General features: G+C 67.3%; 102 protein-coding genes, 1 tRNA gene, 6 pseudogenes and 2 riboswitches (2 of these 111 running past the window's edge). Of the genes and pseudogenes, 36 read left to right on the forward strand and 73 right to left on the reverse strand.

What is annotated here, in order from left to right; all coding sequences use genetic code 11:
* From bfr (ACAD63_RS20565) to ACAD63_RS20610, 10 genes are all read right to left on the reverse strand, one after another.
* Positions 1 to 348, reverse strand: partial view of a bacterioferritin gene (gene bfr / locus ACAD63_RS20565; protein WP_133093592.1) — the 5' portion only. Its footprint begins 132 nt before the window's first position; 348 of the gene's 480 nt are visible here — the first part of the coding sequence; its start codon is at positions 346 to 348; its stop codon lies off the left edge, out of view.
* A gap of 127 nt (positions 349 to 475) precedes the next feature.
* A complete protein-coding gene (locus ACAD63_RS20570) occupies positions 476 to 781 on the reverse strand; it encodes a (2Fe-2S)-binding protein (protein WP_165971445.1) in 306 nt (101 codons plus the stop codon).
* A 225-nt stretch (positions 782 to 1,006) separates the two neighbouring features.
* Positions 1,007 to 2,797 carry a phosphoenolpyruvate--protein phosphotransferase gene (ptsP, locus tag ACAD63_RS20575; RefSeq protein ID WP_434033212.1) on the reverse strand — a complete coding sequence of 597 codons (1,791 nt, stop codon included), beginning with the start codon at positions 2,795 to 2,797 and terminating at the stop codon, positions 1,007 to 1,009.
* A gap of 58 nt (positions 2,798 to 2,855) precedes the next feature.
* On the reverse strand, positions 2,856 to 3,125 hold the full coding sequence (locus ACAD63_RS20580) for an HPr family phosphocarrier protein (RefSeq protein ID WP_029046719.1): 270 nt from the start codon (positions 3,123 to 3,125) through the stop codon (positions 2,856 to 2,858).
* Positions 3,094 to 3,549, reverse strand: coding sequence for a PTS sugar transporter subunit IIA (locus ACAD63_RS20585; RefSeq protein WP_133093589.1), 456 nt, complete (start codon positions 3,547 to 3,549; stop codon positions 3,094 to 3,096). The genes ACAD63_RS20580 and ACAD63_RS20585 overlap by 32 nt, the downstream gene beginning before the upstream one ends.
* Before the next feature lie 77 nt (positions 3,550 to 3,626).
* On the reverse strand, positions 3,627 to 4,580 hold the full coding sequence (gshB, locus tag ACAD63_RS20590; protein ID WP_133093588.1) for a glutathione synthase: 954 nt from the start codon (positions 4,578 to 4,580) through the stop codon (positions 3,627 to 3,629).
* A 23-nt stretch (positions 4,581 to 4,603) separates the two neighbouring features.
* On the reverse strand, positions 4,604 to 5,899 hold the full coding sequence (gshA, locus tag ACAD63_RS20595; protein WP_133093587.1) for a glutamate--cysteine ligase: 1,296 nt from the start codon (positions 5,897 to 5,899) through the stop codon (positions 4,604 to 4,606).
* Positions 5,900 to 6,428: 529 nt separating this feature from the next.
* Positions 6,429 to 7,985, reverse strand: coding sequence for an ammonium transporter (locus ACAD63_RS20600; RefSeq protein ID WP_135704321.1), 1,557 nt, complete (start codon positions 7,983 to 7,985; stop codon positions 6,429 to 6,431).
* A 32-nt stretch (positions 7,986 to 8,017) separates the two neighbouring features.
* Positions 8,018 to 8,356: a P-II family nitrogen regulator gene (locus tag ACAD63_RS20605; protein WP_010814843.1), complete on the reverse strand. Its 339-nt coding sequence runs from the start codon at positions 8,354 to 8,356 to the stop codon at positions 8,018 to 8,020.
* Positions 8,357 to 8,409: 53 nt separating this feature from the next.
* Complete coding sequence (locus ACAD63_RS20610) at positions 8,410 to 9,207, reverse strand: TorF family putative porin (protein ID WP_135704320.1); 798 nt, start codon at positions 9,205 to 9,207, stop codon at positions 8,410 to 8,412.
* A 41-nt stretch (positions 9,208 to 9,248) separates the two neighbouring features.
* On the opposite strand from ACAD63_RS20610, the gene ACAD63_RS20615 reads away from it, so the two are divergent.
* The 3 genes from ACAD63_RS20615 (at position 9,249) to ACAD63_RS20625 (ending at position 11,503) form a co-directional block, all read left to right on the forward strand.
* On the forward strand, positions 9,249 to 9,392 hold the full coding sequence (locus ACAD63_RS20615; protein WP_434033213.1) for a hypothetical protein: 144 nt from the start codon (positions 9,249 to 9,251) through the stop codon (positions 9,390 to 9,392).
* A gap of 195 nt (positions 9,393 to 9,587) precedes the next feature.
* Positions 9,588 to 9,866, forward strand: a complete 279-nt coding sequence (locus ACAD63_RS20620; RefSeq protein WP_133093584.1) for an accessory factor UbiK family protein — start codon at positions 9,588 to 9,590, stop codon at positions 9,864 to 9,866.
* Between the two features lie 95 nt (positions 9,867 to 9,961).
* Positions 9,962 to 11,503, forward strand: coding sequence for a YifB family Mg chelatase-like AAA ATPase (locus tag ACAD63_RS20625; RefSeq protein WP_135704318.1), 1,542 nt, complete (start codon positions 9,962 to 9,964; stop codon positions 11,501 to 11,503).
* Between the two features lie 82 nt (positions 11,504 to 11,585).
* Here ACAD63_RS20625 and zwf read toward each other — a convergent pair whose 3' ends face one another.
* The 4 genes from zwf to ACAD63_RS20645 form a co-directional block, all read right to left on the reverse strand.
* The gene (gene zwf, locus ACAD63_RS20630; RefSeq protein WP_133093582.1) at positions 11,586 to 13,082 is read right to left on the reverse strand and encodes a glucose-6-phosphate dehydrogenase; all 1,497 of its coding nucleotides are present in this window, start codon (positions 13,080 to 13,082) and stop codon (positions 11,586 to 11,588) included.
* A 279-nt stretch (positions 13,083 to 13,361) separates the two neighbouring features.
* Positions 13,362 to 13,541 carry a hypothetical protein gene (locus ACAD63_RS20635; RefSeq protein ID WP_133093581.1) on the reverse strand — a complete coding sequence of 60 codons (180 nt, stop codon included), beginning with the start codon at positions 13,539 to 13,541 and terminating at the stop codon, positions 13,362 to 13,364.
* Between the two features lie 71 nt (positions 13,542 to 13,612).
* Positions 13,613 to 14,254, reverse strand: coding sequence for a LysE family transporter (locus tag ACAD63_RS20640; RefSeq protein WP_063236625.1), 642 nt, complete (start codon positions 14,252 to 14,254; stop codon positions 13,613 to 13,615).
* 96 nt (positions 14,255 to 14,350) lie between these two features.
* Positions 14,351 to 14,962: a hypothetical protein gene (locus ACAD63_RS20645; protein WP_135704314.1), complete on the reverse strand. Its 612-nt coding sequence runs from the start codon at positions 14,960 to 14,962 to the stop codon at positions 14,351 to 14,353.
* A 139-nt stretch (positions 14,963 to 15,101) separates the two neighbouring features.
* Between ACAD63_RS20645 and ACAD63_RS20650 the strand changes: the two genes are divergently transcribed.
* From ACAD63_RS20650 to ACAD63_RS20660, 3 genes are all read left to right on the forward strand, one after another.
* Positions 15,102 to 15,629 carry a SoxW family protein gene (locus ACAD63_RS20650; RefSeq protein WP_255519879.1) on the forward strand — a complete coding sequence of 176 codons (528 nt, stop codon included), beginning with the start codon at positions 15,102 to 15,104 and terminating at the stop codon, positions 15,627 to 15,629.
* Between the two features lie 120 nt (positions 15,630 to 15,749).
* Positions 15,750 to 16,283, forward strand: coding sequence for a TlpA disulfide reductase family protein (locus ACAD63_RS20655; RefSeq protein ID WP_133093579.1), 534 nt, complete (start codon positions 15,750 to 15,752; stop codon positions 16,281 to 16,283).
* Positions 16,284 to 16,448: 165 nt separating this feature from the next.
* Positions 16,449 to 18,560, forward strand: a complete 2,112-nt coding sequence (locus ACAD63_RS20660) for an ATP-dependent helicase (RefSeq protein WP_195430448.1) — start codon at positions 16,449 to 16,451, stop codon at positions 18,558 to 18,560.
* A gap of 94 nt (positions 18,561 to 18,654) precedes the next feature.
* Here ACAD63_RS20660 and ACAD63_RS20665 read toward each other — a convergent pair whose 3' ends face one another.
* From ACAD63_RS20665 to ACAD63_RS20685, 5 genes are all read right to left on the reverse strand, one after another.
* Positions 18,655 to 19,851, reverse strand: a complete 1,197-nt coding sequence (locus tag ACAD63_RS20665) for a class I SAM-dependent rRNA methyltransferase (protein WP_135704310.1) — start codon at positions 19,849 to 19,851, stop codon at positions 18,655 to 18,657.
* 211 nt (positions 19,852 to 20,062) lie between these two features.
* The gene (locus ACAD63_RS20670) at positions 20,063 to 20,371 is read right to left on the reverse strand and encodes an HP0495 family protein (RefSeq protein WP_133093576.1); all 309 of its coding nucleotides are present in this window, start codon (positions 20,369 to 20,371) and stop codon (positions 20,063 to 20,065) included.
* A gap of 49 nt (positions 20,372 to 20,420) precedes the next feature.
* On the reverse strand, positions 20,421 to 21,629 hold the full coding sequence (locus tag ACAD63_RS20675; RefSeq protein ID WP_133093575.1) for a D-alanyl-D-alanine carboxypeptidase family protein: 1,209 nt from the start codon (positions 21,627 to 21,629) through the stop codon (positions 20,421 to 20,423).
* Positions 21,630 to 21,695: 66 nt separating this feature from the next.
* Positions 21,696 to 22,337 carry an alpha/beta hydrolase gene (locus ACAD63_RS20680; RefSeq protein ID WP_133093574.1) on the reverse strand — a complete coding sequence of 214 codons (642 nt, stop codon included), beginning with the start codon at positions 22,335 to 22,337 and terminating at the stop codon, positions 21,696 to 21,698.
* A 184-nt stretch (positions 22,338 to 22,521) separates the two neighbouring features.
* A complete protein-coding gene (locus ACAD63_RS20685; RefSeq protein WP_133093573.1) occupies positions 22,522 to 22,842 on the reverse strand; it encodes a (2Fe-2S) ferredoxin domain-containing protein in 321 nt (106 codons plus the stop codon).
* A gap of 396 nt (positions 22,843 to 23,238) precedes the next feature.
* Here ACAD63_RS20685 and ACAD63_RS20690 point away from each other — a divergent pair, with 396 nt between their 5' ends.
* The 8 genes from ACAD63_RS20690 to ACAD63_RS20725 all read left to right on the forward strand — a co-directional run bounded on the left by ACAD63_RS20690 (position 23,239) and on the right by ACAD63_RS20725 (position 33,917).
* Positions 23,239 to 24,534 (forward strand): dicarboxylate/amino acid:cation symporter, encoded by a 1,296-nt coding sequence (locus ACAD63_RS20690; RefSeq protein ID WP_133094194.1) that lies wholly within the window; start codon positions 23,239 to 23,241, stop codon positions 24,532 to 24,534.
* A gap of 88 nt (positions 24,535 to 24,622) precedes the next feature.
* A complete protein-coding gene (locus ACAD63_RS20695; protein ID WP_434033214.1) occupies positions 24,623 to 26,653 on the forward strand; it encodes a sensor histidine kinase in 2,031 nt (676 codons plus the stop codon).
* A gap of 8 nt (positions 26,654 to 26,661) precedes the next feature.
* Positions 26,662 to 27,987: a sigma-54-dependent transcriptional regulator gene (locus ACAD63_RS20700; RefSeq protein ID WP_133093571.1), complete on the forward strand. Its 1,326-nt coding sequence runs from the start codon at positions 26,662 to 26,664 to the stop codon at positions 27,985 to 27,987.
* Positions 27,988 to 29,040: 1,053 nt separating this feature from the next.
* Positions 29,041 to 30,168 (forward strand): NAD(P)/FAD-dependent oxidoreductase, encoded by a 1,128-nt coding sequence (locus tag ACAD63_RS20705; protein ID WP_434033215.1) that lies wholly within the window; start codon positions 29,041 to 29,043, stop codon positions 30,166 to 30,168.
* Positions 30,169 to 30,179: 11 nt separating this feature from the next.
* Positions 30,180 to 30,884 (forward strand): two-component system response regulator CreB, encoded by a 705-nt coding sequence (gene creB / locus ACAD63_RS20710; protein ID WP_276609602.1) that lies wholly within the window; start codon positions 30,180 to 30,182, stop codon positions 30,882 to 30,884.
* 6 nt (positions 30,885 to 30,890) lie between these two features.
* Complete coding sequence (gene creC, locus ACAD63_RS20715; protein ID WP_135704302.1) at positions 30,891 to 32,321, forward strand: two-component system sensor histidine kinase CreC; 1,431 nt, start codon at positions 30,891 to 30,893, stop codon at positions 32,319 to 32,321.
* A gap of 131 nt (positions 32,322 to 32,452) precedes the next feature.
* Entirely contained in the window at positions 32,453 to 33,430 is a 978-nt protein-coding gene (locus tag ACAD63_RS20720; RefSeq protein ID WP_434033216.1) for an NAD(P)H-dependent flavin oxidoreductase, read from the forward strand.
* Between the two features lie 85 nt (positions 33,431 to 33,515).
* On the forward strand, positions 33,516 to 33,917 hold the full coding sequence (locus ACAD63_RS20725) for a YbaN family protein (RefSeq protein WP_368671181.1): 402 nt from the start codon (positions 33,516 to 33,518) through the stop codon (positions 33,915 to 33,917).
* Positions 33,918 to 34,001: 84 nt separating this feature from the next.
* Here the strand turns inward: ACAD63_RS20725 and ACAD63_RS20730 are convergent, their stop codons facing one another.
* From ACAD63_RS20730 to ACAD63_RS20760, 7 genes are all read right to left on the reverse strand, one after another.
* Entirely contained in the window at positions 34,002 to 35,252 is a 1,251-nt protein-coding gene (locus ACAD63_RS20730; protein WP_135704298.1) for a phenylacetate--CoA ligase family protein, read from the reverse strand.
* A 94-nt stretch (positions 35,253 to 35,346) separates the two neighbouring features.
* Complete coding sequence (locus ACAD63_RS20735) at positions 35,347 to 36,162, reverse strand: ABC transporter ATP-binding protein (RefSeq protein WP_029046690.1); 816 nt, start codon at positions 36,160 to 36,162, stop codon at positions 35,347 to 35,349.
* Positions 36,163 to 36,269: 107 nt separating this feature from the next.
* Positions 36,270 to 37,607: an ABC transporter substrate-binding protein gene (locus tag ACAD63_RS20740; RefSeq protein WP_133093563.1), complete on the reverse strand. Its 1,338-nt coding sequence runs from the start codon at positions 37,605 to 37,607 to the stop codon at positions 36,270 to 36,272.
* Between the two features lie 94 nt (positions 37,608 to 37,701).
* The gene (locus ACAD63_RS20745; protein WP_133093562.1) at positions 37,702 to 38,778 is read right to left on the reverse strand and encodes a branched-chain amino acid ABC transporter permease; all 1,077 of its coding nucleotides are present in this window, start codon (positions 38,776 to 38,778) and stop codon (positions 37,702 to 37,704) included.
* A gap of 24 nt (positions 38,779 to 38,802) precedes the next feature.
* Entirely contained in the window at positions 38,803 to 39,717 is a 915-nt protein-coding gene (locus ACAD63_RS20750) for a branched-chain amino acid ABC transporter permease (protein WP_133093561.1), read from the reverse strand.
* A gap of 13 nt (positions 39,718 to 39,730) precedes the next feature.
* Positions 39,731 to 40,693, reverse strand: a complete 963-nt coding sequence (locus tag ACAD63_RS20755; RefSeq protein ID WP_133093560.1) for an ABC transporter ATP-binding protein — start codon at positions 40,691 to 40,693, stop codon at positions 39,731 to 39,733.
* A 23-nt stretch (positions 40,694 to 40,716) separates the two neighbouring features.
* A complete protein-coding gene (locus ACAD63_RS20760) occupies positions 40,717 to 42,675 on the reverse strand; it encodes an AMP-dependent synthetase/ligase (protein ID WP_135704296.1) in 1,959 nt (652 codons plus the stop codon).
* 279 nt (positions 42,676 to 42,954) lie between these two features.
* Here ACAD63_RS20760 and ACAD63_RS20765 point away from each other — a divergent pair, with 279 nt between their 5' ends.
* Together ACAD63_RS20765 and ACAD63_RS20770 are read left to right on the forward strand one after the other, a co-directional pair.
* A complete protein-coding gene (locus ACAD63_RS20765) occupies positions 42,955 to 43,623 on the forward strand; it encodes a Crp/Fnr family transcriptional regulator (RefSeq protein ID WP_133093558.1) in 669 nt (222 codons plus the stop codon).
* 2 nt (positions 43,624 to 43,625) lie between these two features.
* Complete coding sequence (locus ACAD63_RS20770) at positions 43,626 to 44,048, forward strand: DUF3293 domain-containing protein (RefSeq protein ID WP_135704294.1); 423 nt, start codon at positions 43,626 to 43,628, stop codon at positions 44,046 to 44,048.
* 27 nt (positions 44,049 to 44,075) lie between these two features.
* Here the strand turns inward: ACAD63_RS20770 and ACAD63_RS20775 are convergent, their stop codons facing one another.
* From ACAD63_RS20775 to ACAD63_RS20795, 5 genes are all read right to left on the reverse strand, one after another.
* Positions 44,076 to 44,405 carry a hypothetical protein gene (locus ACAD63_RS20775; protein WP_434033217.1) on the reverse strand — a complete coding sequence of 110 codons (330 nt, stop codon included), beginning with the start codon at positions 44,403 to 44,405 and terminating at the stop codon, positions 44,076 to 44,078.
* A 219-nt stretch (positions 44,406 to 44,624) separates the two neighbouring features.
* On the reverse strand, positions 44,625 to 45,524 hold the full coding sequence (locus tag ACAD63_RS20780; RefSeq protein ID WP_434034030.1) for a 3-hydroxybutyryl-CoA dehydrogenase: 900 nt from the start codon (positions 45,522 to 45,524) through the stop codon (positions 44,625 to 44,627).
* Positions 45,521 to 45,958 (reverse strand): HIT family protein, encoded by a 438-nt coding sequence (locus ACAD63_RS20785; protein WP_434034031.1) that lies wholly within the window; start codon positions 45,956 to 45,958, stop codon positions 45,521 to 45,523. The genes ACAD63_RS20780 and ACAD63_RS20785 overlap by 4 nt, the downstream gene beginning before the upstream one ends.
* Positions 45,959 to 46,112: 154 nt before the next feature.
* Positions 46,113 to 49,403 carry a fused isobutyryl-CoA mutase/GTPase IcmF gene (gene icmF / locus ACAD63_RS20790; protein ID WP_434033218.1) on the reverse strand — a complete coding sequence of 1,097 codons (3,291 nt, stop codon included), beginning with the start codon at positions 49,401 to 49,403 and terminating at the stop codon, positions 46,113 to 46,115.
* Between the two features lie 267 nt (positions 49,404 to 49,670).
* Entirely contained in the window at positions 49,671 to 50,018 is a 348-nt protein-coding gene (locus ACAD63_RS20795; RefSeq protein WP_133093552.1) for a DUF2917 domain-containing protein, read from the reverse strand.
* 174 nt (positions 50,019 to 50,192) lie between these two features.
* Here ACAD63_RS20795 and ACAD63_RS20800 point away from each other — a divergent pair, with 174 nt between their 5' ends.
* A complete protein-coding gene (locus tag ACAD63_RS20800; protein WP_135704285.1) occupies positions 50,193 to 51,602 on the forward strand; it encodes a PLP-dependent aminotransferase family protein in 1,410 nt (469 codons plus the stop codon).
* Between the two features lie 3 nt (positions 51,603 to 51,605).
* On the opposite strand, the gene ACAD63_RS20805 is transcribed toward ACAD63_RS20800, so the two are convergent.
* From ACAD63_RS20805 to ACAD63_RS20815, 3 genes are all read right to left on the reverse strand, one after another.
* Positions 51,606 to 53,003 carry an amino acid permease gene (locus ACAD63_RS20805; protein WP_135704283.1) on the reverse strand — a complete coding sequence of 466 codons (1,398 nt, stop codon included), beginning with the start codon at positions 53,001 to 53,003 and terminating at the stop codon, positions 51,606 to 51,608.
* A gap of 203 nt (positions 53,004 to 53,206) precedes the next feature.
* On the reverse strand, positions 53,207 to 53,407 hold the full coding sequence (locus ACAD63_RS20810; protein ID WP_133093549.1) for a hypothetical protein: 201 nt from the start codon (positions 53,405 to 53,407) through the stop codon (positions 53,207 to 53,209).
* A gap of 9 nt (positions 53,408 to 53,416) precedes the next feature.
* Entirely contained in the window at positions 53,417 to 54,652 is a 1,236-nt protein-coding gene (locus ACAD63_RS20815) for an MFS transporter (RefSeq protein ID WP_434033219.1), read from the reverse strand.
* A gap of 165 nt (positions 54,653 to 54,817) precedes the next feature.
* Between ACAD63_RS20815 and ACAD63_RS20820 the strand changes: the two genes are divergently transcribed.
* A complete protein-coding gene (locus ACAD63_RS20820) occupies positions 54,818 to 55,792 on the forward strand; it encodes a GlxA family transcriptional regulator (RefSeq protein WP_434033220.1) in 975 nt (324 codons plus the stop codon).
* A gap of 83 nt (positions 55,793 to 55,875) precedes the next feature.
* Here ACAD63_RS20820 and ACAD63_RS20825 read toward each other — a convergent pair.
* From ACAD63_RS20825 to ACAD63_RS20845, 5 genes and pseudogenes are all read right to left on the reverse strand, one after another.
* A pseudogene (locus tag ACAD63_RS20825) lies at positions 55,876 to 56,481 on the reverse strand (aldehyde dehydrogenase family protein); the annotation flags it as partial.
* A pseudogene (locus ACAD63_RS20830) lies at positions 56,481 to 56,600 on the reverse strand (acetyl-CoA C-acyltransferase); the annotation flags it as partial. The pseudogenes ACAD63_RS20825 and ACAD63_RS20830, both read right to left, overlap by 1 nt.
* Positions 56,601 to 56,635: 35 nt before the next feature.
* Positions 56,636 to 56,791: pseudogene (locus ACAD63_RS20835) on the reverse strand (3-hydroxyacyl-CoA dehydrogenase family protein); the annotation flags it as partial.
* Positions 56,791 to 57,857, reverse strand: a pseudogene (locus tag ACAD63_RS20840) (aldehyde dehydrogenase family protein); the annotation flags it as partial. The pseudogenes ACAD63_RS20840 and ACAD63_RS20835, both read right to left, overlap by 1 nt.
* A 108-nt stretch (positions 57,858 to 57,965) precedes the next feature.
* Positions 57,966 to 59,297 (reverse strand): aspartate aminotransferase family protein, encoded by a 1,332-nt coding sequence (locus ACAD63_RS20845; protein WP_133098197.1) that lies wholly within the window; start codon positions 59,295 to 59,297, stop codon positions 57,966 to 57,968.
* A gap of 376 nt (positions 59,298 to 59,673) precedes the next feature.
* Between ACAD63_RS20845 and ACAD63_RS20850 the strand changes: the two genes are divergently transcribed.
* Positions 59,674 to 61,140, forward strand: coding sequence for a PLP-dependent aminotransferase family protein (locus ACAD63_RS20850; RefSeq protein WP_135704277.1), 1,467 nt, complete (start codon positions 59,674 to 59,676; stop codon positions 61,138 to 61,140).
* A gap of 82 nt (positions 61,141 to 61,222) precedes the next feature.
* On the opposite strand, the gene ACAD63_RS20855 is transcribed toward ACAD63_RS20850, so the two are convergent.
* Complete coding sequence (locus ACAD63_RS20855) at positions 61,223 to 61,444, reverse strand: hypothetical protein (protein WP_135704276.1); 222 nt, start codon at positions 61,442 to 61,444, stop codon at positions 61,223 to 61,225.
* A gap of 78 nt (positions 61,445 to 61,522) precedes the next feature.
* Entirely contained in the window at positions 61,523 to 62,401 is an 879-nt protein-coding gene (locus ACAD63_RS20860; protein WP_434033221.1) for an alpha/beta fold hydrolase, read from the reverse strand.
* Between the two features lie 229 nt (positions 62,402 to 62,630).
* Between ACAD63_RS20860 and dmeF the strand changes: the two genes are divergently transcribed.
* Complete coding sequence (gene dmeF / locus ACAD63_RS20865) at positions 62,631 to 63,632, forward strand: CDF family Co(II)/Ni(II) efflux transporter DmeF (protein ID WP_195431847.1); 1,002 nt, start codon at positions 62,631 to 62,633, stop codon at positions 63,630 to 63,632.
* A gap of 71 nt (positions 63,633 to 63,703) precedes the next feature.
* On the opposite strand, the gene ACAD63_RS20870 is transcribed toward dmeF, so the two are convergent.
* From ACAD63_RS20870 to ACAD63_RS20885, 4 genes are all read right to left on the reverse strand, one after another.
* Positions 63,704 to 64,147: a GNAT family N-acetyltransferase gene (locus tag ACAD63_RS20870; RefSeq protein WP_133098192.1), complete on the reverse strand. Its 444-nt coding sequence runs from the start codon at positions 64,145 to 64,147 to the stop codon at positions 63,704 to 63,706.
* Positions 64,148 to 64,441: 294 nt separating this feature from the next.
* A tRNA-Cys gene (locus ACAD63_RS20875) sits at positions 64,442 to 64,516 on the reverse strand.
* A 107-nt stretch (positions 64,517 to 64,623) separates the two neighbouring features.
* Positions 64,624 to 65,103 (reverse strand): bacterioferritin, encoded by a 480-nt coding sequence (gene bfr, locus ACAD63_RS20880; RefSeq protein WP_133098191.1) that lies wholly within the window; start codon positions 65,101 to 65,103, stop codon positions 64,624 to 64,626.
* A 328-nt stretch (positions 65,104 to 65,431) separates the two neighbouring features.
* A complete protein-coding gene (locus ACAD63_RS20885) occupies positions 65,432 to 66,412 on the reverse strand; it encodes a Bug family tripartite tricarboxylate transporter substrate binding protein (protein ID WP_135704268.1) in 981 nt (326 codons plus the stop codon).
* A 107-nt stretch (positions 66,413 to 66,519) separates the two neighbouring features.
* Here ACAD63_RS20885 and ACAD63_RS20890 point away from each other — a divergent pair, with 107 nt between their 5' ends.
* Positions 66,520 to 67,470, forward strand: a complete 951-nt coding sequence (locus ACAD63_RS20890; RefSeq protein WP_135704266.1) for a LysR family transcriptional regulator — start codon at positions 66,520 to 66,522, stop codon at positions 67,468 to 67,470.
* A 107-nt stretch (positions 67,471 to 67,577) separates the two neighbouring features.
* The gene (locus ACAD63_RS20895; protein WP_135704265.1) at positions 67,578 to 68,546 is read left to right on the forward strand and encodes a SphA family protein; all 969 of its coding nucleotides are present in this window, start codon (positions 67,578 to 67,580) and stop codon (positions 68,544 to 68,546) included.
* Positions 68,547 to 68,612: 66 nt separating this feature from the next.
* On the opposite strand, the gene glmS is transcribed toward ACAD63_RS20895, so the two are convergent.
* Together glmS and glmU are read right to left on the reverse strand one after the other, a co-directional pair.
* A complete protein-coding gene (gene glmS / locus ACAD63_RS20900) occupies positions 68,613 to 70,451 on the reverse strand; it encodes a glutamine--fructose-6-phosphate transaminase (isomerizing) (RefSeq protein WP_135704263.1) in 1,839 nt (612 codons plus the stop codon).
* 105 nt (positions 70,452 to 70,556) lie between these two features.
* Entirely contained in the window at positions 70,557 to 71,921 is a 1,365-nt protein-coding gene (glmU, locus tag ACAD63_RS20905; RefSeq protein WP_135704262.1) for a bifunctional UDP-N-acetylglucosamine diphosphorylase/glucosamine-1-phosphate N-acetyltransferase GlmU, read from the reverse strand.
* Between the two features lie 290 nt (positions 71,922 to 72,211).
* Between glmU and ACAD63_RS20910 the strand changes: the two genes are divergently transcribed.
* A complete protein-coding gene (locus ACAD63_RS20910) occupies positions 72,212 to 73,039 on the forward strand; it encodes a DUF6279 family lipoprotein (protein WP_135704260.1) in 828 nt (275 codons plus the stop codon).
* An 83-nt stretch (positions 73,040 to 73,122) separates the two neighbouring features.
* On the opposite strand, the gene ttcA is transcribed toward ACAD63_RS20910, so the two are convergent.
* The 3 genes from ttcA to ACAD63_RS20925 form a co-directional block, all read right to left on the reverse strand.
* The gene (gene ttcA, locus ACAD63_RS20915) at positions 73,123 to 74,064 is read right to left on the reverse strand and encodes a tRNA 2-thiocytidine(32) synthetase TtcA (protein ID WP_133098184.1); all 942 of its coding nucleotides are present in this window, start codon (positions 74,062 to 74,064) and stop codon (positions 73,123 to 73,125) included.
* 124 nt (positions 74,065 to 74,188) lie between these two features.
* On the reverse strand, positions 74,189 to 74,593 hold the full coding sequence (locus ACAD63_RS20920) for a dihydroneopterin aldolase (RefSeq protein WP_133098183.1): 405 nt from the start codon (positions 74,591 to 74,593) through the stop codon (positions 74,189 to 74,191).
* A 95-nt stretch (positions 74,594 to 74,688) separates the two neighbouring features.
* Positions 74,689 to 75,546: an SDR family oxidoreductase gene (locus tag ACAD63_RS20925; RefSeq protein ID WP_133098182.1), complete on the reverse strand. Its 858-nt coding sequence runs from the start codon at positions 75,544 to 75,546 to the stop codon at positions 74,689 to 74,691.
* A 15-nt stretch (positions 75,547 to 75,561) separates the two neighbouring features.
* On the opposite strand from ACAD63_RS20925, the gene ACAD63_RS20930 reads away from it, so the two are divergent.
* Positions 75,562 to 76,779 (forward strand): class I SAM-dependent methyltransferase, encoded by a 1,218-nt coding sequence (locus ACAD63_RS20930; RefSeq protein WP_434033222.1) that lies wholly within the window; start codon positions 75,562 to 75,564, stop codon positions 76,777 to 76,779.
* Positions 76,780 to 76,794: 15 nt separating this feature from the next.
* Complete coding sequence (locus ACAD63_RS20935) at positions 76,795 to 76,989, forward strand: DUF2905 domain-containing protein (RefSeq protein WP_133098180.1); 195 nt, start codon at positions 76,795 to 76,797, stop codon at positions 76,987 to 76,989.
* Positions 76,990 to 77,008: 19 nt separating this feature from the next.
* Here the strand turns inward: ACAD63_RS20935 and ACAD63_RS20940 are convergent, their stop codons facing one another.
* The gene (locus ACAD63_RS20940; protein WP_240745972.1) at positions 77,009 to 77,266 is read right to left on the reverse strand and encodes an ABC transporter permease subunit; all 258 of its coding nucleotides are present in this window, start codon (positions 77,264 to 77,266) and stop codon (positions 77,009 to 77,011) included.
* Here ACAD63_RS20940 and ACAD63_RS20945 point away from each other — a divergent pair.
* Positions 77,207 to 77,423, forward strand: a pseudogene (locus ACAD63_RS20945) (universal stress protein); the annotation flags it as partial. The gene ACAD63_RS20940 and the pseudogene ACAD63_RS20945 sit on opposite strands and share 60 nt — an antisense overlap.
* Positions 77,424 to 77,436: 13 nt before the next feature.
* Here ACAD63_RS20945 and ACAD63_RS20950 read toward each other — a convergent pair.
* From ACAD63_RS20950 to ACAD63_RS20965, 4 genes are all read right to left on the reverse strand, one after another.
* A complete protein-coding gene (locus ACAD63_RS20950; protein WP_135704254.1) occupies positions 77,437 to 78,672 on the reverse strand; it encodes a multifunctional CCA addition/repair protein in 1,236 nt (411 codons plus the stop codon).
* Between the two features lie 55 nt (positions 78,673 to 78,727).
* Complete coding sequence (locus ACAD63_RS20955) at positions 78,728 to 79,417, reverse strand: glutathione S-transferase family protein (protein WP_133098178.1); 690 nt, start codon at positions 79,415 to 79,417, stop codon at positions 78,728 to 78,730.
* 153 nt (positions 79,418 to 79,570) lie between these two features.
* Positions 79,571 to 80,593, reverse strand: a complete 1,023-nt coding sequence (locus ACAD63_RS20960) for a complex I NDUFA9 subunit family protein (protein ID WP_133098177.1) — start codon at positions 80,591 to 80,593, stop codon at positions 79,571 to 79,573.
* Between the two features lie 106 nt (positions 80,594 to 80,699).
* Complete coding sequence (locus ACAD63_RS20965) at positions 80,700 to 82,655, reverse strand: lytic transglycosylase domain-containing protein (RefSeq protein WP_135704251.1); 1,956 nt, start codon at positions 82,653 to 82,655, stop codon at positions 80,700 to 80,702.
* A 108-nt stretch (positions 82,656 to 82,763) separates the two neighbouring features.
* Between ACAD63_RS20965 and ACAD63_RS20970 the strand changes: the two genes are divergently transcribed.
* On the forward strand, positions 82,764 to 83,369 hold the full coding sequence (locus ACAD63_RS20970) for a 5-formyltetrahydrofolate cyclo-ligase (RefSeq protein ID WP_434033223.1): 606 nt from the start codon (positions 82,764 to 82,766) through the stop codon (positions 83,367 to 83,369).
* 39 nt (positions 83,370 to 83,408) lie between these two features.
* Here the strand turns inward: ACAD63_RS20970 and ACAD63_RS20975 are convergent, their stop codons facing one another.
* The 4 genes from ACAD63_RS20975 to ahcY form a co-directional block, all read right to left on the reverse strand.
* Positions 83,409 to 84,152 (reverse strand): Mut7-C RNAse domain-containing protein, encoded by a 744-nt coding sequence (locus ACAD63_RS20975; protein WP_135704247.1) that lies wholly within the window; start codon positions 84,150 to 84,152, stop codon positions 83,409 to 83,411.
* A gap of 162 nt (positions 84,153 to 84,314) precedes the next feature.
* Entirely contained in the window at positions 84,315 to 85,145 is an 831-nt protein-coding gene (gene metF / locus ACAD63_RS20980) for a methylenetetrahydrofolate reductase [NAD(P)H] (RefSeq protein ID WP_133098173.1), read from the reverse strand.
* Positions 85,146 to 85,185: 40 nt separating this feature from the next.
* Positions 85,186 to 85,536: a phage holin family protein gene (locus ACAD63_RS20985; RefSeq protein ID WP_434033224.1), complete on the reverse strand. Its 351-nt coding sequence runs from the start codon at positions 85,534 to 85,536 to the stop codon at positions 85,186 to 85,188.
* An 82-nt stretch (positions 85,537 to 85,618) separates the two neighbouring features.
* Entirely contained in the window at positions 85,619 to 87,037 is a 1,419-nt protein-coding gene (ahcY, locus tag ACAD63_RS20990) for an adenosylhomocysteinase (protein WP_135704245.1), read from the reverse strand.
* A gap of 118 nt (positions 87,038 to 87,155) precedes the next feature.
* A riboswitch (S-adenosyl-L-homocysteine riboswitch) is annotated at positions 87,156 to 87,248 on the reverse strand.
* Between the two features lie 58 nt (positions 87,249 to 87,306).
* On the opposite strand from ahcY, the gene thiD reads away from it, so the two are divergent.
* Positions 87,307 to 88,143 (forward strand): bifunctional hydroxymethylpyrimidine kinase/phosphomethylpyrimidine kinase, encoded by an 837-nt coding sequence (thiD, locus tag ACAD63_RS20995; protein WP_167884580.1) that lies wholly within the window; start codon positions 87,307 to 87,309, stop codon positions 88,141 to 88,143.
* Between the two features lie 7 nt (positions 88,144 to 88,150).
* Entirely contained in the window at positions 88,151 to 88,585 is a 435-nt protein-coding gene (locus ACAD63_RS21000; protein ID WP_133098169.1) for a PGDYG domain-containing protein, read from the forward strand.
* A 34-nt stretch (positions 88,586 to 88,619) separates the two neighbouring features.
* On the opposite strand, the gene ACAD63_RS21005 is transcribed toward ACAD63_RS21000, so the two are convergent.
* The 6 genes from ACAD63_RS21005 to thiC all read right to left on the reverse strand — a co-directional run bounded on the left by ACAD63_RS21005 (position 88,620) and on the right by thiC (position 94,663).
* Positions 88,620 to 89,069 (reverse strand): PaaI family thioesterase, encoded by a 450-nt coding sequence (locus ACAD63_RS21005; RefSeq protein WP_063241153.1) that lies wholly within the window; start codon positions 89,067 to 89,069, stop codon positions 88,620 to 88,622.
* A gap of 193 nt (positions 89,070 to 89,262) precedes the next feature.
* Positions 89,263 to 90,396 carry a thiamine phosphate synthase gene (locus tag ACAD63_RS21010; protein WP_133098168.1) on the reverse strand — a complete coding sequence of 378 codons (1,134 nt, stop codon included), beginning with the start codon at positions 90,394 to 90,396 and terminating at the stop codon, positions 89,263 to 89,265.
* A complete protein-coding gene (locus ACAD63_RS21015) occupies positions 90,393 to 91,235 on the reverse strand; it encodes a thiazole synthase (protein WP_133098167.1) in 843 nt (280 codons plus the stop codon). The genes ACAD63_RS21010 and ACAD63_RS21015 overlap by 4 nt, the downstream gene beginning before the upstream one ends.
* 4 nt (positions 91,236 to 91,239) lie before the next feature.
* The gene (thiS, locus tag ACAD63_RS21020) at positions 91,240 to 91,437 is read right to left on the reverse strand and encodes a sulfur carrier protein ThiS (RefSeq protein WP_029047356.1); all 198 of its coding nucleotides are present in this window, start codon (positions 91,435 to 91,437) and stop codon (positions 91,240 to 91,242) included.
* 12 nt (positions 91,438 to 91,449) lie between these two features.
* Positions 91,450 to 92,640 carry an FAD-dependent oxidoreductase gene (locus tag ACAD63_RS21025; RefSeq protein ID WP_133098166.1) on the reverse strand — a complete coding sequence of 397 codons (1,191 nt, stop codon included), beginning with the start codon at positions 92,638 to 92,640 and terminating at the stop codon, positions 91,450 to 91,452.
* A 142-nt stretch (positions 92,641 to 92,782) separates the two neighbouring features.
* Positions 92,783 to 94,663, reverse strand: a complete 1,881-nt coding sequence (thiC, locus tag ACAD63_RS21030) for a phosphomethylpyrimidine synthase ThiC (protein ID WP_133098165.1) — start codon at positions 94,661 to 94,663, stop codon at positions 92,783 to 92,785.
* A 101-nt stretch (positions 94,664 to 94,764) separates the two neighbouring features.
* Positions 94,765 to 94,866: riboswitch (TPP riboswitch) on the reverse strand.
* Positions 94,867 to 95,078: 212 nt separating this feature from the next.
* Between thiC and ACAD63_RS21035 the strand changes: the two genes are divergently transcribed.
* Positions 95,079 to 96,749, forward strand: coding sequence for an acyl-CoA dehydrogenase family protein (locus tag ACAD63_RS21035; RefSeq protein ID WP_434033225.1), 1,671 nt, complete (start codon positions 95,079 to 95,081; stop codon positions 96,747 to 96,749).
* Positions 96,750 to 96,771: 22 nt separating this feature from the next.
* On the opposite strand, the gene ACAD63_RS21040 is transcribed toward ACAD63_RS21035, so the two are convergent.
* From ACAD63_RS21040 to metK, 3 genes are all read right to left on the reverse strand, one after another.
* Positions 96,772 to 98,451 carry a GMC family oxidoreductase gene (locus tag ACAD63_RS21040; protein ID WP_135704239.1) on the reverse strand — a complete coding sequence of 560 codons (1,680 nt, stop codon included), beginning with the start codon at positions 98,449 to 98,451 and terminating at the stop codon, positions 96,772 to 96,774.
* A gap of 261 nt (positions 98,452 to 98,712) precedes the next feature.
* Positions 98,713 to 99,657 carry a Kdo hydroxylase family protein gene (locus tag ACAD63_RS21045; RefSeq protein WP_135704237.1) on the reverse strand — a complete coding sequence of 315 codons (945 nt, stop codon included), beginning with the start codon at positions 99,655 to 99,657 and terminating at the stop codon, positions 98,713 to 98,715.
* A 619-nt stretch (positions 99,658 to 100,276) separates the two neighbouring features.
* Entirely contained in the window at positions 100,277 to 101,440 is a 1,164-nt protein-coding gene (gene metK / locus ACAD63_RS21050; RefSeq protein WP_133098160.1) for a methionine adenosyltransferase, read from the reverse strand.
* 311 nt (positions 101,441 to 101,751) lie between these two features.
* Between metK and ACAD63_RS21055 the strand changes: the two genes are divergently transcribed.
* From ACAD63_RS21055 to ACAD63_RS21070, 4 genes are all read left to right on the forward strand, one after another.
* Positions 101,752 to 102,633, forward strand: coding sequence for a lysophospholipid acyltransferase family protein (locus ACAD63_RS21055; protein ID WP_133098159.1), 882 nt, complete (start codon positions 101,752 to 101,754; stop codon positions 102,631 to 102,633).
* Positions 102,630 to 103,523 carry a lipid A biosynthesis lauroyl acyltransferase gene (locus tag ACAD63_RS21060; RefSeq protein ID WP_195428598.1) on the forward strand — a complete coding sequence of 298 codons (894 nt, stop codon included), beginning with the start codon at positions 102,630 to 102,632 and terminating at the stop codon, positions 103,521 to 103,523. The genes ACAD63_RS21055 and ACAD63_RS21060 overlap by 4 nt, the downstream gene beginning before the upstream one ends.
* Before the next feature lie 53 nt (positions 103,524 to 103,576).
* The gene (gene dapF / locus ACAD63_RS21065) at positions 103,577 to 104,443 is read left to right on the forward strand and encodes a diaminopimelate epimerase (protein WP_135704231.1); all 867 of its coding nucleotides are present in this window, start codon (positions 103,577 to 103,579) and stop codon (positions 104,441 to 104,443) included.
* 98 nt (positions 104,444 to 104,541) lie between these two features.
* The gene (locus ACAD63_RS21070) at positions 104,542 to 105,351 is read left to right on the forward strand and encodes a polyphosphate kinase 2 family protein (RefSeq protein ID WP_133098156.1); all 810 of its coding nucleotides are present in this window, start codon (positions 104,542 to 104,544) and stop codon (positions 105,349 to 105,351) included.
* A gap of 48 nt (positions 105,352 to 105,399) precedes the next feature.
* On the opposite strand, the gene ACAD63_RS21075 is transcribed toward ACAD63_RS21070, so the two are convergent.
* Positions 105,400 to 106,725, reverse strand: coding sequence for a patatin-like phospholipase family protein (locus ACAD63_RS21075; protein WP_135704230.1), 1,326 nt, complete (start codon positions 106,723 to 106,725; stop codon positions 105,400 to 105,402).
* A gap of 81 nt (positions 106,726 to 106,806) precedes the next feature.
* On the reverse strand, positions 106,807 to 107,511 hold the full coding sequence (pyrE, locus tag ACAD63_RS21080; protein WP_431189917.1) for an orotate phosphoribosyltransferase: 705 nt from the start codon (positions 107,509 to 107,511) through the stop codon (positions 106,807 to 106,809).
* A gap of 30 nt (positions 107,512 to 107,541) precedes the next feature.
* On the opposite strand from pyrE, the gene ACAD63_RS21085 reads away from it, so the two are divergent.
* Complete coding sequence (locus ACAD63_RS21085) at positions 107,542 to 108,318, forward strand: exodeoxyribonuclease III (protein WP_135704226.1); 777 nt, start codon at positions 107,542 to 107,544, stop codon at positions 108,316 to 108,318.
* Positions 108,319 to 108,327: 9 nt separating this feature from the next.
* Here ACAD63_RS21085 and ACAD63_RS21090 read toward each other — a convergent pair.
* Positions 108,328 to 108,429, reverse strand: a pseudogene (locus ACAD63_RS21090) (type II toxin-antitoxin system MqsA family antitoxin); the annotation flags it as partial.
* Positions 108,430 to 108,596: 167 nt separating this feature from the next.
* Here ACAD63_RS21090 and argC point away from each other — a divergent pair.
* Complete coding sequence (gene argC, locus ACAD63_RS21095; protein WP_135704224.1) at positions 108,597 to 109,544, forward strand: N-acetyl-gamma-glutamyl-phosphate reductase; 948 nt, start codon at positions 108,597 to 108,599, stop codon at positions 109,542 to 109,544.
* Positions 109,545 to 109,617: 73 nt separating this feature from the next.
* On the opposite strand, the gene ACAD63_RS21100 is transcribed toward argC, so the two are convergent.
* Positions 109,618 to 111,666, reverse strand: a complete 2,049-nt coding sequence (locus ACAD63_RS21100) for a S8 family peptidase (protein ID WP_434033226.1) — start codon at positions 111,664 to 111,666, stop codon at positions 109,618 to 109,620.
* Between the two features lie 81 nt (positions 111,667 to 111,747).
* Positions 111,748 to 112,002: the final stretch of a M48 family metallopeptidase gene (locus ACAD63_RS21105; RefSeq protein WP_133098148.1), read on the reverse strand. The gene runs 705 nt beyond the window's last position; 255 of the gene's 960 nt are visible here — the last part of the coding sequence; the start codon falls outside the window, past its right edge — the gene reads right to left on this strand; the stop codon is at positions 111,748 to 111,750.

Consider the following 112,002-nt stretch of genomic DNA (forward strand, 5'->3'; position numbering starts at 1 on the left):
GCTGACGTAGTCGCCGACCGATTCGCAGTAGGCGATGCCTTCCTTGACGGTCTGGTGCGCGGTATGCTCCAGCTTCAGGTCGCACTTGAGCATTTCGGGCGTGTCTTCGCCCAGCAGCAGCTTGTGCAGGTCCTGCAGGTTGGGCAGGCCGTCCAGCATCAGGATGCGTTCGATCAGGCGGTCGGCATGCTTCATTTCGCCGATCGACTCCTTGTACTCGACGTCACCGAGCTTTTTCAGGCCCCAGTGGCGATACATGCGAGCGTGGAGGAAATACTGGTTGATCGCGGTCAGCTCGTTCTTGAGCTGGGCGTTCAGATGCTGGATGACCTTCTTGTCACCTTTCATTGGCGGCTCCTGTTGCATCGGGCCCGCGCAAAAACACGAAGCGGCGCCATTGGCGCCGCGTGCAGTCGGTGAGAATAGAAATGCGCAAAACGCGCCGTGAACTGACTTTCAGTTCACATGGGCGCGTTCAGGCAACCAGCGCCTTGCGCCGGTCGTTCGCGACTGCCGGGTCCCGAGTGTCCATTATGGTACATGGGCCCGACACGGAACAGGAAGAAATCTCCACAACCTGGATGCTGGCGAGAGAGGCCTTGGTGACGTTGCGCACTGCTGCAACGCCTTCCTGCAACACTTGCTGCGCGCAGTCGCGGCAGCGTCCGCAGCACGTGCCGACGCCAAGCGTCTCGGCCAGTTCGTCGAGGGTCTCGACGCCCAGGTGAGCGGCACCGTGGATCTCACGATCGGTGATCTGGTTGCAGATGCAGACGTACACAAGTCCCTCCGTTGGGGCGCGTGGCACCGGCATGCCACTGCGAATGAACGTCAGAATATCAGAGATCGAAAATGATAACAATTCCCATTAGCGACGTGGGAACGTCTCTTCACATCGGGTGGTAAAACTGCCTAAGGCGCGATAAGAAGGCGGCGAAAGCGGCACTCATTAACAGGCTCAAGTGTCTTTCCTGCCGCCTCGGAGGCTCGAAAAACCCTGACGTTGTCAGGGTCTGGCGATCTGGCTCAGCGCGGCCGCGAGGTCCTCGGGGTCATAGGCATTGAGCACCTGGTCGACCAGCGGCTCCAGGTGCTCGCAATTGGCGTGCAGGATCTCCTGCTTGACCCGCAGCAGCTGCGCCGGGTGCATCGAGAACTCGCGCAGGCCCATGCCCAGCAGCAGCCGCGTCATGGAAGGATCGCCCGCCATTTCGCCGCACACTGCCACCGGCACGCCGGCGCGGTTGGCCTCGCGGATGGTGCGCGCCACCAGCTGCAGCACGGCCGGGTGCAGCGGATCGAACAGGTGCGCCACGGCATTGTCGGCGCGGTCGATCGCCAGCGTGTACTGGATCAGGTCGTTGGTGCCGATGGACAGGAAATCCATCTTGCGCAGGAACAGTGGCAGCAGCAGCACCGCCGCCGGGATCTCGATCATGGCGCCGACCTTCATGCCGGGGTCGTACGGCTCGCCGCGCTCGTCCAGCTGACGCTTGGCCTTGGCGATCAGCGCCAGGGTCTGGTCGATCTCGCTGGCGTGCGCCAGCATCGGCACCAGCAGCCGCACCGGACCGAAGGCCGAAGCGCGCAGCAGCGCCCGTAGCTGGGTCAGGAACATGGTCGGCTCCGACAACGACCAGCGGATCGCGCGCAGCCCCAGCGCCGGGTTCAGCGCCGTCTCGAAGTCATCGCCGCGCCCGTCGCCGCGGCCATCGCGTCCGTCGCGGCCGTCTAGCGGCTTGTCCGCGCCGATATCGATGGTGCGGATGGTCACCGGCAGCCCGTGCATGGCATCCACCGCGGCGCGGTAGGCCTGGAACTGCTCGTCCTCGTCCGGCAGATCGCCACGCCGGTTCATGAACAGGAACTCGGACCGGAACAGGCCGACGCCCACCGCACCCGCAGACAGCGCCGCGCCGGCGTCCTCGGCCATCTCGATATTGGCCAGCAGCTCGATCTCGAGCCCGTCCAGCGTCACCGCCGGGGTATGGCGCAGCCGCTGCAGGCGCTTCTTCTCCAGCGCGCGCTCGCTCTGCCGGTGGCGGTATTCCTCCAGGATGATGGCGGTCGGGTCGACGATCACCAGCCCGGCATCGCCATCGATGATGATCCAGTCGTCCTGCCGGATCAGCTCGCTCGCGCACTGCACCCCAACCGCGGCCGGGATATCCAGGCTGCGCGCGACGATGGCGGTGTGCGAGGTGCGCCCGCCCAGGTCGGTGACAAAGCCGTGGAACACGGTGTGGCGGAACTGCAGCATGTCGGCCGGGGCGATGTCATGGGCCACCACGATCACGCCCGGCGCCGGCTCGCCGTCCGCCGCCAGCGCCGGCACCGGCGCGGGCACCAGCACGGGGGCGCCGGCCAGCGCCTTCAGGATGCGCTCGACCACCTGCTGGATATCGGCCTTGCGCTCGCGCAGGTATTCGTCTTCGATCTCGTCGAACTGGCGCATCAGTTCTTCGAGCCGCGTGGTGAGTGCCCACTCGGCGTTGTAGCGGCGGCCCCGGATCAGCGCCTCGGGCTCGCGCGCCAGCGCCTCGTCGTCGAGGATCATCGCGTGCACGTCGAGGAAGGCGCCCATCTCCTCGGGCGCGTCGCGCGGCAGGTCGCGCTTGAGCGCCGCCAGTTCCGCGCGCACCGCCGCGCGCGCGGCGCGCAGCCGTTCGACTTCGGCATCGAGCTGGTCTTCATCGACCAGGTAGTGCGACACGTCCAGCGCCGCGGGCGCGAGCAGGTGCGCGCGCCCGATGGCGACGCCGCGCGAGACCGGGATGCCGTGCAGGGCGAAAGGCATGTACCGCTCCGTCAGGAACGTTTAAGAATTCGAAGTTGCGGGACCGGGGCCGCCGGCCTCACTCTCCCTCACCAAACCGGTTGGCGATCAGCGCCAGCAACGCATCCATCGCTTCCTGCTCGTCGGGTCCGTCGGTCTCGAGGGTCACGGTGGAGCCGATGCCGGCCGCCAGCATCATCACGCCCATGATGCTCTTGGCATCGACCTGGCGCCCGTTGCGGGACATCTTGACCTGGCTGACGAAGCTGCCTGCGAGCTGGGTCAGCTTGGCGGACGCGCGTGCATGCAGTCCGAGCTTATTGATGATGGTGGTGTCCCTCTGCAGCATATTTGTCGGGATGGTTGGCGGTTTGGTTCTGTACGGTGGTGGTGCCGACCTGCAGCACGCCCTGCGAGCCGCCCGCCAGCGCCTTGTTGGCAAGCTGGTCGAGCTTTTCGTTGCGGTAGCAGATGGCGCGCACGAGCATGGGCAGGTTGACGCCGGCCAGCACGCGCACGCGGCCCTGCTCGGCCAGGCGCGCGGCGATATTGGCCGGGGTCGCGCCGAAGATATCGGTCAGGACCAGGGCGCCGTTGTCTTCGCAGACGGCGGCCAGGCGGCGCCTGGCCTCGGCCAGCACCGCGGCGGGGTCCGCGTCGGGAAGGACGTCGATGGCTTCCAGCCCTTGCGGCTGGCCGCAGTAGACGTGGGCGGCGCAATCGCGCAGGGCCGAAGCCAGCGGGGTGTGCGCGATGATCAGGATGCCTGCCATGATGGTGAATCCGTTGGATTGCCCAGATTGTAGCAGGCGGCCCCCCGCGCTCCCGCTGCCAGCCGGGATGGTTCCGGTCAGCTGCCGGCGGCGCCCACGGCGTGTTCCAGCGCGTCGATGAACATCGCCGCGACGTGGAACCCGGTCTGCTGGGTGATTTCCTGGAAGCAGGTCGGACTCGTCACATTGACTTCCGTCAGGTAGTCGCCGATCACGTCCAGGCCCACCAGCAGCAGGCCCTGCTCCCACAGCCCCGGCGCCAGCGACTCGGCGATCTCGCGGTCGCGCTGGCTCAGTTCCTGGGCGCGGCCGCTGCCGCCGGCGGCCAGGTTGCCGCGCACTTCGCCGGCCATCGGCACGCGCGCCAGCGAATACGGCACCGGCACGCCGCCGATCAGCAGGATGCGCTTGTCGCCGTCCTTGATCGCCGGGATATAGCGCTGCACCATCAGGGTGCGGGCGCCGTCCTGGCCCAGCGTCTCGACGATGGCGGCCAGGTTCATGCCGTCAGAGCCCACCCGGAACACGCCCATGCCGCCCATGCCGTCGAGCGGCTTGACGATGATGTCGCGGTGCTCGGCATGGAAGTCGCGGATGCGCGCCAGGTCGCGCGTGACCAGCGTCGGCGTGATGAATTCCGGATGCTGGGCGATCGCCAGCTTCTCGGAATGGTCGCGGATCGCACGCGGCTTGTTGAACACGCGCGCGCCCTGCTGCTCGGCCAGCTCCAGCAGCCAGGTGCTGGTGACGTATTCCATGTCGAACGGCGGATCCTTGCGCATCAGCACCGCGTCGAAGGCCGACAGCGGTTCCAGCGCGCTGTTGCCTTTGCGGTACCAGGCCTTGTCGTCATCCGTCAGGTGCAGGCGCGTCGCCAGCGTCTCGACGGTGCTGCCAGACAGGCACAGCTGCGGCTGCAGGCACCAGTACAGCTCGTGGCCGCGCGCGGCGGCCTCGGTCATCATGGCGTAGGTGGAGTCCTTGTAGGTCTTGAAGGTCTCCAGCGGATCGGTGATGAAGAGGATGCGCATCAGTCAGGACTCGTCAGGGCTCGTCACAGGATCGGGTTCGGGTCAGTCTTTTCGAGTTCGATCGACGCCGCCAGCAGCGCCAGCCGCGCCACCACGCCGTACATATAGAAGCGGTTCGGCACCGCAGCGCCCGGCTTGGCATGGCTGTCGGGGATGCCGTTGGGGGCAAACGCCAGCGGCACGAAATGCATGCCCGGGGCGTTCAGGTTTTCATCGTTGCCGCGGCCCGTGTGCACGCGGTAGAAGCCGCCGACCACGTAGCGGTCGATCATGTAGACCACCGGTTCGGCCACCGCCTCGTTGACCTTCTCGAAGGTGTGCACGCCTTCCTGGATGATGACGTCGCTGACCTCGAGGCCTTCCTTGACGACGCTCATCTTGTTGCGCTCTTTCCGGTTCAGGCCCTTGACCTCGGACGGGTCGCGCACGGTCATGATGCCCATGCCGTAGGTGCCGGCATCGGCCTTGACCACCACGTACGGCGTTTCCTTGATGCCGTACTCTCGGTACTTCTTGGCGACCTTCTTCAGCACACCCTCGACCGCGTCGGCCAGCTCTTCCTCGCCCACGCGCTCGTGGAAATTCACCCCGGTGCAGCGGGCAAAATACGGGTTGACCATCCACTGGTCGATGTCGATCAGCTTCGCGAATTTCTTGGCCACCTCGTCATAGGCGGCAAAGTGGCTGGTCTTGCGGCGGGTCGACCAGCCGGCATGCAGCGGCGGCAGCAGGTACTGCTCGTTGATGTTTTCCAGGATCGGCGGGATCCCGGCCGACAGGTCATTGTTCAGCAGGATCGAACACGGATCGAAGTCCTTCAGCCCCAGCCGGCGGCCCTTGGTGCCCAGGCGCGCCAGCGGCTCGACCACCAGGGTCTGGCCGTCGGGCAGCTCGATCGGGGTCGGCTCGGTGATTTCCTCGGACAGCGAGCCCAGGCGCACATTCAGCCCCGCCTGGCGCATGATCAGCGACAGCCGCGCCACGTTCTGCAGGTAGAACATGTTGCGCGTGTGACGTTCCGGAATCAGCAGCAGGTTCTTGGCATCGGGGCAGATCTTCTCGATCGCCGCCATCGCCGCCTGCACGGCCAGCGGCAGCATTTCCGGGGCCAGGTTGTTGAAGCCGCCCGGAAACAGGTTGGTGTCGACCGGCGCGAGCTTGAAGCCGGCGTTGCGCAGGTCCACCGAACAATAGAACGGAGGCGTATGTTCCTGCCATTCCAGCCTGAACCAGCGCTCGATCGACGGGGTGGCGTCCAGGATCTTCTTCTCGAGTTCGAGCAGAGGACCGTTCAGCGCGGTGATGAGATGCGGGACCATATCCATCCTATAGATCGTCTTTATCGTTCGCCCCGATTGTAGAGGAACGGCCAAACAGGCGCTGGCACACTCCTGATAAGGATATGCAGGCCATGGCATGAGGGATAACGATATGGGGATGCCGCGCGGGATATAAAGGGCGCTGGCGCAGCGGACAAAAAAAAGCGCGGCATCGCCGCGCCTTTAAATGGCCTGACAGATACGGGGAGCGTTCTGCAGGTGGAGGAAACTGCCTCACTGGCAATGTATGTGCCCCGCACATTAAAGACAATTGAAGCTTTTTAAGATCGGATTTAAGCACTTTGCGAAAAGCCCACGGGCGTGCCGGGGAGATCGGCCGCCAGCCCGCATCAGCATTGGACTGGCGGCTTTTGCGAGTTTTCTCCGGCCAGCCGCCCAGCGAGCCGGTGTGGCGTTGTGTGCGGTGCTAATGCCTGCTTGATAAGACAAGAAAAAAGCCCGGCACGCGGCCGGGCAAAGCTCCTGAGAGACGATTCCCAATCAGCTCTCCAGCACAACACCTTGGCGATCAGCCTTCATACGCGGTCTCGCCGTGCGAGGTGATATCCAGGCCCTCGCGCTCTTCATCTTCCGGCACCCGCAGGCCGATCAGCATGTCCACCAGCTTGTAGGCCACGAAGGAAACGATGCCCGACCACACCACCGTGGTCAGCACGCCCTCGAACTGGACCCACAGCTGGCCGGCGATCGAATAGTCTTCCGCCACCTTGTTGGCCACGTAGTCGTAGATGCCGGTGCCGCCCAGGCTAGGCGCGGCGAACACGCCGGTCAGCAGCGCGCCCACGATGCCGCCCACGCCGTGCACGCCGAACACGTCCAGCGAGTCATCCATGCCCAGCATGCGCTTCAGGCCGGTCACGCCCCACAGGCACAGCAGGCCAGCCACCAGGCCCATTACGATCGAGCCCATCGGGCCGACGAAGCCGGCTGCCGGGGTGATCGCCACCAGGCCGGCCACCGCGCCCGAGGCACCGCCCAGCATCGACGGCTTGCCCTTGCCGATCCACTCGCCGAAGGTCCACGCCAGCACCGCGGCGCAGGTCGCCAGCAGCGTGTTGACGAAAGCCAGCGCGGCACCGGCGCTCGCTTCCAGGCCCGAGCCGGCGTTGAAGCCGAACCAGCCGAACCACAGCAGCGAGGCACCGACCATGGTGAAGGTCAGGCTGTGCGGACGGATCGCCTCGCGGCCGAAGCCGATGCGCTTGCCGAACAGGTACGCGCCCACCAGGCCCGCCACGGCGGCGTTGATGTGCACCACGGTGCCGCCCGCGTAGTCGAGCGCGCCCTTCTGGAACAGCCAGCCCGACTTGGCGGTCGCGGCAGCGCCGGCGGCAGCGTCGGTGTAGGCGTCAGGACCCGGCCAGAACCAGACCATGTGCGCCATCGGGATGTAGGAGAAGGTGAACCACAGCACCACGAACACCAGCACGGCCGAGAACTTGGCGCGCTCGGCGAAGGCGCCGATGATCAGGCCGCAGGTGATGCAGGCGAAGGCGCACTGGAAGGCGAAGAAGCCCAGCTCCGGGATCACCACGCCCTTGCTGAAGGTGGCCGCCATGGCTTCCACCGTGAGGCCCTTCATGAAGAGCCGGTCGGTGCCGCCGAAGAAGGCGTTGCCCTCGGTGAAGGCGAAGCTGTAGCCGTAGATCGCCCACAGCAGCGCCACCAGCGAGAAGATCACCAGGCACTGCATCAGCACCGACAGCATGTTCTTGGAACGCACCAGGCCGCCGTAGAACAGCGCCAGGCCCGGCAGCGTCATCAGGATGACGAAGGCGGTGGCCACCAGCAGCCAGGCCACGTCGCCCTTGTTGGGCTGCGGCGCCGCCGGTGCGGCGGCGGCTTCGGCGGCAGCGGCCGGGGCCGCCGCCGCGGGGGCGGCAGCGGGCGCGGGTGCCGCTGCAGCGGCGGCGGGCGCGGGGGCGGCGGCCGAGGCGGCCGGGGCCGAAGCCTCCGCCGCCGGCTTGTCCTGTGCGGCGGCCGGCGCGGACATGCCCACTCCCGCCGTGCCGATGGCCAGCGCCATTGCGCCGGCCGTCAGGAATCGCTTGATCCAGGTCTTCATGTGATTAGCCTCTGTCTCTATGCTGTCTTGGGTCACAGGGCATCGCCGCCGGTCTCGCCGGTGCGAATGCGGATGACCTGCTCGATCGGTGCCACGAAGATCTTGCCGTCGCCGATCTTGCCGGTGCGGGCAGATTTCTCGACCGCCTCGATGGCTCGCTCGACCACGTCGTCGGGCACCGCCACCTCGATCTTCACCTTGGGCAGGAAGTCGACGATGTACTCGGCGCCGCGGTACAGCTCGGTATGGCCCTTCTGGCGGCCGAAGCCTTTCACTTCGGTGACGGTGATGCCGGACACGCCCACGTCCGACAGCGCTTCGCGCACTTCGTCGAGCTTGAACGGCTTGATGACTGCGATGATGAGTTTCATCCGGGTTCTCCTTGGGGCAGGCTCGCTTCAGCCTGCCCGGCCTGCAGCGGTGATTAGAAAGTCTTGGTGAGCGAGGCCCAGGCCGCCGCCTTGCCCAGGTAGCGGCCGCGGTTGGCGCTGGTGTACACCGACTCCTTGGCATTGGTGTCGACGTAGGCCACCGCCAGCGAGAAGCCCTTGCCGAGATCCTTGGTCAGGCCGATTTTCCAGTCGGTGTACGACGCGTCGCTGAAGTGCGCCACGCCCTGGTAGCCCACGTGCGCATTCAGCGTCAGGTCCCAGAAGTTCAGCGGCACGTTGGCCGTCAGGTCGACGTAGTAGCTGTTCTTGCTGTCGTTGAAGCCAAACAGGTTGGTCACCGAATGGGAGTACTTCAGGAATACCGGACCCCAGCCGATGCCGGCGTACAGCTCGGTCGTATAGGGACGCGGGTTGTTGTAGCCGCCCGGGTAGTAGTAGGTCAGCACGCCCAGGTCGTAGTTGAATTCGAGGTCGGACACCTTGAAGGTGTTCTTGAAGCCACCGTAGAAATCCATTTCCACCGGTGCCGACACCGAGGGGTTGGCGTCCTCGAGCCAGCTGATGCTCGAGTTCCAGTTGCCCACGTAGAAGCCGCTCGAATGGGCGTAGTCGAAGCCGCCCTGGATGGCCGGGCGCAGGTTGGTCTGGCTGATGCCGCGATAGCGGTAGTCAGAGACCAGCGACACGTTGGCCGTAAAGGTATGCGGCGATGCCGGCTCGGCAGCGGCGGCGGCGGCGGGCGCTGCTGCCGCGTCGGTGCTTTGGGCATACGCGGTGGCGGCTGCGCCGGACAGGACGACCGCGCTGACGGCAAGGGCCAACTTCTTCATGAATTTCTTCTCCTTTTCCTGGGATGGCTCGGATTTCGTTTATGGATTTTGGTAAGGCAGGTGCAATCACTACTGCAACTGCCATGCCAGCTGAGCGGAAATTGCCGGTCGATGACTTCGTGGCGGCGGCGCCGGTGACCCAAGCCGCGCTTCAATCTGCCTTGCATCAAAGCCCGATGCCGTGAAAAGGTGTGAAGGCAGGCACGCCGGAGCTTTCCCCCACGTGCCGCACCGGCGATAATTGAGACCTGACGGTGGCAGCGTGCGCCCGCACCAGGGAATTCCGCCCGCATTCAGGGCGCCCAAAACCAGTGCGAAAGCGCGCGATACGCCAGATGCCTACCGGGATTGGCACCAGTTAGGTGCGCAAAGGAGAAACCATGAAACCGACCGATCTCTTCAACGACCTGCAGAACAAGGTCAGCGAGGCGCTGCGCAATTCGCCGGCAAGGGACATCGAGAAGAATGTGCGCAGCATGATGACGCAGGGCTTCGCCCGGCTCGACCTGGTCACCCGCGAGGAATTCGACGTGCAATCGCAGGTGCTGGCCCGTACCCGCGCCCGGCTGGAAGAGCTGGAAGCCCGCGTGGCCGAACTCGAGCGCCGCGCCGGCATCCCGCCCGGCGCCGGTGCGGTGGACTCCACCGGAGGCGCGTGAGACCGCCAGTCCGCGCTGACCACACCAGCCTGCCTGAAGGCCGCCAATCCTGGCGGCCTTTTTCGTTAACGATTCGATGACATGGAGGGCCTGACATGAGTCTTGCCGTCCTGCGCAGCCGCGCGCTGACCGGCATCGCCGCGCCCCCGGTGCGCGTGGAAACGCACCTGGCCAACGGCCTGCCGGTGTTCACCATCGTCGGCCTGGCCGACACCGGCGTGCGCGAGAGCCGCGAGCGCGTGCGCGCCGCCATCCTCAACAGCGGCTACGAATTTCCCAACCGGCGCATCACCGTCAACCTGGCCCCGGCCGACCTGCCCAAGGAATCGGGGCGCTTCGACCTGGCCATCGCGCTGGGCATCCTCGCCGCCAGTGGCCAGATCCCGTCCGAGGCGCTCGACGCCCACGAATTCGCCGCCGAGCTGTCGTTGTCGGGCGAGCTGCGGCCGGTGCGCGGCGCGCTGGCCATGGCGATGTGCCTGGCGCAGGACAACGCCGCATGCCACGCGGCCGGCGCCGCCCCACGCGCTTTCCTGGTGGCCCGCGACAATGGCCCCGAAGCGGCATTGATCGAAGACCTGGCCGTCCACGCCGCCGCCACGCTGCGCGAGGTATGCGAGCACCTCGGTGGCCAGCCGGACGCGCGCCTGCCGCGCGCCGCCCCCGCCGCGCTGCCGAAGTCGAGCGCCAGCGGACCCGACATGCGCGACGTGCGCGGCCAGGCGCAGGCGCGCCGGGCCATGGAAGTCGCCGCCGCGGGACAGCATTCGGCCTTGCTGGTGGGCCCGCCAGGCACCGGCAAGTCGATGCTGGCGCAACGGCTGCCGGGCCTGCTGCCGCCGATGTCGCTGCAGGAGGCGCTGGAATCCGCGGCGGTCATGAGCCTGACGCCGGGCGGCTTCCGCACCGAACTGTGGGGCCGGCGCCCCTGCCGCGCGCCGCACCACACCGCGTCGGGCCCGGCCATGGTCGGCGGCGGCGGCAACCCGCGGCCGGGCGAGATCTCGCTGGCGCACCACGGGGTCCTGTTCCTGGATGAATTGCCCGAATTCGACCGCCGGGTGCTCGAAGTCCTGCGCGAGCCGCTGGAGTCCGGTCGCATCACCATCGCGCGCGCCAATGGGCACGCCGACTTTCCCGCGTGCTTCCAGTTCGTGGCGGCGATGAACCCGTGCCCGTGCGGCTACCTCGGGCATCCCGACCGGCCATGCCGCTGCACCCCCGACCAGGTGCGCCGCTACCAGTCGCGCATTTCCGGGCCGATGCTCGACCGGATCGACCTGCAGATCGAAGTGCCCGCCCAGGACCAGGGCGAGATGCTCGACGGCCCGCCGGGCGAGCCCAGCGCCGCGGTGCGCGAGCGCGTGCTGGCGGCGCGGGCGCTGCAGCTGTCGCGGCAAGGCAAGCCCAACAGCGAACTGGGCGGCCGCGAGATCGAGCAGCACTGCGTGCTGGAGCCGCAGGCACAGGCGCTGCTGCGCGGCGCGATGACTCGGCTGGCGTGGTCGGCGCGCTCGTACTTCCGCGTGCTGAAGGTGGCGCGCACGGTTGCCGACCTCGATCGCGCCGAGGTGCTGACCGCCAGCCACGTGGGCGAGGCGATCCAGTACCGGCGGGCGCTGCGGATGGCCGGCTAGCGCCAGCCGCGGCGAAGCGGCGGGGACAGCCTCGATCCGGACGACCGGCGCGCCGGTCCGCAGTTGGCGGTGGCGGCGGCGGTCAGGCTTCCTCCGACCACTGCACGCCCTCGCGCGCCATGAACGCCGAAGACGCCGCCGGCCCCCAGGTGCCGGCGGTGTAGGGCCGCGGGCCTTCGTCCTGGTGCCGCCAGGCTTCCAGGATCGGATCGACCCAGGTCCACGCGGCCTGCAGCTCGTCGCGTCGCACGAACAGCGCCAGCCGGCCCCGGATCACGTCGAGCAACAGCCGCTCGTAGGCTTCGGCGCGGCGCGTGGTGAAGGCCGAGTCCAGGTTCAGCGCCAGGCTCAGCGGCTTGAGCTTCATGCCTTCGCCCGGCTGCTTGACCATCAGCATCAGCCGCACCGACTCTTCCGGCTGCAGCCGGATCACCATGCGGTTGGCGCGCAGCGTGCTGCCGGGATCGAAGATCGAGTGCGGCACCCCGGCAAACTGGATCACCACCTCGGTCACCCGTTCCTGCATGCGCTTGCCGGTGCGCAGGTAGAACGGCACCTTGTTCCAGCGCCAGGTACCCAGCTCCGCGCGCATCGCGACGAAGGTCTCGGTGCGGCTGTCCGCCGGGATGCCGTCTTCCTGCAGGTAGCCGGGCACCAGCTCGCCGCCGATGGCGCCCGCGGTGTACTGGCCGCGCACCGTGTTGCGGCGCACGTCCTCGGGCGACATCGGGCGCAATGAGCGCAACACCTTGAGCTTCTCGTCGCGCACGGCGTCCGAGTTCAGCGATGCGGGCGGCTCCATGGCCAGGATGCTGACCAGTTGCAGCAGGTGGTTCTGGATCATGTCGCGCATGGCGCCGGCCTCGTCGTAGAAGCCGCCGCGCGAGCCCACGCCGACCGTCTCGGCCACGGTGATCTGCACGCTGCACACGAACGGCGTGCGCCACAGCGGCTCGAAAATCGAATTGCCGAAGCGCAGCGCCATCAGGTTCTGCACCGTCTCCTTGCCGAGGTAGTGGTCGATCCGGTAGGTGCGGTCTTCGCTGAAGTAGCGCGTCACTACCTCGCTGATGGCAATGGCCGAGGCGAGGTCGACCCCCAGCGGCTTCTCCAGCACCAGCCGGGTGTCGTCGGCAATCAGGCCGTGCCCGGCCAGGTTGTCGCAGGTCTGGGCGAACAGGCCCGGCGGCATCGCCATGTAGTAGATGCGCAGCGCTTCGCTGCGCAGCGCCTTCCCCAGCGTCTCGTAGTGGCCGGGCTGCGAGGCATCGACCCGGACGAAGTCGAGCCGCTGCAGGAACGCGCGCCACTTGTCGGGATCGAGGTAGCGCGCATCGACGAACGGCTGCGCGCGCTCGTCGGCAAAACGCGCGAAGGCTGCGGCATCCCATTCATGGCGGCCCACGCCGATGATGCGCGTGCCCTCGGGCAGGTTGCCGTCGCGATGGCACATGTACAGCGAGGGCAGCAGCTTGCGGGCCGACAGGTCGCCGGTGCCGCCGAAGATCACAAGATCCACCGGCCGTGGATCGGGCGTGCCGAAGGAGGAAGCTGAAAACGCGGAACGGGCGGTAGGCATGGCGGGCTCCTTGCTTGCCGGGAACACCGGCGCGATGTGGGTCGGGCAGCGCGAGCCCGGCCGGCACGCGCGGCAAGCCGCATGAACCATGCCAGTGAGCACGCTGGCCCCCACCCCGGCGCAGGCACAGGCGCGGGTCACAGCGCGCCCGGCACGATGCCGCGGCATGGACCGCCATACTTTGCGCCCCCAGCGTGACAGGCGAACCATGCCGGGCGCCGCGCCGCAGCGACGAAAGGGAGGAAGGCCTAAAGCGGCCCCGGCGGGCCGCGGCGATCCCTACGCGCGTTTTCCGATTGGCGTCGCCACCGGCGGCTCGACCGGCGGCGGCACCGGATCTTCTTCCGGCGGCAATGGCAAGTCGGGAGGCACGCCCGGCGGCGACGGTTCTTCCACCGGAGGCACGGTGTGGCGCGGCAGCATGCGCGCGCCGGCGCGGGGAATCGGCGAGGCTGGCATTTGGGGCTCTCCGTGGCCGGGGGGTTCCCCTCATTGAAGCAAACCCCGAGGGTTGGCGCCAGTGCCGGCGCTCAGGCGTGCTGCCGGCGCACGAAGAACAGCGCCGCGCCAACCGCCATCAGCACGCTGCCGAAGAAGCGGTTCTGCCAGCGCACCGCGCGCGCGTTGCGGAACAGGCCCTGCATGCGCGAGGCCAGCAGCGCGTAGCCGTGCATCACCACCAGGTCGACGCAGCACATGGTCAGCGCCAGGATGGCCAGCTGCGGCGCCAGCGGGTGGTTCGGGTCGATAAACTGCGGTAGCACCGCGACCATGAAGATGATGCCCTTGGGATTGGTCACGTTGGTCAGCAGCCCGGTGGCGAAGCGCCGGCGTGGGCTCATCACGGCCACGCGGGCGGGACCCTCGCTGGCGCCTTCGCTGCTTTGCACCTTCGCGCGCCACTGCTGCAAGCCCAGGTAAATCAGATACAGCGCGCCCACGGTCTTCACCACCATGAAGGCCTGCTCCGAGGCCAGCAGCAGCGCGCCCAGCCCGCCGCCGGCCACCAGCAGCACGATTACCAACCCCGTCTGCAGGCCGAAGATCGTGGTGGTGGTCTTGCGCAGGCCATACGACAGGCCGTGGCTCATCGACAGCACCGCCCCCGATCCCGGCGACACCGCAATCACCCAGCACGCCGCGAAATAAGCCAGCCACACTTCCCAACGCATTTCGATTCTCCTAGACGACAACTGCCCGACAACTGCCGCCGCCGCACTGACGCGGCCCGGCGCAAACCCTGTATTCCTGCGGCGTCCTGCGGGACCTCAGAACGGGTGGAAGCCGCCGAGGAACTGCTCCACCTGCTCGGCCTGGCGCTGGTCGCGCGCGGCGTCGCCGGACTCCAGCACCACCGCCTGGTAGGCGCGCGCGCCCACCGCCACCAGCCGCGCGGTCAGCCGCCGCGGCGACTGGTCCTGCGGCGACACGCCGCTGGCCTGCACTTCCACGCCGGCCAGCGGCCGCCCCGGCTTGTCGGCGGTCGTGATCGTGACCGGGCGCGTACGCGCCGGCTCGCCCGACGACGTGCCCAGGTTGGCCAGCAGGCCCGCCTGCATCGCCGCCAGCGCCTCGCGCCGCAGCGCTTCGTCGTCGGCAGGCAGCGTGACCACGCCCACGGCGAATAGCGTGTCGTCGACGCGCGCCGCCTCCATCGTCATCGGCAGCTTGCGGCCGGCGATGGTGACGTCGCGCGCGGCGCTGCTGGGCTTGCCGGGGTAGAGCGCGGCGTAGGCGCCCTCGCCGGACTGGATCGTGCGCCAGTCATAGCGGGGCGAACAGGCGCAGAGGGCCAGCGCCGCGCATACGGCGGCGCGGCGCAGCATGGGACTGCGGGCCAGGGCGGCCAGGCTCGACGACTGGGGCGAAAGAGGACGCATGGGGAAGCGTGTGGCGGACAGCGCGCGCAGGCCATGGAGCGGCTCTGGCGGCCGCCGTCGCCTGCGGGCGGAAACCGGTATTATCGCGGAAGTGGCGCCCCGGTGCATGGTGCGCCGCCTGACAGTCTTTCCCGACCGCATGCCTGTTCCCGCCCTGCCCCGCCTCGCCGTACCAGCCCGGTCCGCGCTGCTCCGACTAGCGCAACTGGCGCGACTGGCCGCCTGCACGCTGCTGGCAACGGCCGCCGGCGCGGCGCTGGCCGCGGGCACGGCGCACCTGCCTGCCGCCACCGACCTGGCCGCGCATGGCGCCGAGGCCGCGCAACGTGGCGAGCCGCTGGTGCTGCTGGTGTCGATGCCAGGATGCGGCTATTGCGACGCGGTGCGCCGCAACTACCTCGGCCCGCAGGCCGCCGCCGGCGAGATCGCGGTGCGCGAGCTCGACCTGACCGCCGCCACGCCGCTGCGCGATGCCGACGGCAGCATGACCACCGCGCGCGACTGGGCGCGGGCGCACCAGGTGCGGGTGGCGCCGACGGTGCTGTTCCTCGATCGCCAGGGCCGCGCCGCCGCCAGTCCGCTGCGCGGCATGCAGCCCGATTTCTACGGCGCCTACCTGGAGCAGGCGCTGGACCAGGCACGCGCCGCCATCGCCACACGGCGCTGAACCGCGCGGTGGCGCCGGCATTGCGACAGATTGACGCAAGCAGACCGCGCGCAACACCGCGGCGCCCGCGGCATTAGAATGTGTCGTTGCCCGAAGAGAATTCGCCTTCCTCCGCCTCCCATGACCACTTCCACTTCCGCCAAGTCCTCCCGCAAGCCCTGGCCCATCGTCGCCGCAGTCGTCGTACTGGCGCTGCTGGGCTGGTTCGGCTACCGCGCGCTGGCGCCCTCCAACGCCGCGCCGGCCGCCACGTTCACGCTGCTGTCGGGCGAGAAGGTCAGCACCGCCGACCTGAAGGGCAAGGTCTACCTGGTCAATTTCTGGGCCACCAGCTGCGCCACCTGCGTCAAGGAAATGCCCGACATGGTCAAGACCTACGAGCAGTTCAAGGGCAAGGGGCTGGAGTTCGTCGCCGTGGCGATGAACTATGACCCGCCGATGTACGTGATGAACTACGCCAAGACGCGCGGGCTGCCGTTCAAGGTCGCGATGGATTCGGACGGGTCCGCCGCCAGGGCCTTCGGCAATGTGCAGCTGACGCCGACCACCTTCGTGGTCGACAAGGACGGACGCATCCTCAAGCGTTATGTCGGCGAGCCCGAGTGGGATGCGCTGCACAAGCTGCTGGACGGCGCGCTGGCAAAGTCTGCGTAACGCTGTCACCCGCCGCCGCCCGCAACATTCAGGAAAAGGTGCTCATCGAGCACCTTTCTTATTGGTTCGTGCCCCATCCCGCGCAAAGCGGCTTGCACTGCCGGGCTGTATGGATATACAGTTAGCGCCAGCTTTTTTTGCCCGCCCCATTCCTCTTTCCTGCCTGTGTCACTCGACCTTGCCCCCGCCGCGGACCTCGAATCCGCCCTTGCCCCCGATGCGGCCGACGCAGGCCCCGCCTACCTGTCCAGGCTCAACCCGGAGCAGCGCGCCGCGGTCGAGCACGGCAGCGACGGGCCGCTGCTGATCATCGCCGGCGCGGGCTCGGGCAAGACCAACACGCTGGCGCACCGGGTCGCGCACCTGGTGCTGGGCGGCGCCGATCCGCGCCGCATCCTGCTGCTGACCTTCTCGCGCCGCGCCGCCGCCGAAATGGGCCGGCGCGTCGAGCGCATCGTCGACCAGGCGCTGGGCACGCAGACCGGCGCGGGCCGCGCGGCGCTGCAGTGGTCGGGCACCTTCCACGCCATCGGCGCGCGCCTGCTGCGCGAGTACGCCGAGACGCTGGGCCTGTCGCCCGCCTTCACCATCAGCGACCGCGGCGATGCGGCCGACCTGATGCACGTGGTGCGCCACGACCTGGGCCTGTCCGAGACCGCGAGCCGCTTTCCCAAGAAAGAGACCTGCCTGTCGATCTACTCGCGCGTGGTCAACACGCAGGCGCCGCTGGAGGACGTGCTCAAGCAGCAGTTCCCGCGCTACGCGATGTGGGCCGATGCGCTGCGCACGCTGTTTGCCGGCTATGTCGAGGCCAAGCAGAAGCAGCACGTGCTCGACTACGACGACCTGCTGCTGTACTGGGCGCAGGCCATGGCAGAGCCGGCCATCGCGCAGGACATCGGCGCGCGCTTCGACCACGTCCTGGTCGACGAATACCAGGACACCAACGCACTGCAGGCGTCGATCCTGCTGGCCATGCGGCCCGATGGCCGCGGCCTGACCGTGGTCGGCGACGATGCGCAGTCGATCTACGCGTTCCGCGGTGCGACCGTGCGCAATATCCTCGATTTCCCGCAGCAGTTCACGCCGCCCGCGCAGCAGGTGACGCTGTCGCGGAACTACCGCTCGACGCAGCCGATCCTGCAGGCCGCCAACGCCGTGATCGGACTGGCGGCCGAGCGCTATACCAAGGATCTCTGGTCCGAGCGGCTGTCGGCCGAGAAGCCCGGCATCATCGTCGTCAACGACGAGGCCGACCAGGCGCGCTACGTGGTCGAGCAGGTGCTGGCGCGGCGCGAGGCCGGCCTGGCGCTGATGGCGCAGGCGGTGCTGTTCCGCGCCGCCGACCACAGCGCGCAGGTGGAGATCGAGCTGGCGCGGCGCAATATCCCGTTCGTGAAGTTCGGCGGGCTCAAGTTCCTGGAATCGACGCACGTGAAAGACGTGCTGGCCGTGGTGCGCTGGCTGGAAAACCCGCGCGACCGCATGGCAGGCTTCCGCACGCTGCAGCTGCTGCCGGGCATCGGCCCCAAGACCGCGGCACGTGTGCTCGACGCGCTGGCGCTGGCCACCGAGCCGCTGTTCTCGCTGCAGGAATTCGAGCCGCCGCCGGCCGCTGCCCCCGCGTGGGCCGACCTGCTGACGCTGGCGCGCGCGCTGATGGCGCCGGCCTCGCCGTGGCCGTCGGAGTTCGAGCAGGTGCTGGCCTGGTACACGCCGCACCTCGAACGCCTGCACGACGACGCCGCCGCGCGCCAGGCCGACCTGCAGCAGCTGGAACGCATCGCCGCCACCTACGGCGCGCGCGAGCGCTTCCTGACCGAGCTGACGCTGGACCCGCCCAGTGCGTCGAGCGATGAATCCGGCGTGCCGTCGCGCGACGAGGACTACCTGATCCTGTCGACCATCCACTCGGCCAAGGGGCAGGAGTGGAAGGCAGTATATGTGCTCAATGCCGTCGATGGCTGCATGCCGAGCGACCTGGCGACGGGAACGACCGAAGAGATCGAGGAAGAACGGCGGCTGCTGTATGTGGCGATGACGCGCGCCAAGGACCATCTGGACGTCGTCGTGCCGCAGCGCTTCTACGTGCACCAGCAGGTGGGCTTTGGCGACCGGCATGTGTATGCGTCGCGCACGCGGTTCATCCCGAATCGCGTGATGCCGAATTTCCACAGCCGGGCATGGCCGCCGCCGCCGATGCCGGGCGAGGGGAAGGCAAAGCCGGCGCTGGCGCCGGTGGACCTGGCCAGCCGGATGCGGAATATGTGGCGGTAGTCTCGTCGCGCCGTTTTTCTCCCCTCTCCCGCGCGCGGGATAGGGGAGAAAACAAGCGGCGCGCTAGGGCTGTCGCCGCTTCCGGATCGCAGCGTTACCCCACCTTCTCCAGCAGCAACCCCTTCAGGTACTCCCCTTCCGGGAACGCCGCCAGCATCGGGTGATCGGTGCCGGCCGACAGCCTGCGCAGGATGCGCGCATCCGCCCGCGCATCGGTCATTGCGCCCGCCACGATCTTCTGGAACAGCTCCATGCTGATCGCGCCCGAGCACGAGTACGTGAACAGCAAACCGCCTGGCCGCAGCAGCTGCGTGCCGACCAGGTTGATCTCCTTGTACGCACGCGCGGCACGGTCGATATGCTGCGCCGACGGCGCGAACTTGGGCGGGTCCAGCACGATCAGGTCGAACTGACGCCCTTCGGCGCGGAATTCGCGCAGCGTCTTGAACACGTCAGCGTCGAGCCAGGTCGCGCGCTCCGGATCGAACCCGTTCAGGGTGACGTTGCCCGCGGCAATCTTCAGCGCCTCGCCCGACGAATCGATCGACGTCACCGACTTGGCCCCGCCGCGCAGCGCGGCCAGCGAGAAACCGCCTGTATAGCAGAAGCAGTTCAGCACCTCGCGCCCTTCGGCCAGGTCGCCCACCAGCTTGCGGTTGTCGCGCTGGTCGACGTAGAAGCCGGTCTTGTGGCCGTTGCGCACGTCGACGTAATAGCGCACGCCATGCTCGGTCACCGACAGCGCCGGATCGGGCTCCGCGCCGGCCAGCACGCCGGTCACCAGCTCCAGCCCCTCGCGCTGGCGCACGGCGGCGTCGGAGCGTTCATAGACGTTGGGGCAGCCAGTCTCCTTGACCAGCGCCTGCACGATCGCGGTCTTCCAGTGCTCCACGCCGGCCGCATTGAACTGGCACACCAGCTGGCCCGTTTCCCCACTGCCGTAGTAGTCGACGATCAGCCCCGGCAGCCGGTCCGATTCGCCGAAGATCAGGCGCACCGCATCGCTGTCCTTCACCCACTGGCGCCGGTAGGCGATGGCCGCGGCCACGCGGCGCTTGAACAGCGCGTGGTCGACCGGCTCGTTTTCGTCGAAGGTCCACACGCGCGCACGGATCTGCGATTCGGGGCTGTAGGCGGCCTTGGCCAGGAAGCGGCCGTCGGCGGCGCGCACGGTCACGGTCGAGCCCGGCTCGCAGCGGCCTTCGGTGGTGGCGATGCCGGTGGCATAGATCCACGGGTGGCGGCGCAGCAGCGATTTTTCCTTGCCGGGTTTCAGGGTGATGGTGTTCATGTCGGTATGGGGAGGATGCGTGCCGCAGCCGCGGTGTTTGGCTCCCTGCGGTGCGGCTCCCCTCTCCCGCCTGCGGGAGAGGGGTTGGGGGAGAGGGCGGGAGTGTCAACAAAGTGACGGGCGTCGGCATTGCCAGCGCCTGCCCTCTCCCCCGGCCCCTCTCCCGCGCGCGGGAGGGGGGAGCAAACAATCAGGAAAGATACGTCAGCGGTTACAGCACCACCTTCACCATCGGATGCGAAGTCAGCGCCCGGTACAGGTCGTCCAGCTGCTCGCGGCTGGTCACCCACACCGTCACGGTGAGTCCGAGATAGTTGCCCTTGCTCGAGGGCCGCATCTCCATCTTGCCCGCATGGAAGTCCGGATCGAACTCCTGCACCAGCGTGACGATGGCCTCGGCAAAGCCGTCCTGCATCGAGCCCATCACCTTGATCGGGAAATGGCTCGGGTATTCGATCAGCGACTGCTCCGGCGGGATATCGCCGGGCTTGTTGCCGCTGCCCTGGTTGTCGGAAGTCATGTCGTTTTCTCCGGCGCGGCCCGGCAAATCTCCAGGCCGCGCGTGCCAATCACTTGCGCTTGAACCACAGGCGGATGGTGTCCCACAGGCGGCCGAAGAAACCGGCCTCGGGCACTTCTTCCAGCGCCACCACGGGGAACTCGGCCACCTTGTTGGCGCCGTCCATCAGCTTGACCATGCCCACCTGCTGGCCCGCCGCGATCGGCGCGATCATCAGTTCCTGGCGCTCCAGCACCGGCTTCAGGCGACCGCCGGTGCCCTTGGGCACGGTGACGAAGGTCTCGTGCTGCACGCCGATCTTGACCGTGCCGGCCTTGCCCTTGTAGATCTCGGGCGTGGCCAGCACCTGCCCCTTGTCGTACAGGCGCAGCGTGTCGAAGAACTGGAAGCCGTAGTTGAGGATCTTCAGGCTTTCCTGCGTGCGCACCTGTTCGGTGGTGGTGCCGATCACGATCGAGATCAGGCGGCGCTGGCCGTTGGGCACGTTGGCCAGCGGACGCTGGGCCGACGAGATCAGGCAATAGCCGGCGGACTTGGTGTGGCCGGTCTTGACGCCGTCCACGGTCGGGTCGATGTACAGCAGGCGGTTGCGGTTGGGCTGCCTGATCTTGTTATAGGTGAACTCCTTCTGCGAGTACATGGCGTAGTACTCGGGGAAGTCCTTGATCAGGTGCGTGGTCAGCGTCGCCAGGTCCACCGCGGTGGTGTAGTGGTTCGGGTCGGGAATGCCGTCGGTGTTGGTGAAGTGGGTGCTCTTCATGCCCATGCGCTGGGCCTCGCGGTTCATCATCGCGACGAAGCCCTCTTCCGAGCCGCCCACTGCCTCGGCCAGCGCCAGCGCGGCGTCGTTGCCCGACTGCACGATCAGGCCCAGCAGCAGGTCCTGCACGCTGACCGGCTTGTTGGGCTCGATGAACATGCGTGACTCGTCGCTTTTGACCTTGAGCACGAGGTTGGTCGGCACCACGGTCTGTTCCAGCGTCAGGCGCTTTTCCTTGAGTGCCTCGAACGCCAGGTAGGCGGTCATCAGCTTGGTCAGCGAGGCCGGCTCGATGCGCTGGTCGGCATTCTGCGAGGCCAGCGCCTGGCCGCTGGTCACGTCATACAGCATCCACGACTTGGCGGCGACCTGCGGCATCGGCACGCCCTGCGCAAGGACGGCGGCGGGCGCGGCGGCCAGCGTGGCCGTGGCGACGGCAGCGACGATGGCGGCGGGTGCAAAGGCGGAGGAAAGGCGTGTCGTGGCTCTATTCAGCATTGTTTCTGTTTCCGACAAGAAAGGGATCGTGCGGGACGGGATGGCGCGGTGACGAAGCTGCGCCGCTCACCGGTCCCACGCGTTGACGACGAGCTGCTTGATCAGGTGCAGCTTGCGGTGAAAGAAATGGTCGGCGCCGGGGATGACGATCACCGGCAGCTCCTGCGGGCGCGCCCAGTCGAATACGCTGGCGAGCGGCACGGTGTCATCCTGCTCGCCGTGTATGACGATGGTGTCGGCGGGCACCTCGGCCACCTGCCAGCGGCTCGCTGCGGTGCCGACCAGCACCAGGCGCTGCGCCGGCGTGCCGGCCTCGGCCAGGCGCCGGGCCACGTGCGTGCTGACAAAGCTGCCGAAGGAGAAGCCGCCCAGCGCCAGCGGCAGCGTCGCGGCCTGCGCCGACCACGCGGTCTGCTCGCGCATCCAGGCGACGACTGCCAGCAGGTCGTCCTGCTCGCCGACGCCATTGTCATGCTCGCCGGCGGTCGCGCCGACGCCGCGGAAGTTGGGGCGCACGGTGGCATAGCCCAGCTGCACGAAGGCGCGCGCCAGCGTCTGCGCGACCTTGTTGTCCTTGGTGCCGCCGAACAGCGGATGCGGGTGGGCAACCAGCGCCAGGCCCCGTGGCTCGCCTTGCGGCAGGTCCACCGAAACGTCGATCGCGCCGACGGGGCCGGCGATGGAAAGTACCTGGGTATGCGCGTTCATAGGACGGTCAGGGCAATCAGGAGGCAATCAGGAGGCGGTCAGGATGGCGCTTCAGGATGGTGATACGCCGGCTGGCTCTACCCGGAAATCCCGGGGCAAGAAATGAAAAAACCGTCCGGCGTGCGGGCGGCGGGGTCTGGCATCGGCGCTGCGGCATCGGCAGCGCCTTGGGCTTCGTTCCCGTTCAGCGGTCCACCATCAGCCGCTCGACCGGCTTGCCGTTGAGCAGGTGGCTGTCGATGATTTCATCGATGTCGTGCTCGTCCACATACGTGTACCAAATTGCCTCGGGGTAGACCACCAGCACCGGCCCGAGTTCACACCGGTTCAGGCAGCCCGCCTTGTTGATGCGCACGCGGCCTTCGCCGCCGGCGATGCCGAGTTCCTTGCAGCGCTTCTTGGCGTATTCCTGCATGGCCTTGGCGTTGAAATTGGCGCAGCAGTTCTCGCCGGCCTCGCGCTGGTTCAGGCAGAAGAAGACGTGGTGCTGGTAGTAGCTGCTCATGCGATGCGGTGACAAGGAGGGCGGGCCCGCGCGGCGGCACGACCGCGGGACGTTGAACGGAAGCTCGGAATTATACGGCGTCACGGCGGCACGCCCGCGCCTTCCGGCACCCGCGCAACGCCATTGACCGCGCATGCCGGCCGCGCAGGTGGCGCCTCGGCCACCTTTGCCCGCGCCGGCATTCCGAATCCCCGGAAGCCGGGATTCCGGATTTCCGGAATCCCGGAGGCCCCGCGTCTTGGCAAGACCCGCGTTTCCTTGTGAATCAATCAGTTAACGATACCGGTTGGACTGGCATGCCGGTTGCAAATTCCCGTCCCTGAACGCGCCGCAACCGTGACGGCGCGCGCCCGCGGCGCCATCGCCCCGGGTACGGTCAACACCGAGGACGACACCATGAAGAAACCCTTCTACAAGATCCTGTATGTGCAGGTGCTGTTCGCCATCCTGGTCGGCATCCTGCTGGGCCACTACTGGCCCGATACGGGCGTGGCCATGAAGCCGCTGGGCGATGGCTTCATCAAGCTGATCAAGATGATCATCGGCCCGATCATCTTCTGTACCGTGGTGACCGGCATGGCCGGCATGAGCGACATGAAGAAGGTCGGCCGCGTCGGCGGCAAGGCGCTGCTCTACTTTGAAGTGGTGTCGACCTTCGCGCTGCTGATCGGCCTGGGCGCCGCGCACCTGCTCAAGCCGGGCGTGGGCTTCAACATCGACCCGTCGACGCTGGACACCAAGGCGATCGCGCAATACGTGTCGAAGGCGCACGGCCAGAGCACGGTCGAGTTCTTCATGCACATCATCCCGGAAACGGTCTTCAGCGCCTTCGCCAACGGCGACATCCTGCAGATCCTGCTGGTGTCGCTGTTCTTCGGCGCCGCGCTGGCCACGCTCGGCGAACGCGCCCGCTTCGTGGTGCAGCTGATCGAGCAGGTCTCCAAGGTGTTCTTCCACATCGTGCACGTGATCACCAAGGTGGCCCCGATCGGCGCCTTCGGCGCGATGGCGTTCACCATCGGCAAGTACGGCCTGGGTTCGCTGGTGCCGCTGCTCAAGCTGATCGGCACCTTCTACTTCACGGCCATCATCTTCGTGCTGGTGGTGCTGGGCACGATCGCGCGCATGACCGGCTTCAGCATCGTGCGCTTTATCTCGTACATCAAGGAAGAGCTGCTGATCGTGCTTGGCACCAGCTCGTCCGAGGCCGCGCTGCCGCACATGATGGAGAAGCTGGAGAAGCTGGGCTGCTCCAAGTCGGTGGTGGGCCTGGTGGTGCCTACCGGCTATTCGTTCAACCTGGACGGCACCAACATCTACATGACGATGGCGGTGATCTTCATCGCGCAGGCGACCGGCATCGAACTGACGTGGATGCAGCAGCTGACCATCCTGGCGGTGGCGATGATCACCTCCAAGGGCGCCAGCGGCGTGACCGGATCGGGCTTCATCACGCTGGCCGCGACGCTGGCGGTGGTGCCGACCATCCCGGTGGCCGGCATGGTGCTGATCCTGGGCATCGACCGCTTCATGAGCGAGTGCCGCGCGCTGACCAACATCATCGGCAACGGCGTGGCCACGGTGGTGGTGTCGGCGTGGGAACGCGAGCTTGACCGCAAGCGCCTGGCGCAGGTGCTGCAGGGCGGCGGCGATGCCGGCGATCTGGCCCAGGCCGGCCAGGGCGCCCGCTAAGTACACCGCTGCGCGGGCGGCTGCATCGGCGTCTGCCCCGGCCGCCCGCCAGCGGGTATCATCGGCACGACAGCCCTTGCGCGCGCCGATGCCCCATTCCGACGATTTCCTAGCCGTGCATGATCCTGCCGCCACCCGCGCGGTGCATGCGCCGGACACCGGCAGCAGCCGGTGGTGGGTCTTCGCCGCCGCACTGGCGGCCGGGCTGCTGCTGTTGTGCGGGCTGACCTGGCTGGTGTCGTTCCAGCGCGGCCTGGCCGCGCTGCAGCAGAGCACCGCGACGCGTGCCGACCGCTACGCCGCCACCCTCGAAAGCACCCTCGACCGCTACGAATTCCTGCCCGCGCTGGTGTCGCTGCACCCCTTCGTGCGCGGGCTGCTCGAATCCCCAAACGACCCGACGCGCGTCGCCGCCGCCAACCAGTACCTGGAAGAGGTCAACCGGCGCGCACATGCTTCGGCCACGTACGTGATTGCCGCCAACGGCATCGCGCTGGCCGCCAGCAACCATAACCAGCCCGGCAGCTTCGTCGGCACCGACTACCGCTTCCGCCCCTACTTCCAGATCGCCGCGGGCGGCAGGATGGGCCGCTTCTACGCCATCGGCATCACCAGCGACGAACCGGGCTATTACCTCGCGCAACCGGTGGAATCCAATGGCAAGGTCGTCGGCGTCACCGTGGTCAAGCTCAACCTGGAGTGGTTCCAGCGTGCCGGCAGCGGCGCCGAGCCGCTGATGGTCAGCGACGACCACGGCGTGATCTTCCTGTCATCGGTGCCGGCCTGGCAGTACCGCACGCTGCAACCGCTGCCGCCGGCATTGCAGGCCGAGATGGAAAACACGCGCCAGTACCACGGCCGCGCCGTCACGCCGCTGCCGCTGGAGCCGCTCGACTCGCTCGTCACGCGCTGGCTCGCGCAGACCACGCTGGGCGCCAACGCGCGGCTGGTGCGCGTGCGCGACGACTCGCCCGCCGCCCGCACCACTTTTACCCCCGACGCCACCGCGCGCGCCGACCGCTACCTCGAACTGGGCCGCACCGTGGGCCCGGCCGACTGGACCATGCAGGTGATGGCGCCGCTGGAGCCGGTGCTGGCCAACGCGCGCAACGCCACCGTGGCCGCGGCGCTGGCCTATGCCTGCATCTGCCTGCTGCTGGTCAACTGGCGCCAGCGCCGCCAGCGCGCGCGCGACGTGCAGTACAGCCGCCGGCTACTGGAAGCGGCCTACGACGAACTGGAGCGCCGCGTGGAAGCGCGTACCGCCGACCTGATGGCGATCAACGAGAAGCTCGAGGAACAGGTTGCCGAGCGCACCCGCGCCGAAAGCGAGCTGCGCGCGGCGCAGGACGAACTGGTGCAAGCCAGCAAGCTGGCCGCGCTGGGACAGATGGCGGCCGGCATCACGCACGAGCTGAACCAGCCGCTGGCGGCGCTGCGCACCTTCTCGGACAACACCCGCGTGCTGCTGGAGCGCGGCCAGCTGGCCGCGGCAGAAGGCAACCTGGCTGCCATCGCCGACCTGACCGAGCGCATGGGCAAGATCACCAGCCAGCTCAAGCTGTTCGCCGGCAAGGCGCGCCCGGTGCGGCGGCCGGTGGTGGTGCGCACGGCGCTCGACCACGTGCTGGCGCTGCTGGCGCCGCGGCTGGGTGCGGTGAAGGTCAACGTGGCCGGCCTCGACGAACAGCCCGGCCTGTCCGTGCGTGCCGACGAACTCAAGCTTGAGCAGGTGCTGCTGAACCTGATCGGCAATGCGCTCGACGCCATCGCCTCGGCGGCGCCCGCGCAAGGCCGCATCGACATCGAGGTGCAGACCAATGCCGGCACCAACGGCGGCACCAACAGCGGCACCATCACCCTCGCCGTGCGCGACAACGGCACCGGCATCGCGCCGGAAGCGCTGCCGCGCCTGTTCGAGCCCTTCTTCACCACCAAGGAAACCGGGCAGGGCCTGGGGCTGGGGCTGGCGATCTCGTCATCGATCGTGCGCGAGTTCGGCGGCCAGCTCAGCGTGGCCAACATGCCCGGCGGCGGCGCGCAATTCACTCTGGTGCTGGCAGGCGCGCCGGCCAGCTCCGGCGCGAACGAGGCGCTGCCGGTTTCCACTCCCCAATGAGCATTGCCATGCAAGACGGTCTGCGTGTCCTGTTTGTCGAAGACGAGCCGCTGGTGCGGCAGGCTACCGCGCAAAGCCTGGAGCTTGCGGGCTTTACCGTGCTGGCGCTGCCTTCGGCAGAAGCCGCCATGCCGCATCTGCATGCGGGCTTTCCCGGCGTCGTGGTGACCGACGTGCGCTTGCCCGGCGCCAGCGGGCTTGACCTGCTGCAGCACTGCCGCAATGCGGCGCCAGGCGTGCCGGTGGTGCTGGTGACGGGGCATGGCGATATCACGATGGCCGTGCAGGCGATGCGTGAAGGCGCCTATGACTTTATCGAGAAGCCGTTCGGAGCCGACCGGCTGACCGACACCGTCCGTCGCGCACTCGAGCGGCGCGCGCTCGAACTGGAGAACCAGGCGTTGCGGCGCGAGCTGGCTGGTCCCGCGGCCGGTACGCGGATCATCGGGCGTTCGCCGGCGATCGAGCAGGTGCGGGCTCTGGTTGCCAACGTGGCCCCGACCGACGTGCCGGTGATGATCAACGGCGAGACCGGCACCGGCAAGGAGCTGGTGGCACGCAGCCTGCATGCGCTGTCCGGCCGCGCCGAGGGGCCTTTTATCGCGCTGAACTGCGGGGCGGTGCCTGAGGCCATCTTCGAGAGCGAGATGTTCGGACATGAAGCTGGTGCCTTCACCGGCGCAGGCAAGCGACGTATCGGCAAGCTGGAGCATGCTTCGGGCGGCACGCTCTTCCTCGACGAGATCGAGAGCATGCCGCTGGCGCTGCAGGTCAAGCTGTTGCGGGTGCTGCAGGAAGGAACGCTGGAGCGGCTGGGGTCGAATGCGTCGGTGAAGATCGATGTGCGGATCGTGGCGGCGGCTAAGGGGGATATGGATGCGCTGGTGGCGCAAGGTTCGTTTCGTGAGGACCTCTATTACCGGCTGAATGTGGTCACGATTGCGCTGCCTCCGCTGCGGGAACGGCGCGAGGATATCGTGGCGTTGTTCGAGCATTTCATGCTGGTGGCGGCGGTACGTTATCAGCGGCCGGCGCCGATTTTGTCGGAGGCGCAGCGGCAGGGGCTGCAGCAGCGGCCTTGGCCTGGGAATGTGCGGGAGTTGCGGAATGCGGCGGACCGGCTGGTGCTGGGGGTGCCTGAGGGCGGGCAAGCGGGTGCGCATGCGGCGACTGCGGACGAGACCGCGCCGCTGCGGGAGAGGATGGAGCGGTATGAGCGGGCGGTGATTGCCGATGCGCTGGCGCGGACGGGGGGTGCTGTCAGTCAGGCTGCTGATTTGCTGCAGGTTGGCAAGGCTACGCTGTATGACAAGATCAAGCGGTATGGGCTTTGATGTTGGCTTGTCATTGGCTGTTCACCTTGTTGCCATGTGGGCGTCACATTGGTTTTCTATGCTTCGTGGGCGGTTGTGGCATTGGCAGGTGCCCTGCCGGCTGTATCAGTCTTCGTGGTAATTGATGGCCCCGCGGTTTATGCGGGGCGTTTTTTTGTGGGCTTATTAGGTGCATGTCGCTGTTGATGACATGCTGTCGGCGGTTGAACCGCCTGGTTCCGCCCTCCTGGGCGGGTCACTTTTTGTCCGAGCGACAAAAAGTAACCAAAAAGCGCGTTTACGGCCCTGCGGGCGGCCACTCTTATCGTAGTATGCGGCGGTTTTCGTACGGGGCTTTGCTTCGTTGCAGGGCAGGACTGCCTGACGCCCTGGTGCGCCACGATGGCTCGGGATAGCAGCGATGTTTGAACGAGCCCAGAGCTGGGCGTGGCCCCTGCTGCGGGCGGCATGGTAGGAACGCCTTCGGCTGCGCTGCGCGCCGGCCCTAAGGGCAAGGCCGCCGCCCCACGTCCTCGCCCGGGCTTCGGGCCCGGCGTCATTCACGACGGCGCTGTGCGAGCGCAGCGACGCACTCCGTGCCCGAGCCCTAAATCACAGGTACTGCCGGCGCGCAGCGCAGCCGAAGGCGTTCCTGTGTTGACGCCGGCAGCAGGCGGCCTACGCCCGGCATGGGGATAGTTCAATAGTGGGTCGACGTAGCCACTATCCCAGACTCACCTGGCGTAGCAGGTCCGAACCACTAGCCACATCGAACGGAAATCACCACCGCCCGAACCACCCACGCCGATAACTTGATAGCCAGCCGCTCAGGCGATGCGTTTTTTGGTTACTTTTTGTCGCTCGGACAAAAAGTGACCCGCCCAGCAGGGCGGAACCAGGCGGTTCAACGGCCACAGCATGTCATCAACAGCGACAGCGGACGCTTAAACAGCCGCCAGCATCCAACAGCAAGCCACCGCCCCCAATAACGCCAACGACTTCACAACCACCCCACATTCCCCTCACCCAGCAAGACAACACTGGAGAACCCTTCATCCAGAAGCCCCTCCAAAAATGCCAACCTTCGACTACGACCTAGTAGTATCCGGCGCCAGCTTCGCCGGCGCAGCCTGCGCCCTGGCGGCCGCCCGCGCCGGCCTGCGCGTCCTGGTCCTCGAACGCAAACCCGACCCCGGCGAAAAACTCCACACCACCGGCATCGTCGTCAAGGAAGCCATCGAACAAACCTGGCTGGGCCGCGCCCCTGCCGAATGCGTACACCGCGTTGAACGCGTGCGACTCTATTCTCCACGCTTGCGCAGCCTCGACCTGGCCGCCCCAGGCTACTACTTCCACACCACCGATACCCCCAACCTGATGCGCTGGCTGGCCAACGAGCTGGTGCGCCACGGCGCCACGCTGCGCCTGGGCCAGTCGTTCGTCCGCGCTACGCCACGCCATGGCGGCTGGCACGTGACCGGCGTCGGCACCACCCGCTACCTGGTCGGTGCCGACGGCGCCAAATCGCGCGTGGCGCAATGCGCAGGTCTCGGCCGCACCCACGATTTCCTGTATGGCATCGAATACGAATTCCCGGGAATATCCCTGCCCGATCCCGTCATGCTCCATTGCTTCATCACCCGCCGCTTCGCGCCCGGCTACATAGGCTGGATCGCACAGAATCCCACCGGCGTCCAGGCCGGCCTGGCGCTGCGCTACTTGCCCCGTCACGGCCGCGCTCCCGACCTCGACGGCCTGCTCGCCCATGTACGCGCCCGCGCCGGACTGCCTGAACTGACGCAGCCCGCCGCCACGCGCGCCGGCCTGATCCCGTGCGGCGGTCCCGCCATGCCACTCGCGCGCGACGGCGTGATCCTGACCGGCGACGCGGCCGGCATCGTCTCGCCGCTGACCGCCGGCGGCATCCACTACGCCTTCGCCCATGGCGAATCCGTTGGCAAAGCCATCGCCGAACACCTGCTGCACAACGGCCCGGCGCCGGAAGCCGTCGCCACCGGCAGCGCGCCACGCTTTCGCGGCAAGCGCGCGCTGCGCTGGATGTTCGACCGCTTCCAGTGCGACTGGCCCTTCGACCTGATGCTGTATTCACCGCCGCTGCGCTGGGCCGCCGAGCAGATCTACTTCCACAAGCGCGGCGGCGACCAGGCCGCGCCGCCGCCGCGCACCGTGCCCAGCCTCTGACGTGGACTAGAATGCCGGGCATGGGACAACCGCGCATCCTGGTGGTGGAAGACGAGCAAGCCATCGCCGATACCATCCTCTACGCCCTGCGCACCGATGGCATGCAGGCCGAGCACTGCACGCTGGGCAGCGCCGCGCTGGCGCGGATGCGCGCCGATGCGGCCGACCTGGTGATCCTGGACGTGGGCCTGCCCGATGTGAACGGCTTCGAGGTCTGCCGCACGCTGCGCACGTTCTGCGATGCGCCGGTGATCTTCCTGACCGCGCGCCACGAGGAGATCGACCGCATCGTCGGTCTGGAAATCGGCGCCGACGACTACGTGGTCAAGCCGTTCTCGCCGCGCGAGCTGGCCGCGCGCGTGCGCGCCATCCTGCGCCGCGCGCGCGGCGTGGCCGCACCCGCTGCCGCCGATTCCGGCTTCACCCACGACGCCGACGGCGCACGGCTGGCCTACCGCGGCCGCTGGCTGGACCTGACCCGCTACGAATACCTGCTGCTGGCACTGCTGGTGGCACACCCGGGCCGCATCTACACCCGCGCCCAGCTGATGGAACTGGTCTGGCAGGACGCGCTCGACACGAGCGACCGCACCGTCGACACCCATGTCAAGACGCTGCGCGCCAAGCTGCGCGACGCCACTCCGCAAGGCGAAGGCGCGGAGCGCATCCGCACGCACCGCGGCATGGGCTATTCGCTCGATCCCGTGCAGGCCTGAGCGCGCATGCGGATCGGCCTGCGCATCTTCTTTGGCTTCTTCTTCATCGTCGGCCTGGCGACGGTGCTGACGCTGCGCGTGTTCGTGCAGGAGGTCAAGCCCGGCGTGCGGCAGGCGATGGAAGACACGCTGATCGACACCGCCCACGTGCTGGCCGCGCTGGCCGCTGACGACATGAAGGCCGGCCACATCGCCGACGGCGACTTCGCGCGGCGCATGGCGGCGCTGCGCCAGGCGCCGGTCAATGCCGACGTATGGGGCCTGCACAAGGACAGCATCGGCTACCGCGTCTATGTCACCGACGCCGGCGGCATCGTCCGCTACGACTCCACCGGCACCGACGTGGGCCGCGACTACTCGCGCTGGAACGATGTCTACCTGACGCTGCGCGGCCAGTACGGCGCGCGCAGCACGCGCAGCGATCCGGAGGACGAGGCCAGCACCGTGATGTACGTGGCCGCTCCCATCCGCGACGGGGACCGCATCGTCGGCGCGCTCACCGTGGCCAAGCCCAATGCCGCGATGGCGCCCTTCATCGCGCGCAGCCAGCACCGCATCCTGCTGTACGGCGGGCTGCTGATCGGGACCGCGTGCGTGATCGGCCTGGCCTGCACGCTGTGGCTGGTGCATGGCCTGCGCCGGTTGCGCGGCTATGCGCGCGCGGTGGCCGCCGGCGAGCGCGCCGAGATGCCGCTGCACGGCACCAGCGAGCTGGCCGAACTGGGCCGCGCGGTGCAGGGCATGCGCGAGCGGCTGGAAGACAAGCAGTATGTCGAGCACTACATCCACACGCTGGCGCACGAGATGAAGAGCCCGCTGGCGGCGATCGGCGGCGCCGCCGAGCTGCTGCAGGAAGACATGCCGGCAACGGACCGCGAGCGCTTCGTCGCCAATATCCGCGCGCAGTCGGGCCGGCTGGAAACCATGATCCGCAAGCTGCTGGCGCTGGCGGAGGTGGAACAACGGCAACGGCTGGAAACCCGCGAGCCGGTGCGATTGGGCGAGCTGCTGGCCCAGCTGTGCGCCGAGCTGGAACCGCGCGCGCGGCAGCGCGGCGTGGTGCTGCGGCTGGAGTCGCCGCCGGGTCCCGACGTGGCGGCGGGCGACCCGTTCCTGCTGCGCCAGGCCGTCGCCAACCTGCTGGAAAACGCCATCGACTTCGCCCCCCGGGACAGCGCCATCGCGGTAGCGCTGGAACGGCGCGGCGCGCAGCTGGCGATCACCGTGGCCGATCATGGCCCCGGCATCCCCGAATACGCCCTGCCGCGCGTGTTCGAGCGCTTCTACTCGCTGCCGCGCCCGCAGGGCGCCGACAAGAGCACCGGCCTGGGCCTGTGCTTTGCGCGCGAGGTGGCGGCGCTGCATCATGGCAGCGTGATGCTGGCCAACCGGCCGGGCGGCGGCGCGCTGGCCGAACTGACGCTGCCCGCCGGCTGACCCGCCTGCCATGGCGCGCAGGATCGGCATAGACTTGGGCTTCTAGCGACGCACGCCAGAAACTCCCTATAATCGAACGACCGTTCATTTAGGGCACGACCAGCGTGCCCACCAGTGGTTCAGGAGACACCATGCCCGCCGCCAAGCAACTGCCCCAGGCCCTGCAGAACCTGGCCCTGCCCGTGATTGCCTCGCCCATGTTCATCGTCAGCTATCCCGAGTTGGTGCTGGCGCAGTGCAAGGCCGGCATCGTCGGTTCGTTCCCCGCGCTCAATGCGCGCCCGGCGGAGCTGCTCGACGAGTGGCTGACGCAGATCGAGCAGGAGCTGGCCGCCTTCAGGGCCGCCAACCCCGGCGCGCCGGTGGGACCGGTCGCGGTCAACCAGATCGTGCACGGGTCCAACGCGCGGCTCGAGCATGACATCAAGGTCTGCGTCGAGCACAAGGTGCCGATCTTCATCACCTCGCTGCGCGCGCCCCCCAAGGAGCTGATCGACGCGGTGCATAGCTACGGCGGCATCGTGCTGCACGACGTCATCAGCCTGCGCCATGCCGAAAAGGCGATCGAATCCGGTGTCGACGGCCTGATCCTGGTCGCGGCCGGCGCCGGCGGCCATGCCGGCATGCTGTCGCCGTTCGCGCTGGTGGGCGAGGTGCGCAAGATCTTCGATGGCCCGATCGCGCTGTCGGGCTCGATCGCCACCGGCGAGGCAGTACTCGCGGCGCAGGCCATGGGCGCCGACTTCGCCTACGTGGGCACGCGCTTCATCGCCTCGCAGGAGGCGCACGCGGCCGAGACGTACAAGCGGTCGATCACCAGCTCGGCCGCCGCCGATATCGTCTACACCAACCTGTTCACCGGCGTGCACGGCAACTACATCCGCGAGAGCATCAGCAACGCGGGCCTGGACCCTGACAACCTGCCGGTGGCCGACAAGACCAAGATGGACTTCTCCAGCGGCAGCTCCAAGGCCAAGGCGTGGAAGGACATCTGGGGCGCCGGCCAGGGCGTGGGCCAGATCCACGATATCCCGAGCGCCGGCGAGATCGTCGCACGCATGAAAGCGGAGTACGATGCGGCCAAGGCGCGGCTTGGGATTGCGCGCTGACCGATCCATCACCGGGGCCGCTTAGCGGCCCTTTGTTCGACCATTGCATCCTTCCAACCCTGACCTTTCGCCCGATCCTGAAGCCGTGCTGAGCCACCGCCAGCGCGTGCTGCGCGCCGTCTGGGTGGCGCTGGGCGGGCTCTTCCTGCTGCTGGGCGTGATCGGGATCTTCCTGCCGGTGCTGCCGACCACGCCGTTCGTGCTGCTGGCCGCGGCGTGCTTCGCGCGCGGTTCGCAGCGCTTCCACGGCTGGCTGATGGGGCATCCGCGCTTCGGGCCGCTGGTCAACGACTGGCAGCGGTATCGGAGCATTCCGTTCAAGGCGAAATGCCTGGCGCTGTCGATGATGTGGGTGTCGATGGGAACGACGGCATGGCTGCTGCGCGGGCGGCCGGTTGCGTCGGCCGCCTTGCTGGCTTGTGCGGTGGGGGTGAGCGTGTGGATGGTCCGGTTGCCGACGCGGCCTGCGGAGGGGGGAAAGTCTTGAGGCGTTTGGTCTGTCGACGCCTATCACCCCGTTGACGCGCCGGCCAGCGCTTCAACGAAGTCAGACCCTCGCAAGGCAAGTCCTTCACTCATACCGCCGCGCATCCTCGATCACCTTCCCGTCCTGCGGCAACGACCCCGCCGCCACGAACGCCACCTCCCCGCGCAGGCGCATCACCTCGCGCAGCGACTCGGCCACCGCGCGCTGCAGTTCCGCATCCTCGCGCGCTGCCTCGCAGCGCAACGTCATCACGTCCGCGCCGGGATCGCCGGTCACCACCAGCCGCGCGGCGCGGATTTCCGGATGGCGGCGCAATACGTCGGCCACCTGCCCCGGATGCACGAACATGCCCTTGACCTTGGTCGCCTGGTCCGCGCGTCCCAGCCAGCCCTTGAGCCGGATATTGGTGCGCCCGCACGGGCTCGGCCGCTGCGAGGACTCCGCCACCACCGCCGACAGGTCGCCGGTGCCGAAGCGGATCAGCGGATAGTCGCCGTTGCCCAGCACCGTCACCACCACCTCGCCGGTCTCGCCTTCAGGCATGGGCCGCGTGCCGCCCGGCTCGACGATCTCGACCAGCACGCCCTCGTCCACCACCCAGCCGTCGCCGCCCTCGGTCTCGTAGGCGATCAGGCCGAGATCCGCGCTGCCGTACATCTGCTGAACGCGCACCCCGCGTTGCTGGAACCACGCGCGCAATGACGGCGGCAGCGCCTCGCCGGAGACCAGCGCCTTCGTCAGGCTGGTGCAGGGCAGTCCCATCTCGTCGCCCCGTTCCAGCAGCAGCTTCAGGAACGATGGCGTGCCAGCGTAGGCCGCAGGCTGCAGGCTGGCCAGCGCCTGCACCTGCGACTCGGTCTGGCCGACGCCCGCCGGGAACACGCAGCAGCCCAGCTTGTGCGCACCGGTCTCCATCATCATGCCGGCCGGCGTGAAGTGGTAGGAAAAGGTGTTGTAGACCAGGTCGCCGGCACGGAAGCCCGCGGCGTGCATGGCGCGCGCCGTGCGCCACCAGTCGGCGTCGTGGCCGTCGGGCTCGTGGATCGGGCCCGGTGACTGGAACACATGGCGCAGCCTGCCCAGCGGCGCCGCATTGAGGCCGCCCAGCGGCGGCAGCGCGCGCTGGCGTGCGGTCAGGTCGGACTTGCGCGTCACCGGCAACGCCGCCAGCGCCTCGCGCGAGGTCAGCGAGCGCGGGTCCACGTCGCGCAGCAGTTCGGCGAAATACGGCGCATTGTCGCGCGCGTGGGCCACCTGTCGTGCCAGGGCGGCAAGAAGCGCCTGCTCGCGGACTGCCGGCGCGCGGGTTTCGAGCGAATCGAAGTATTCGGGCATGGTGCTGTTGCGTCAGGGAAGGATGCGGATTGCCGCCGCGCCGGTGGCAGCCCGCCACGGCGCGTCGGCAAAGCCAGGGATAAACCGCGCGGCGCTATGCCAGCCAGCGCTTGCGCCGGCGATAACTCTTCACGTCGCGGAAGGACTTGCGCGCGCCACCATCCGCGTCGTTGGCGGCCACGCCCAGGTAGAACTCCTTCACGTCCTCGTTGGTGCGCAGCGACTCGGCGTCGCCGTCCATCACCACGCGGCCGTTTTCCAGGATGTAGCCGTAGTCGGCATAGCGCAGCGCCACCATGGTGTTCTGCTCGGCCAGCAGGAAGCTGACCTTCTCGCGCGAATTCAGGTCTCGCACGATCTCGAAGATCTCCTCGACGATCTGCGGCGCCAGGCCCATCGACGGCTCATCGAGCAGGATCATCGCGGGCTTGGCCATCATGGCCCGGCCGATCGCGCACATCTGCTGCTCGCCGCCCGAGGTATAGCCCGCCTGCGACTTGCGGCGCGTCTTCAGGCGCGGGAAGTAGTTGTAGATCTTCTCCAGCTCGTCGCGCGTCTGCGAGCGCGACAGGCCGCGCGTATACGCGCCGGTGAGCAGGTTTTCCTCGATGGTCAGGTGCGCGAAGCAGTGGCGCCCTTCCATCACCTGGATCACGCCGCGGCGCACCAGGTCGTTGGGGGTGAGCTGGTCGACGCGGTCGCCGCGATACTCGATGGTGCCCTTGGTGACGTCGCCGCGCTCGGCGTGCAGCAGGTTGGAGATCGCCTTCAGCGTGGTGGTCTTGCCCGCGCCGTTGGCGCCGAGCAGCGCCACGATCTTGCCTTCCGGCACTTCGAGCGAAACGCCCTTGAGCACCAGGATCACGTGATCGTAGATGACTTCGATGTTGTTGATGGACAGGAGGCTCATGGTGCGGCTCGGGTTGGTGTTGCGGTAGCTCCGGATTTCACATCCGTGTCGGCTTACCCCCCTCTCCATTTGGGAGAGGGGAGCAAACCTTCAGGATTCAAAGGGCATCAAGACTTCGAGCACCCCGGCGTAATCCCCTTCTCCTTCGCGTACTGCGCCGCCGTGGCCTTGAACAGCGGGTGGATCAGTCCCTTGTTGCCCTCGATCCAGTCCGACACCACCACCCACTTGCTGCCGTCCCATTGCTGGATCTTTACCTTGCCCGAACCCTCGTGGTTTTCGCAGCTGGTCTTGATCTCGGGCAGCAGGCCGGTGGCACCCAGTTGCTGCAGGCGCGCGTTGGTCAGGTTCAGGTTCTCGAACGCCCAGCGCATCTGCTCGCCTGTCATGGGCTTGCCCTTGCCGAACTTGGCCTGCGCCACGCGCACCGCTTCCACCGTTACCACCGCCGCGGAAACGCCGCGGTTGTACAGCACCGAACCGATCTTGCTCTTGTCCTGCATGTTCCCCTTGCCGGCGCCGTACACGACCTTCTCGATGTCGGAAATCAGCGGCACGCTCTTGCCCGCGACGTTCCAGGTCGCGCTCATGTAGCCCTTGGAGGCATCGCCCGCCGGCACCGTGTCTTCCTCGGAGCCCGCCCACCACGAGCCGATCATCTTCTCGCGCGAGAAGCCCACCTTCTGCGCGGCCTTCAGCGCGGTCTGGTTCATCACGCCCCAGCCCCAGAAGATCACGTAGTCGGGATTCTCCTGGCGGATCTTCAGCCACTGCGCGCCCTGCTCGTTGCCCGGGTGCGCCACCGGGATCTCGACGAGGTTGAACTTGTTGAGCCTGGCCTCGGCCTGCAGCGCCACGATCGGCTCCTTGCCATAGGCCGAGTCGTGGTACAGGTAGACGATCTTCTTGCCGGCCAGCGAGCCGCCGCTCTTGCTCGCCAGGTACTTGACGATGGCCGAGACCTGCATCTGGTACGTGGTCACCAGCGGGAACGCATACGGGAACACCGAGCCATCCACGGCGTCGGTGCGGCCATAGCCCATCATCACCAGCGGCACCTTGTCGGCGGCGGTCTTGTCGACCAGCGCGTAGGAAATGCCGGTGGACATGGCGTGGTACGCGGTGCCCTTGGTGGTCGCGTTCTTGGCCTTCAGGCGTTCATAGCACTCCACGCCCTTGGCGTTGTTGTACTCGGTCTCGCACTCTTCCCAGCTCAGCTTGACGCCGTTGACGCCGCCGTCCTTCAGGTTGACGTAGTTGAGGTAGTCGATGAAGCCGCCATACCACGACTGCCCGTTGGCGCCATATGGCCCCACGCGATAGCTCGGCAGCGCGACGAACTGCTCGTTGCTTTGCGCCAGTGCCGGCACCGCCGGCGCCAGCAGTGCAGCCGCGGCGCTGACCACCAGGGCGGCGCGTTGCACGTTACGGATCAGGTTGGTCATGACAGTCTCCTTCGCCCTCGGTGGGGCGTTTCGTTATGCGTAGGCTTCAGTACTTCACTCAGGACCTGCGTTCAGACAATAAGACCCCGCTCCGTCAGTGCGGGAACGGCCACAGCCTCAGCTTCTCCTTGGCGATCTGCCACAGCCGGGCCAGCCCGTGCGGCTCCACGATCAGGAAGAAGATGATCAGCCCGCCGAATACCATCAGCTGGATGTGCGACACGGTGGCGTTGGTAAAGGGAAGGTGCAGCAGCGACGCCAGCGGCGGCAGCACGTTGTCCAGGAAGATCGGCAGCAGCAGGATGAACGCCGCGCCCAGGAACGAGCCCAGGATGCTGCCCACGCCGCCGATGATGATCATGAACAGCACGCGGAACGACAGGTCCAGCGAGAAGCCGTCCGGCTCGACCGAGCCCAGGTAGCAGAACGCATACAGCGCGCCGGCCACGCCGCAGTAGAACGAGCTGACCGCGAACGCCATCAGCTTGGTGCGCATCAGCGGGATGCCGATCACCTCCGCCGCCACGTCCATGTCGCGCACCGACATCCAGGCGCGGCCCGTCGCCGAGCGCACCAGGTTCTTGGCCACCAGCGCCAGCACGGTGACGATGGCTAGCACGAACAGGTACTTCTTCACCGGCGTATCGATGGCGATGCCGAATAGGTCCAGCCGCTGCGCCGTAATCACGCCCGACGAGCTGTTGTTGGAGAACCAGGGGAACTTGGTCAGCGCCCACACCACGAAGAACTGCGCCGCCAGCGTCGCCACCGCCAGGTAGAACCCCTTGATGCGCAGCGACGGCAGGCCGAACGCCACGCCCACCAGCGCCGCCGACAGCCCGGCCAGCAGGAACGACAGCAGCACCGGAATGCCTTCGATGCGCAACTGGAAGTTGTAGGCCGCGTAGGCCCCCACCGCCATGAAGGCCGCGGTGCCGAGCGACAGCTGCCCGGCATAGCCGGTCAGGATATTGAGCCCCAGCGCCGCCAGCGAAAAGATCAGGAACGGGATCAGGATGGCCGAGAACCAGTATTCCGATCCGACGAACGGGATCGCCACGAAGGCCACGGCCATCAGCACGGCAAAGCCGATGCGGTCCTGGCGGATCGGGAAGATCTGGCTGTCGGCAACGTAGCTGGTCTTGAACTGGCCGGCTTCACGATAAAACATGGCAAGTCTCCTGTGCGAAGTCGGTCAGACGCGGTCGATATGTTTCTCGCCGAACAGCCCTTCGGGCCGCACCAGCAGGAACAACAAGGCAAAGACATACGGGAACCACCCTTCGATGCCGCCGAAATTGCCGCCGAACACCGACTGGAACACCGGCGGGATGTAGATCTCGGCCAGCTTCTCCGACGCGCCGATGATCAGCCCGCCGACGATGGCACCGGGCACCGAGGTGAAGCCACCCAGGATCAGCACCGGCAGCGCCTTCAGCGCGGTCAGCGTCAGCGCGAACTGCACGCCATTGCGCGAGCCCCACAGCATGCCCGCCACCAGCGCGACGAAGCCGGCCACGCCCCACACGATCGCCCAGATGTTCTGCAGCGGGATGCCCAGCGACAGCGCGGCCTGGTGGTCGTCCGCCACCGCGCGCAGCGCGCGGCCGACCTTGGTGTACTGGAAGAACAGCGCCAGCGATCCCACCAGCAGGCCGGCAATGGCGGCTGCCGCGAGGTCGAACTTGGAGATGACGATGTTGAAAGTGGTCAGGATCGATTCGATCGGCTCGTCGACGATGCCCAGGTTGATCGGGCGCACTTCATTGCCGAACAGGAGCGGCCCCAGCCCTTCCAGGAAGAACGACAGCCCGATGGTCGCCATGAACAGCGTGATCGGCGGCTGGTTGACCAGCTTGCGCAGCACGAAGCGCTCGGTGCTCATGCCGACCAGGATCATCACGACAAAGGCGCCGATTACCGCCGCCCACATCGGCATGCCCTTGTCCATCAGCCCCACCACCGCTAGCGCGGCAAAGTAGACCATCGCGCCCTGCGCGAAGTTGAACACGCCCGAGGCCTTGTAGATCAGCACGAAGCCGAGCGCCACCAGCGAGTACATCAGGCCGGACAGCAGGCCGCCAAGCAGGATTTCAAAGAAGAACGTCATGGTGGAAAACCCCTCAGTGCGATGTGCCCAGGTACGCCTTGATCACGTCCGGATTGCCCTTGACCTCCTCGGGCGTGCCGTCGCCGATCTTCTTGCCGTAGTCGAGCACCACCACGCGGTCGGAGATATCCATTACCACGCCCATGTCGTGCTCGATCAGCACGATGGTGGTGCCGAACTGCCGGTTCACATCGAGGATGAAGCGGCACATGTCCTGCTTCTCTTCCACGTTCATGCCGGCCATCGGTTCGTCGAGCAGCAGCATCGACGGCTCGGCGGCCAGCGCGCGCGCCAGCTCCACGCGCTTCTGCAGGCCATACGGCAGGCGTCCCACCGGGGTCTTGCGGATCGACTGGATCTCCAGGAAGTCGATCACCTCCTCCACCTTCTGGCGGTGGCGCATCTCTTCATTGCGTGCCGGCCCCCACCACAGCGCATGCGCGAACAGCCCGGTGCGGAACTGCGTGTTGCGCCCGGTCATGATGTTGTCCAGCACCGTCATGCCCTTGAACAGCGCGATGTTCTGGAACGTGCGCGCGATGCCCTGCCGCGCGGCGGCGGTCGGGTGCATCTGCTTGCGCTCCTCGCCGCGGAACACGATGCGCCCCTGCTGCGGGTGGTACACACCGTTGATCACGTTCAGCATCGAACTCTTGCCGGCGCCGTTGGGGCCGATGATGGCGCGGATCTCGTGCTCGCAGACATCGAACGAGATATCGGTCAGCGCCTTCACGCCGCCGAACGACAGCGAGATATGCTGCAGGTCCAGGATCACCTCGCCGCCGGTGCGGGCGTGCTCGCCGGTGCGCTGCGCGTGCTGCGTGCCGGGTTGCGCGCCGCTGTCGTCCGCCAGTCCCGCCGGGGACAGCGGGCCCGCGGGCGCCATCGCGCCGCTGCCGCCGGCCGCACTTGCGTCGGTACGTGCGGTGCCGGTCCATTCCGGCTTGCCGCCGCCTTGCCAGGCCACTTGCGTCATGTTGATGCCTCCGCCCTATGCTCTTATGCCGCGCGCGCCGCCGTGGGCAGCCGCTTCGCATCGACCAGCTTCAGCGTGGCCGACACGCTGCCCTCGCGCCCGTCTTCGAACTTGACGCGCGTCTCGATGAACTGCTCGGACTTGCCCGCATAGAGCGCATCCACCAGCACGCCGTATTTCTCGGCGATGTAGCCGCGGCGCACCTTGCGCGTGCGCGTCAGCTCGTCGTCGTCGGGGTCCAGTTCCTTGTGCAGGATCAGGAAGCGCGCGACCTGCGAGCCGGCCAGCATGGGATCGTTGGCAAGGTCGGCATTCACCTGGTTCACGCATTCGCCGATCATCTCGATCACGTCCGGCTGCGCGGCCAGGTCGACATAGCCCGCATACGGCAGGTGGCGGCGCTCGGCCCAGTTGCCCACTGCCTCGAAATCGATGTTGATGAAGGCGCAGACCTGGTCGCGGCCATTGCCGAAGGCCACGGCTTCCTTGATGTACGGGAAGAACTTGAGCTTGTTCTCGATGTACTTGGGCGCGAACATCGCGCCGTCGGCCAGCTTGCCCACGTCCTTGGCGCGGTCGATGATCTTCAGGTGGCCGTCGGCGTCGATCACGCCGGCATCGCCGGTCATGAAGTAGCCCTCGTCGTTGATGGCCTCGCGCGTGGCGTCGTCGCGCTTGTAGTAGGACTTGAGCAGGCCCACGCCGCGCACCAGCACCTCGCCGTTATCGGCGATGCGGATCTCCATGCCCGGCGCGGCCGGCCCCACGGAATCGAACTTGACCTGCCCGTCGGGCTGCAGGCAGACGTAGGCGCAGGTTTCGGTCTGGCCGTAGAACTGCTTCAGGTTCACGCCGATGGAGCGGTAGAAGCGGAACAGGTCCGGCCCGATGGCCTCGCCGGCGGTATAGCCCACACGGATGCGGCTCATGCCGAGCACGTTGCGCAGCGGACCGTAGACCAGCGCTTCGCCCAGCGCATAGCGCGCGCGCTCCATGACGGACACCGGGCGCCCGTCGAGGATATCGGCGCCGCAGCGGCGCGCCACGTCCATGGCCCAGTGGAACAGCTTGCGCTTGATCCAGCCCGCATCTTCCATGCGGATCATCACCTGCGTCAGCAGGCCTTCATAGATGCGCGGCGGTGCGAAGTAATAGGTCGGGCCGATCTCGCGCAGGTCGGTCATCACGGTCTCGCGCGATTCCGGGCAATTTACCGTGAAGCCCGCCACCATCGCCTGCGCGTAGGAGAACAGGTTGTCGCCCACCCACGCCATCGGCAGGTACGACAGCACGTCGTCCTTCGCGGTCAGGCCGTCGAACGCGCAGCCGTTGCGCGCCGAGCCGATCAGGCCCGCGTGCGAGTGGCACACGCCCTTGGGCTTGCCGGTGGTGCCGGAGGTGTAGAGGATGATCGCGGTGTCGTCAGGCTGGCCCGCGGCAATCGCTTCGTCATAGAAGCCCGGATGCGCCTGGTCGTATTCGCGGCCCAGCTCCTGCAGCCGCTCGTACGACATCAGCGAGGGATGCTCGTAGTCGCGCAGGCCGCGCGGGTCTTCGTAAATGACATGGCGCACGGTGCGGCCGGACTCGGCCAGCTGCGCCTCGACCTCCAGCAGCTTGTCGACCTGCTCCTGGTCCTCGACGATGGCGAAATCGATCTCCGCATCGTTGAGCACGTACACCATCTCATTGGCGATGGCGTCCTGGTACAGCGGCACCGGCACGCCGCCCAGCGCCTGCGCCGCGGTCATGGCCCAGTACAGGCGGGGGCGGTTGTCGCCCACCACCGCCAGGTTCATGCCGCGCCTGAATCCGAGCGCGGCCAGACCACATGCCAGCGCCCTCACCTGCTGTGCCGCCTGGGCCCAGCTGTATGTCTGCCAGATGCCGAGATCCTTCTCGCGATAGGCCGGATGCTCCGGCCGCTGCTGGGCGTGTGCCAGCAGCCATCGCGGGAAGGTCGTCGCCGACGATTCCTGCATCGCTGTCTCCTGTCCCTCCGGCGTGGGGGTCCACGCCCGGTGTCAAGCGCCGGTCCGGTCGTTATACTTGGCTTGCTTTGCCCGGCGGCATCTGCCGCATCGCATCAAGCCCGTCTGTGCCTGGTCTGGAGGGGCCGGGGGAAGCGCCTTCTGCCTTCCCGGCGTGCCCTCTCTGGCACCCGCGGTTCCGTTGTGATCGTACGATAGCCCATGCCAACCACCCGGGTTGTCACGCCGGTGACAATTCCGGGTTAATCCCTACCGGAGCTTCTGCAGGCCATGCTGAACGATTTTGTCGACCGCTGCGTGTGGGCAGCAGACCTGAGCCCCGAGCAGCGCGAACGCGTGCGCCGCGCGATGTGCGTGCATGAATACAGCCAGGGCGATTACGTCTGCCACAAGGGCGACAGGGCCGAGCACTGGATGGGCGTGCTGGAGGGCATCGTCAAGATCACCACGGTCTCGCCCTCGGGCAAGTCGGTGACCTTTACCGGCGTGCCCACCGGCGGCTGGTTCGGCGAAGGCGCGGTGCTCAAGTCGGAGATCCGCAAGTACGACGTGATGGCGCTGCGCCGCTCGACCATCGCCTTCCTGCCGCTCGAGACTTTTCAGTGGCTGCTGGACACCAGCCTGCCGTTCACGCGCTTCCTGTTGACGCAGCTCAACGAGCGCCTGGGCCAGTTCATCGCCGCGGTGGAATACGAACGCTCGCTCGATATCGATTCACGCGTGGCGCGCGCGGTGTCGTCGCTGTTCAACGAGCACCTGTACCCTGGCATCGGCAAGACGCTGGAAATCTCGCAGGAAGAGATCGGCCTGCTCGCCGGCATCTCGCGCCAGCGCGCCAACCAGGCGCTCAAGGTGCTGGAGCAACAGAAGCTGGTGCGGGTGGACTACGGCGTGATCGAAGTGCTGGACCTGGACGGGTTGCGGCAGTACGGGGAGTAGCAGTGGCCACGGTCATCGACGCGGCCACGCTGCAGGCCTATCGCGAAACGCACTATCGCGTGCTGGGCGGCACGCCGATGACCTTGCGGGTAGACCAGGCCAGTGCGCCGCTGGCAACGCTGCACCAGGCGCTTGGCGTAGCGTGCAGCGGCTTCATTACGGCGGCCAACCCCTTCAGCCAGCGTTGCGACGACAACGCCAACGCGGCGCGCCAGCAGGCGCTGGCGCAGGACTTGGCGCAAATGGGATTGCGTGCGATCGAGGCCGCCGGCGAGCATCCCGCCAACGGCTGGCCGGCCGAGCCCAGCTTCCTGGTGCCGGGCCTGTCGCTTGAGGGGGCGCGCTCGCTGGGCGGGAAATACGGGCAGAACGCGGTGGTGTGGAGCGGCGCCGACGCGGTGCCGCGGCTGGTGCTGCTGCGCTGAGCGGCGGCACCTCACCCCCGCGGGCGCTCAGTGGCGATGGCCGTGGTGGCCATGACCGTGGCCGTGGCCGTGGCCGTGCCCATGGCGGTGGCCATGACCGTGGCGATGATGGCGGTGCCCATGCCACTCATGTCGCCCATACCAGCGGCGCCCGTCCCAGTAGCGGTCGCCATGCCAGCCGTGATAGCGCGGCGCATAGACCACCGGCGGCGGCGGCGCCACGTAGACCGGCGCAGGAGCAACATAGACCGGCGCGCCGATCTGCACGCCGACATCGACATGGGCCATGGCGGAACGGGCGGCAAGCAGCGACATCGCGCCCGCCAGCAGGGCGGCAACAAGAACCGGAGGCAGCATTGGATGTTTTGTCGTAATTGGAATGGGTGCACTGTACCCGGCATTCCTGTTACTGGATGCGGCGGAGTGTTTCCATTTATAACGAGGTGTAAGCGGGATTTGGCCAAGAGGTGGCCGATCCGGGCATGACAAGGGGCCGCACGCGGCGGCCCCACGGTGGTACGGCCAGCGTCACGCCAATACGGCGCAACGCGTCAGGTGCAGTAAATGCCGCCTGAATTACTTGCTGTAGACGTAGACACCGCGGCCGGTCTTGCGGCCCAGGTAGCCGGCGGCCACCATCTCGCGCATCAGCATCGCCGGACGGTACTTCGGATCGGCGAATTCGGTGTACAGCACTTCCATCACGGCCAGCATGGTGTCCAGGCCGATCATGTCGGCCAGCGCCAGCGGGCCGATCGGGTGGTTGCAGCCCAGCTTCATGCCTTCGTCGATCTCTTCGGGCGAGGCCAGGCCTTCGCCCAGCACGCAGAAGGCTTCATTGATCATCGGGCACAGGATGCGGTTGACGACGAAGCCCGGGCTGTTCTTGACCGTGATCGGGTACTTGCCCAGTTCCTTCGCCAGCGCTTCCACGGCGGCGTGGGTGGCGTCGCTGGTCTGCAGGCCGCGGATCAGTTCGACCAGCGCCATCACCGGCACCGGGTTGAAGAAGTGCATGCCGATAAAGCGGTCGGCGCGCGAGGTCACCGCGGCCAGCTTGGTGATCGAGATCGACGAGGTGTTGGACGCGATGATCACGTTCTCGCCGACGATGCCGTCGATCTGCCTGAGGATCTTGACCTTCAGGTCGTAGTTCTCGGTGGCGGCCTCGATCACGATGTCGGTGGCCTTGAGGTCGTCATATGACGTGCTGCCCTGGATGCGCGCCAGCGCGTCGGCCTTTTGCGCCTCGGTCAGCTTTTCCTTCTTGATCAGCCGGTCCAGGCTGCCCGCCACGGTGGCCACGCCCTTCTGCACGGCGGCGTCGCTGATGTCGACCATCACCACCTTCAGGCCGACCACTGCGCAGGCCTGGGCGATGCCATTGCCCATGGTGCCGGCACCGACGATACCTACTGTCCTGATTGCCATCTTCTCTTCCTCTGTTTGCTGGTTGCTTATCGATGTTTGCGTCAGTCGGCCTGCCTGGCCAGCGCGGCGATGATGCGCTCGGCATGCGCCTTGAGCACTTCCGGCTCCTGCATGTCGCGCGCATGGCCGCGCAGCGCCTGGTCGTTGTAGCGCGGCACGATATGGAAATGGATATGCGGCACGGTCTGGCCCGCCGCTGCGCCGTTGAACTGGCCGATCGAGATGCCGTCGGGGCTGAAGGCCGCGCGCACCGCGCGCGCCACGCGCTGCGTGGCCACGATGGCCGCCTGCGCGGCCTGCTCGGACAGGTCGAAGAGATTGACCGCCGCCTCCTTGGGCACCACCAGCGTATGGCCGTCGGCCTGCGGCATGATGTCCATGAAAGCGATGGTGTTGTCGTCCTCGTACACCTTGATGCATGGCATCTCGCCGCGCAGGATCTTGGCAAAGATATTGTTCGGGTTGTACTGGCTGTCCATGGTCTCGTATTGCGGTTGTCTCGGGATGGTTGCCGCCGGCGCCATGTTGCGGTTAGCTGCGGCGCAGCATTCGAGTGTAACGCAGGGCGGCCCTGCACTGCGGCCGCCCTGCGCGATTACCGGTCACTGAGCCGGGTACTACGTGAATCCGGGTCTACATATTGCGCCGGTATTGCCCGCCGACCTCAAACAGCGCGTGCGTGATCTGCCCCAGCGAGCAGACCCGCACCGCGTCCATCAGCACCGCAAACACGTTCTGGTTGTCGATCACCGCCTGGCGCAGCCGCTGCAGCATCGCCGGCGCCTCGCCGGCATGGCTCTGCTGGAACGCGTGCAGGCGGTCCAGCTGGCTCTGCTTCTCGGCCTCGCTGGAGCGCGCCAGCTCCAGCTTCTGCGGGACCGGGTCGCCATCCGGATTGCGGAAGGTATTCACGCCGATGAGCGGCAGCGTGCCGTCGTGCTTAAGCTGCTCGTAGTAGAGCGATTCTTCCTGGATCTTGCCGCGCTGGTAGCCGGTCTCCATCGCGCCCAGCACGCCGCCGCGCTCGGCGATGCGCTCGAATTCCTGCAGCACCGCTTCTTCCACCAGGTCGGTCAGTTCCTCGATCAGGAAGCTGCCCTGGTTGGGGTTCTCGCACTTGGCCACGCCCCACTCGCGATTGATGATCAGCTGGATCGCCAGCGCGCGGCGCACCGATTCGCCGGTCGGCGTGGTGATGGCCTCGTCGTAGGCGTTGGTGTGCAGCGAATTGCAGTTGTCGTAGATCGCGATCAGCGCCTGCAGCGTGGTGCGGATATCGTTGAAATCGATCTCCTGCGCGTGCAGCGAGCGGCCCGAGGTCTGGATGTGGTACTTGAGCTTCTGGCTGCGTTCGTTGGCGCCGTACTTGTCGCGCATGGTCACCGCCCAGATGCGGCGCGCGACGCGCCCCAGCACGCTGTATTCCGGGTCCATGCCGTTGGAGAAGAAGAACGACAGGTTGGGCGCGAAGTCGTCGATGTGCATGCCGCGCGCCAGGTAGGCTTCCACGTAGGTGAAGCCGTTGGCGAGCGTGAAGGCGAGCTGCGAGATCGGGTTCGCGCCGGCCTCGGCGATGTGGTAGCCGGAGATCGACACCGAGTAGAAGTTGCGCACCTGGTGGTGCACGAAGTACTCCTGGATATCGCCCATCACCTTGAGCGAGAACTCGGTGGAGAAGATGCAGGTGTTCTGGCCCTGGTCTTCCTTGAGGATGTCGGCCTGCACCGTGCCGCGCACGTTCTGCAGCACCCAGGCGCGGATCTTGGCCTCTTCGTCGGCGGTCGGCTCGCGCTGGTTGTCGGCGCGGAACTTGTCGAGCTGCTGGTCGATGGCGGTGTTCATGAACATCGCCAGGATGGTCGGCGCGGGGCCGTTGATGGTCATCGACACCGACGTCGACGGACTGGTCAGGTCGAAGCCGTCGTACAGCACCTTCAGGTCGTCGAGCGTGGCGATCGACACGCCCGAGTTGCCGACCTTGCCGTAGATGTCCGGGCGCACGTGCGGGTCTTCGCCATACAGCGTGACCGAGTCGAACGCGGTCGACAGGCGCTTGGCCTCCATGCCCTCGGACACCAGCTTGAAGCGCCGGTTGGTGCGGAAGGCATCGCCCTCGCCGGCGAACATGCGCGTCGGGTCTTCGTTCTCGCGCTTGAAGGCGAACACGCCGGCGGTGTAAGGGAAGCTGCCGGGCACGTTCTCGCGCATCAGCCACTTCAGCACCTCGCCTTCGTCCTCGAAGCGCGGCAGCACCACCTTACGCACCTTGGTGCCTGACAGCGTCGTCGTGACCAGGCCGGTGCGGATTTCCCTGTCGCGGATCTTCACCACGTATTCGTCGCCGCTGTAGGCCTCGCGCATCTGCGGCCACATCGCCAGCAGCTTGCGCTCGACCTGGCCTAGCGCGCTGTCGCGTTGGGCGGCGAGTGCATCGAGTGCAGCGCCATCGCCCTGCGCGGCCTGCAGCATGCGGCTGGATTCGCGCAACTGCTGGCGCTCGCGCGCGATGCGGCTTTGCTCTGCCACGCGGCGGTGGTAGGCGCGCAAGGTATCTGCCAGCTCGGCGAGATAGCGGCTGCGTGCCGGCGGCACGATCACGTTCTGGCCAGTGGAGATGCGCCCCCACAGCTCGGGCAGGGAACCGGGCCGCAACTTCAGGCCGCGCTCGGCCAGTGCCGCGCGCAATCCCTGGTACAGCATGGTCACGCCATCGTCATTGAAGCGCGATGCCTGCGTGCCGTAGACCGGCATGTCCTCGGCCTTGCCATGCCATTGCTCGCGGTTGCGCTGCACCTGCTTGGCCACGTCGCGCCACGCATCCTGCGCGCCCTTGCGGTCGAACTTGTTGATGGCGACGAAGTCGGCAAAGTCCAGCATGTCGATCTTCTCGAGCTGGCTGGCAGCGCCGAACTCGGGCGTCATCACGTACAGCGACAGGTCCACGTGCGGCACGATCGCGGCGTCGCCCTGCCCGATGCCCGAGGTCTCAACGATCACCAGGTCGAAGCCCGCCACCTTGCATGCGGCGATGACGTCCGGCAATGCCTGCGAGATCTCCGAGCCCGCCTCGCGCGTGGCCAGCGAGCGCATGAAGATGTTCGGATGGTTGATCGCATTCATGCGGATCCGGTCGCCCAGCAGCGCGCCGCCGGACTTGCGGCGCGACGGGTCGATCGAGATCACGGCGATCGACAACGCATCCTGCTGGTCGAGGCGGAAGCGGCGGATCAGTTCGTCGGTCAGCGACGACTTGCCGGCGCCGCCAGTGCCGGTGATACCGAGGACGGGAATCGAAGCCTGCTTCGCCTGCGCGTGCATCGCCTGCACCAGCGCGGCATCGGCCTTGCCGTTTTCCAGCGCGGTAATCAGCTGCGCCAGCGCGCGGCGGTCGCCGCCTGCAACCGGATCGAGCGAAGTGGGCGCGTAGCGCGACAGGTCGATGTCGCAGCGCTGCACCATGTCGGCAATCATGCCGGCCAGGCCCATGCGTTGCCCGTCTTCCGGGCTGTAGATGCGCGCCACGCCGTAGGCCTGCAGTTCGCGGATCTCGTCCGGCACGATCACGCCGCCACCGCCGCCGAAAACCTGCACATGCGCGCCGCCCTTTTCGCGCAGCAGGTCGACCATGTACTGGAAGTACTCGACGTGGCCGCCCTGGTAGCTGGAAATGGCAATGCCCTGCGCGTCTTCCTGCAAGGCCGCCGTGACCACCTCCTCGACCGAGCGGTTGTGGCCCAGGTGGATCACCTCGCAGCCGTGCGACTGCAGGATGCGGCGCATGATGTTGATCGAGGCGTCATGGCCGTCGAACAGCGACGCCGCCGTGACAAAGCGCACCTTGTTGGCCGGACCGCGGCCCTGCTCCGCCGGCTTGGGCTGCGGCGCACCGCGGCGCACATCATGCACATCGGAAAGGTCGGTCATTGTCTCCACCGTCTCTGGGTGTTGGCTGCCACCGCGAGGTCCGCCCGGGGTGCTGGTCTGCGCCGGCTTGGCGGGAAGTGCGCGGGCTGGCCCCGGGGTTGGGGCTGGTCGATTATATGACGTTGACGTAAACGTCAATCAATGAGGCGGAACCCCAACGGCGCGGGCAGCGGTGCTTATAGAGTAGGTGGCCGCGGCGCAGAGCAGGCAAACAAAAGGCCACCTCGCGGTGGCCCTCCCTGGGTACTTCGCCAGCAATGCAAGAGATCACCGGCACAACGCCCATATCCGGGGGCATTCCCCGAACGCATCCGTGCTGTGCTCCTCGACCCGATGGCGCAGCGCGTGCAGCCACGCCGCCATCCGCCGCATCGACCACGGTGCCGGCGTCTGGGCCAGCGTGAAGCGTGCTTCCGGGCCATCGCCCGACAGCCATACGCGATAGCCTTCCGGCAGCGCCAGTTCCTGGCCGGGCTCGAGCCAGATATCGTTGGGATTGCCTTCCACCGTCACCCACAGCTTGCCCGCCGCCGCGCAGACGGTCTGCCCGTAACCGGCGCGCCAGCTCACTGGCTGTCCGGGCTCGTCCAGTTCGAAAGTCCGTAGTTCGCGCATGATGCTCTCCTGATCAGCCTGGCGGAACCGATATCTCCGCCACGCTTCCATTATTCGCATCCCTCACTACAATCCCATGTACAGTTGTGAACAGTTTTCGATGAACTGTTCAGTAGTTTTCCCTGACAGTTGCACTGACAGTTGCATATCCCGGTTTCCCCCGGCTGCCTGCCTATGAAACTCATATTAGATGCTTCCACCGGGATTCCACTGACCGATCAGATCGTCAATGGCGTGAAGTCGTGGATCGGCAACCGCGAGGCCCGGCCGGGGGCAAAACTGCCCTCGATCCGCCAGCTGGCGGCGGAAAACGGCATCAGCCGCTTCCCCGTGATCGAGGCCTATGACCGGCTGGTGTCGCAGGGGCTGCTGGATTCGCGGCAGGGGTCGGGCTTCTACGTGGCGGACAGCCCGCTCGCGGGGCGCTCGGAGCGCGGCTGGTCGGACCCCAGCCTGGCGGAGGATCTTTCCGACCACATCCTGGAGCAGTTCAACCACCCCAGCAGCACGCTGAAGCTGGCCGGCGGCTTCGTGCCCGAGACCTGGCGCGACGTGGAAGGGCTGCAGCAGGCGATCCGCGCGATCTCGCGCACCGAGATCGACAGCGTGATCCACTACGCCACGCCGCTGGGCCATCCCGAACTGCGCAGGCAGGTGCTGCTGCGCGTGCGCCAGCTCGGCATCGCGGCGGAACTGCCGCAGGTGCTGATCACTACCGGCGCCAGCCAGGCGCTGGACCTGGTGGTGCGCCACCTGCTCAAGCCGGGCGATACGGTGTTCGTTGAGGACCCCGGCTACTACAACCTGTTCGGCCTGCTGCGGCTGCATGGCGTGCAGCTGGTGGGCGTGCCGCACACGCCCCACGGCCCGGACCCCGACGCGTGCGAGGCGCTGCTGCGCCAGCACAAGCCCAAGCTGTTCTTCACCAACAGCGTGCTGCAGAACCCCACCGGCTCGACGCTGGCGCCGCCGGTCGCGTTCCGGCTGCTGGAGCTGGCGCGCCGGCACGGCTTCCGCTTTGTCGAGGACGACATCTTCTCGGACTTCCAGACGCACTTCACCGACCGGCTGGCCACGCTGGACCAGCTCGAGCACGTGATCTACATCGGCGGGTTTTCCAAGACGGTGTCGGCGTCGCTGCGGATCGGCTACGTGGTGGCCGACAAGGCGCTGGTCAAGGACCTCGTCGACGTCAAGGTGCTGACCAGCGTCGCCGGCTCGCACTTCGCGGAAGCGGTCACGGCGGCGCTGCTGGAGCGCGGCGGCTATCGCAAATACATCGAGCGGCTGCGCCTGCGCGTGCGCGAGGCGTCGGCCAACGCGGTGCGGCAGCTGACCGGCTGCGGCTGGGAAGTGTTCTGCGAACCGAGCGGCGGCAACTTCCTGTGGGCGCGGCCACCTTTCATCGAGGATTCGCGCGACCTGGTGGCGCTGGGCGAGGAATTCGGCGTGACGCTGGCGCCGGGCAATTATTTCCGGCCCGGCGGCGAGGCCTCGGCCTGGATCCGCATCAACGCCGCCTATGCCAACGAGCCGCGCGCGGTGGCCTTCATGAAGGCCGCGGCGGAGCGCCGCCCGCGCTGACGCCTAGCCGCCGTGGTTATGCAGCACGGCGTTGCGCCGCGCGTAGGCGAAGTAGATCACCAGCCCCAGCGCCAGCCACACCAGGAAGGCAATCCAGGTCAGTGCCTGCAGGTGCGCCATCAGGAACAGGCAGAAGCCGACCGACAGCAGCGGCACCACCGGCACGCCCGGGCAGCGGAACGCGCGCGGCAGGTCGGGACGGGTCTTGCGCAGCACCAGCACCGCCACCGAGATCAGCGTAAAGGCCGCCAGCGTGCCGATATTGATCAGCTCGGCCAGCACGTTCAGCGGCACGAAGCCGGCAATCGCGGCAAAGATCAGGCCCACGGTCCAGGTGGCGAAGTAAGGCGTCGCATGCACGGGATGCACCGACGACAGCCGCTCCGGCAACAGCCCGTCGCGCGACATGGCGAAGATCACGCGGGTCTGGCCGTAGGTCATCACCAGGATCACCGTGGTCATGCCCAGGATCGCGCCCAGGTCGACAAAGCCCGCGACCCAGTTTTGCCCCGCGTATTGCAGCGCCAGCGACACCGGGTGGTCGACGCCGGCAAACTTGGCGAACGGCACGATGCCGGTCATGATCGCCGCCACCACGACATACAGCACCGTGCATACGGCCAGCGAGCCGACGATGCCGATCGGCAGGTCGCGGCGCGGGTTGCGCACTTCTTCGGCCGCAGAAGTCACCGCATCGAAGCCGATAAAGGCGAAGAACACCAGCGCCGCCGCATTGAAGATGCCGCTGAAGCCGAACGGCGCAAACGGCTCCCAGTTGGCCGGCTGCACGTGCCAGACGCCGACCGCGATAAACAGCACCACCACGCCGATCTTCACGGCCACCATCAGGTTGTTCACGCGCGTGGATTCGCGCACGCCGTAAGACACGACCCAGGTGATGGCCAGCATGATCAGGCAGGCCGGGAGGTTGATCAGGGTCTCCACGCCCGGCACCGAGCCCGGCGCGGCGGTCAGCGCCGCCGGCAGCTTCAGCCCGAAGCCCGCCATCAGCGACTGGAAATAGCCCGACCAGCCCACCGATACGGCCGAGGTGGCCAGCCCGTATTCCAGCAGCAGGTCCCACCCGATCATCCACGCGACGATCTCGCCAAGCGTGGCATAGCTGTAGGTATAGATCGATCCCGATACCGGGATGGCCGAGGCAAACTCCGCGTAGCACAACGCGGCAAAGCCGCACGCCAGCGCGGCAATGACGAAGGACACGGTCAGCGCCGGCCCCGCGGTCAGCGCGCCGGTGCCGGTCAGCACGAAAATCCCGGTGCCGATGATGGCGCCGATTCCCATCATCACCAGGTCGACCGGACCCAGCACCTTCCTCAAGCCGTCATCGCGCGCGACGGCCAGCATCGCGTCGATGTCCTTGGTGCGGAACAAACTCATTCAGACTCCTGCAGCAGTGGCCGGCGCGCCTGCTTCTGCATTGGCGGCGGCCCGGAAAAAGCGCGCTAGTTTACGCCTGCCGCACTGCGCGGACGTCACTTTCGGCGCCAGCGCCCCAGCGGGCACGACGTCGGAATGATAGAGAACGCGCGATCGCCCGGTGCTGACCGGCCTCAGCCGGCCTGAGCCGGCCTGAGCCGGCATCAGCCGCCGCACCCGGGCGCGGCAAGAATGCCGTCCACGCGAGCCAGCGCGGCGGAGAGCGGGTCCAGCATCAGCATGGCGGTGCCGGCGAGCGCCAGCACCACGAACAGGAGAATCCGGGCCTGCCGCGTGCACGGCATCGTGCAGGCCGCCGCCAGTGGCGCCAGCGTGGCGGACGCCAGCAGAAGTTTCAGCAACATGATGCCGATTCAACGGCTCGGTGCCACAGCCTGCGCCCGGCCAGTCGCCACCACCGGCAACGCCCCCGCCCGGCGCAGCCCGAACCACGAACATGCCGCCGAACACAGCGTGATCCCGACCAGCGCGACGATGGCGTGCCGGTAGCTGCGCGTGGCATCGAACGACCACGCGCCCAGCTGCACCGTCAGGAAGGCGCCCAACTGGTGGCCCAGGAACAGCAGCCCGAATACCTTGCCCTTGATCCGGCTGCCATAGCGCTCGAAGCAGAACATCGAGGTCAGGATCACCGTGCCCAGGTAGCTTGCGCCAAAGCCCATTGCAAAGGGCAGCACGCCAAGGCCCGGCACCAGCAGCAGCACCATCGACAGCGAGCGCAGTGCATAGAACCCCGCCAGCAGGCGATGCTTGTCCCACCGCAACGCCAGCGCGCCGGAGACAATGCCGCTGGCCAGCTCCAGCACGCCCAGCGTGCTCAGCGCGGTGCCCATCGCCAGCCGTGGCACGCCTTGTCCCTGCCATTGCGCCACCAGGTGCACGTCGATGAAGGCCATGGTCGCTCCACAACCGAAGAAGCCCGCCGCCAGCGCATAGAAGACCGGGTCGCGCCGGACCACCGCCCATGCCGAGACCTCCGCCGCCTGCGGCGCCGGCGCGGCTCGCGGCTCCCGGCGCGAGGCCAGCCACAGCGCGCCAGCCACCGGCAGCGCGAACACCACCCCCGCCGCGCCGAAGGCCGTGGTCCATCCCGCCCGCGGCTGCAGCCAGATCCACAGCGGCGACAGCACGATGAATCCGATCGCGGTACCGTTCGTCACGACCGCATAGGCCAGTCCCTTCCTGCGCTCCTCGAACAGGCGATCGACCAGGATGCCCATCGGCACAAAGGTCATCGCCGCCAGGCCGAACGCGCCCGCCAGCCCGAACGCCAGCACGAAGAATGCGAGCGACTGGTGCCACCACGCCACGCTGCCCAGCGCCAGCCCCGCGGCCAATGCTCCCGTCGCGGCCGTGCGCAGCGGCCCGACCCGATCGCTTAGTGCGCCGACCACCGGCGACATCAGTCCCGTCGCCAGCATGAACACGCTGCCGGACCAGGCGAACTGCGCGCGGCCCTGGCCGAAGTGGGCAGCGAGGTCGACGAAATACACCTGGTACAGGCCCTTCACCGCGGTCGAGACGAACATCGCGGCAAAGCCGATGGCGACCAGCGCGAGGGTGATCGCGGGGATGCGGGTGCGGGTCATGGCGGTTCCTGTGTCGGGCGGGCTTGCCGACATGCTAAGCAACGCCATCCTGCCGCCACGGCAAGGTCGTGGACCAAAAAAGCAAATTTTCAGCCATGGCTGTTGCGGCGCCGCCGGATCGCGCGAGAATGGCGGCATCGGACCGTTCGCCCTTTCCTTGCCGCCATGACCACCGCCTATCTGCTGGTGCTGCCCAATGTCCACATGCTCGACCTCGGCGGCCCGCTCCAGATCTTTTCCAGCGTAGCGGAACTGGGCCTTGCACCGCTGCGGGTGCGCTGCGCGGGACCGCATTCGAGCGTCACGTCGTTCCAGGGACCGGCGTTGGGCCAGGTCGAACGGCTGCCTGCGCGACTGGAACCTGGCGATGTGGTGCTGGCGATCGGCAGCAAACTTCTGGACACACTGACCACTTCCGCGGCGTGGCGTGATACGGCGGCCTGGCTCAGGGAAACGTTTGCCGACGGCAGGAACGCGGGCGTGCAGGTCGCCGCCGTCTGCACCGGCGCTTTCCTGCTGGGCGCCGCGGGCCTGCTCGACGGCCGCCTGTGCACCACCCACCATGGACATACCCGCCGCCTGCGCGCGCGGCATCCAGCCGCGTCGGTCATCGACAACCGGGTCTTCGTTCGCGATGGCAATGTATGGACGTCGGCCGGCGTTGCCTCCGGCATCGATCTCGCGCTGCGGCTGGTCGCCGACGCTTACGGCGATGACGCCGCCATCGCCGTCGCGCGCGACAACGTCGTGCCCTTCCGCCGCTTCAGCGGCGATCCGCAGCTGGCGCCGCAGTTCCGCGCGCGTTCGCATGGCAACGCACTGGTGCATGCGGCGCAGGACGCGATCACGCGCGAGCTCCATGCCAATGTCGCCGACCCGCGCTTCGCCGACCGCTTTGCCATCAGCGTGCGGCACCTGTCCCGCATCTTCCATGAGGAAACCGGCCTGACGCCCAAGCAATACCAGCTCACGCTGCGCATGGCACGCGCGCGCAAGCTGCTTGCGTCATCAAGCCTGGCCGTGGAGGAAATCGCGCTGAAGAGCGGCTTCGCCAGCGTGCAGGCCTTTCGTGCCTGCTGGAACAGGACTGAGTCAGCCACGCCGAGGGCGTACAGACAGGCGCGTGCCGGCACGCAATAGCCGACAGACACAAGCCCCGTACGAAAACCCCGGCTCACTACGATAAGAGTGGCCGCCCGCAGGGCCGTAAGTCAAACCAACCCTTACTTAGCCACCGGCATCGTAAATTCAGCCCCCTTGGCAATGGCATCCGGCCACCGCTGCATCACGCTCTTGTAGCGCGTATAGAACCGCACGCCTTCTTCGCCGTAGGCATGATGGTCGCCGAACAGCGAACGTTTCCATCCACCAAATGAATGCCAGGCCATAGGCACAGGGATGGGAACATTAATCCCGACCATACCAATCTGGATTTGCCGCGCAAACGCCCGTGCAATCCCGCCGTCGCTGGTGTAGCACGACACGCCGTTGCCAAACTCATGCGCATTGATCAACGCCACCGCCTCGGCAAAATCATGCACCCGCACTACCGACAAGACCGGTCCAAAAATCTCTTCCTTGTAGATGGTCATGTCGGGCTTCACATGATCGAACAACGTGCCACCGACGTAGAAGCCGTTTTCATGCCCTTCGACCTTGTGCCCCCGCCCATCGGTCACCAGCGTCGCGCCTTCTTCCACGCCCCTGGCGATATACCCCTCGACCTTGGCCTTGTGCGCCCTGGTCACCAGCGGACCCATTTCGGCGTCTGACTCCATCCCGTTACGGATCTTCAGCGCACGCGCCCGCTCCGCCAGCCGCGGCACCAGGCCAGCGCCTCGCGCACCACCAGCGCGCCCAGTTCGGCCGGCGCCACGTCCTTCAGGCTGCCGCCAAAGGTCCCGATTGCGGTACGGACACCGCTCACCACTACGACTTCACGCGTCATGCTCTAAATCTCCAATAGAAGGGGGCAAGTAACGATTACTTGCTGTAGACGTACACGCCGCGGCCGGTCTTGCGGCCCAGGTAGCCGGCAGCCACCATCTCGCGCATCAGCATTGCCGGACGGTACTTCGGATCGGCGAATTCGGTGTACAGCACTTCCATCACGGCCAGCATGGTGTCCAGGCCGATCATGGACCCATTTCGGCGTCTGACTCCATCCCGTTACGGATCTTCAGCGCACGCGCCCGCTCCGCCAGCCGCGGCACCAGCTTGTCAGCAACGTCCCCCACCGCCACGGCAACGGAGATCGCCATGCAGCGCTCGCCCGCCGAGCCATAAGCCGCACCAATCAGCGCATCGACCGCCTGGTCCAGGTCCGCATCCGGCATCACCACCAGGTGGTTCTTGGCCCCGCCCAGCGCCTGCACCCGCTTGCCATGCCTGGTCCCTTCCGTATAGATGTACTCGGCAATCGGCGTCGAGCCAACGAACGACAACGCCTGCACATCCGGATGCGACAGCAGCGCATCGACTGCTTCCTTGTCCCCCTGCACGACGTTGAACACGCCATCGGGCAAGCCAGCCTGGCGCAACAGATCGGCAATCAGCAAGCTGGGCGAAGGATCGCGCTCCGACGGCTTCAGCACGAACGTATTGCCGCATGCCAGTGCCACCGGGAACATCCACATCGGCACCATCACCGGGAAGTTGAACGGCGTGATCCCCGCCACCACGCCTAGCGGCTGGCGCAGGGGAACATCCACATCGGCACCATCACCGGGAAGTTGAACGGCGTGATCCCCGCCACCACGCCTAGCGGCTGGCGCAGGTTCCAGTTGTCGATGCCGCCACCGATGTTGTCGGTGAAGTCCGTCTTGAGCAGGTTGGGAATGCCGCAGGCAAACTCCACCACCTCGATGCCGCGCGTGACTTCGCCCCTGGCATCGGAGAACACCTTGCCATGCTCGCGCGTGATCAGCGCGGCCAGGTCGTCATGGTGCTGGTCGAGCAGCTCCTTGAACTTGAACAGGATGCGCGCGCGGCGCAGCGGCGGCGTCTCGGCCCATGCCGGAAACGCGGCCTTGGCGGCAGCCACCGCATCGGCAACGTCCTGTGCGGTGCCAAGTGCCACGCGCGCCGCAACTTCGCCGGTGGCGGGATTGAATACGTCAGCCAGGCGCTGGCCGCCGGCGCGGCGCACGGCACCGCCGATGTAATGATGGATTTCGGCCAGTTGCCGGTTTTCTGCGATGCTCACTTGGGATCCTTCGATGGCCACGGCGCGCGCCGTGGCTTGCAATCAGGGAGAGAGAGGGAGAGAGCCGGCCCCGAAGGGCCGGCGGCAATGCGAGGCGGCGTGCGCCGCTTATTTGATGTCCTGCAGCGCTTTCTTCACCGTATCGAACAGTTCGCCGATCTGCGCTTCCGAGATGATCAGCGGCGGCGAGAACGCCAGGATGTCGCCGGTGTAGCGCACCAGCACGCCCAGCTCCAGGCACTTGAGGAAGGCCTCGTAGGCCCGCGCGCCGGGCTGGCCCGGACGCGGCTCCAGCTCGATCCCGGCCACCATGCCGAAGTTGCGGATGTCCTTCACGTGCGGCGCGCCGCGCACGCTGTGCACCGCCGCCTCGAACACCGGCGACAGCTCGGCCGCGCGGCCGAACAGGTTCTCGCGCTGGTACAGGTCGAGCGTGGCCACGGCAGCGGCGGCGGCCAGCGGGTGGCCGGAGTAGGTGTAGCCATGCAGCAGCTCGATCGTGCCCGGCGCGGCAGCATTGACTACGGCATCGTGCACTTCGCGGCGCACCGCCACGGCGCCCATCGGCACCGCCGCGTTGTTGATCGCCTTGGCCATGGTGATCAGGTCCGGCGTCACGTTGAAGCGCTCGGCTGCGGTGGCCGCGCCGAGGCGGCCGAAGGCGGTGATCACTTCATCGAAAATCAGCAGGATGCCGTGCTTGCTGGTGATCTCGCGCAGTTTTTCCAGGTAGCCGAGCGGCGGCACCAGCACGCCGGCGGAGCCGGCCAGCGGCTCGACGATCACGGCGGCGACGTTGGCCGGGTCATGCAGCGCAAGGATGCGCTCCAGCTCGTCGGCGAGATGCGCGCCCCATTGCGGCTGGCCCCTGGAGAAGGCGGCCTCGGCGATGTTGAGCGTAGCCGGCAGGTGATCCGTGCCCGGCATCAGGTTGGCCGAGTAGGCCTTGCGGTTCGGGCCGATGCCGCCCACCGCCATGCCGCCAAAGCCAACGCCGTGGTAGCCGCGCTCGCGGCCGATAAAGCGGGTGCGCTGGCCTTCGCCGCGCGCGCGGTGGTACGCCAGCGCGATCTTCAGCGCGGTGTCGACCGACTCCGAACCCGAGTTGGTGAAGAAGATGCGGTCCAGTCCCTGCGGCATGACCGCGGCCACTTTGGTGGCGGCCTCGAACGACAGCGGGTGGCCCATCTGGAACGGCGGCGCATAGTCCAGCGTTGCCGCCTGGCGCGCGACGGCGTCGGCGATTTCCTTGCGGCAGTGGCCCGCGGCCACGCACCAGAGGCCGGCGCAACCATCCAGGATCTGGCGGCCGTCGTGGGTGGTGTAGTACATGCCGCTTGCCGACGCGAGCAGGCGCGGCGCCGCCTTGTACTGGCGGTTGGCGGTGAAGGGCATCCACAGGGCATCGAGATCGGGAATCACGGTCTTGGCGGCGTCCATACGTCCTCCTCGGGGCAATTGGGCGGGTCGGTTGGCTGGTGCCGTTCCGGCCCGCTGAGAGTGGCGGGCACTGAAGCAGGCACGGAAACGGCGGCAATGACGGCCACTCTACCGGCGGCGTCTGGCCGACAAAATATACAGTACGGACAGCACCGCCTTACCGTACAGTTTGATCACGCCAAACCGTACAGGCAAGCAGCCGCGGCGCCCGCCGCGACCGCCACCGTGCCACGCAGCGTTTGCCGGCACCGTGCGGCATCCCACGCTGCACTGCGGCAATTTTCGCTACTTGGAATGGGCCTGCGCGCGTCGCCCCTGTGCGGCCGTTAAACTGTACAGGTTCGCGCCTACCGAGGTGCCTAGTGCAACGCTTCCGATGCTGACCCTGAACCTGACCCGCAGCCGCCGCGGCGGCGAAACCCTGACTGAGCAGATCGTCGCCGGCATCGCCGCGCTGGTGGAGCAGCGCGCGCTGCGCGCCGGTGCCACGCTGCCGTCGGTACGCCGCTTTGCCCAGCACCACCAGGTCAGCACCTTCACCGTGGCCGAGGCCTACGGGCGGCTGACCGCACTGGGCTACCTGGCCGCGCGGCCGGGCTCCGGCTACACCGTGGCGCACCGTCACGCGCCCACCGGCAGCGCCCGTGCGCCGCAATGGGAAGCGCCGGGGCTGAACGCGGCCTGGCTGCTGTCGGATGTGTTCGCCGATCATTCCGTGCCGATCAAGGCCGGCGCCGGCTGGCTCCCGGGGGACTGGCTCAACGAGGAAGGCCTGCACCAGGCTATGCGCGCCTCGGCCCGGGTGCCTGCGGCGCAGTTGTCTGGCTACGGCCATCCGTATGGTTTCGCGCCGCTACGCGAGCATATCGCCACCGGCCTCGGCCAGTACGGCATCCCGCTGCAGGCGCAGCAGGTGGTGCTGACGCAGGGCGCGACCCAGGCGCTGGACCTGGTGGTGCGCACGCTGCTGCGCGGCGGCGACACCGTGCTGGTGGAATCGCCCTGCTACTGCAACCTGCTGCAGATCCTGCGGCTGGCGGGGCTGCGCGTCATCGGCGTGCCGCGTTCGGCGGCCGGGCTCGACACCGATGCGCTCGACGACGCGATCCGCGCCCACGCCCCGCGCGCCCTCTTCGTCAACACCGTGCTGCAGAACCCGACCGGCGCCAGCCTCAGCAGCATGAACGCCTTCCGCGTGCTGCAGCTCGCCGAGCAGCACCGGCTGCTGGTGGTGGAAGACGATATCTACCGCGAGCTGGCGCCGGCTGGCTCGCCGATGCTGGCGGCCATGGACGGGTTGTCGCAGGTGGTCTACGTCAATGGCTTTTCCAAGACCATCACGCCGTCGCTGCGCGTGGGCTACCTTGCCGCCAGCCCGGACCTGGCCAAGGCTTTCGCGCGGACCAAGATGGCGGTCGGGCTGACCTCGTCCGAAGTGACCGAGCGCCTGGTCTACTCGGTGCTGACCAGCGGCCACTACGGTCGCCACGTGGCCGCGCTGGCCGAGCGGCTGCGCGCGCAGCAGGACCTGGTGACGGAAAAGATGGAGGCGCACGGCCTGGAGGTGCTGCTGCGCCCCGAAGGCGGAATGTTCGCCTGGGCGCGGCTGTGCGAAGACACCCAGCAGCGGCTGCAGGCGAGCCGGCGCGGCGAGCCGCTGAGCGGCAACCAGCTGGCCACGCTGGCGCTGGAGCACGGCATCTGGCTGGCGCCGGGCTCGTACTTCGAGCCGGACGAGACCGACTCGCCGTGGATCCGCTTCAACGTGGCCACCGGCGACGCGCCGCAGCTGTGGCAGTTCTTTGACAGCCTGGCACAGGCGCCGCGTGCCGCGGCCGCCTGATACCCTGATACCCGGCTACTTCAGAAGCGGTAATGTGGTTCGTGGCGGGAGCGCGGGCCGGCGCCGTTCCCAGGGCGCTGCCTCAACTCCAGAGGCGTTCGACGACCAGGCCTGCGGTGGCGCAGATGCCCACCCAGGTCACCAGTGCGATAGCGATAAAGCGATATGTCATCTCGGGGGCGACAATAAAGTCGTTGCGGGAATATGAATTCTTCGCAAAATCATACATCCATTCATGAATGTATGTAAGCGGCAATCGTATTTCCCTGAGATGGTCTGGGGGCTTTTCGTAACGTGGGAACACGAAAAAGCGCCTATTGCGGCATGCGACAGGCGCTGATGCGGCAAGATGCCGCGGGTCGGAGGGGTAACCGGGGGACCTTCAGCCGCGCAGGAACGGCAGCACTTCCTCCAGCAGGCGCTCCGGCATCTCTTCGGCAATGTAGTGGCCGCACGGCAGCGCATGCCCGCGCACGCGCCGCGCCGCCTTGCGCCATTCGTCCAGCGGCCGGAAACACTGCCCGACGGCGCCCTGCTCGCCCCACAGCGCCAGCATCTCGCACTCGACCATGCGGCCCGCGGCAAGGTCGGCGCGGTCATGCTCGAGGTCGATGGTGGCACTGGCGCGGTAGTCCTCGCACAGCCCGTGGGCGGCGCCGGGCAGGCTCAGGCAGCGCAGGTACTCGGCCATGGCGGCATCGGTGAACGGCGCCAGCCCGGCGCTGCGGGCACCCATGGTCTGGCGCAGGTAGAGCGCGGGATCCGCTTCGATCAGCGTTTCCGGGAATGGCGCCGGCCGGATCAGGAAGAACCAGTGCCAGTAGGCGCGGGCAAAGGCCTCGCTGGTCTGCGCGTACATCGCCAGCGTGGGGGCGATATCCAGCGTCACCAGCCGCGTCACCGCCTGTGGATGATCGAGCACCAGCCGGTGCGCCACGCGCGCGCCGCGGTCGTGCGCCAGCACGCTGAACCGTTCGAAGCCGAGCGCGCGCATCAGCGTGAGCTGGTCGGCGGCCATGGTGCGCTTGCTGTAGTTGGCGTGGTCCGGCAAACCCGCGGGCTTGCCGCTGTCGCCATAGCCGCGCAGGTCTGCGGCCACCACGGTGAAATGCCGCGCCAGTTCGGGCGCCACCTTGTGCCAGATCGCATGGGTCTGCGGGTGGCCATGCAGCAACAGCAAGGCAGGCCCCTGGCCGCCGGCCACCGCGTGGATGGCAACGTCGCCGCAATCGATCCGGTGCGGCGTGAATCCTTCGAACATCGTCTGTCTCCATGGCCGGCGGGCGGCCGTCTGCATCCGCGCGGGCTAGTGTAATCACTAAGCGGTGCGACAGGATTTCCTGCGACGACACTCATTCGGTCGACAGATTCATGAATCCATCGCTGCCGGCCCGCCCCTGCCACCGGCAGGGATGCCGCCGGCCGCACCGCGGCGCTCTGCTACCCTTGCTGCATCCATATTGACTTCCAGCACACAGCAAGATCCGACCATGCATACCCATGACCTGTCCGCATGGACCCACAGCCATACCTTCGACGGTGGCAACCGCAACGCCGAGCGCGGCACGCGCCTGGTGATGATGATCACCGCCGTCGTGATGGTGGTGGAAATCGCCGCCGGCCTCTGGTTCAACTCGATGGCGCTGCTGGCCGACGGCTGGCACATGAGCTCGCACGCGCTGGCCATCGGCCTGTCCGCCTTTGCCTACGCGGCCGCGCGCCGCTACGCCAGCGACTGGCGCTTTGCCTTTGGCGCATGGAAGATCGAAGTGCTGGCCGCCTTTGCCAGTGCCGTGTTCCTGCTCTGCATTGCGGCGCTGATGGCGGCGGGTTCGGTCGAGCGGTTGTTCAGCCCGCAGGAAATTCATTACCGCGAGGCGATGATCGTGACCGCGCTGGGGCTGCTGGTCAACCTCGGCTGCGCGCTGATCCTGGGCGGACATGCGCATGGGCACGGTCATGACCATGGGCATGACCACGGGCATCACCATCATGGGCATGACCACGACCATGGCCATGGCCACGGCCACCACCACGACATCAACCTGCGCGCGGCCTACGTCCACGTGCTGGCCGATGCCGCCACCTCGGTGCTGGCCATCGTGGCGCTGGCCGGCGGCTGGTGGCTGGGCTGGGCCTGGCTCGACCCGGTGATGGGCCTGGTGGGCGCGGCGCTGGTCGGCAAGTGGGCGATCGGCCTGCTGCGCCAGAGCGGCACCGTGCTGCTGGACCGCGAGATGGACCACCCGGTGGTCGAAGACGTGCGCGAGGTGCTGGCCGGGCTAGACCGCGACGGCCGCCCTGGCGACGAAGGCACCCGCGTGACCGACCTGCATGTCTGGCGCGTCGGCCGCCAGCATTTTGCCTGCATCGTCTGCCTGGTCACGCATGACGCCACGCTGACGCCGCTGCGCGTGCGCCAGGCGCTGTCCGTGCATGAGGAGCTGGTGCACGTGACCGTCGAGATCAGCCGCTGCGAGGGCACGCATTGAAACACCCGCGGAACCGAGCACGCGGAAAGCGCGCGCCACGCTTGGGCGCGGCCGCTTTGACTCAGGTGCGGTCAGCTCAGCTCGCACCACATGCACAGCGGCGGCGTATCGGTGTGCCGCTGGAATTCGCCGGACGACAGCACCTCCTGCGGCAGTTTCGATGCCGGCACCAGCGTAAAGCCGTAGCGCGCGAAATAGCTCGGGCAACTCGATGCCAGCAGCACCGCGCGTTGCAGGCCATTCGAGCGCGCGCGCATCAGCGCGGCGCGCACCACATGCGTCGCCACGCCCTGGTCGCGGTGCTCGGGCAATACCGCCACCGAGCGGATCACCACGGTCTGGCCGAACGGCTCGCCGGCGGCGCAGCCGATGATCCTCGATTCGAGGATGGCCACATGGAAGTGCTCCAGCACGCGGAACACATCGTCGGTCGGCAGGCCGCAGCGCTCTAGCAGCGCCCCCACCGCTGGCGCGTCCGAGGGCATCGCCGCCCGGATTCGCAGGTCTTTCATCATCAGGAGCCTCTTTTCTTCACATCACTTGGCGACGGGAACACCATGGAAGCCCGGCATGGTCGCACCGCCATCCTGGCGGCGCTCTGTGCGCACAGGCCGGTCTGGCCTGACCGCCCAACACTAACCGATTCGATCGCTTTGTACTATCAGGGAAGAACAGGGCAAACCGGTGTCGGAAATTGGCCCGCCGCATTACGCACAGGGCAATGGCGGCAACGTGGCGCAGGCGCACCCCATCGCGGGCATAACGCGGCGCAGGTGTGAAGAAGGAATGGCGCTACAGGAGAGGAAAACTGGAGGCGGGGATCCGGAATCGAACCGTCGTACACGGCTTTGCAGGCCGTTGCATCACCACTCTGCCACCCCGCCGTGGATGGCGCGCCATGCCGGCGCGTCGTGCTGCGGGCCGCAGTGTAGCGGGAAATGGAAAAGTCTGCAGGGCGCTGCGCGGACGGCAGCGCCGGCACCGGCGCCAGTCAGTCGCCGATCTCGCCAATGGCCGACTGGACGTAGTTCTGCAGGCCAACCTTGCCGATCAGCTCGATTTGCGACTCGAGCCAGTCGATATGCGATTCGGTGGCTTCCAGGATATCGACCACCACCTCGCGCGAAACATAATCGCCGATCGACTCCAGATACTTGATCGCATCCTTGCAACTGGCCTGTGAAACCTGTTCCAGCTTCAGGTCGCAGCCGAGCATTTCTTCGGTGTTTTCGCCGAGCAGCAATTTGTCGAGGTCCTGCAGGTTGGGCAAGCCATCGAGCAGCAGGATGCGCTCGATCAGCTTGTCGGCATGCTTCATTTCCTCGATCGATTCTTCGTACTCGTGCTTGCCCAAAGCATTGAGACCCCAATGCCGGTACATGCGCGCATGCAGGAAATACTGGTTGATGGCGGTCAGCTCATGCCGGAGCTGGCCGTTGAGCATCTGAATCGCTTTCTTGTCGCTTTTCATGACAGCACCACCGACCCCTCGATTCGGGTGGATCAATTTTCATTATCGTGGCCAGCGCGCCGCTGCAGACAATATTGCGCCGTGCCTTTCATGGTAGCCCGGCAAAGGGGGACATCAAGCAAATTCGGCTGTTATTGGCCGATTATCCGGCGCTATTGCATATGAGAATGGCAATGGTTTCCATTCGGTTTTCGTTAGCGCATGAAAAGCCGCATCCGGCGCATCCGGCATTAATACGCCGGCCTTCCGGACAATACTGGTGAATAAAAAAAACGGGCGCACACGGCATCTTGCCGCGGCGCCCGCCATGGCAGGAACCGGAAGGAAATCAGTCGAGCCGCGCGCCCGAATCCGCGACCAGCGTCTTCAGCACCGGCCAGTCGCGCGCATACAGCGCCTGCGCCTCTGCCGGCGAGCTGCCTACCGTGCGCAGCCCCAGCGCGACCATGCGCGCCTGCATGTCGGGGGTCTGCAGGATCGCCTTCACCTCGCTTTCGAGCCTGGCCAGGATAGGCGCCGGCACGCCGACCGGGGCCACCAGCCCGATCCAGCCTACCGTCTTGAACGCGCTGTCCTGCATGCCCAGCTCGGCAAAGGTCGGCATCGCGGGCAGCGCGCTGCTGCGCTGCGTGCCGGTAACGGCCAGCGCCTTGAGCTTGCCGCTCTCGATATACGGCCTGGCCGTCAGGATGCTGGCAAAGCCGAACTGCACCTGGCCGCCGAGCAGGTCCTGCAGCATCGGTGCCTCGCCCTTGTAGGGCACGTGGGTGGCGTTGCCGCGGGTGAGCTTGCTGAGGTAGGCGCCGCTCAGGTGCGACAGCGAGCCCACGCCCCATGAGGCATAGGTAGCCTTGCCGGCCTGGGCGCGGGCATAGTCGCCCAGCTCGCGCGGCGTGCGTGCCGGCACCGACGGGTGCGCCACCAGCACCAGCTGCGCGTCGGCCAGCACGCTGATCATGGTCAGGTCCTTGCGCGGGTCGTACGGCAGCTTCTCGAACAGGAACTGGTTGGTGAGCACCGACTGCGTCAGCGTCATCAGCAGCGTGTAGCCGTCCGGCGCCGCCTTGGCCACGGCATCAGTGCCGATGATGCCGGACGCGCCGGCCTTGTTCTCCACGACCACCGGCTGGCCCAGCCGCTTGCTGAGCTTCTCGCCCATCGCGCGGGCGATGGTGTCGGTGCCGCCGCCGGCCACGTAGGGCACCACCAGGCGGATCGGCTTGGCCGGATAGGTCTGTGCCACGGCCGGCAGGCCGAGGCTGAGCGAAAGCCCGCTGATTGCGAGCGCGAGCCATGCGCGTCGTTTCATGTCGTCTCCAGATCGTCTTTATGGTTTTGGAGAACAACGGTAGCGGGCTTGAGAAAATACGTCCAATGCAATATTTTTCAGATTTCCATGCATAGAAGGTTAAGTTGATGGGCCTGCGCCAGCTGCATCACTTCGTCACCCTGGTCGAACAAGGCAGCTTCGCGCGCGCGGCCGCGGCGCTGCACCTGTCGCAACCGGCACTGACGCGCAGCATCCAGGCGCTGGAGGCCGACCTCGGCACACTGGTCGACCGCAGCTACGGCAAGGTTCGTCCCACCGCCGCCGGCACGCTGGTGCTGGAACGCGCGCGCCGGATGCTGCGCGAAAGCCGCGAACTGCGCCGCGACCTGCAACTGCTGGACGAAGTGGAGATCGGCGAGGTCCGCGCCGGCTTCGGACCGTTCGCGGCATCGTTCCTGCTCGACCCGGTACTGGAAGCGCTGGTACGGCGCTATCCGCGCCTGCGCATCGACGTGGAGACCGCCGACACCACCACCATGCTGCGCGCGCTGGAAGCCGAGCGGCTCGATGTCTTCGTCGGCGAAAGCCGCAGCCTGGCCCAGTTCGGCCACTTGCAGATCGAGCGCCTGCCCGCGCTGGAGACCGGCTTCTTCGTGCGCGCCGCGCACCCGCTGGCGCATCAAGGCGATATCAGCCTTGCCAGCCTGCGCGACTATCCCGTGGCCGGTCCGCGGCTGCCGGCCCATATCCGGCAGTTCTTCCGAGAGGCGATGCAGGCCGCCGGCAGCGGCGCGGCCGATGACGACAGCACCGGCCTGCTCACCGCCACCTGCAATGACATGCACGCGCTGCGCGCGCTGATGCTGTCCGGCGATGCCGTCGCGCTGGTGCCGGTGGCGATGATGGCCGACGCGTGCGCGCAAGGCACGGCCGTGCCGCTGCAGATGCGCCCGCGCCACGACCTGCGCGCGCAGTACGGGATCGTGTCGCTGGCCGGGCATACGCCGTCGCCGGCAACGCGCGCATTCGTGGCCCAGGTGCACGCGGCACTGGCGGACTACCCGGCGGCAGAGTCTGGCGCCGTACCGGTTCACTAGAAATTCTCAGGGCAGCCGGGAAAAAATCTTCAGATCGCGAGCCGGACCGGCATGCTATGTTGGCCGCGGGTCACACCTTCCACCGAGGTCGCTCCGGAGGCTCACGCATGCCAACCAAGACCGCCAGGCGGCTGCTCGCTACCCTGGCTCCAGCCCTGCCGCTGCTGGGCGCGGCAACCAGTGCCGGCGCTACCGAAGGCGCGCTCGGCCGGCCCGTCACCGGGACCAGCGTCACGCCCAATGCCGGCATCGTCTCGCCCGAACCCATCCTGGCGGTCAACCTCGGCGAGATCTACCTAGACGGATCGGTCGGCGGCAGCCGCAGCGTGCCGATTGGCGGCAAGGCAGCGCTGGATGTCGACGGCAAGGTCGCCTTCACGCTGGCAACCGTGATGAAGGTCTGGGACACCGGGCCCGGCGCGTGGAACTTTGCCTCCAGCTTCACGCTGCCTTACGTGTGGACCAAGGTCACGGCCAATGCCGGCATCGGCGGCGTCAGCGCCAGCACCCAGGACACCGCGTCGAACCTGTTCGACATCTATTTCACGCCGCTGATCGCCGGCTACCACTTCTCCAAGACCGAACACGTGGCGCTGAGCCTGAACATCTGGGCGCCGACCGGCAAGTACGATCCCAACGCACTGGCCAATCCCAGCCTGAACAACTGGACCTTTATCCCGCAGGTGGCCTACACCCGGCTGTTCCCCGAGCACGGGCTCGAATTCGATGCGGTGGCCGGGCTCCAGTTCTACACGCGCAACAACGCCACCGATTACCAGAACGCGCCGCTGTTCACGCTCGACACGATGCTGCTCAAGCGCTTCGCCAACGGCGCCGGCGTGGGCCTGATCGCCGGCACCACGCAGCAGCTGGGCGACGACAGCGGTCCGCTGGCCGACCGCCTCAACGGCTTCCGCGGCCATGACTGGGCGCTCGGGCCGATCGTCACCTACGACACCAAGATCGGCGCGAAAAGCCACCTGTCGATGAGCCTGCGCTGGGTGCCGACCATTGCCAGCAAGAACCGGCTCGACAGCACCAGCACGTTCATGGGGACGGCGGCGATCGTGTTCTGAGCGGACCCAAAAGCAAAGAGGCCCGGAAGGGCCTCTTTGCTTTTATGACATTGCGCTGCGGCTTCCTTACTCCACCGTCACCGACTTCGCCAGGTTGCGCGGCTTGTCCACGTCGGTCCCGCGAGCGCATGCCGTGTGATACGCGAGCAGCTGCAGCGGCACCACGTGCAGGATCGGCGACAGGTCGCCATAGTGCTCGGGCATGCGGATCACCTGGATGCCGTCCGACGACTGGATCTGCGTATCGCTGTCGGCGAACACATAGAGGCGGCCGCCGCGCGCGCGCACTTCCTGGATGTTGGACTTCAGCTTTTCCAGCAGCGCATCGTTGGGCGCGACCGTGACCACCGGCATCGCTTCGGTCACCAGCGCCAGCGGGCCGTGCTTCAGTTCGCCGGCCGGATACGCCTCGGCGTGGATGTACGAGATTTCCTTGAGCTTGAGCGCGCCTTCGAGTGCGATCGGGTAGTGCAGGCCGCGGCCCAGGAACAGCGCGTTCTCGCGGCGCGCAAAGTCTTCGGACCAGGCGATGATCTGCGGCTCCAGCGCCAGCACGCCGTGCAGCGCGGCCGGCAGGTGGCGCAGGTTGGCCAGGTCCCTGGCCTCGGCTTCCTCGGTCAGCAGGCCGCGCACCTTGGCCAGCGCCAGCGTCAGCATGTACAGCGCGGCCAGCTGCGTGGTGAAGGCCTTGGTCGAGGCCACGCCGATCTCGGTGCCGGCACGGGTCAGGAAGCGCAGTTCGGTCTCGCGCACCATGGCGCTGGTGGCAACGTTGCAGATCGACAGCGTATGCACGTGGCCGAGCGCGCGCGCGTGGCGCAGCGCGGCCATGGTGTCGGCGGTTTCGCCGGATTGCGAGATCACCACCACCAGCGCGCGCGGATTGGGCACGGTGTCGCGATAGCGGTATTCGCTGGCGACCTCGACCTGTGTCGGGATCTTGGCGATGCTTTCGAGCCAGTACTTGGCTGTGCAGCCGGAATAGTAGCTGGTGCCGCAGGCCAGGATCAGCACGCTGTCGATGCCGGCGAAGACCTCGGCGGCGTTGTCGCCGAACAGCGCCGGCGTGATGCTTTCCACGCCCTCCAGCGTGTCGCCCAGCGCGCGCGGCTGCTCGAAGATTTCCTTCTGCATGAAGTGGCGGTACGGCCCCAGCTCGACGGATGCGGCATGGGCCTCGACCAGGCGCGCTTCACGCTCGACCGCGTGGTCCTGCGCGTCATGGATGACGACGCCGTCGAGCGAGATCTCGACCACATCGCCCTCTTCGAGGTAGATGATGCGGTTCGCGGTGCCGGCCACGGCGAGCGCGTCGGACGCGAGGAAGGCCTCGTTCTCGCCCAGCGCCACCACCAGCGGCGAGCCGGCGCGGGCGCCGACCACCACGCCGGGCTGGTCCTTGGCGAACACGGCGATGGCATAGGCGCCGTGCAGGCGCTTGGTAACGGCGCGCACCGAGGCAAACAGGTCGCCGCGGGTGGCGCTGCTGGGATAGGTGTAGGCCTGGTGGATCAGGTGCGCGACGACTTCGGTGTCAGTCTGCGACTCGAAGCCGTAGCCGACCGCGCGCAGTTCCTCGCGCAGCGGCTCATAGTTCTCGATGATGCCGTTATGCACCAGCGCGATAGTCTCGCCCGACAGGTGCGGGTGGGCGTTGACGGTATCGGGCTTGCCATGGGTGGCCCAGCGCGTATGCGCCACGCCGGTGAAGCCGGACAGGCCCGAAGCCTGCGTCTGCGCATCCAGGTCGGCCACGCGCGACACGGTGCGCGCGCGCTCGACCGCATCGTCGCGCACGACGGCGACGCCGCACGAGTCATAGCCGCGGTATTCCAGGCGGCGCAGCCCCTCGATCAGGACCGGAACGATATTGCGCGTCGAAACCGCGCCGACGATGCCACACATGCTGAACCCCCGTTGCTGGCGCCCACTGCGGCGCCCTGTCCAATCAATCGCGCCGCCCGTCCCGGGCCGGCGCTTTCCTTGGCCGCTCACGCGGCGGCCTGGCGATTACTTCTTCGGCTGCCTGACCGGACGCTGCCATGCGTCGACGGTCAACTGCTTGGCGCGCGACAGCGTCAGCTTATCCGCAGGCGCTTCCTTGGTCAGCGTGGTGCCCGCACCCAGCGTGGCACCGCGGCGTACCGTCACCGGCGCGACCAGCTGCGTATCGGAGCCGATAAAGACGTCGTCCTCGATCACCGTGCGGTGCTTGTTGACACCGTCATAGTTGCAGGTGATCGTGCCGGCGCCAATATTGACGCGCGAACCCACTGTGGCGTCTCCAACATAGGCCAGGTGATTGGCCTTGCTGTGCGCTGCCACCTGGGCATTCTTGACCTCGACGAAGTTGCCGATATGGACATCTTCGCCCAGTTCGGTGCCCGGACGCAGCCGCGCGTACGGCCCGATGCGCCCGGCAGGACCGATCCTGGCGCTGTCGACATGGCAGAACGGGTGCAACTGCGCGCCGGCACCCACGGTGCTGTTGCGGATCACGCAATGGGCGCCGATGCTGGCGCCGTCTTCCAGGTGCACGCGGCCTTCGAACACGCAGCCGACATCGATGGTGACATCGCGCCCGCAGGTCAGCTCGCCACGCACATCGATGCGCGCCGGATCCAGCAGCGTCACGCCGGCTTCGAGCAGGCGGCGCGCCTGGTTGCCCTGGTGGATGCGTTCGACTTCAGCAAGCTGCAACTTGCTGTTGACCCCGAGCGTCTCCCAGATCGCCGCCGGCTGCGCCGAGACGATCTCGACACCTTCCCTGGCGGCGCGCTCGACCGTGTCGGTCAGGTAGTACTCGCCCTGGGCATTGTCGTTGCCGAGTGTTGACAGCCAGCGCCTTAGGTGGCCCGTCGGGCACACGATAATGCCGGTGTTGATTTCGCGGATGGCCTTGACGGCCTCGCTGGCATCCTTTTGCTCGACGATGCGGACGATGCTGCCCGCCGCGTCGCGTACGATACGTCCATAGCCGGTCGGATCGGGCATTTCGACCGTCAGCACGCCGAAGCGCTCCGAGCCTGCCTCGGCCACCAGTGCCTTGAGCGTAGCTGCGGTTGTGAGCGGCACGTCACCGTACAGAACCAATGTCGGCTGGCTGTCGTCCAACAATGGAAGTGCCTGCATCACCGCATGGCCCGTGCCCAGCTGCTGGGCCTGTTCGGCGAAGGCGACATCGTAGGCGGCGACCGCCTCGCGCACATGCGCGGCGCCGTGGCCGACCACTACGACCAGCCGCGACGGCGACAGCGCGCGAGCCGTATCCAGGACGTGCGCCAGCATGGGCCGCCCGGCAACCGGGTGCAGTACCTTGGGCAAATCGGAAACCATTCGCTTGCCCATGCCCGCGGCGAGAATGACGATATTCACAAGGAGACCCCTAAGTGAGTGTGTCCGAAAATATTCTGAAAAGCGCCAACCGGGTGATTCGCGGTCTTCGCCGCCCAGCTTGGCTGCAGGTCCGGGCCCGGTCGGTGCGGAATCCCGCAAACCCTTGCCAGTCTTGGGCTGGCGGCGATCGAAGCGGCCCGGCTGCAATGCGCGCCGATTTTAACATGGCGATTTCTGCGCAACCCGGCGCTGTTTCCGAATTTCACAATCGGTGGGCGCGGCGGATTTTGGTGATTTTCAGCGCCGCGGCGCTGTGCGCATGCAACGCGATGAAACTCGGGTACCAGCAGGGTGACCGGCTGGCCTACTGGTGGATCGACAATTATGTCGATGTGACCTCGGCCCAGGAGCCGCTCACGCGCGAGGCCATCGCGCGCTTCTTCGCCTGGCACCGCAAGTCCCAGCTGCCCGAGATCTCGGGCCTGCTGCAGCAGGCCAAGGCCGAGGTCCGCCAGCCGGTGACGCCGGCCATGGTCGAGCACTTCCAGGACGCCTCGCAGCAGCTGGCGCGCCGCTCGTACGAGCAGGCCATGCCCGACATGGCCGACTTTCTGCTGACGCTGACGCCCGACCAGATCGCCCGCATGGAGAAGAAATTCGCCGAGGGCAACGCCAAATACCGCAAGAAATTCCTGAACCCCAACCCGGCCGAGCGGGTCGACGCCCGTTTCGACAAGGTGATGGACTATGCGCGGCTGGTCTATGGCGATTTCTCCGGCGAGCAGGAAAAGCAGATCCGTGCGGCGGTGCTGCCGGTGGTCGAGAACGCCGAGTCGCGCTACGCCGAGCGGGTGGCGCGCCAGCAGGAATGGCTCAAGATGGTGCGCTACGTGCAGGCCACGCAGCCGTCCAAGCCGCAGGTGACGGACCTGCTGCGGCGCTTCCGCGATTACTGGCAGAACCCGCCGGGCAAGCATGCCGTGAGCCACGATGCCAGTACCAGCGCCGGCATTGCGCTGACCGTGGCGATCGCCAACATGACCACGCCGAAGCAGAAGGCACATGCGCAGGACCGGTTCCAGAGGTGGATCGACGATACCAACGCGCTGATGCGGGAGAAGGCGAACGCCCCGGTGCAGTCGGCGGCGACGAACTGAGCCTTGGCAGCACACGTGCAAAATGCCCGCTCGCGCGGTCCGCTCGCGCGGGCATTGTTGCCATGTGGTGGCGGTTGGCGGCGTTACTGCGGCGCGCCGGCCTGCTCCGCCCCGGGCGCGGACACCGGCGGGCGCTCGAAGCGCACGAACTCCATCCGGTTCTCTTCCATGCTGCCCGCGAACACCAGCGGCTGCTGCTGGAATGTGGTCTCACCGAACAGCGAAGCCTCGTCCACCTTGGCCAACCCGGTAGCCAGCCCCGTGAACGGGAACAGCTCGGTATCGGCCAGGTGAGAGGGCACCACGTTGCGCAGCGCCGAGAAGATATTGTCGATACGGCCCGGGTTCTGCCGCTCCCACTCCTGCAGCATCTCGCTGACCTTCTTGCGCTGCAGGTTCTCCTGCGAGCCGCACAGGTTGCACGGGATGATCGGGAACTCCATCGCGCGTGCGTACGATGCAATGTCCTTCTCCGAGCAGTACGCCAGCGGGCGGATCACGATATGCGCGCCATCGTCGGTGGCCAGCTTGGGCGGCATGGCCTTCATCTTGCCGCCGAAGAACATGTTCAGGAAGAAGGTGTTGACGATGTCGTCGCGGTGGTGGCCCAGCGCGATCTTGTTGGCGCCCAGCTCCTTGGCGGTGCGGTAGATCACGCCGCGGCGCAGGCGCGAGCACAGCGAGCAGGTGGTCTTGCCCTCGGGCACCTTCTCCTTGACGATCGAGTAGGTATCGGCCTCGACGATCAGGTATTCCACCCCCACCGACTTCAGGTATTCGGGCAGCACGTGCTCCGGGAAACCCGGCTGCTTCTGGTCCAGGTTCATCGCAATCAGCCTGAACTTGATGGGCGCGCGCTTCTGCAGCGCCATCAGGACCGACAGCATGGTGTACGAGTCCTTGCCGCCACTCATGCAGACGAGCACGGTGTCGCCGTCCTCGATCATGCCGAAGTCGCCGATGGCCTTGCCGGTTTGCGATTGCAGCCTCGTCTCGAGGCGGTAGAAATTGTTCGAGTGGCTCATGGAGCATCCTGTTGCATGGCGCCTGCCGGATGGAATGGCCGGCAGCGCGCGAAGGGGCAACATTTTACTTCAGGCGCCCGCGCGCCGCAGGCGCCGGGCAGCCGCAGATAACGCAGCTGCCGGCTCAAGCGCCCTGCTTGATGTGGAACACCTCGACGCCGACGGAATCGCAGTCCGGGTACACGTCGGGCTTCTCGGTCGACACGCGCACGGCGCGCACCTTGGGATGCTTCAGCATGGCGCGCGCGACGTCGTCGCACAGCGTTTCCTGCAGGTGGACGTGGCCCTGCGCCATGCGCTCGGCCACGGTGTTGCGCATGAAGTCGTAGTCGACTACTTCGTCGAGCTTGTCGGCGTGCGGGGTGCATTCTTCCAGCGGCACGAACAGGTCGATATTGATCAGCACGCGCTGCTCGCCCTTCTTCTCGAACTCATGCACGCCGATATTGATCTGCACTTCATAGTTGCGCAGGAACATGCGTCGGCAGTCCTGCAGGCTGGGGTGGGAAAGAGCGGCGAGCATGGTCATGGCTGGGAGAAAAGACTAGAAAAGGGAACGCCGCGCCGGGGGGCGCGGCACATCAGGGTACGGCTTGCCGGCGTGCCTGGCGTACAGGCGCCAGCTTACTCGGTCAGGAACATCACGTCGCGCGCCAGCGGCATCAGGTGCTGGCCGCCGTCCACGTACAGCGTGGTGCCGGTGACGGCGCGCGCCTGTGCGAGGTAGGCCACCGCCTGGGCGATATCCTCGGGCGTCGACGACTGGCCCAGCGGCGTCACGCGATGCGCGCGGCGGAAGCTCTGCTCCGACTGCTCGCCCGACACCAGCGTGATGCCCGGCGCCACGCCAACCACGCGGATGCGCGGCGCCAGCGCCTGCGCCAGCTGCACCGTGGCGGTCTGCAGCGCGGCCTTGGACAGCGTGTATGACAGGAAATCGGGATTCAGGTTGTCCAGCTTCTGGTCGAGCAGGTTGATCACCACGCCGCGCGGTTCGGCGGCCTTGTCCTTGTCGCCATCCGCGGCGGCGGCCAGCGCCTTGTGCAGCTCGCGCGCCAGCAGCAACGGCGCCGCCACATTGGTGCGCATATGCGTATCGAGCGACGCATAGGAGAAGCTGGTCGCCACGTCGTACTGGAACAGCGAGGCGTTGTTGACGAGGCAGGTCGGCAGGCCCAGCGCGGCAATGCAGTCCGCGATCAGGCGGCCGGTGGCGGCTTCGTCGGCGAGATCGGCACGCAGCACCGCGGCACGGCGGCCGAGCCCGCGGATCCTGGTCGCCAGCGCTTCGGCCTCGTCCACCGAGCGGTGGCAGTGCACGGCCACGTCCCAGCCCTGCGTGGCCAGTTCCAGCGCAATGGCGCGGCCCAGGCGGCGCGCGCCGCCGGTGACGAGGGCGACGCCGCGGGCGGCGGACTGGGCCGTGGCGGCAGCGGCTGCAGGCTGGGCGGCAGCGGGTGCCGAGGTATCGGATGCGGGCATTGCTACAATCGCGGGATGCAGAAAGCCGCTAGTTTACCCCTTCCCCCCGCCGACGCGCAGGCCGCGTCCGATACCCTTACAGCCCGTATTGGCGAATCGATCGATGCGGCCGGCGGCTGGATCGGCTTTGACCGCTATATGGCGCTGGCGCTGTATGCGCCCGGCCTGGGCTACTACAGCGGCGGCTCGGCCAAGTTCGGGCGCGATGCCCGCGACGGCAGCGACTTCATCACCGCGCCGGAACTGAGCCCGTTCTTCGCGCGCACGCTGGCGCGCCAGTTCGCGCCGCTGATCGCGCAGGGCCTGCCACACATGATGGAATTCGGCGCCGGCACCGGCCGCCTGGCCGCTGACCTGCTGCTGGAGCTGGAGCAGGAAGGCCAGTTGCCACAGGAATACGCGATCGTCGAACTGTCCGGTGAGCTGCGCGCGCGCCAGCAGGAAACGCTGGCGCAGCGCGCCCCGCACCTGGCCGCGCGCGTGCGCTGGCTGGATGCGCTGCCCGACAGCTTCGAGGGCGTCATCGTCGGCAACGAAGTGCTCGATGCAATGCCGGTGCAGCTCTACGCACGCACCGGCGGCCGCTGGCACGAGCGCGGCGTGACGCGCAGCGGCGTGGCGGGCACCGAACCCGGCGCGGCCGCCGCGTTCCGCTTCGAGGACCGCGTGCTCGCCGATGCCGACGTGCCGGCGATGCTCCACGACATCCCCGGCGGCCACGATGTCGTCACCGAAACCCACGCCGAGGCCGAAGGCTTCATGCGTGCCGTCGGCGCGATGCTGGCGCGCGGCACCGCCTTCTTCATCGACTACGGCTTCCCCGCCGCCGAGTACTACCATCCGCAGCGCGCCGGCGGCACGCTGATGTGCCACTACCGGCATCACGCGCACCCGGACCCGTTCCTCTACCCGGGCCTGCAGGACATCACCACGCACGTCAATTTCAGCGGCATCGCCGCCGCCGCGGTGGAAACCGGGCTGACGGTGTCGGGCTTTGCCTCGCAGGCGCGCTTCCTGATGAACGCCGGCATCACCGAGCTGCTGATGGCGCTTGACCCGTCCGATGCGCGCGCCTTCCTGCCGCAGGCCAACGCCGTGCAGAAGCTGTTGTCCGAAGCGGAAATGGGCGAGCTGTTCAAGGTCATCGCGCTGACGCGGGGCCTGGACGACGGCACGGACCAGAGCGAGCCGCTGGCCGGCTTCGCCCGCGGCGACCGCTGCCATACCTTGTAAGCCATCGCGAACGCCATGCTGCGCTGGACCCTCACTATCTTCCTGAGCGTGATCATCCTGTCCGCGGCGCTGCCGTGGCTGCAGAAGTTCGGGCTGGGACGGCTGCCCGGGGACGTGCGCTTCCGCGTGTTCGGGCGGGAATTCGTGCTGCCGTTTGCATCGACGATCCTGCTGTCGCTGGTGGCGCTGGTGATCGGCAAGCTGCTCTAGTCCCTCTAGTCCACCAGGCTCACTTGATCGCCCCGACGGTAAATCCCGCAACGGTGATGAAGGTCGGGGCGTAGACGAACTCCTGCATCGCCAGCGTCATGCTGAAGATGACCACGGTCAGGATACCGCTCGACGACACCGGCACCACCACCGTCAGGAAGGCGCCGAAGCGGCTCAGCCCGTCCATCATGGCGGCTTCCTCGATATCGCGCCGATCGCCGGCGAGGCCGCCGCGGCAGGCGTGGCCTGCAATACCGCCTGCGCCACCGGCGACCACATCTTCCAGGCGATCATCGACGAGGCGGACGCCCCGGCAATGCGACCTGATCGTGATGGCCTCGCACGGGCGGCGGGGGGTGCAGGCGCTGGTGATCGGCAGCGAGACGCAAAAGGTGCTCACGCACACGAAGATCCCGGTGCTCGTCTACCGCTAGCAGAGAGCCGCGTTCAGCCCCCGATGCGCGCTGCCACCGCCGCCACGCGCGCCTCGTGGATGCGGTCGCGGATCTGGTCGACCGCATCGCCGCAGGCGCGGGCGATGGCGCCGGCATCGACTGCCGTTGCCGCCTCCAGCGCCGCTGCCAGCCGCGGCGCCTGCGGGTATGTGCCCGCTTCGAAGCCCTTGCGTCCGCGCATGTCGGCCTCGCACGCCTGCAAGACTCCGGCAAATCTCGCCGGCTTGCGCAGCGCATCGCAGCGCTCGAGCAGGCGCATCACCGCGGCGGCGCTGATCTCCAGCGAACGATGGATATTGCCATGCTCGCGCGCCACCACCAGCGCGAGGTCGCGGCAGTCGTTGGGCACGCGCAGCCGCGCGCAGACCTCTTCCAGCAGCTTGACGCTGCGCATCTCGTGGCCGACGTGGCGCGGCAGCACGTCCTCGGGCGTGGTGCCCTTGCCCAGGTCGTGCACCAGCGCGGCAAAACGCACCGGCAACGGCGCGCCCATCGCCGCGGCGGTATCGATCACCATCATCACGTGCACGCCGGTATCGACCTCGGGATGGTAGTCGGCGCGCTGCGGCACGCCCCACAGGCAGTCAAGCTCGGGCAGCAGCCGCGCCAGCGCGCCGCAGTCGCGCAGCACCTCGAACATTCGTGACGGATGCGCTTCCATCAGGCCGCGCGCCAGTTCCTGCCAGACGCGCTCGGGCACCAGCGCATCGACCTCGCCGGCCGCCACCATCTCGCGCATCAGGCGCTGGGTCTCGGCGGCGACGGTGAACTCGTGGAAGCGCGCGGCAAAGCGCGCCAGCCGCAGGATGCGGACCGGGTCCTCGGCGAAGGCATCCGAGACATGGCGGAACAGGCGGGCCTGCAGGTCGCGCTGGCCGCCATGCGGGTCGATCACCGGGCCGACGAGGTTGCCATCGGCATCGACCTCGCGCGCCATCGCATTGATGGTCAGGTCGCGCCGGACCAGGTCGTCTTCCAGCGTGACATCGGGCTCGCAGTAGAAGGCAAAACCCTTGTATCCCATCGCTGTCTTGCGCTCGGTGCGCGCCAGCGCGTATTCCTCGTGGGTGCGCGGATGCAGGAAGACCGGGAAATCCTTGCCGACGGGGCGATAGCCCGCGGCTACCATCTCGTGCGGGGTCGCGCCGACGACTACGTAGTCGCGGTCCTGGCTGGGCTTGCCCAGCAGTTCGTCGCGGATCGCGCCGCCGACGGCATACACCTGCATCGTTGTGGCCTCTTCTCTGGTGCCGGCGCGCCGGCGCCGGCGGTATCGCTCAGTCTCAGTGGTTGACGATGATCGCGTCGGGCCGCTCGGGCGACAGGCGGTAAGGCTCGTCGTCGGCCAGGAAATCGCGCTCCTCGCGCGCGGCGGCGATCCACTCCTGCATGGTCGGCAGCGCCAGCATGAAGTCGGCATAGGCCTTGGCGTCTTCCGGCAGGTGGATGCCGTAAGTGGCGAAGCGGCTCACCACCGGCGCAAAGAAGGCGTCGGCCACGGTGAACTCGCCGAACAGGAACGGGCCGCGCGCGCCATGCTGCTGGCGCAACCCGCTCCAGATCGCGGCGATACGGTCGACGTCGCGCTGCACCGCCACGTTCCAGCCGCGTCCGGGCAGCACCGCGGTCACGTTCATCGGCAACTGGCTGCGCAGGTTGGTGAAGCCGGAATGCATCTCGGCGCAGATTGCGCGCGCCACCGCACGCTCGGCACGGTCGGCGGGCCACAGCGTCTTTTCCGGGAAACGCTCGGCCACGTATTCGGCGATCGCCAGCGAGTCCCACACCGTGACGTCGCCGTCGACCAGCGCCGGTACCTTGCCGGCCGGCGAATAACGCGCGATCTCGGCCGCGAAGCTGCCGGTGAACAGGCGCACCTGTACCTCTTCGAATTCGATGCCGGCCTGGCGCATCAGCAGCCAGGGGCGCAGCGACCAGGAGGAGTAATTCTTGTTGCCGATGACGAGCTTCATCGTAGGTCCTTGGGGGGAGGCGAAGGGAGACGGCGGCGGCGCGCCGGACCGGTCATTTTGCCAGCGCGCCCGCCTGCCTCAAAGTGAATTGCTCTCGCAACCGATCCGAAAATGGGTCACATAGGCCACCCGCGGCCCTGACCCGCCCGCCCTTCAGCGGTGCACGCTGGCGCGCATCGAGGTCAGCGCGGCATCGCGATTGCGCCCCGCCAGCGCGTCGGTCATCACGGATTCCAGGCTGGCCGGATGCAGGTCCAGCTCCGGCGCGACCGGATGCTCGAGCACGTTGTCCAGCTGCATCGAGTCGAGGTTGTCGCGCGACAGCAGCGGATCGCCCGGCATGTGTTCCATGATGGTCGCCTGCACCCGCGCCAGCGCATCCGGCAGCGCGATCACCGGGCGCGGATGGCCGGATGCGCGGCCGGCGAAGCGCACCAGCTCCTCCAGCGTATAGACCTGCGGGCCGCCCAGCTCATAGCCGCGGCCGATGGTGGCAGGGTTGACCATGGCATTGAGGAAGGCCTGCACCACGTCCTGCACGAACACTGGCTGGAAGCGCGCCTGTGCGCACGCCAGCGGCACCACCGGCGCCATCTGTTGCATCTGCGCGAACAGGTTGAGGAAATGGTCGTCGGGACCGAACACCACCGACGGCCGCAGGATGGTCCAGTCCAGCCCGCTGGCGCGCACGATGCGCTCGCCGTCGCCCTTGCTGCGCAGGTACATCGACGGCCCCTGGCTGTCGGCGCCAAGCGCACTCATATGCAACAGCCGGCGCACGCCGGTGGACAGGCACGAGGCCACGATCTGCCGCACCATTTCCACATGAGCGCTGGCAAAGGCCTCGCCGTAGGGATCGGCACGCTCGCCGTGCAGCACACCCACCAGGTTGACGACGATGCCGTCGACCCCGAGCGAGCCGATGGCGTCGTCGAGCGCGGCATTGTCGGCCAGCCCCAGTTCGACTACCTCGACGCGCGGCAGCAGCAACAGGTGCTGCGCGTGCTCGACGTTGCGGGTGCCGACCACGATGCGGTCGGGGGCGATCGGCGAATCGGGATTGCTGCCGGGTTCCAGCGGCGCACCCGAGGCAGAAGCGGCGCCGGCCAGGCGCGAGACAAGGTGGCTGCCGATAAAGCCGGCGCCACCGATGACGAGGACGTTGCTGGTCTGCATGATGCCTCCGTGCAAAGTGGACTGCACGTCGCGGCGCATTGCGCAAGCCAGGCCGCCGCGACGCGCCCGGCGCGGCACACCAGCGGCCCGTCCCGTCGGGTGCCCGTCAGGGCAGGCTGGTCGTGGTCACCGGCGACGGCGCGACCGTCCCCAGGCGCGATTTCAGCGACTGCGGCCGGCCACTCATCAATGCAGCATAGTACGTAGCGTTGGAAAGCACATTCTTCACATAGCCGCGCGTTTCATTGAACGGGATGGTCTCTGCAAAGATCGCGCCTTCCACGGGCCGCGCCAGCGTGCTGCGCCAGGCCTTGGGCCGGCCCGGACCGGCGTTGTATGCCGCCGACGCCAGCGCCCAGGAACTGTCCAGGTCGGTCAGCACCATGTTCAGGTAATTGGTGCCGAGCAGGATGTTGATGTTGGGATCGCCCATCATCTGCGGCGAGAAGTCGTTCATGCCGATCTTGCGCGCCACGTACTTGGCCGTCGCCGGCATCACCTGCATCAGGCCGTGCGCGCCGGCGGACGAGCGCGCGTTCATCAGGAAGCGCGATTCCTGCCGGATCAGGCCGTAGACCCACGCCATGTCGAGGCCGACATCGTCGGTCGCGCGCTGCATGATGTCGCGGTACGGCATCAGGAAGCGCAGCTCGAAGTCATGCTCGTTGCGGGTGCGGTCAGCGGTATTGACGGTGCGGTCGAGCAGTTCGAGACGGCGCGCGTACTCCGCCGCGCCGAGCAGCTCGCGGTCGTTCATGCCGCGCAATTCCCAGTTCCATTCGCGGTTGCCCTCGAAGCGCATGTTCATCGCGTAGAACTTCTGCGCGCGCTGGAAGCCGGCGCGCGCGCGCATGGCATTGGCTTCGGCATCGCCGACGGCGGTGCGCGCCGGTAGCGTGATGCGGTTGCCCAGTTCTTCGCTGGCGAGCTGGCCATAGAAGTTGAACTGGCCGGCGATCTGCTGGAAGTTCTGCTGCGCCTCGGTGTCGCGGCCTTCGGCCTTGAGCGCGCGGCCGTACCAGTAGAGCCACGCCGGGTCCTTGGCGCGCAGCTCGGGACGCATCAGCTCGACTGCCTGGCGCACCTGCTTCCAGTCGCCCTGGCGCAGCGCGGCGCGCACGCGCCATTCCTGGGAGTCGTCGGACAACCACTGGTTGCCGCCCAGGTCCATCTGGCGGCGGTAGTAGTTGGCCGCTTCCGGCATCAGCTTCTTGCCCGCGAACTGGCCGATCACGCCCCAGGCGGCGCCCTGCTCGTCGCGCGACAGCGTGCCCTGGACGGTACCCAGGTAGGCGACGGCCTGGTTGGGATCGGTGCGCGCCATCTTGACGATGGTGGCGAGCGCGTCGCCGTCGACGCGTGCATCGGGCAGCAGCGCGGCGATCTTGCCGGCCAGCGTGAGGTAGTTCTGCTCCAGCGCCAGCCGCGCGTGGAAGGCCACATCGCTGCGCTGGATCTGCTGGCTTTGCACCAGGTAGCCGATCAGGTCGACGCAACCTTCGCCGAAATAGCGCGGATCGCTCAGCGCCTGGCGCGACTCGGCGGCAACGTTCTGGCCCTTGAGCGCGCGCGACAGCAGCGCATAGCATTCGACCTGGGTGTCGTCCTTGAGCGCGAACTGCGGATACTCGGCATCGAAGCTGGCCCAGTCGCGCTTCTTGCCCAGCACCAGCAGCCAGTCGTTGCGCATGCGGTCGGCGATGGCCTGGCCCTTGTAGCGCTGCAGGAAGGCGCGCACCTGGTCGTCGGGCGCGTCGATGCGCGCCAGGCCGCTGGCGTCGAACATCTGCGGCTTGATGCGGAAGTACTCGACGTACGACGGGATCGGGTAGTCGACCAGCGTGGCCGAGATCGCGTAGGCGCGCTCTACGTCATTCTTGCGCGCCGCTTCGCGCAGCGCGGCGAAGGCCTCGTCCGGATCGCTCGGGATCACCGCCGGCTGCTGCTGGCGCACGGGCGCCTGCGGGCGCTTCTGCGCATGGACCGGCGTGACAAGCAGTGCACATGCCATGGCGATCCAGGCGGCCCGCCCTGCACGCTGCAGATATACTCCCTTCAGCATTCTTTGCTTCCTTGTCGATGACGGCGGCGCCGGTGCCGCCATGCAAGGCAAGGGCCGCAGCAGCTTCCGCCGTCCGTGTTGGTTCGGACGCGGGCATTATCCCACGCCATGTCCTCAACTTCCGCCACCTCGGCCGCCACCTCCCCCGGCAGTTCGCCAATCGACCTTGCGGAGGACCGCCGCGCGCAGCGCGCGCGCCTGCTGTCCTTGCGTGCCGCCCTGCCCGCGCGCGACGATGCCGATGCGCGCATCGCCGCCGCATTGTCCGAGCTGCTGGCGGGCCTGGCCGTGCGCTGCCTTGGCTTCTACTGGCCGATCCAGCAGGAGTTCGACGCGCGCGGCGCGGTCGCGCAATGGCTCGCGGCGGTGCCCGCGCGCCAGGCGGCGCTGCCGGCGGTAAGCCGGCCCGGCGCGCCGCTGGACTTCCATCGCTGGGACCCGGACACGCCGATGACCAGGGGCCACTATGGCATCCCGGTCCCCGACGGCACCGAGGCCGTGACGCCCGACGCGCTGGTCATTCCCTGTGTCGGTTTCAGCCCGGACAAGTTCCGCCTGGGCTACGGCGGCGGCTTCTACGACCGCACGCTGGCGGCAATGGCGCAGCGGCCCGTGGCGATCGGCATCGGCTATGAAGCGTGCCGCATCGCACTGCCAGCGCAGCCGCATGACGTGGCGATGGACTGGATCGTTACCGAAGCGGGGGCGTTCTAGCCCGATAGGGTGACAGCAGCGTGCGGGCTACGGCCGGGTTCAGCCGGCCTGCACCAGCTCGTCCACCAGCGCGCGCATGCAGCGCCAGTGCGAGCCTTCCCAGAATACCCGCCGGCACTGGTCGCAGGTGACGAAGCTGCGGTGGCGCTCGAGCACGCCGTCTGGCACCCGCCCGGCCGCGGCGGCCGCTTCCAGCGCGTGTAGCGGCACGTTGCAGTCCAGGCACAGCGAGAACGGCCGCGCGCTGCGCGCCAGGTCGAGCCGCGCGAAGATCTCGCGCACCTGCTGGCGCGGCTTGAGCGCCCGCACATAGCAGCCGTGCGTGATGCCGCGGCGCTTGAGCAGTTCACGGTCGCGCGTCAGCACGATGCGGCCTTCGTCGACCGCAATGCGCTCGATCTCGCTGTCCTCGAAGTGGTTGTCGTAGAGGGTGTCGAAGCCGGTCATGCGCAGCAGGTGCGCCAGTCCGCCCAGATGCGCGTCGGCAACGAAATGCGTCGCGCGCAGCGGATGTTCGCGCACGCGCAGCAGCGGCGTGACGTCGAGGCGTTCGAACTTGGGATAGACCGAGACCCGGTCGCCGTCCCGCAGCTGGCGCTCGAAACCGGAGGATTCGCCGTTGACCAGGATCAGCTCGACTTCGGTGTGCGGCACGCCCAGCGCCTCGATCATGTGCTTGACGGTCGCGGCGCGCGCGCACGCGCAGGGCAGGTCACGCCGGCGCTGGTCCGGCGCGAGGAAGTCGTTCAGTTCCTCGTAGAAGCGGAAGGTGGCGGTGACCATGGGGCGAGTATGGCACCGATTTGCCGTGTTAGTACGCTGGTGGCACCACGGACGCATGCAGCAGGCTCCCCTCTCCCCATGAGGGGAGAGGGAGAACACCTTGCCTGGCAAGATCGAGCCGCTTTGGAGCACCCAAAACCGCTCTCTTCTTCAGCGGGTTCCTTACAGCTTCAGCCGCTGCCAGATCGCCTTGGTCGCGGCGGCCGCGTTGAGCGTGTAGAAATGCAGCCCCGGCACGCCCGCGGCGAGCAGCCGCTCGCACAGCGCGGTGACCACGTCCAGCCCGAAGGCGCGGATCGATTCTCGGTCGTCGCCGAAGCTCTCCAGCCGCTTGGCCACCCAGCGCGGCACTTCGGCGCCGCACATCTCGGAGAATCGCATCAGCTGCGAGTAGTTGGTGATCGGCATGATGCCCGGCACGATCGGCACTTCCACGCCCTGCGCGCGCACGTCGTCGACAAAGCGGAAGTACGCGTCGGCGTTGTAGAAGTACTGCGTGATCGCCGAGTCGGCACCGGCCTTGACCTTGCGCACGAAGTTGTCGAGGTCATGGCGCGGCGACTTCGCCTGCGGGTGGTACTCCGGGTACGCTGCGACTTCGATATTGAACCAGTCGCCGGTCTCGGCACGGATGAACTCCACCAGCTCGTTGGCGTAGCGGAACTCGCCGATCTCGCCCATGCCCGACGGCATGTCCCCGCGCAGCGCGACGATATGGCGGATGCCGCCTTCGCGGTACTGCTGCAGGATTGCGCGGATGCTCTCGCGCGACGAGCCCACGCACGACAGGTGCGGCGCGGCCTCGATGCCTTCGCGCTGGATCTCCAGCACGGCGTCGAGCGTGCCCTGCTGGGTGGTGCCGCCGGCGCCGAACGTCACCGAGATGTACTTGGGCTTGAGCGGAGCCAGCTGCGCGCGCGTGTTGCGCAGCTTTTCCAGGCCCTCCGCCGTCTTGGGCGGGAAGAATTCAAAGCTGAAGTAGCGGTCTTGCATGATGGTGGCGCGTCGCGTTGGCGCGGCGCGCGAAATAAGGTCAGTCGTCGCGGTTGCCCAGCAGCAGGCTGGACAGCAGCCACGAGATCACGCTGTACAGGATGGAGCCCAGCAAGGCCGCCCAGAAGCCGCCGACCGTGAAGCCCGACAGCAGGTTGCCGACAAACAGGAACAGCAGCGCGTTGATGACGAAGATAAACAGCCCCAGCGTCAGCAGCGTGACCGGCAGCGTCAGGATCACCAGGATCGGACGGATCAGCGTGTTGACCAGGCCCAGCACCAGCGCCGCCAGCATCGCCGAGCCGAAGCTCTTGATGTGGATCGACGGGATGATGTACGGCAGCACGAACAGCGCAACGGCGTTGATGATCCAGACGATCAGTAGTCTCATGACGGCTCCTTGGTTGGCTCAATGGCGGGATTGCTCCCTCTCCCGCAAGCGGAAGAGGGGAGTTGCTACCTCACTGCGCGCATCAATAGCGGTAGTGATCCGCCTTGTACGGGCCTTCCTTCCTCACGCCGATATAAGCGGCCTGCTGCTCGGTCAGCTCGGTCAGCTGCGCGTTCAGCTTGCGCAGCTGCAGGCGCGCGACCTTCTCGTCCAGGTGCTTGGGCAGCGTGTAGACGCCGACCGGGTACTTGCCGCTGTCGCGTTCCTGCCAGAGCTCGATCTGGGCGATGGTCTGGTTGGCGAACGAGCTGCTCATCACGTACGACGGGTGGCCGGTGGCGCAGCCCAGGTTCACCAGGCGGCCCTTGGCCAGGATGATCAGCTTCTTCCCGTCCGGGAACTTCACGTGGTCGACCTGCGGCTTGATCTCGTCCCACTCGTACTTCTCGATCGAGGCGATGTCGATCTCGTTGTCGAAGTGGCCGATGTTGCAGACGATGGCCTGGTCCTTCATCTTGGCCATGTGCTCATGCGTAATGACGTGGTAGTTGCCGGTGCAGGTGACGAAGATATCGCCATGCTCGGCGGCGTAGTCCATGGTCACCACGCGATAGCCTTCCATCGCGGCCTGCAGCGCGCAGATCGGGTCGATCTCGGTGACCCACACCTGCGCCGACAGCGCGCGCAGCGCCTGTGCGCTGCCCTTGCCCACGTCGCCGTAGCCGGCCACGATGGCGATCTTGCCGGCGATCATCACGTCCGTGGCGCGCTTGATGCCGTCGACCAGCGATTCGCGGCAGCCGTACAGGTTGTCGAACTTGCTCTTGGTGACGGAGTCGTTGACGTTGATCGCCGGAAAGCGCAGCTCGCCCTTCTGGGCCATCTGGTACAGGCGATGCACGCCGGTGGTGGTTTCCTCGGTCACGCCGCGGATGGCTGCCAGGTTGCGGCTGTACCAGCTCGGGTCCTTCGCCAGCTTTTCCTTGATCGCGGCGAACAGGTAGGTTTCTTCCTCGCTGCCCGGGTTGGCGATCAGCGACTGGTCCTTCTCGGCGCGCGCGCCCAGGTGCAGCAGCAGCGTGGCATCACCGCCGTCGTCGAGGATCATGTTCGGGGTGCCACCGTCGGCCCAGTCGAAGATGCGGTGCGTGAAGTCCCAGTATTCCTTCAGCGATTCGCCCTTGAAGGCGAACACCGGCGTGCCGCCCGCGGCGATGGCGGCGGCGGCGTGGTCCTGCGTCGAGAAGATGTTGCACGAGGCCCAGCGCACGTCGGCGCCCAGCGCCTGGAGCGTCTCGATCAGCACGGCGGTCTGGATCGTCATATGCAGCGAGCCGGCGATGCGCGCGCCCTTGAGCGGCTGCGCGGCGGCGAATTCGTCGCGGATCGCCATCAGGCCGGGCATTTCGGTCTCGGCAATGGCGATTTCCTTGCGGCCCCAGCCGGCCAGGTTGATATCGGCGACGAGGTAGTCTTGCTTCAGGTCGGTCACGGCGTTCATCTTTCACTCCGGTGAAGAGTGGCACGCAGGTGACGAGATCGGGAAATCGGGCGGCGGCATGGCAGCGGGCACATGCGCAGCGGGCGGATAGGTCGACTCGCCTCCGTGCGAAACCACGGATCAGCGAGCGCCGTTGAAGACAGTCCGAGCCTGGCGGATGCATGGGGTAGCACTTTTGCCTACCGCATCCGTTGCAACGCTCCTCGGAGTGGCGGTATTGTAGCGTGCCCGGCCGCCTTGCGCACCGGCCCTCCTTGATTTCCTCACAGATGATCCCAACGCCACCCCGCACCCTGACCATCGCCGGCTCCGACTCCGGCGGCGGCGCCGGCATCCAGGCCGACCTGAAGACTTTCTCCGCGCTGGGCTGCTTCGGCATGAGCGCGATCACTGCGATCACCGCGCAGAACACGCTTGGCGTGACCGGCGTGCATGCGATCCCGGCCGACATGGTGGCGGCGCAGATCGACGCGGTGGCCGGCGATATCGGCGTGGACGCGGCCAAGACCGGCATGCTGGGCACCGCCGCCATCGTCGAGGCCGTGGCCGCGGCGGCGGACCGGCATGGCATCCGCAAGCTGGTGGTGGACCCGGTGATGATCTCGACCTCGGGCGCGACGCTGTCCGACGACGCCACCACGCAGGCCATGGTGCGGCTGCTGTTCCCGCGCGCGCTGCTGGTCACGCCCAACCTGCCCGAGGCCTCCTACCTGCTGGGCCGCAGGATTGCGCGCCGCGCCGACATGGAACAGGCCGCCGCCGACCTGATCGCGATGGGCTGCCCGGCCGTGCTGCTCAAGGGCGGCCACCTGGAAGACGATGGCGCGGCCGGCATTGCCGGCGGGCTGGACGACCTGCTGATGCTCGAGGACGGCACTGTGCGCGTGTTCACGCATCCACGCGTCGATACCCGCAACCTGCACGGCACCGGCTGCACGCTGGCAGCGGCCATCGCATCGCAGCTGGCGCGTGGCGATGCGCTGGAAGATGCCGCGGGCAAGGCGCTGGACTATGTGGCGCAGGCCATCGCGGCCGGCGCGGGACTGCGGCTTGGCAGCGGCAACGGCCCGCTGAACCACGCCTTCGCGCCGCGCGCGCTGGGTTGAGCGCCAGATGCAGAGGCTCACCCATATCGATCTGCGCAGCGATCCCGACGCCGCCTTCTACCTCAAGCATGAAGTCGTCGACGTTGCATTCGCCACCGAGGCTGGCGAGCTGGTCAGCCGCGAAGGCCCCAACCGCTACCAGCCCGGCGATGCGCTGATCACCAGCCGCACCGGCGACCGCTGGTGCGTGTCGCGCGACCGCTTCGACCCCAAGTACGACGCCATCCCGCCGCTGGTGCACGGCCAGGACGGCGCCTATCGCAACAAGCCGATCCCGGTGCTGGCGCGCGAGATGCACGAGGCCTTCAGCATCGAACGCAGCGCCGGCGGCGACGTGCTGCACGGCAAGCCGGGCGACTGGCTGATGCAATACGCGCCCGGCGACTATGGCATCACCGAGCGCGCGAGGTTCGAACAGGTGTACCGGCCGCTGCAGGACTGAGCGGCCGGGTTTTTCGGGCAGGTTCAGGCAGGGATCAGTTGCCGCCGCTGGACAGCGGCACCAACTTGAACGCCGCCCGCGCCACGCACACCACGGTGCCGGCCGCATCCTTCACTTCGCCTTCGCAGAAGGCGATGCGCGCGCCGCGGCGCAGGCAGCGCGCTTCCAGCGTCAGCTCGCCGCGCGCGGCGGCAAGGAAGTGGGTCGACATGTCGATGGTGATCACGCCCGTTTCCGTGGGCGCATGCGAGCGCGCCGCCCCGCTGAGCGTGAAGTCCAGCGTCGCCATCAGCGTGCCGCCGTGCACGTCGCCGCGGCTGTTCACCAGCTGCGGGTGCGCCGGCAGGCGCGTGCGGCAGTAGCCCTCCTCGATCACCTCCGGCTGCAGGCCGAAATAGCGCATCAGCGGGACATCGATGCCGAAATAGGGCTTCTCAGGCGTGCCGGGAGCGGCGGGAATGATCTCGGGGAGCTGGGTCGACATGGTGCGCGATGCGGGATGGCTGGCGGGGAATGCTGCCCGACATCATAGCGGCGGGGTCCGCTTCGGTTCCCGCGGCTGGGCGAATGTCGCACAAATCTTGGCGACGCGATGCCCCTCACCAGGTGCGGTGTGCTCCCCTCTATCAAGGAGAGGGGAGCACACCGCCGGACACACTCTGCACGTGATCGCGCGCTCAGCCGGTCGGGAACAGGCTGACGAGATGCGCCACCGCGGCCGGCACGTCGTCGGCCTCGGTAACGGCGCGCACCACTGCGGCACTGCCGACACCCACGGCGAGCACTTCGCGCATATTCGTGGCATTGACGCCGCCGATGCCGACCAGCGACGGGATCACCGGCTGCATCAGCTTTGCATATGCGCGGAAACGGCCCATGCCTTGCGGCTGGGTCGGCATCACCTTGGTCGTGGTCGGGAAGATCGCGCCCAGCGCCAGGTAGCTCGGACGGATCGCCGCGACGCGCAGCATCTCGGCGTAACCGTGCGTGGATATGCCCAGCCGCAGCCCGGACGCACGGATCGCGTCGAGGTCGGCGTCGTCGAGGTCTTCCTGGCCGAGGTGGATGCCGTAGATGCCGCTCTGCGCGCCATTGGCGGCGTGGTAGTCGATCGCCGCCTGCCAGTGGTCGTTGATGAACAGGCGCGACGACGAGCCCTGCATGGCCCTGGCCGCGCGCGCGATCTCGGCGCGCACCGCGGCGGGATCGTCGGACTTGAAGCGCAACTGCACCGTCGGCACGTTCAGCGGCGCCAGGCGCTCGATCCATTCCGCGCTCGGCACGACCACGTACAGGCCCAGCGCGGGGCACGGCGCGAACGGCTCGACGGCCTGCTCCGGCGCCACCAGCGCGACATGGCGCACGTGCGGGAAACGCGCGAAATCCGTCGGCCAGTCGGCCGAGCCCGGCGCCCAGGCGCGCGCCAGCGCCAGCGCATCATGCGCGGGGAAATGCAGCGACAGGCTCGCCAGCAGTACCGCGACGAACGCTGCCGAATGCGGCTGGTCGCTGTCCGCGGCAACCGAGAACACCCAGGTGCCCATCGGCGAGCGCACCGTGTCGATCCACCGGCCGCCCTCGCGGTCGGTCTCGATCAGCGTGGCGCCGCTGGCGGCGACGCGCGCAATGGCTTCTTCGGTGGCTTCGCCGTCGGACAGCAGCACATCGTGCGCGCCGGGATGCTCAGGCGCGTCTTCCAGGCGCCAGGCCTGCCACGGCTTGTCGTCGATGCCGAAGGTCTCGCCATAATGCTCCAGCACTGCCGCACGCAGCGGACCGTCGCTGGGAACGTGGACGGGGCGGCGGGTCATGCGCGCTGCTCCCGCTGCTCCGCCTCCGCATGCCAGAACGGCATGCCGACCACCGGCGTGCTGGCCTGCGCCACCTCGCGCTCGGGCATCGGGCCGGCCAGGTACGCGGTGCGGCCCGCTTCCACGGCCTGCGCGAACGCGCGCGCCATGTTGACGGGGTAGGCGGCCTGCGCCACCGCGGTGTTGAGCAGCACGCCGTCGTAGCCCCACTCCAGCACCTGCGCCGCGTGCGACGGCAGGCCCAGGCCGGCATCGACGATCAGCGGCGTATCCGGCAGGCGCTCGCGCAGCACGCGCATCGCATGCGGATTCACCGCGCCCCGGCCGGTGCCGATCGGCGCGGCCCACGGCATCAGCGCCTGGCAGCCGACGTCGAGCAGCCGGCGGCACAGCACCAGGTCCTCGGTACAGTAGGGCAGCACCTTGAAGCCTTCCTTGATCAGGGTCTCGGCCACAGCGGGCAGGTTGAGCGTGTCGGGCTGCAGCGTGTAGTCGTCGCCGATCAGTTCGAGCTTGATCCACGGTGTCTCGAATACTTCGCGCGCCATCATCGCGGTGGTGATGACCTCCTGCGCGGTGAAGCAGCCGGCGGTGTTGGGCAGCACCGGCACGTTCAGCGCCTTGAGCATCTGCCAGAACGCCTGGCCGCCCTCGCCGTCGCCCACCGCGCCCTGGCGGCGCAGCGCGACGGTGATCATGGCCGGCGCGCAGGCCTGCACGGCCGCTTCAAGCGTGGCCGGCGACGGATAGCGCGCGGTGCCCAGCAGCAGGCGCGAGCCGAACGACTCGCCATACAGCACGAACGGGTCGCGCAGGGTTTCGGAAGGTTCGAATGTCATGGGGTCAGCCTCCCGTCACGGGTTGCACGAGGTCGATGCGGTCGCCGGCCGCAAGAGGGGTGTTGGCATGCGCGGCGCGCGGCACGAACTGGCCGTTGACCGCCGCGGCAAAAGGGGGCGCGATCTTCGCCACGACCACCGCATCCGCCAGTGTGGCGGATTCGGCAAGGGCGAGAGGTCGGCCGTTGAGCAGGATTTCCATGTCAGTCTTGCGTTAGTGCAGCAGCCCGGTGCGCGCGTGCAGCGTTGCGGCCGGCGCTTCCGTCACTGCCTCGATCATGCCGGGCCAGCGCAGCGCGGCAGGCACTGCATGGGCGGCAGGATCGCCCTTGAGCAACGCGCCCACGACCGCGCACGCGGCCTCGGTCACCGCCGGCGCGATCAGGAAGCCGTGGCGGTACAGGCCGTTGACGCGCACCACGCGCGCCTGCTGGTCGACGCGGATCGCCGGCAGGTGGTCGGGCCGCGTGGGGCGGCGCTGCACGTTCAGTTCCAGCACGCGCGCCTCGCCGAAAGCGGGATGCAGCGAATGCGCCGCCGACAGCAGCTCCAGCGCGGAACGCACGCTCATCGGCGAATCGTCCTCGCTTTCCAGTTCGGTCGCGCCGATCACGTACAGGTCGTTGGGCTTGGGAGCAATATAGATCGGGTAGCGCGGATGCAGCAGCCGCACCGGCCGGTGCAGCTTCACGTCGGGCGCATGCACGCGCACCACTTCGCCGCGCAGCCCGCGCAGTCCGGGCGCGCTGCCGCCGGGCTGCGACGGCCACGCCGCGCGCGCGCCCAGGCCGCGGCAATCCAGCACCACGTCGGCGCGGATGCCCAGCGCCGGCAGCGTGTCGGCTTCTACCTCGCCGGCTTCCCAGACACAATGCACGCCCTCGCTGACCGCGCACGACAGCAGCGCGCGCAGCACGCCGCGGTTGTCGAGCTGGCCCTCGCCGGCCAGCAGCAGCCCCTGCGGGAAGCGGCCCGCCAGCGCCGGCTCGACTTCGCCCACGCCCTTGCCGTCCAGCGCCCGCAGCCGCTGCGACACCAGCTCGGGCGGCGCCACCGCGCGCATGCGGCTGGTGAACAGCGACATCTCGCCGCGGTCGCGCGCATGCCAGACCACCAGCGTGCCGTCCTCCTGGAAGAACACCGGCTCCGGCAACTCGGCCAGCCACGCCCGCCACAGGTCGACGCTGGCGATGCCCAGATCGACGATGCGGCGCTCGGCGATGGCCGATTCCGCCAGCGGCGCCAGCATGGCCGCGGCCACGTAGGCGGCCGAACCCGCGCCGTCCGGCCCGGCGCGCTCCACCAGCGCCACGCGGGCGCCGCTGCGCACCAGTTGCCAGGCAGCCAGGCGGCCGGCAAGTCCGGCCCCAAGGATGGCGACGTCAAACGACTGTACTGCTGTCATGAGGGATGTTGTGCCGGCGCATGGGCATGCGGGCATGCCGCCGCGCCGGCCTCCTTGTTGTCTGTGCCGCCGCGCGGGGCGCTGCGCGGCGGCGGAACATGCGCGGGCATGGTTGCGAGGCCATGCCCGTACTGCCGTTGCCTTACGAGTAGATCTTGCTGCCCTTCTTCAGGAACTCGATCGACTTTTCTTCCATGCCCTGCTGCGCTTCCTTGGGCAGCGATGCCGCGTAGTCGCGCACTTCCTGCGTGATCTTCATCGAGCAGAACTTCGGCCCGCACATCGAGCAGAAGTGGGCGATCTTGGCGCCTTCTGCCGGCAGCGTGGCGTCGTGGTACGAACGCGCGCGTTCCGGGTCCAGGCCGAGGTTGAACTGGTCTTCCCAGCGGAACTCGAAGCGTGCCTTGGACAGCGCGTTGTCGCGCAGCTGTGCGCCCGGCCAGCCCTTGGCAAGATCCGCGGCGTGGGCAGCGATCTTGTAGGTGATGATGCCTTCGCGCACGTCTTCCTTGTCCGGCAGGCCCAGGTGCTCCTTGGGCGTGACGTAGCACAGCATGGCCGTGCCCATCCAGCCGATATTGGCCGCGCCAATGCCGCTGGTGATGTGGTCGTAGCCGGGGGCGATGTCGGTCACCAGCGGTCCAAGGGTGTAGAACGGCGCCTCGTAGCAATGCTTGAGTTCTTCGTCCATATTGGCCTGGATGCGCTGCAGCGGCACGTGGCCCGGGCCTTCGATCATCACCTGCACGTCGTGCTTCCACGCCTTGGCGGTCAGCTCGCCCAGCGTGCGCAGCTCGCCGAACTGGGCATCGTCGTTGGAGTCGGCGATGCAGCCCGGACGCAGGCCGTCGCCGAGGCTGAACGACACGTCGTACGCCTTCATGATCTCGCAGATCTCGTCGAAGTGCGTGTACAGGAAGTTTTCCTTGTGGTGCGCCAGGCACCACTTGGCCATGATCGAACCGCCACGCGAGACGATGCCGGTGACGCGGTCGGCGGTCAGCGGCACGTAGCGCAGCAGCACGCCGGCGTGGATGGTGAAATAGTCCACGCCCTGCTCGGCCTGCTCGATCAGCGTGTCGCGGAACATCTCCCAGGTCAGGTCCTCGGCGATGCCGCCGGTCTTGTCCAGCGCCTGGTAGATCGGCACCGTGCCGATGGGCACCGGCGAGTTGCGCAGGATCCACTCACGGGTTTCGTGGATGTGCTTGCCGGTCGACAGGTCCATGATGGTGTCTGCGCCCCAGCGGATCGACCACACCATCTTTTCCACTTCCTCGGCCAGCGACGAGGTCACGGCGGAGTTACCCAGGTTGCCGTTGATCTTGACGCGGAAATTGCGCCCGATCGCCATCGGCTCCAGCTCGGTGTGGTTGATGTTGGCGGGAATGATCGCGCGGCCCGAGGCGATCTCCTGGCGCACGAATTCCGGCGTGATGTCTTCCGGACGCAGCGGCAGGCCGGCGCCCAGCGCGTTGCCGGGGTGCTGGCGCAGCAGCGCCTTGTATTCGGGCTTGTCGTACAGCGCCTGCAGGTTCAGCGATTCGCGCAGCGCCACGTACTCCATTTCAGGCGTGATGATGCCCTTGCGCGCATAGTGCATCTGCGACACATTGGCACCGGCCTTGGCGCGGCGCGGGTTGGTCAGCTGGGCAAAGCGCAGGTGCGCGGTGGCCGGGTCGTTGGCGCGGTCGCGGCCGTATTCCGACGACAGGCCGGGAAGCACTTCGGTGTCGCCGCGCTCTTCGATCCACTTGGCGCGCACCGCCGGCAGGCCGGCCTTCAGGTCGATATGCACGTCCGGGTCGCTGTACGGGCCCGAGGTGTCGTACACCGGGATCGGCGGGTTGGGCATCTCGCCCTTCTCGGTGCGCGTGGAGGTCTGCAGGATCGTGCGCAGCGGCACGCGGATATCCGGGCGGCTGCCGGTCAGGTAGGTCTTGCTGGAAGCCGGGTAGGCAAATTTCTGGTCGAGGTCGCTCTCGAGCGATTCGAAGGAAGCAGCGGGGGCAGTACGGGCCATGGGTGTCGTCCTCTCTCTTGCGGGGTGGACGAAACCAGGAGCCCTGTGAGCGCTGCCGGCGGCGTGGTGGCCTGGGCGGCGAGTCCCGGAGGGACTAGAGGCTTGGTCTTGCTGAAACTTCCCACGCCGGTACTAACCGGATCGGGTTCGAAGGGACTCTCTCAGCCGCACGGCCCATCCGTACGGCACCCCTGTTTCATCCAACGGGGTGAATTTAAGCACAGAGCACCGGTGGGCGCCAGTGCCAGTTCCCCGTCGTTTGTGGTGCCACACCTGTGCGCATAGGTATCGAATCGCGCATGGTGCAGCGCAAAAACAGGCATCAAGCGGCCGAGCATGCACTCAAACGCGTGTCAGGTGCTCTACCATGCAAAGCAAACGGCAAGCATCGAACCGATCCAGGAGACCTCCCAAAATGACCGACGCCGCCACGCATCGTGTCTTCAACCAGGTGCCGGACCTTGCGCACTACAACCTCTTCGGCTGCGATCCCATCGTCCGCGCCGCGCTGGAGCGGCTTGGCGGCGGCTGGCATGCCGAGGCGCTGGGGCAGTTCGGCGCGCGGCTGGGCGAGCCGGAAGTGCAGCAATGGGCCGCCGACGCCAACCGCCATACGCCCGAGCTGCACACGCACAGCCGCACCGGCGAGCGCATCGATTCCGTGGAATTCCACCCGAGCTGGCACGCACTGCTGTCGCTGCTGCGCAGCCAGCAATTGCAGGCCCTGCCCTTCGCGCTGCCGCGCGCGGGCGTGTGGAGCGCGCGCACCGCGGGCTACTTCCTGCAGGCGCAGGTTGAGTCCGGCTCGCTGTGCCCGCCCACCATGACCCTCGCCAGCATTCCGGTGCTGCGCAAGGAAACCGCGCTGTTCGCCGAGCTGGAGCCGCGCCTGTATGCGAGCGAGCATGATGCGCGCGACCTGCCCTGGCGCGACAAGACCGCGATCATGATCGGCATGGGCATGACGGAGAAACAGGGCGGCTCGGACGTGCGCGCCAACACCACCGTGGCGCGCGCCGTGCGTGGCGAAGGCCGCGGCGCGGAATACGCGCTGACCGGGCACAAGTGGTTCTTCTCGGCGCCGATGTGCGACGCGCACCTGGTGGTGGCGCGCATGGGCGCCGAAGACGGCCCGCTGTCGTGCTTCTTCGTGCCGCGCTTCCGCGACGACGGCAGCAAGAACCCGATCCAGATCCAGCGCCTGAAGGACAAGCTCGGCAACCGCTCCAACTCCAGCAGCGAGGTCGAGTTCCGCGACGCGACCGGCATCCTGATCGGCGAGGAAGGACGCGGCATCCCCACCATCATCGAGATGGCGACCAATACGCGGCTCGACTGCGTGATCGGCAGCTCGGCCATCCTGCGCGCGGCCTTCGTGCAGGCGCTGCACCATACGCGCCACCGCAGCGCCTTCGGCCGCCTGCTGGCCGACCAGCCGCTGATGCGCAATGTGCTGGCGGACCTGGCGCTGGAATCCGAAGCGGCCTCGCTGCTGATGATGGAACTGGGCCACGCCTTCGAGCACGCCGAGGGCGACAACCCCGACCCGCTCGCCGCCGCGTGGAAGCGGGTGGTCACGCCCGCGGCCAAGTTCTGGATCTGCAAGCGCGCCATCGAGGCCACCGGCGAGGCGATGGAAGTCTGGGGCGGCAACGGCTACGTCGAAGAAAGCCCGATGGCGCGGCTGTACCGCGAAGCGCCGGTCAACTCGATCTGGGAAGGCTCGGGCAACATCATGTGCCTGGACGTGCTGCGCGCGATCCAGCGCAACCCCGACGACGGCGCGCGCCTGCTGCAGGACCTGCAGCGCCGCGCCGGCGGCCATCCAGCGGTGCGCGCCGAGCTGGCATCGCTGCAGGCGCTGCTGCGCGAAGCGCCGGAGCACCTGGAGGCCAACGCGCGCCGCTTTGCGCAGGGGCTGGTGCTGACCACGCAGGCGGCGCTGATGCTGGCGCATGCCGATGCGGAGAATGCGGAGCTGTTTGTCGCCAGCCGGCTTGGACGCCAGCATGGACGCGTGTTCGGCACGCTGGATGCGGAGGCCGAATTGCTGAAGCGCGTGGCATCGCGCGGCTTCGAAGGCTAGCCGCGCAGACCCGGCGCTTGCGTCACGCCTCCATCGACTCCAGCACGCGCAGCATCACCCGCGGCGCGTAGCGGATCAGGTCATGCGCGCGTTCGCCGATCATGATCGCGGGCGCGTTGATGTTGCCACCGACCAGCGTCGGCATGACCGAGGCATCGACCACGCGCAGCCCTTCCACGCCGCGCACGCGCAACTGCGGGTCGACCACCGCCAGCGCGTCCATGCCCATGCGGCAGGTGCCCACGGGGTGATAGATGGTGTCGGCACGTGCGCGGATCATCTCGCGCACGTCGGCATCGTCGCTGCCGTCGGCGCGCAGGTGCGCGGAGTACAGCTCGCGCCCGCCGTAGCTGGCCAGCTGCGGCTGCGCGAAGATCCGGCGCACGATGCGCACGCCGGCAACCATGTCGTCGAGGTCGCGCACATCGTTGAGGTAGCGCGGGTCGATCAGCGGCGCCTCGCGGATATCGGCCGATGCCAGCCGCACCTCGCCGCGGCTGCGCGGACGCAGCACGCATACGTGGCAGGAGTAGCCGTGGCCGAAGTTGAGCCGGCGCATGTGGTTGTCGGCCATGCCGACGACGAAATGCAGCTGCAGGTCGGGCTCGGCCAGTTCGGGGCGGCTGCGTATGAAGCCGCCGGCCTCGGCGAAGTTGCTCGACAGCATGCCGGTGCGTTCGCGCCGGTAGCGCAGCATTTCCGACAGCAGGGTCATGAAGCCGCTGAACGACACGCCGAACAACTCGGGCGCCGCCACGCGCTTGTGCAGGATGATGTCGAGATGGTCCTGCAGGTTGGCGCCCACGCCGGGCAGGTCGTGGACCACGTCGATGCCAAGCTCGCGCAGCTGCGCCGCCGGTCCCACGCCGGACACCAGCAGCAATTGCGGCGAGCCGAAGGTGCCGGCGCAAACGATCACGTCGCGCCGTGTGCGCAGAAGTTGCTGGCGGCCGTCGCGCGCGACCAGCACGCCGGCCGCATGGCGGCCCTCGAAGACGATGCGCAGGGCCTGTGTGCCGGTCAGCACCTGCAGCCGCGCGCGCCCGCCGTTGCAGGCCTTGTCGCGCGTGTTGCCGCCGTGCAGGTAGGCGCGCGCCGCGTTCCAGCGCTCGCCCGCATGCTGCGTGACCTGGTACCAGCCCACGCCCTCCTGCTCTTCGCCGTTGAAGTCATCGTTGCGCAGGTAGCCCGCCTGCTGCGCGGCCTCGATAAAGCGCTCGGCGAAGGGATTTGGCGTGCGCAGGTCCGATACATGGAGCGGGCCGCTGCCGCCATGCAGCGGATCGTCGTCGCTGCCGGCCAGGCGCTCATTGCATTCCGCACGGCGGAAATACGGCAGCACGTCGTCCCATGACCAGCCGTCGCAGCCTGCGGCGGCCCAGTCGTCGTAGTCGGCGGGCCGTCCGCGCGTGTAGATCATCGCGTTGATCGACGAGCAGCCGCCCAGGCCGCGTCCGCGCGGCTGGTAGCCCCGCCGGCCATTCAGTCCCGGCTGCGGCACGGTCTCGTAGGCATAGTTGCGTGCGCTGGCGCGCGGCAGCATGGCGGCGCACGCGGCGGGTGTGCGTACCAGCACATGGTGGTCGTGCTGGCCGGCCTCGACCAGGGCAATGGTGTCGTCCCCGCTGTCGGCCAGCCTTCCGGCCAGCGCACAGCCCGCCGATCCCGCGCCGACGATGACGTAGTCGTAGGTGGTTTCCATCTGTCTCCCCGCATGTCCGCAGGCGGCGAGAGTCAGCCGGGCCAGCGGATGGCAAGCCGTGAAATTCAGTGTAGGCGCTAGCCTGAGCGGGGGTGAAGGGTTGCGGCGTGCCGGCGTTGGTGGTCCGGGCAGGCGGTTGTCATGCCGATGGAGGAACAGGCATCAATGGCCCTGGCTGGCCTTCAAGTGATGCGCGCGGCAGCCGGCGCGCCATCCCGATGCCCCGGGGTGTTGCAACCGACTGCGCGTCTGGCCTGCGGGTCAGGACACCAGCATCGGCCGCCCGAGCATGCGCGACAGCACGGCCTCGGGCGAGTGGGTGTGGTCGGAGATCGCCTGCGGCTCAAGATAGATGGTCTGCTCCATCATCGCGCGCCCGCGCATGGCGGCGTGCAGCAACTGGTCGCTGAAGACGATCCAGGTCGAACCGGGCGGGAAGTGGAATTCCTGCTGCGGCACGTCGCGCTGGTAGTCCAGGTCGGCCTTGGCCAGGTCGTGGAGCTGCAGCATGCGGTGGTCGTATTCCGAGCGCTTGCGCTTGGTGATATGCAGCAGCTTCATCAGCGCCGCCTGTCCCGGCCACATGCCGTGTGTCTTCGGCACGAACTTCTGCGCGAAATCACCGAATGGCTCGCCCACGCGCCACACGCGCGGCGCGGCCGGGTCGATGTTATGGAACACGCGCAGCAGGCGCTTGCCCAGCATCGGGTTGGAGGGGAAGGAATCGACGTGCAGGCGGGTGTCGTCCTTGCGCCAGCTGACCGGGCGGCCGGCGATCTCGCTGGGACGCAGCGAGGTGCCGGCGCGGGTCATGTGGGGAATGTATTCGGGGAACAGCGTGCGGATCAGCGACTCGCTGTTGTCGGCATAGCGGCGGATCAGCGTGTAGAGGTCGGACAGGTCCTGCTGGGTGCCCTGCGCGCCGCGCACCGCGGTGTCGTTGGCGCGGAGGTTGATGTTCTTGGATTTGCCGTCGGAATAACGGGCGTCGAGGAAGCGTTCCTCGCCGGGTTCGAAGTGGAATCTCAGGTTGGGGAAATACAGCACCGCGCCCTGCTCCAGCTCGCGGCGAAGGGTGGCGCGTTCCTCGGGGGTGACCTGGGGGGCCCAGTTGGTGTAGGGCTGTGGGCGGATCAGGTCGAGGCTGCCTCCCGACGCGGAGCGGTTCGGCGCGGTGGCATTGGAAATGGCTGGTGCTGCGGGCATGGCAGTCCTCTGGGGACGGGACCCCCGTGAAGGAATTTTGTGGTGGTTGGGATTTTACTACCTGGATGTTTGGGTGGCGATTGGGGCGCAGGGGGCGGGGGTTTTCTGGCCTGGTGACATGCTGTTGGCTGTTTTAGCGTCTGCTGTCGCTGTTGATGACATGCTGTCGGCTGTTGAACCGCCTGCGATGATTGAACGAGCCCAGAGCTGGGCGTGGCCCCTGCTGCTCGCGTCAACGCGGGGACGCCGGCAGCAGGCGGCCTACGCCCGGCATGGGGATCGTCCAATAGTGGGTCGACGCAGCCACTATCCCAAACTCACCTGGCGTAGCAGGTTTGAGCCACCAGCCACATCGAACGGAAATCACCACCGCCCGACCCACCCACGCCGCCAAATTGATAGCCAGCCGCTCAGGCGACGCGTTTTTTGGTTACTTTTTGTCGCTCGGACAAAAAGTGACCCGCCCAGCAGGGCGGAACCAGGCGGTTCAACGGCCGACAGCATGTCATCAACGGCGACCCACCACCAAAAACAAAAAACCCCACCGTCCCTTGCGGGCCAGCGGGGCTTGCCGAAGTCAGAAGTGCAGGAGTCCAGGATCCGGACTCCGAAGACCCACTTACAGTCCAGCAGCAGCGCGCAAGGCAGCCGCCTTATCCGTAGCCTCCCAAGAGAACTCCGGCTCTTCACGCCCAAAGTGGCCGTAAGCCGCAGTCTTCTCATAAATCGGACGCAGCAGATCCAGCATCTGCACAATACCCTTCGGCCGCAGGTCAAAATGCTCCTGCACCAGTTCCGCAATCTTGGCGTCCGGAATCTTGCCGGTACCTTCGGTGTACACCGTCACATTGATCGGCCGCGCCACGCCGATGGCATAGCTCACCTGTACCTGGCACTGGCGCGCCAGCCCCGAGGCCACCACGTTCTTGGCCACATAACGCGCCGCATAGGCAGCCGAGCGATCCACCTTGGACGGGTCCTTGCCCGAAAACGCACCGCCACCGTGCGGCGAAGCGCCACCATAGGTATCGACAATGATCTTGCGCCCGGTCAGGCCGCAGTCGCCCTGCGGGCCGCCGATCACGAAACGCCCGGTCGGGTTCACCAGATACGTGGTTTCTTTCAGCATCTCGGCCGGCAGCACCGGCTTGATGATCTCTTCGATCACGGCTTCTCGGATCTGCGCCTGCGTAATATCCGGCGAATGCTGCGTCGACAGCACTACGGTATCGACGCTGTGCGGCTTGCCGTCGACATAACGCACCGTCACCTGCGACTTGGCGTCCGGACGCAGCCAGGGCAGGCGGCCGTCACGGCGCAGCAGCGACTGGCGCTCGACCAGGCGGTGCGCGTAGTAAATCGGGAACGGCATCAGCTCCGGCGTCTCATCGCAGGCGTAGCCGAACATCAGGCCCTGGTCGCCGGCCCCCTGGTTCAGGTAGTCGTCCGAGGCGCGGTCCACGCCCTGGGCGATGTCCGGCGACTGCTTGTCATAGGCCACCAGCACGGCGCAGCCCTTGTAGTCGATGCCATATTCGGTGTTGTCGTAGCCGATGCGCTTGATCGTGTCGCGCGCGATCTGGATGTAGTCGACGTTGGCGGTCGTGGTGATTTCCCCTGCCAGCACCACCAGGCCGGTGTTGCAAAGCGTCTCGGCGGCCACACGCGCATACTTGTCCTGCGCCAGGATGGCGTCGAGGACGGCGTCGGAAATCTGGTCGGCGACCTTGTCGGGATGGCCTTCGGAAACCGATTCCGAAGTAAAAAGGAAGTCGTTTGCCACGAACTTATTCTCCAGGTTGGCTATTGCGTGCCACCCGGTCGGGTTCATGGCGGCGACGCTTTAGCGGTATTTAAAACAGCCCGGTTTGAGCTGCATCGCCCCGCAAGTTGTCAGTTAACTCGGCGATACACGCTATTATACGCGCCTGCCGGGCTCGTTGCAGCGCGCCAAAGGCGCCGACGCAACACGCTGCCGCCACGGCATGCCGTTTGCCCGGATTTACGGCAAGCCGGCGTGGAACTGAATTCCGCGCCGGGGAAAAAATGCGCCGGATTTGACCTGTTTGCAGCCCGGACTGCAATCCACGCCCGATGACCTTTCTTTTCTGGCTGATCTCCCGTTTCCCACTGCGCTTGCTGCAGGCCGCAGGCGGCGCGCTCGGACTGCTGGCAGCACGGCTGCCCGGCCGCTACGGCCAGCGCCTGAATGAAAATTTCCGCCTGGCGTTTCCCGACGCCACGCAGGCGATGATCGATGAAGCCGCCCGCTCGGCCGGTCGCATGATGATCGAGATGCCCTATTTCTGGAGCCGCAAGAAGATCGGCGCACGGCTGCATGGCTTCGACGACTACATGTGGCCGGAACTGGAAAAGCTGCAGGCCCGAGGCAAGGGCCTCATCATCCTGACGCCGCATCTGGGTTGCTTTGAAGTGCTGCCGCAGTCCCACGCGCTGGTGCGCCCGGTCACCGCGCTGTTCAAGCCGCCACACCAGCCCTGGCTGCGCGACTGGATCGAAAAGATGCGCACCCGGCCCAATATGCACATGGCGCCCGCCACGCCGCGCGGCGTGCGCATGCTGGTCAAGGCGCTCAAGCGCGGCCAGGCGGTGGGGATCCTGCCGGACCAGGTACCCAGCGGCGGCGAGGGTAACTGGGCGCCGTTCTTCGGCAAGCCGGCCTACACCATGGCGCTGGTGCACCGGCTGCAGCAGCTGACCGGCGCGCCGGTGGTCGCGGTCTTTGCGGAACGGCTGCCGAAAGGCGCGGGCTATCGCGCCCACCTGCATGTGCTCAATGAGGGCGGCATGCTGCCGGACGACCCGGCCGAAGCGGCCGCGGTGATCAACCAGGCCGTCGAGATCCTGGTGAGGCAGTGTCCCACCCAGTACCTGTGGGGATACAGCCGCTACAAGGGGCCCGCCGCCGCCCCCAGCCGCAGCACCGAGCCGACCACTGACCAATCGATTTCATGAGCCGCGTGTTCACCTGGCTCGGCATCGGCCTGCTCACGGTGCTGGGCAAACTTCCATATCCGTTCGTTGCCCGCTTCGGCGAAGCGCTGGGCAGCTTGCTCTACCTGATTCCCAGCGCACGCCGCCGTGTGGTGCAGGCCAACCTGCGCCTGTGCTTCCCGGACAAGACCGAGGCCGAGATCGACGAATTGTCGCGCCAGAGCTTCCGCACCGTGTTCCGCAGCTTTGCCGAGCGCGGCATCTTCTGGACCGGCAGCGAGGCGCAGATGCGCCGCTGGGTGCAGATCGACGACCAGGCCGACCTGGTGTCGCTGGACGGCACGCCGCATATCCTGGTCACGCTGCACCTGTCGGGCGTGGAGGCCGGTGCGATCCGGCTGACCATCCACCTGCGCGAGCATGTGGGGCGTTCCGGCGCATCGCTGTACACCAGGCAGAAGAATGATTTGTTCGATGGCTTCCTCAAGCACGCGCGCGGCCGCTTCGGCGCCAACATGATTTCGCGCAACGACAGCGCACGCGACATCCTGCGCTGCCTGAAGAAGGGCGAAGCGCTGCAGCTGATCGCCGACATGGACTTCGGCGAACGCGATTCGGAATTCGTGCCGTTCTTCGGCGTGCAGGCGCTGACGCTGACATCGGTGTCGCGGCTGGCGCGCCTGACCGGCGCCAAGGTTGTGCCGATCTACACCGAGATGCTGCCCGACTACCAGGGCTACGTGCTGCGCATCCTGCCTGCCTGGGACAACTACCCCGGCGAAAGCGTCACCGACGACACGCGCCGCATGAATGCCTTCTTCGAGGACTGCATCCGCCCGCGCGTGCCTGAGTATTACTGGGTGCACAAGCGCTTCAAGCACCGCCTGCCGGGCGAACCCGAGATCTATTGAGCGTCCGCCGAGGGCGGCAGCAACTTGCGCGAGCCGCGGCTACAATCCCCACCATGAAACTCCAGTTCACCAAGATGCATGGCGCCGGCAACGACTTTGTCGTGCTCGACGGCATCCACCAGCAGATCGACCTGACGCCCGCGCAATGGCGCGCGCTCGCCAGCCGGCATTTCGGCGTGGGCGCCGACCAGATGCTGGTGGTCGAAAAACCGTCGCGCGGCGATGTCGACTTCCGCTATCGCATCTTCAATGCCGACGGCAGCGAGGTCGAGCACTGCGGCAACGGCGCGCGCTGCTTCGTGCGTTTTGTCAGCGACAAGGGCATGACCGACAAGCGCTCGGTGCGCGTGGAGGTGATGAAGGGCGTGATCACGCTGACGCTGCAGGACGACGGCCAGGTCACCGTGGACATGGGCGCGCCCGAGCTGGAACCGGCCCAGGTGCCGTTCCGTGCCGAGGGGCTGCCGACCCGGGCTGAAGGCGTGGATACGGTCTACGGCCTGGAGGTCAACGGCCGCACCGCGTGGATCTCGGCGGTGTCGATGGGCAACCCGCATGCGGTGCAGGTGGTGGACGACGTCGAGGACTTCCCCGTGCTGCAGGACGGGCCGGTGATCGAGCAGCACGCCACCTTCCCCAACCGCGTCAATGCCGGCTTCATGCAGGTGCAGGACCGCAACACCATTCGCCTGCGCGTCTACGAGCGCGGCGCCGGCGAGACGCTGGCCTGCGGCACCGGCGCCTGCGCAGCGGTGGTCGCCGGCATCCGGCGCGGCCTGCTGGACTCGCCGGTCAAGGTGCATACGCATGGCGGCGACCTGACCATTGCCTGGGACGGCGGCACCGAACCGGTGCGCATGACCGGCCCGGCGACCACGGTGTTCGAAGGCACCATTGACCTGGCGGCCCTGCCGGCCTGACCATAGGGGCAGCGCGCCCCACGACACAGCCCGCATTGTTTCCGGCCCAGGCGGGGCGCCCATTCCCTGATCTTGCAGGTCATACCGATGGAGCGCCCATGCCGCTGGACGATTTCCGCATCACGACGGGCAAGCGATTCCGCCTTGCCGATTTCCCTCCCGGCAGCAAGCCGCTGTCGCGCGGCGGCAAGGCCGAGGACCTGGCCCTGATTGCCGAACTGAGCGAGGGCCTGGACGCTAAGCAGGACATCTTCTACGCCGAACACCGCCGCAAGCTGCTGGTCGTGCTGCAGGGCATGGACACCAGCGGCAAGGACGGCACCGTGCGCGGCGTGTTCCGCAGCTTCGATCCTCTGGGCATCCGCGTGGTCGGCTTCAAGGCGCCCACGCCCAATGAACTGGCGCGCGACTACCTGTGGCGCATTCACCTGCAGGTGCCCAGGGCCGGCGAGATCGTGGTGTTCAACCGCAGCCACTATGAAGACGTGCTGGTCACGCGCGTGCACGGCTGGATCGACAATGCCGAAACCGAACGGCGCTTCCGCCAGATCCGGGATTTCGAGGCAATGCTGACCGAGACCGGCACCACCATCGTCAAATGCTTCCTGCATATTTCGCGCGACGAGCAGAAGGCGCGGCTGGAGGCGCGGCTGGCAGACCCGGAAAAACACTGGAAATTCGACACCACCGACCTCGCCGAGCGCAAGCACTGGAAGGCCTACATGGATGCGTACGAGGCCGCGATCATGGCGACCAGCACGCAGGAATGCCCGTGGTACGTGGTGCCGGCCGATTCCAAGACGCACCGCAACCTGATGGTGGCGGAGATCCTGACGCGGGTGTTCGAAGACCTGAAGCCCGCCTACCCGCCGACCAAGCCGGAACTGGCGAACATCAAGGTCGAATAGCGCCCCGGTGCAGACGGCTGGCCGCCCGGCTCAGCCACCTCAGCCGCCTCAGCCACCATTCCCGCGATGCACGTCGTGCGTGACGAACGGGTGCTCGCGGCTGGGCATCGCCAGCCAGTGCGGATGGCGCAGCGTCTGGCGGATATCGTCCAGGCCGCTGGTCCAGTGCTCGTTCATGGTCAGCAGGCCGAACTGGTAGTCCTTGGCCATGTTCTCAAACGATTTGTCGCGGTAGATCAGCTGGATCACGTTACGGCGCGCGTCGCAGGCCTGTTCGGCGGCGCGGCGGTACCACTCGCTGTTGCGCTTGGATTGCGGCACCAGCGCCATCACCTCGTTGAGCATGCGGCGCATGTTCTGCTGCTCGCGCATGTAGTCCGTAATGGCGCGGGTGCGGCTGGAATAGCGGATCTCCTTCTCGCGCTCGGCAACATCGATCAGGTCATGCGGCAGCTTGCCGCGCGCGCTCCACAGGTCGACCTGGAAGATCAGCGCGTCGCGCCGCGGCTGCGCGGTCAGCACCTCGGCCAGCGGGGTGTTGGACACGAGACCGCCGTCCCAGTAGTACTCGCCGTCGATCTCCACCGCCGGGAAACCCGGCGGCAGCGCACCCGAGGCCATGAAATGCTCGGGGCAGAGCTTGTCGCGGGTGTTGTCGAAATAGGCGAAATTGCCCGTGCGCACATTGACCGCGCCCACCGAGACCCGCATCAGCTCGGGGCGATGGTTGATCAGGTCGAAGTCAGCGAAGCGCTCCAGCGTGGCCTTCAGCGGCGAGGTGTCGTAGAAACTGGCGCGGCCGGGTTCCGCATAGCGCATCATCAGCTCCACCCAGCTGCGCGGCTGGAAGAAGCCGCGCTGGCCTTCGACCATGGCGCGCGTGGCATGCAGGCCGTCGAACCAGACGCGCAGCGGCTCGGGCCAGCTCTCGGCGCCGTCGGTCAGCCAGGTGGGCGACAGGCTGGGCAGCCACGGCTGCGCGCAGATGTGTTCCCAGAACGCGCGCAGCTGTTCGATGCGGCGCTCGGGCGGATTGCCGGCAATCACCGCGGCATTGAGCGCGCCGATGGAAATACCGGCGACCCAGTTCGGGTAGATCCCGCCTTCGGCCAGGCCCTGGTACACGCCGGCCTGGTAGGCACCGAGCGCGCCACCGCCCTGCAGCACCAGTGCGCGCACGGCATAGGCTTCATGCGCGGGCCTGTCGGGCGCCTTGGCGTCCTGGCGCACCGGCTTGCGCGGACGCACCTGCGCGCCGCGCTCGGCCAGCGAATCGCCGTTGCCGTTGGTCTTGGCTGTTTCGCTTTCCGCTTCCTTCGCTGCCGCCGCTGCCGGCTGCCGCCCTGCCCGTTCCTGCCGCTCTTTCGCCGCCACGCACGCCCTCTGCCGATTGGATTTTCCGCCTGCCCTGGATCGTTGCAGCGCCCGGCGCATCCGCGCGGGCGCAAGGCTTCGTCAGACGCCGTAGCGCTGCCGATACGCCGACACGGCCTCGCGCGAAGCAGCCAGCGACTGGTCCTGCGACGCGTCGAGATAGGCCAGCAGGTCCTTCAGGCTGGCGATCGCGATCACGGGGATGCCGAATTCGCGCTGCACGTCCTGCACGGCCGAATGCGTGCCAACCTGGTCGGCGGTCCCGCTCTTTTCCATGCGGTCCAGCGCGATCAGCACGGCGGCCGGCTCGGCGCCGGCGGCGCGGATCAGGTTGACCGATTCACGCACCGAGGTGCCGGCGGAAATGACGTCGTCGACGATGACGACCTTGCCCTGCAGTTTGGCGCCAACCAGCGTGCCGCCTTCGCCATGGTCCTTGGCTTCCTTGCGGTTGTAGGCGAAGCCGACGTCACGTCCCATGCCGGCCAGCGCCACCGCCGTCGCCGAGGCCAGCGTGATGCCCTTGTAGGCCGGCCCGAACAGCACGTCGAACTGCACGCCCGAGGCCAGCAGGGTTTTCGCATAAAATTGCGCCACCTCGCCGAGCATCGCGCCCTGGTTGAACAGGCCGGCATTGAAGAAGTAGGGCGACTTGCGGCCGGCCTTGGTGACAAATTCACCAAACGACAGGACGCCGGCGTCGAGCGCAAAGCGGATAAAGGTCTGGCTCAGGTCGGTGCCCTGCATGCCCTCGGGCAAGGCGGCCGGCGTGTTCTGCTGCGTCATCATTTCTCTCTGAATTCAAAATTTCCCCGAATGTTACGGATTATCAGCGCCAACCTCAACGGCATCCGCTCCGCGTCCAAGAAGGGCTTTTTCGACTGGATGGGCAAGCAGGACGCGGACATGGTCTGCGTGCAGGAACTGAAGGCACAGGCCGCAGACATGACCGAAGCGTTCCTGGCGCCACACGGTTACCACGGCTACTTCCACTATGCGGAGAAGAAGGGCTACAGCGGCGTGGGCCTGTACACGCGGCACAAGCCTGAGCGGATCATCACCGGTTTCGGCAACGCCGAGTTCGACGGCGAAGGCCGCTATGTGGAAGTGCAGTATCCGCACCTTGCGGTGATCTCGGTGTACGTGCCTTCCGGTTCCAGCGGCGAGGAACGCCAGCTGGCCAAGTTCCGCTTCATGGAGGCTTTCCTGCCCCACCTGCTGCAGCTGAAGGCCAGCGGGCGCGAGATCGTTCTGTGCGGCGACGTCAACATCGCGCACAAGGAAATCGATATCAAGAACTGGAAGGGCAACCTGAAAAACTCGGGCTTCCTGCCGGAAGAACGCGCCTGGATCGGCGAGTTGTTCGACGTCCATGGCTACGTCGATGTGTTCCGCAAGCTCGATCCTCGCCCGGACCAGTACACGTGGTGGAGCAACCGCGGCCAGGCATACGCCAAGAACGTGGGGTGGCGCATCGATTACCACCTGGCAACGCCGAAGATCGCCGACACGGCGCAGCTGTGCTCGATCTACAAGGACGAGAAGTTCAGCGACCACGCGCCGTTGTCGATCGATTACGACTATCCGCTCTGAGCTATGTAGTCAGGCCGCCCGGACTTCTTCTAGAAGTTCCGGGTGGCGGTCAAGGAGTTTCAGCAGCTTGACGAGCGCCAGCGGGGGCAGCATCCGGCCGGTCTCGTAGCGCAAGCCGCGAACTGTGCCAAACCGCAAGAATCCAATCGGTACAAACCCCTGCGACCGGCCCCCATCCCCGCTACAATGCAGGTTCGCCCCTGCGCCCGGCAGGAGATACTTCGCATTCACGCGCGCATTCACGCGTATTCCCCCGCATTTCATAGAGCGAGTCCGCCATGGTTTTCAAAGTGTTCGTCGATGGTCAGGAAGGCACGACCGGTCTCCGGCTGCTTGACTATCTTTCCGGTCGTTCCGACGTGGAACTGCTGCGCATTGCCGATGACAAGCGCAAGGACCCGGCCGAGCGAGCACGCTTCCTGAACACCGCCGACGTCGCCTTCCTGTGCCTGCCCGACGTGGCCTCGCGCGAGGCGGTGTCGCTGGTGACCAACCCGAATACCTGCGTGATCGACGCCAGCACGGCGTTCCGTACCGCCGACAACTGGGCCTATGGCCTGCCGGAACTGGTGCGCGGCCAGCGCGAGAAGATCCGTGCCAGCAAGCGCATCGCCGTGCCGGGCTGCCACGCCAGCGCCTTCGTGCTGGCGGTGCGGCCGCTGGTCGATGCCGGCGTGCTGCCGCGCGACTACCCGGTGACGGCGTTCTCGCTGACCGGCTACAGCGGCGGCGGCAAGAAGATGATTGCCGACTTTGAAGCCGGCGGTAACCCGAAGCTGCACAGCCCGCGCCCGTACGCGCTGGCGCTGCAGCACAAGCACCTGCCCGAGATGCGCGTGCAGGGCGGCCTGTCGTCGGACCCGATCTTCAACCCGATCGTCGGCAACTTCCTGAAGGGCCTGGCGGTGACGGTGCCGGTGTTCGGCGAGCGCCTGGCGCGCAAGGTGAGCCCGGAGCAGATCGTCGACATCTACCGCAAGCACTATGAAGGCGAGCAGTTCGTGCGCGTGATGCCGTACAACAGCGAGGACAACCTCGACGACGGTTTCTTCGACGTGCAGGCCAACAACGACACCAACCGTGTCGACCTGTTCGTGTTCGGCACCCCCGAGCGCCTGAACCTGGTCGCGCGCCTGGACAACCTGGGCAAGGGTGCGGCCGGCGCGGCGGTGCAATGCATGAACGTGCATGTCGGTGCCGACGAGGCCACGGGGCTGCAGGCCTGATACGGCTGCTTCCTGGACACAACAAAAAAGCCGGCACTGCCGGCTTTTTTTACTGGCCGGAAACCGGCGCGGCCTACACGCGCTGCAGCGCCCGCAACGCATCCACCAGCCCGGCCCCCTGGAATGCGCGCTCGCGCCCAAGATCCGTGGCCGCGTCGCACAGGATGGCCTTGACGGTCTCGGGCTGGCCCATCAGCTCATTGTTGCGCGACAGCAGCAGCGCGGCCACGCCGGACACATGCGGCGCGGCCATGCTGGTGCCATCCATCGACGCCAGCGTGCCGCCGGGCACGGTGGAGGTAATCTTCTCCCCGGGTGCCACGAGGTCGGGCTTGATGCGGCCATCGCCGGTGGGACCGTGGCTGGAGAAATAAGAGATGCCGTACCGGTAGGGATCGGTACGATGGGTCGCTCCCACCGTGATCACGGTGCGCGCATTGCCAGGATCGGTAATGGTCTGGCCGCGAAAGCCCGCGCCCATGTGCGCGGCCGCATATTGCTCGTCATAGCCATAGTTGCCGGCCGCCGCCACCACGATCACGCCGTTGGCCACCAGCCGGTCGCATTCGACGCACACCGGCGTGCTGCCGCAGGCGTAGGTGCGCACGTCATGGCGCAGCGCCACGCTGAGGTTGACGCCGTGCACATATTGCCGGTCGCGGCTCTGGTTGAGCCAGCGCACATATTGCAGCGCGCCCAGGATGCCGAACTCATCGCCCCTGCCCTGCGCATCGAAAATGCGCAGGTCGAGCAGCTCGATACGCGGGCAGATGCCGCTGACATCGCCGCTTTCGGCAAGCTCGGGCGGCAGCGGCATGGGCTCCGGCCGCGCCAGGTAGGCCGAAGACGGCCAGCCGGCGCCGATGATGCCGGCCACGTGCGTGCCGTGGCTGCCGCCCGGCGGCACGTATTGCGCCAGGTCTTCCTGGCTGATTTCCAGCAGCGGCTCGATCACGGACCAGTCGATGATGCGGCCGTTGGCGAGGTCGTCGGCGATCGCCGCAATGCGCTCCCTGAGCTCGGCCTCGCCGGGGCCGCGCTTGCCCTTGGGCATGGGCGGCAGGCGGCCGCTGGTGATCGCCGACAGGCGGGTGAAATCCAGCGTCCTGACCACGCGCGACAGACGCGGTGCGATCAGGCCGTCGCTGACCGGCAGCGCTCCCTCCAGCCTGGCGGGATCGAAGAACGCCGGATGGCGCGCATCGATGCCGGAGTCGATCACCGCCCAGCGCACGCCCTGCCCGCCGGTATCGAACACGCGGATCGCCGCATCCGCCTTCACGGTCTTGCGCGACGAAAACACCGCGTGCTCTGCCGGCCGGTTGACCGAGATGCGCCACAGCGGCGCCACTGCGGCCACCTTCGCCGCATCCGCGGCATCGGCATCCGGCGGCGCCGCATGGTCGTCCTGCAGGCAGGCCCATAGCGTTTCAAGCACCTGCCGGCTCGCCTGCCCGATGCGCCGGGTCAGGCCGCCGGGCGGGAAGCTGTCGTCGTCCAGTCCCAGCAAGGTCAGGGCAACATACTGCGCGGCGACATTGACCAGCCGTCCCAGCGCCTGGCCGGCCGGCGCCGGGATGCCACCGAAGCGCGTCCGGGAAGCGGCGTAGCCGATGTCCTTGAACCTCGCAATGGCTGTCTCGCTGGACACATGGGCCAGCACCGACTCGCCCAGCCAGCGCACGAAGGCGTCGCCGGTGAGGCTGCGCTCGAGCGCGTGGCGCGCGGCGGTTGACCAGCTGGCGCTGGCCATCGGCAGCCGTACCTCCCGGTGCCACCATGCCGTCAGCGGCAGCAGCCTGAGCATGTCGAAGAAATCGATCTGCGCGAGCAGGTGCGATTCATTTGCCGCCAGGAAGCGCTGGCCTGCCGCCGCCGGCTCGGCCAGCGCCGGCAGGCGGCGCAGCACCGCGGTGCGCAGGGCGGCAATGCCCGCGGCGTGGTGCGGGGTCAGCAACAGCCCGCGCGGCACCTCGAACGATTCTCCCGACGCATACAGCAGCCAGACTTCGGAGCTGACCGGCAGGTCGCTGGTGAAGCGGTCGGGCTCGGCCTCGCTGCCCGCGAAGATCAGCATATAGGCGGCCCGTTGCTCCGACGGGCTCATGCGGTTCAGGCTCATGCGGGTTCCCCTGCGGTTGTCGCATTGTCCTTCGATCCGGTGGCCGCCCTGGTTGCCGGCGCCAGGCGCCGCAAGCAGCGGCTAGCGCTTCAGCGGCTTGCTTCTGTCGTCGTCGCCCGCGTCGACCGGCGCATCGCCCAGTCCCGCCATATTGGCGCGGTACGGTGGCAGCCTGTCGACCGGGGTATTGATCGCTCGTGCGTAGAGTGGCAGCACCTCGGGCATGTGCTTTTCCAGGTCGGCAATGCGGCTGCGCCCGGACGGGTGCGTCGACAAAAAATCAGTGCCCGACTGCGACACTTTGCCCATCTTCTGCCACAGCGACACCGCGGCGCG

The sequence above is a fragment of the Cupriavidus sp. a3 genome, from assembly GCF_051015765.1.
GTDB classification, from domain to species: domain Bacteria; phylum Pseudomonadota; class Gammaproteobacteria; order Burkholderiales; family Burkholderiaceae; genus Cupriavidus; species Cupriavidus oxalaticus_A.

Coding starts and splice junctions, on each gene's coding strand:
- ptsP (WP_434033212.1), bottom strand. CDS start 2,797: ATGCCTTTCGCCCTGCACGGCATCCCGGTCTCGCGCGGCGTCGCCATC.
- ACAD63_RS20580 (WP_029046719.1), bottom strand. CDS start 3,125: ATGCTGCAGAGGGACACCACCATCATCAATAAGCTCGGACTGCATGCA.
- ACAD63_RS20585 (WP_133093589.1), bottom strand. CDS start 3,549: ATGGCAGGCATCCTGATCATCGCGCACACCCCGCTGGCTTCGGCCCTG.
- gshB (WP_133093588.1), bottom strand. CDS start 4,580: ATGCGCATCCTCTTCATCACCGATCCGCTGGAGACCTTCAAGACCTAC.
- gshA (WP_133093587.1), bottom strand. CDS start 5,899: ATGGTCCCGCATCTCATCACCGCGCTGAACGGTCCTCTGCTCGAACTC.
- ACAD63_RS20600 (WP_135704321.1), bottom strand. CDS start 7,985: ATGAAGACCTGGATCAAGCGATTCCTGACGGCCGGCGCAATGGCGCTG.
- ACAD63_RS20605 (WP_010814843.1), bottom strand. CDS start 8,356: ATGAAACTCATCATCGCAGTCATCAAGCCGTTCAAGCTCGACGAAGTG.
- ACAD63_RS20610 (WP_135704320.1), bottom strand. CDS start 9,207: ATGAAGAAGTTGGCCCTTGCCGTCAGCGCGGTCGTCCTGTCCGGCGCA.
- ACAD63_RS20615 (WP_434033213.1), top strand. CDS start 9,249: ATGGATTTTGGTAAGGCAGGTGCAATCACTACTGCAACTGCCATGCCA.
- ACAD63_RS20620 (WP_133093584.1), top strand. CDS start 9,588: ATGAAACCGACCGATCTCTTCAACGACCTGCAGAACAAGGTCAGCGAG.
- ACAD63_RS20625 (WP_135704318.1), top strand. CDS start 9,962: ATGAGTCTTGCCGTCCTGCGCAGCCGCGCGCTGACCGGCATCGCCGCG.
- zwf (WP_133093582.1), bottom strand. CDS start 13,082: ATGCCTACCGCCCGTTCCGCGTTTTCAGCTTCCTCCTTCGGCACGCCC.
- ACAD63_RS20635 (WP_133093581.1), bottom strand. CDS start 13,541: ATGCCAGCCTCGCCGATTCCCCGCGCCGGCGCGCGCATGCTGCCGCGC.
- ACAD63_RS20640 (WP_063236625.1), bottom strand. CDS start 14,254: ATGCGTTGGGAAGTGTGGCTGGCTTATTTCGCGGCGTGCTGGGTGATT.
- ACAD63_RS20645 (WP_135704314.1), bottom strand. CDS start 14,962: ATGCGTCCTCTTTCGCCCCAGTCGTCGAGCCTGGCCGCCCTGGCCCGC.
- ACAD63_RS20650 (WP_255519879.1), top strand. CDS start 15,102: ATGCCTGTTCCCGCCCTGCCCCGCCTCGCCGTACCAGCCCGGTCCGCG.
- ACAD63_RS20655 (WP_133093579.1), top strand. CDS start 15,750: ATGACCACTTCCACTTCCGCCAAGTCCTCCCGCAAGCCCTGGCCCATC.
- ACAD63_RS20665 (WP_135704310.1), bottom strand. CDS start 19,851: ATGAACACCATCACCCTGAAACCCGGCAAGGAAAAATCGCTGCTGCGC.
- ACAD63_RS20670 (WP_133093576.1), bottom strand. CDS start 20,371: ATGACTTCCGACAACCAGGGCAGCGGCAACAAGCCCGGCGATATCCCG.
- ACAD63_RS20675 (WP_133093575.1), bottom strand. CDS start 21,629: ATGCTGAATAGAGCCACGACACGCCTTTCCTCCGCCTTTGCACCCGCC.
- ACAD63_RS20680 (WP_133093574.1), bottom strand. CDS start 22,337: ATGAACGCGCATACCCAGGTACTTTCCATCGCCGGCCCCGTCGGCGCG.
- ACAD63_RS20685 (WP_133093573.1), bottom strand. CDS start 22,842: ATGAGCAGCTACTACCAGCACCACGTCTTCTTCTGCCTGAACCAGCGC.
- ACAD63_RS20690 (WP_133094194.1), top strand. CDS start 23,239: ATGAAGAAACCCTTCTACAAGATCCTGTATGTGCAGGTGCTGTTCGCC.
- ACAD63_RS20695 (WP_434033214.1), top strand. CDS start 24,623: ATGCCCCATTCCGACGATTTCCTAGCCGTGCATGATCCTGCCGCCACC.
- ACAD63_RS20700 (WP_133093571.1), top strand. CDS start 26,662: ATGCAAGACGGTCTGCGTGTCCTGTTTGTCGAAGACGAGCCGCTGGTG.
- ACAD63_RS20705 (WP_434033215.1), top strand. CDS start 29,041: ATGCCAACCTTCGACTACGACCTAGTAGTATCCGGCGCCAGCTTCGCC.
- creB (WP_276609602.1), top strand. CDS start 30,180: ATGCCGGGCATGGGACAACCGCGCATCCTGGTGGTGGAAGACGAGCAA.
- creC (WP_135704302.1), top strand. CDS start 30,891: ATGCGGATCGGCCTGCGCATCTTCTTTGGCTTCTTCTTCATCGTCGGC.
- ACAD63_RS20720 (WP_434033216.1), top strand. CDS start 32,453: ATGCCCGCCGCCAAGCAACTGCCCCAGGCCCTGCAGAACCTGGCCCTG.
- ACAD63_RS20730 (WP_135704298.1), bottom strand. CDS start 35,252: ATGCCCGAATACTTCGATTCGCTCGAAACCCGCGCGCCGGCAGTCCGC.
- ACAD63_RS20735 (WP_029046690.1), bottom strand. CDS start 36,162: ATGAGCCTCCTGTCCATCAACAACATCGAAGTCATCTACGATCACGTG.
- ACAD63_RS20740 (WP_133093563.1), bottom strand. CDS start 37,607: ATGACCAACCTGATCCGTAACGTGCAACGCGCCGCCCTGGTGGTCAGC.
- ACAD63_RS20745 (WP_133093562.1), bottom strand. CDS start 38,778: ATGTTTTATCGTGAAGCCGGCCAGTTCAAGACCAGCTACGTTGCCGAC.
- ACAD63_RS20750 (WP_133093561.1), bottom strand. CDS start 39,717: ATGACGTTCTTCTTTGAAATCCTGCTTGGCGGCCTGCTGTCCGGCCTG.
- ACAD63_RS20755 (WP_133093560.1), bottom strand. CDS start 40,693: ATGACGCAAGTGGCCTGGCAAGGCGGCGGCAAGCCGGAATGGACCGGC.
- ACAD63_RS20760 (WP_135704296.1), bottom strand. CDS start 42,675: ATGCAGGAATCGTCGGCGACGACCTTCCCGCGATGGCTGCTGGCACAC.
- ACAD63_RS20765 (WP_133093558.1), top strand. CDS start 42,955: ATGCTGAACGATTTTGTCGACCGCTGCGTGTGGGCAGCAGACCTGAGC.
- ACAD63_RS20775 (WP_434033217.1), bottom strand. CDS start 44,405: ATGCTGCCTCCGGTTCTTGTTGCCGCCCTGCTGGCGGGCGCGATGTCG.
- ACAD63_RS20785 (WP_434034031.1), bottom strand. CDS start 45,958: ATGGACAGCCAGTACAACCCGAACAATATCTTTGCCAAGATCCTGCGC.
- icmF (WP_434033218.1), bottom strand. CDS start 49,403: ATGACCGACCTTTCCGATGTGCATGATGTGCGCCGCGGTGCGCCGCAG.
- ACAD63_RS20795 (WP_133093552.1), bottom strand. CDS start 50,018: ATGCGCGAACTACGGACTTTCGAACTGGACGAGCCCGGACAGCCAGTG.
- ACAD63_RS20800 (WP_135704285.1), top strand. CDS start 50,193: ATGAAACTCATATTAGATGCTTCCACCGGGATTCCACTGACCGATCAG.
- ACAD63_RS20805 (WP_135704283.1), bottom strand. CDS start 53,003: ATGAGTTTGTTCCGCACCAAGGACATCGACGCGATGCTGGCCGTCGCG.
- ACAD63_RS20810 (WP_133093549.1), bottom strand. CDS start 53,407: ATGTTGCTGAAACTTCTGCTGGCGTCCGCCACGCTGGCGCCACTGGCG.
- ACAD63_RS20815 (WP_434033219.1), bottom strand. CDS start 54,652: ATGACCCGCACCCGCATCCCCGCGATCACCCTCGCGCTGGTCGCCATC.
- ACAD63_RS20820 (WP_434033220.1), top strand. CDS start 54,818: ATGACCACCGCCTATCTGCTGGTGCTGCCCAATGTCCACATGCTCGAC.
- ACAD63_RS20845 (WP_133098197.1), bottom strand. CDS start 59,297: ATGGACGCCGCCAAGACCGTGATTCCCGATCTCGATGCCCTGTGGATG.
- ACAD63_RS20850 (WP_135704277.1), top strand. CDS start 59,674: ATGCTGACCCTGAACCTGACCCGCAGCCGCCGCGGCGGCGAAACCCTG.
- ACAD63_RS20860 (WP_434033221.1), bottom strand. CDS start 62,401: ATGTTCGAAGGATTCACGCCGCACCGGATCGATTGCGGCGACGTTGCC.
- dmeF (WP_195431847.1), top strand. CDS start 62,631: ATGCATACCCATGACCTGTCCGCATGGACCCACAGCCATACCTTCGAC.
- ACAD63_RS20870 (WP_133098192.1), bottom strand. CDS start 64,147: ATGATGAAAGACCTGCGAATCCGGGCGGCGATGCCCTCGGACGCGCCA.
- bfr (WP_133098191.1), bottom strand. CDS start 65,103: ATGAAAAGCGACAAGAAAGCGATTCAGATGCTCAACGGCCAGCTCCGG.
- ACAD63_RS20885 (WP_135704268.1), bottom strand. CDS start 66,412: ATGAAACGACGCGCATGGCTCGCGCTCGCAATCAGCGGGCTTTCGCTC.
- ACAD63_RS20890 (WP_135704266.1), top strand. CDS start 66,520: ATGGGCCTGCGCCAGCTGCATCACTTCGTCACCCTGGTCGAACAAGGC.
- ACAD63_RS20895 (WP_135704265.1), top strand. CDS start 67,578: ATGCCAACCAAGACCGCCAGGCGGCTGCTCGCTACCCTGGCTCCAGCC.
- glmS (WP_135704263.1), bottom strand. CDS start 70,451: ATGTGTGGCATCGTCGGCGCGGTTTCGACGCGCAATATCGTTCCGGTC.
- ACAD63_RS20910 (WP_135704260.1), top strand. CDS start 72,212: ATGAAACTCGGGTACCAGCAGGGTGACCGGCTGGCCTACTGGTGGATC.
- ttcA (WP_133098184.1), bottom strand. CDS start 74,064: ATGAGCCACTCGAACAATTTCTACCGCCTCGAGACGAGGCTGCAATCG.
- ACAD63_RS20920 (WP_133098183.1), bottom strand. CDS start 74,593: ATGACCATGCTCGCCGCTCTTTCCCACCCCAGCCTGCAGGACTGCCGA.
- ACAD63_RS20925 (WP_133098182.1), bottom strand. CDS start 75,546: ATGCCCGCATCCGATACCTCGGCACCCGCTGCCGCCCAGCCTGCAGCC.
- ACAD63_RS20930 (WP_434033222.1), top strand. CDS start 75,562: ATGCAGAAAGCCGCTAGTTTACCCCTTCCCCCCGCCGACGCGCAGGCC.
- ACAD63_RS20935 (WP_133098180.1), top strand. CDS start 76,795: ATGCTGCGCTGGACCCTCACTATCTTCCTGAGCGTGATCATCCTGTCC.
- ACAD63_RS20950 (WP_135704254.1), bottom strand. CDS start 78,672: ATGCAGGTGTATGCCGTCGGCGGCGCGATCCGCGACGAACTGCTGGGC.
- ACAD63_RS20955 (WP_133098178.1), bottom strand. CDS start 79,417: ATGAAGCTCGTCATCGGCAACAAGAATTACTCCTCCTGGTCGCTGCGC.
- ACAD63_RS20960 (WP_133098177.1), bottom strand. CDS start 80,593: ATGCAGACCAGCAACGTCCTCGTCATCGGTGGCGCCGGCTTTATCGGC.
- ACAD63_RS20965 (WP_135704251.1), bottom strand. CDS start 82,655: ATGCTGAAGGGAGTATATCTGCAGCGTGCAGGGCGGGCCGCCTGGATC.
- ACAD63_RS20970 (WP_434033223.1), top strand. CDS start 82,764: ATGTCCTCAACTTCCGCCACCTCGGCCGCCACCTCCCCCGGCAGTTCG.
- ACAD63_RS20975 (WP_135704247.1), bottom strand. CDS start 84,152: ATGGTCACCGCCACCTTCCGCTTCTACGAGGAACTGAACGACTTCCTC.
- metF (WP_133098173.1), bottom strand. CDS start 85,145: ATGCAAGACCGCTACTTCAGCTTTGAATTCTTCCCGCCCAAGACGGCG.
- ACAD63_RS20985 (WP_434033224.1), bottom strand. CDS start 85,536: ATGAGACTACTGATCGTCTGGATCATCAACGCCGTTGCGCTGTTCGTG.
- ahcY (WP_135704245.1), bottom strand. CDS start 87,037: ATGAACGCCGTGACCGACCTGAAGCAAGACTACCTCGTCGCCGATATC.
- thiD (WP_167884580.1), top strand. CDS start 87,307: ATGATCCCAACGCCACCCCGCACCCTGACCATCGCCGGCTCCGACTCC.
- ACAD63_RS21000 (WP_133098169.1), top strand. CDS start 88,151: ATGCAGAGGCTCACCCATATCGATCTGCGCAGCGATCCCGACGCCGCC.
- ACAD63_RS21005 (WP_063241153.1), bottom strand. CDS start 89,069: ATGTCGACCCAGCTCCCCGAGATCATTCCCGCCGCTCCCGGCACGCCT.
- ACAD63_RS21010 (WP_133098168.1), bottom strand. CDS start 90,396: ATGACCCGCCGCCCCGTCCACGTTCCCAGCGACGGTCCGCTGCGTGCG.
- ACAD63_RS21015 (WP_133098167.1), bottom strand. CDS start 91,235: ATGACATTCGAACCTTCCGAAACCCTGCGCGACCCGTTCGTGCTGTAT.
- thiS (WP_029047356.1), bottom strand. CDS start 91,437: ATGGAAATCCTGCTCAACGGCCGACCTCTCGCCCTTGCCGAATCCGCC.
- ACAD63_RS21025 (WP_133098166.1), bottom strand. CDS start 92,640: ATGACAGCAGTACAGTCGTTTGACGTCGCCATCCTTGGGGCCGGACTT.
- thiC (WP_133098165.1), bottom strand. CDS start 94,663: ATGGCCCGTACTGCCCCCGCTGCTTCCTTCGAATCGCTCGAGAGCGAC.
- ACAD63_RS21035 (WP_434033225.1), top strand. CDS start 95,079: ATGACCGACGCCGCCACGCATCGTGTCTTCAACCAGGTGCCGGACCTT.
- ACAD63_RS21040 (WP_135704239.1), bottom strand. CDS start 98,451: ATGGAAACCACCTACGACTACGTCATCGTCGGCGCGGGATCGGCGGGC.
- ACAD63_RS21045 (WP_135704237.1), bottom strand. CDS start 99,657: ATGCCCGCAGCACCAGCCATTTCCAATGCCACCGCGCCGAACCGCTCC.
- ACAD63_RS21055 (WP_133098159.1), top strand. CDS start 101,752: ATGACCTTTCTTTTCTGGCTGATCTCCCGTTTCCCACTGCGCTTGCTG.
- ACAD63_RS21060 (WP_195428598.1), top strand. CDS start 102,630: ATGAGCCGCGTGTTCACCTGGCTCGGCATCGGCCTGCTCACGGTGCTG.
- dapF (WP_135704231.1), top strand. CDS start 103,577: ATGAAACTCCAGTTCACCAAGATGCATGGCGCCGGCAACGACTTTGTC.
- ACAD63_RS21070 (WP_133098156.1), top strand. CDS start 104,542: ATGCCGCTGGACGATTTCCGCATCACGACGGGCAAGCGATTCCGCCTT.
- pyrE (WP_431189917.1), bottom strand. CDS start 107,511: ATGACGCAGCAGAACACGCCGGCCGCCTTGCCCGAGGGCATGCAGGGC.
- ACAD63_RS21085 (WP_135704226.1), top strand. CDS start 107,542: ATGTTACGGATTATCAGCGCCAACCTCAACGGCATCCGCTCCGCGTCC.
- argC (WP_135704224.1), top strand. CDS start 108,597: ATGGTTTTCAAAGTGTTCGTCGATGGTCAGGAAGGCACGACCGGTCTC.
- ACAD63_RS21100 (WP_434033226.1), bottom strand. CDS start 111,666: ATGAGCCTGAACCGCATGAGCCCGTCGGAGCAACGGGCCGCCTATATG.